The organism is Trichocoleus sp. FACHB-40 (assembly GCF_014695915.1).
In the GTDB taxonomy this organism is placed as follows: domain Bacteria; phylum Cyanobacteriota; class Cyanobacteriia; order Cyanobacteriales; family FACHB-T130; genus Funiculus; species Funiculus sociatus.
The window spans coordinates 1-87,589 of sequence record NZ_JACJPF010000087.1 but is presented as its reverse complement, the minus strand read 5'-3'; the positions used below and the strand labels follow the sequence as shown (position 1 = coordinate 87,589).

Genomic DNA, 87,589 nt, shown 5'->3' with positions numbered 1-87,589 from the left:
GGTTCGCGGATACCGTCGATGTCCACTGGGGGAGCGGCGATGAAGGCGATGATGAAGCAGATGGTTGCGGATAGCAGGGTGGGGATCATCAGAACGCCGAACCAGCCTACATACAGGCGGTTGTCGGTCGATGTAACCCACTCGCAGAACCGCTGCCATACGTTGGCGCTGGAGCGCTGTTGGATGGTTGTGGTCATGGTTTGAATGATTGCGGGAATGAATGTTTTAGGTCGATGTACTCATAGTAAAGTAACTTTTAAGTTTTATAAAGAAGTTTGTAAAAAATTTTTATTTTTATACCTGTGGGAGCGAAAAGCCTTAAAAGTCCGTATCTTGGTGAGAGTGGTGGCTGTTGGTGGTAGGAGTGACAACAGGCAGCGTCAAGTGGGTAAGCTGATTGTGCTGGAAGCGATCGCCCACAACAAAAAACACCTATGAACTTTTTCGATAAGTTACTTCAAGCAATTGAACGCAATCAAAGCTTACTGTACGTAACACTCGACCCAGAAGCGGAGAACCAGAACAAAACCCTGAGTGACATCTCCGATAGGCTACATCTAATCACCGAAACCGCAAATTATGTCTGTGCATATAAATTGACTCTTGGCTTTTATCAAGCGCTTGGCATCCCTGGCTTAGAACTACTCCAGCAAACCTTAGCAGCCATACCCAGTGACATCCCGGTAATTTTAGATGCTAAACACAGCGACATCAACACCAGCACAGTATTTGCCGAAACTGTATTTGAAAAATGGCAGGTTGATGCTTGTACGTTGTCGCCTTACGCCGGGCTGGACATGGCGGCACCTTTTTTGGTTTATCCAGGCAAAGCAGTCTTTGTCGAGTGCTACACTGGCAATCCCTCAGCCGCCGTCTTGCAAGAATATCCAAGCATCGGGCGACCTTTTTATCTGCATCTGGTGAAAGAAGCCAAAAACTGGGGAACGCCCGAACAACTGGGGCTAGAAGTAAGCGGGGCAATACCGGAAATTTTAGGTCGCATCCGCACCACCGCGCCAGAACGTCTCATCTTAGTGCAAGGATGGCCAGAAGACCAAAACTTAGAGCAAATTTTAGCGGCTGGCTTAAACGCCTATGGAGATGGGTTACTCCTTCCAGTTCCCCCAAATTTATTAACCACCGAACATCCAGCCGAAGCTGTCCAATCCTTACGCGACACGGTGAATAACCAGCGTCTGAAAATTGTACAAGAAAGCCCCACCTGTGAACTGTGGCTTCCGGATGTCTGCTTCTTACAGCCTTCTCCCCACCGAGACACGATTTTGCAACTTTACGATATTGGCTGTATTGTGTTTGGCGATCATGTGCAAGCGTCGGGAGCTATTTTTCCCTACTACATCGACCTCCGCAAAATTATCTCCCAACCGCAAATTTTTCATCAAATTTTAAGTGCCTACTCGGAAATCCTTAAAAATTTGCACTTTGACAGAATTGCCGGAATCCCTTATGGTTCATTACCAACTGCGACGGGGTTAGCGCTACGTTTAGATCGTCCAATGATTTTCCCACGTAAGGAAGTGAAATCCCACGGTACTAAACGGGTAATAGAAGGGCATTTTCAGCCTGGAGAAAAAATCGTGGTGGTGGATGATATTCTCATCAGTGGCAAAAGTGTAATGCAAGGAGCGGAAAAGTTAAAAGATGCTGGACTCAATGTAGAAGATATTGTGGTTTTGATAGACCATGAAAAGGGCGTTAAAGACAGGCTGCGGGAAAATGGCTATCAGGGTCATGCTGTGCTAACAATTTCGGAAATTGCCGAAACTTTGTATCAATCTGGCCGCATCAATTCTGAGCAATTCCAAATTTTAAGCCATTAGTCAGTTAGAAGACGAGGGAGCATCTTAGCTTTTGCAAATATACACCCGCAAGCTAGAAGCGTCGATGCTCCATAAACAAAGCCCGCCAACGCGCAGGCTTCGTTTGCTTAAGGTGACTACCATCAAGAAGGCGAAGCGCTTACAGCCGTCGGGATATTTTATATTTTACAAAAGTGAGATGCTCCCGACAGGAGTCTGATAATTCAGCAAATGCTTATAAAATTGCTGCTTTGGTAATGGGAATTGAGTCGCTCTGTTTTTCGGCAAGCTGTTACAGCATACATCCTGCCAATTTAGAATGAAATAGCCCAAAAGTTTTGGTAGCGAATGATGAGAGCTTGGATTTCCTGCTTGAACCCAAGCGAAGCGATCGCAGCTTAGATTGAAATTCCCTCTATTTTTGATGAAAACAAGGGGGCATGGGAAGCAATTATTTCCATACCCCCTTGAAGCTTTGCACGTGTTTGGTAAACTCTTTTCGAGTTACTTTTACTTACAAAGGAATAGCAACGTCTCCGTTAGGACTGTGTTTGTTGACGGCGTTGACGCCATTCTTGACGTAATTGCTCAAGTTGTTGTTTTTGGTCAGCAGTCAGCACTGCTTCCATCCGACTTTTGGTAGTCTGGCGAACTGCTTGGAGTCTTGATTTTTGGTCTTCACTTAGGTTCAGATTAGGTCTTTGCCGTTGCTCTTTAGCAAGGCGCATTTGTTCCTTTTGCTCCGAGGTGAAAATAGCATCCATTTGCTGCCGCGTAGACTCTTTAATTTGCTGCATTTGTGCTTTTTGAGCATCAGTCAAATTCAGCTGGTTGTACTTCATTCCTGCGCCACCAGCGCGACCAGGGCCAGCAAAAGCAACGTTGGTGAAAGCGGGAATCATTGGGGAAGCAGCAAGCATCAACGCGATCGCTCCTGGCAAGAAGAACAAAGATTTCATCTTCATAAAAATGGAAATTCCAAGTTGTTAGTGTGCAGCAACAACGGATCCGAATGTTGTATTACCTTAGACCAGGCAAGGGTGAGGATGGTTCAGTCTTTGTTAAAACTCATCGTGTCCAATTTGCCACATATCTCAGATGTATCGCCTATAGCCTTTACTACACAATAAGATGGGCGGTTGAGTGTTCTACTCATGAAAAGCGATCACGTAGGGTACAAAAGGCGATCGCACTGCTGTCTACGTGCAGCCGAAACTAATGTGCGCGATCGCTCTGTTTGTTCCTGCTTGCGATCGCGCTTTTATAGCTTCAAGATGAGCATTGTGCCTGTGACGCCTCAACTTTGCTTCCAGATTCCATTGCTATATGAGGGACGGCGCTTACACAAGAGATTGGGGTGCGGATAGTCCGATTGAATTGGAGAGTCGTGTTGGTAGTGAATGGTGAGATGTTGGGTTTCCTTACGTTTTCCCAACCTACAGGGATGAGCGATCGCACTTACACCCAATATTCGGGTTGAGCCATTTCAAGGGCGATTGCCAGCAAGTTGGCAAAATCAATCCGCGTCAACAGCCTCCAGAAACCAATCTGGGCGCGACAGCGGTGAATACCTGTTGAAATAGCCATACGCCAGAGCATAATCGCCAACGGCAACCAGGGATAGGTGAGGCGAATGGTGCGCCAGTAAAGCCTGCATGACATCATGACTAACCGTTTGGGGAATTCAACGTTCAAAATTCAAAATAAACAAAGATGATTTTGAATTGATTAATTCAGCACCAGTTCGGGCTGTGCAAGGGGTTGTACGTTCAGTTCTGCCTGCCACACTGAAACTGGTTTTTCCCAGGCTTCTTCCCATTTCTGAGCAATCAAGGGTTTGGCAGTTTGTCCCATTTCCCATCCCCGTGCGATCGCACTGAAAAGCGGAGATAGCGTCTCAGGTTGGAACAGCGTAGCGCTAATTAGGGCATTAGCGATAAGCATACTAGCCAGCGGAAGCTGAAACTGAGCTAGGTAGAAGGCTTGCAAACCAATTTCACCGATTTCGCCAGTATCAAATCCGGTAATAATGTGCCAAATGTCGTGGGTTTGCAGCCAACGATTTTCCACATAGCTGGTATCCGAGTCAATTTCGACTTCAGCCGCTAGCGTCTGAAAACCTGCCTGTTTCAAGCTGCTGGCATAGGCGTAACCCAATGAGTCCTTGGGATACTGCAACAAGGCTTCCAGATCGTGGGTGGGAGCCATATAGCGTTCTGCAATAATTTCAGCCACTTCTGGTGCTGCCTTCATTGCTTCAACGGCAACCTGGAAGGCATGAGTGTCAAGCAGCGTCGTGTTCAACTCCAGAACTGGAGCTAGATTTCCGCTGTCGTCAAGGAGTAGCGTCAGGAATGCTTTCATTCCTCTTAACGTGCGAAAGAAGTCTTTTACCGTTGTCCATATCTGTCCGTTAGAGTGCGGTTGCACGCTCAGATTAGGTCTGGTCGATCGCACAACCTGGGAATTCATAGACTGCATAGGAGTACCTCCGACAGGTGGAACTGAAGTAAAATATGAACACTGTTCATATTCAAATAATACGAACAGTGTTCATGTTTCGTCAAGGATGATTTCTGTAAATGACGACAGATCCTCAACAATCCTCAACCATGCGACGGCAACCTAAGCAGGCACGCAGCCAGGAGCGCGTGCATCACATCCTCAATGTTGCCGAGCAACTATTTATTGAACTGGGCTACGACCAAACCACGACACGAGCGATCGCGGCTCGTGCAGAAGTTGCTGTTGGGTCGCTCTACCAGTTCTTTCCTGACAAAGAAGCAATCCTCAAAGCTTTGGCTAATCGGTACTTTGAGCAGGAGTATCACCTGTTTGTGCAACTTCACGCCGAACTGATAGAGGCTCCAATCGCTGTCTATGTCGATCGCATGATCGATGCCTTTGACCAGTTCGCAACCGACCATCCTGGCTATCGCGCGGTACTCGAACAATTAATCGATCTGATGACGGTAGCCGATATCAGTAACCTGGATGAGTACGACCAACTGATTCTCAAAGAACTCGCCCATTTTCTGGAACGGAGAAACCCATCTTTAGATAATGCAAAGTGCGAATTAATTGCCACAACAATTGTGAAAGCTGCCAATGAGTTGCTATGGCTCTCTCTTACTCGCGATCGAATCTTCCGGGAACAACTCGTAGCAGAAACGAAAACATTGATTGCAGCGTACCTGCAAACCTACCAAATATAAAGATGTTGGGTTTCCTTGCTCCTACTCCAGCCCCTACGCTAAAGTCAACTCAACCTATGGCGATGGGCGATCGCACTTCACGCTCCCTACGAGTGGCAAGACGGGCACAAGGGTTCTTAATTGTCCAATTCTGCAAGAGCCACCTTGACACAATCCCGAACACCTTGCCAATCACGCTCTGATAACTGCCCAATACAAACCAAGTTGGCAGAAGGAGGCAACGTTACAATGAAACTCCGAAAAACAGACGCAACCCTTAAACCTGCTGCTTGCCAATCCTGAAGCACGTAATCGGTTACGCCTAACGCAGTTGTCTGAGTCGTAATCAGCCCGACTATTACATCGGGGCGATTTGCATGATAGGTTGCTGAGGACAACACGACAGCAGGACGACGTTTAACACCTGTGACACCAGGAAAATCAACGGTGACAACATCACCTGGATTAAAGGTCACTCAGCAAACTCCTCGCTCTCAGGGTCGCCTGTTGCAGCATATTGTAAGGAAAAGGTAACTAGATCGAGTTGATCTTGCTCTGTCCATGTATCACTTTGATCAACAACATCAGCATTGTGCTGTACCAGCTCGTTGAGAATCAGTGTTGCCAAGCGTAACCGCTCTGTTGGTGACAAAGTGCGAATAACCTGGGTATAAATTTCTTGGATGGTGGTTGGCATAACAAATCCTCCTGTCCCTCATCCTAATTTATATCTATGGTTGTGCTCCCACCCTCACCCCCACACCACAGAATCTACCAGTGAAGTAAAATTGTCTTCCATCCGCCATCTGCAACCCCCTTCATCCCATGCTTTGCGACTACCTGGTACAAATCCTGACGGCTCGTGTCTACGATGTCGCCCAAGAAACGCCCCTAGAATACGCCCCAAACCTCTCCGCACGGCTGAATAACAAACTCCTGCTGAAGCGAGAGGATATGCAATCAGTGTTTTCCTTCAAGCTGCGGGGTGCTTACAACAAGATGGCGCACCTGTCGCCGGATATGCTGGCACAGGGTGTAATTGCTGCATCCGCCGGGAACCATGCCCAAGGAGTCGCCCTAGCTGCGCGTCAGCTAGGAACGCAAGCGATTATCGTCATGCCAGTCACTACGCCTCAAGTGAAGGTGGATGCCGTTAAAGCGCGAGGGGGAGAAGTTGTATTGCATGGCGACACTTACGACGATGCCTATGCTTTTGCCCGTCAACTGGAAGTGGAAAAAGGCTTAACTTTTATTCACCCCTTTGACGATCCGCACGTAATTGCCGGACAGGGGACAATCGGGATGGAAATTCTGCGGCAATGTCAGCAACCCATTCATGCTATTTTTGTGGCGATTGGGGGCGGCGGATTGATTTCTGGGATTGCGGCGTATGTAAAACGGTTGCGTCCCGATATTAAGATTATTGGCGTTGAACCCGTCGATGCCGATGCTATGTCTCAATCCCTGAAAGTCGGGAAACGGGTGCGCTTGTCGAATGTGGGTTTATTTGCCGATGGGGTTGCAGTGCGGGAAGTCGGGGAAGAAACCTTCCGGCTGTGTCAAGAGTACGTCGATGAAATCATTTTGGTGGATACGGATGACACTTGTGCTGCAATTAAAGACGTATTTGAGGATACGCGATCGATTTTAGAACCAGCCGGTGCATTAGCGATCGCAGGCGCTAAAGCCTACGTCGAACGGGAGCAAATTGAAGGACAAACGTTAGTTGCCGTTGCCTGCGGTGCTAACATGAACTTCGATCGCCTCCGCTTTGTCGCAGAACGAGCCGAGTTTGGCGAACGCCGCGAAGCCATTTATGCCGTCACCATTCCCGAAGAACCCGGTAGTCTCCGCAAGTTTTGCGAATGTCTTGGCAGACGCAATCTAACTGAGTTTAGCTATCGCATTGCCGATGAAAAAGAAGCCCATATTTTTGTCGGCGTGCAAATTCAAAACCGTGCCGATGCTGCAAAGATGGCAGAAAGTTTTGAAGCTTGCGGGTTCAAAACTCTTGACTTAACCGATGACGAACTGACCAAACTGCACTTGCGTCACATGGTTGGCGGACGTTCTCTCCTTGCTTGCGATGAATTGCTTTATCGCTTCGAGTTTCCTGAACGTCCCGGCGCATTAATGAAGTTCGTTGGTTCCATGAGTCCCAACTGGAATATTAGTATGTTCCACTACCGCAACAACGGCGCAGACTACGGACGAATCGTTGTAGGAATGCAAGTACCTCCCCACGAAATGCAAGAGTGGCAGGCATTTCTCGATACCCTCGGCTATCGCTATTGGGATGAAAGCAAGAATCCCGCCTATAAGCTGTTTTTGGGGCAAGAAAATTGTACGCCGCCTTTGTCATATCGTTAGCAAGCTGAGGCTTAGAGCGATAACGAAATAACTCGAAGGCAAGGAGATAGAAAACGTATAGTGATCGCACTGTTCTTGCCTTCATTACCCGAAATCCAAATGAACCAACCCAGGAGCAAAATAGTTTTGATTCCGGGTGCATCTAGTGGAATTGGGAAGACAGCCGCCCAACTTTTCGCCCAACATCGATGGAATGTTGTGGCAAAAGCCCGATCGCCCGAACAGGTACCGAGCTTAGCATAGTTAGATCGCATCGCTGTCTGGCGTTTGGATGTTACTGGCACCCCAACAATTCATGATGCCGTTGAGACAGCCAGTTGAGGTAGAAAAGTAGCCAGCATTGCTCGATAGACTAGGCGATCGCTTTCTTGTTTCTTGCTGCCGATAGCACCCCGTACCCCCTATACTGACGAGCATAAAGATTACAGATTGGGCAAGTAGAAGGACAAGAGAAATTCTATGGAACCGAATGCAGAAGCGGATTCACTCAAGCGAGTGTTTGGATTGCCGACGCTGGTGATTTACGGGGTTGGTGATATTCTTGGTGCCGGAATATATGCAGTGATCGGAAAAATTGCCGGACTTTCCGGCTCTTTGGTTTGGGCTTCTTTCCTGACATCCATGATTGTTGCGGCACTCACCGCTTTAAGCTACGCCGAACTTGGCAACCGAATTCCGCAAAGCGGAGGAGTCGCCAGTTTCATCCACAGAGCGTTTCGCAAGGATTGGCTCTCAATCTTGGTAGGCTGGTTGATGTTTTGTACCTGCCTAGTTTCGATGGCGACGCTCTCAAAAGCGTTTGCAGGCTATCTCAACGCTTTTGCTCCAGCGATTCCATATTGGTTGATTATCCTGGCGCTATTTGCGGGTCTTGCATTTGTTAATTTTAGGGGAATGCAAGAGTCCTCAGCCCTGAACATTTTTTGCACGGCTCTTGAAGTTTCGGGTCTTGTGATTGTCATCGTCGTGGCAACCCTTTTTCTCATCGGAAACCCAGCAGGCGCGGCGAATCCTGTTGCCAGTCCCGTCCCCAACGCGCCAGCCGTCGGTTGGATAGCGGTCGTTCAGGGAGCGGCACTCGCCTTCTACGCCTTCATTGGGTTTGAGGATATTGTCAATGTTTCCGAGGAAGTAAAAAATCCCCAGCGCAATGTTCCGAGAGCGATTCTGCTTTCTCTGGGAATTGCAGGTGTCGTTTATGTTCTCGTCTCCTGGCTTGCCGTTCAGGTACTCAGTTCGGCGGAACTTGCCGCCTCGAACGCTCCTCTTCTCGATGTTGTTCGGCGATCGCAGCCAAATTTCCCAGCAATCGTCTTTTCACTCATCGCCCTGTTCGCAGTTCTAAATACTGCTTTGCTGAATTTTGTCACCGCATCGCGGCTGCTTTACGGAATGTCCCGCGAAGGATTGCTTCCAGCTTGGTTAGGAAAATTACATCCACGCCGAGCAACTCCCTATCGAACGCTGCTTGTCATTCTGCCGCTCGTCATTTTTCTCGCGCTGGCATTTCCGCTTGCATTCTTGGCTGGAACAACCTCAACATTGATTCTGGCAATGTTTTCTCTTGTCAACATCTCATTGCTAGTCATCAAACGCCGAGAACCTCGAACCGAAGGGTTTCAGGTTCCTTCTGCGATTCCGGCTTTAGCGCTGTTCTCCAACCTATTTCTCATTGCTTTCGCCGAGCCAAAAAGTAACATTGCGGCGTTAGTGTTTACAGGTTTAGGAATGCTCATAATTTTAATTCGCAATGCTCTTAGCAGACGATTGCCAAGCTCTTAACTTTATCTGCTGACTGTAGATGCGAATTCTACTTGATGAATGTGCGCCACGACCTCTGACACTCCTACTGTTCGTGGCGCGATCGCTTCATTCAACCCAAGCACTCAGAAGCGTCTTCACTCACAGCTGTTATTCCCTGGCTGCTGGCTGACAGGACTCGCGATCGCGTCTATAGGTTAAGGGTTTATTATGGGAAAAGCGTTAGTACAGCTTTACCCATAAATTACTTTAGCGCTAATAAATTTTAAAGCGATCACTCTCATCTATGAAATTTTGAAATAACCAGAAATTTTAGCAGGCGCTACTTGCTGTAGCGATCGCATTATGGTGAAAAAGAATGCAGCTTTTGTCTATTATTTAATCTGTTGTCGTTGATAATTCCCTTCACTGTCGTTGTCCAGGTTAAATGGCTTGATTTGCAAGTTTCTCCCTCAGTTTCCGTAAAATTGGGATTTCCTTATATCGGTCAGGACGAATTCTATCCCAGTCTAGTCCTGCTGGCCGTGGATAAGTTGTATTTGTTTCGATTGCCTTATCAGCAGTAACAATCCAATCCAGTCCCCAATCGTGAGGTTGCATTGGTAAACATTCTTCTTCAACAATTTGCAACGTATGCACCGTTGTCACAATTGGAGTATCTGACTGCACTAATCCAAATTCTTTTAACATCGCCAGTTCCAAATCTGCAAATCCTGCCCCTTTACCAGTTCTACCCCCATTGCGCGTTACCGCCACACAACCCACAATAACTAAATCGATAGTCTGCATCTCTTCAAAAGTTACCAATCGCCCATAAGTTAGCGCCTTCCGCGCGATCGCAGCTTCTTCAAGCGGGATGTTGCGCTGCTGCAAATCCTCAGCCGTCAATTCAACAAAGCAGCGAGTATTCGTTAAGCGGGGTACAGCCATGTATAAGCATTTCCCATCTTTTAAAGCACGCGATCGCACCGGAATTTGCGGTGAATCCGGATTGCACTTAATTGCTTTTGCTTGTTGCCAAATTGGTAAATCTGCTAACTGTTCAGCCGCTTTTTGGGAACCGACAAAGTTAGGAATGTGACCTTGCGGATCTCCGATGGCTACCCCCTGCTGCTTCAGCAACGACCAAATATCAGCCCTCAGATTGTCCTTATGGGCATGATAACCAGTCCAAGTTGTCTTGATGTTATTTGGCATCAGCGATCGCTAATTTGTTATGTTAACAAATCCTTGTGGAAGATAGACTGGGATAGCAACCGACTCAGCTTGGCTCATCCCAAAACTTGCAATATCAACGCTAACATTTATCAAGCCACTTTTTGCTAACCCACTTTAATTCAGGACATACTCAATGGCTACCAGAGAAGAAATCCTCCTAAACTTTGATCCTAGCGGTATTGGTGTCGATAACGGTAATCTCTTAGGACTTCCATTTGACTACGACTCTGCCAATATTATTGTGTTTGGCATTCCCTGGGAAGTGACTGTTTCCTATGGCTCCGGCACAGCTTTTGGGCCAAATGCAGTTTTAGAATCCTCTCGTCAACTGGATTTGTATGACTTTGACAATCCAGAAGGCTGGAAAAAAGGTATTTTCATGGTAGAAATTCCCAAAGATATCCAGCAGAAAAATGAGGTTTTGAGGCAGGATGCGGCTCGAATTATTGAGCATATGGAACAAGGGAAGCGTGTCGAAGATGACCCAAATCTCACGCAAGTCTTGAAAACAGTTAATCAAGAGTGTCAATCTGTCAATCAATGGCTGTTTGAACAGGCTAAAACTGCGATAAAACAGGGTAAAAAGGTTGCAGCAATCGGAGGAGATCACAGCGTACCTCTGGGAGCTATTCAGGCATTGGCAGAAAGTTACCCGGAATTCGGAATTTTACACATCGATGCTCACGCGGACTTACGCGATGCTTATGAGGGTTTCGAGTTTTCTCATGCCTCAATTATGTTTAATGCGCTGAAATTGCCCCAAATGTCGAAGTTAGTTCAAGTGGGCATTCGCGATATTTCTCAAGATGAAGTTAATCTGATTCAACAGTCTGAAGGGCGAGTTTCTGCCTACTACGATCCTCAGTTAAAACGAAAGCTTTATGCTGGAGTTTCTTGGTTGGAAATTTGCCAACAAATCGTTGCAGAACTACCGCAGAATGTTTACATCAGTTTCGATGTCGATGGATTAGACCCCAAACTGTGCCCGAATACAGGAACTCCGGTTCCTGGAGGTCTAGAACTAGAGCAAACCTTTTTCTTGTTCCGCGAAGTTGTCAATAGCGGCAGACAGATTATTGGGTTTGATGTATGCGAAGTGGGGAATAGTGAGTGGGATGGTAACGTTGGCGCTAGGGCAGTTTATAAACTCTGCAATCTGATGACATTATCAGAGCAAAACCTTTCCTAGCGATTGAGAAAATTCTAACAATAAGTGATGCTGGCACAAAATCTATCTTAAAAGATGCGATCGCTCTTTTTGTAAGCGCGATCGCTCTCACCCTGTAGCCATTCGTGCTGCCTGTCGGCAAAGTCTGCATATTGCATGGGCAGTTCGCCCCTACCTATCTATTGCAACCATAATTCAGCAGAGACAGTAGGGGCGAGTTTATCTAGTATCACCGTCAGCAGAGGGAATGTTCGCAGCAGCCGCATCAGCGTTGACGGAAATTGAGATGCCTGTTTTACGCAATCCTAAATCAACGTGACTTTTCCAGTATCAAGATCGTAACGACCTCCGACAATTTTGAGCTTGTCATCCAGCAATCGTTCCGAAACGATCGTTGAATTTTGCTTCAATTTCTCAAGTTGATACCGAACATTTGCAACTACAGCATTATCAACCGGATCGCCCGATTCATCTTTTGCCTTAGCGATCGCGGGTTTGATGGCTTTAACAAAAGAATTCATGTTTCCTGGGAGACGTTCCCCCTGGACTGCGGCGGTGACAGCACCACAGCGTTCGTGACCTAAAACCATAATCACAGGAGTGCTGAGGATAGCGACAGCGTATTCCAAACTGCCAAGCACCTCTGGAGTCACGATATTTCCAGCAACCCGGATATCAAATAAGTCACCGAGTCCTTCATCAAACAAAATTTCCGCAGGCACCCGCGAATCCGCGCAGGTTAGCAGCGTTGCAAAAGGGTGTTGTGCTTGGGCAAGTTCTTTAATACGTTCCTCTGATTGATCGGGATGCTTAGCCTTGTGTTGCACAAACCGTTGATTGCCCTCCATCAAACGTTTTAGGGCGGCATCAGGGCTGGGAGGATCAACGGTGGCAGCGATCGCTCGGTTTGCTTGCACGCCCCAGAATGCACTTCCCGCCACAGCCGCCATCAGTGCTATTCCGCCGTTTCCTGTTAAGTTCAAGAAATTGCGCCGCCCTATTAACCCATTGTTCTGATTCATAGGTATTAAGAAGAAGTAAAAGTTGTAGAATGAACTATTCAAAGTTTAAAGTCTAGCTTTGACTGGAGATTTTGTTTTTTAGTCTTTCCAAATTTCCCAGAAAACAAAAGTAGCCACCTTACAGCGACGCAACGCATCTTGTCGAGCGAATTTCCAGCGCATCAGAAATGTAACAGCTGCCTCCGAACTTGTTGAGGATTGGTCGAATAATTTCCACAGCACCTTTAAGTATTTCCGGGGAACAAAAGGCAACCACGTAGACATTATCCAGCATAGTCATATCCAAATCTTCAGAACCGCCTCTGAGTCCTTGTCCGGCAACATTTCGGATAACTAGATGCCCCGTTACACCGGCTTTTTTTAAGCCATCTAAAATTTTGCCAAGTTCAAATGAATTTGCGATGATTTCTATTCGTTTAACTGAATGCATGATGTTATCTCCAAAGCATCTCAATTCCGTACAGATATAAAGGAATTCCCACAATGATGTTGAAAGGAAACGTTACAGCTAGCGCGGTAGAAACGTACAAGCTAGGATTCGCTTCAGGAACCGTTAAGCGCATAGCGGCGGGAACAGCAATATAAGAAGCACTCGCACAAAGCACCGCAAATAAGAGCGCGTCTCCCTTGGGCATTCCGATAAATTTTGCAATGAAAAGACTAATACCTGCATTGAGGATTGGGATCAGTATTGCAAAAGAAATCAGGAAAACGCCCGTTTTCTGCAAGTCCTTAATCCTTCTAGCCGCAACCAACCCCATGTCGAGCAAAAAGAAGGTCAGGATACCGTAGAACAAGCCCTGAGTAAAGGGTTCCAAAGTGTGCCAACCGCGTTCTCCAGTTAGGACTCCGATTATGAGGCTACCAACTAGCAGAAATACGGAGCTATTCAGGAAGGCTTCTTGCAACACTTCGGGCCAGGAAAAGTCCCGATCTCCCTGGCTGGGTGTGAATAGATTGACCAGAATCAGCCCGACGATGATAGCCGGAGATTCCATAAGCGCTAGGGCTGCAACCATATAACCATCATAATCAATCCCCAACTCGGTCAAAAAAGCTCCTGCCGTGATGAAAGTTACGGCACTGATGGAGCCATAAGTCGCAGCGATCGCTGCTGCATCATAGGTATCTAGCCTCAGCTTCAGGATAAAAAACGTATAGATCGGGACGGCACACGCCATCAACATGGCTGCCAGCATGGTGAATATCACCTCCTGGGTCAAGCCGCTTTTGACCAGTTCCACTCCTCCTTTAAAGCCAATGGAAAATAGTAGATAAAGTGACAGTAACTTGGGGAAAGGAGCCGGAATTTCCAGATCCGATTTAACAAAAACTGCCAGCATACCTAGAAAGAAGAATAGGATTGGTGGATTCAGGATATTAGAAACGATCAGGCTTGTATCCATATCCGCTCCCCATTCTGGATAACCAAGAATTTGAAAAAGGTTTTAATCATGACTGAAGTGAAACAGTGATTCTACGCATCAGAGGTTGCGTAGAACCACTGTATGGCAATTGAGGCGCTAAAAAAATATAGGAAATTTTTATAGCAAGTATAAATAAAACCTTTCTAACTACCGAAATCAGCCAGGAGCTGGGTTTGACAATAACTAAAGTCGCGACTGCAACAACAGCGCAGACTACGGGCAAATTGTAGTGAAGATGCCAGTGCCTCCTGCATCTGGTGGGGAAACACTGGCATTTCTCGATCCGCTCAGGCTTAGGTAGGTATTTCTTACCGCAAGCAGTCGAACGTAAGTGGATTAAATTGCGGTTTTGTTTCGGTAGCGCGATCGCTATGCACTCTTAGATAGCTTAGATAGCATCGATAGCAATTCTTGCTTGGAATGCAGTACCGTTTAACCCCACCCCTCCCCGCTCTTCAGGAGGGGTTCAATACTGCCCCTCTCCGCCTGCGGAGAGGGGTTGGGGGTGAGGTTCCGAGTGTGTTTTGCAACCTAGCGAGAACTGTTATACAGTCTGCGATGTCCAGGTGGGACCCTCGCAGCGCGGACCCTCTGCCGTCCAAATCAATTTATCTAAGCACATTCGCCGCGCCGACCTGCCCGTGTCCCAAGCATGGTAAGCGATGTAATCAGTTTTACCATCAGGCCCGATAACGATCGAGTTATGACCGGGGCCGAGAACCCGCTCGATAACAGTTTTCAATACGCGGGGCCCTGCTTCATTTCCTGCATCCGAGTAGGGACCCATGACGCTATCTGCAACGCCATAATCGACACCGTAGTTTTCCGTTTCCCAGCGCCCACCGCTATAAAAGCAGTAGTAGCGATCGCCATGTTTGCGGACACTAGGGCCTTCTAAGGTATGCCAATCATAGCGATCGCCATACATCAAACGGTTTGCCAAAAACCGCTGCCAGTCAGAGCGGGCGCGTAAAACAACTTTCCCCTCTCCAGCTAGTTTTGTCATTCCTATCAATCTGTCTACCATCAGCGCCGTTCCAGCCCTTACCCCTCCTTCTGTATCCAAGAAATCGCGGGCGTAGAACAGATACCACTGACCATCGTCATCCCGAAAGGCATGAGGATCGATGGCGAAAGGGCATGATTCAGGGTCTATGAGGGGTTCACCGATGTCTTGATAAGGCCCCAAGGGGCGATCGCTCGTTGCAACCCGTAACTGATGCCGCTTGTCTTCGTGTCCTACAGAGTAGTAGAGATAGAACTTGCGATCGCAATAAGCAACTTCCGGTGCCCAAAAGTTATCTCCGAGAGCAGCGTCTGGGCGCAGCAGTGCATTACCCGCAAACTCCCAGCTTACAAAGTCCTCAGAGCGCAGGAGGGGAAAGACGCGCTGTTTGCCGATTTCGTCCACCTCTCCCTCAGCTTCTGCTGCACCCGTGCCGATTGCGTAATATACTCCCTCGTGTTCCCAAACAAACGGATCGGCAAAATAGCCGTTGTACACCGGATTTGTGTAGGTGCGTTTGCTAGGAAATTCTTCAGGTGTCGGCTCAAATTGAGACATTAGCGTCCTAATACTTGAAATTCACGTAGGTTTCAACTTTGTTCTCTGGCAACTGCTCTACCACTTGGCAACGCAGTAATTCCCTTACTTGCTCTGGTAGACTTTCATAATAGTCCCGTTGCACAGTCAAGTCTACTTTCGTGGTGTGCAACCAATGCATTACATAGCCCATCACAACCATTGGTCTTGGTGTGTTTGTCCGGTTTGGGGAGCCTCGATGCAGCGCCAACGGCGAGCGAATCATCACATCACCCGGCTGCATATAGAAAGACTCTATGGGAATTTCCCCAGCAGCGATCTTTACTAATCCTTCCTCACGCGGCATGACATGAGTACCCCGCGCCATTTGAAACGGCCCATTGTCCGCCGTCACTTCTACCAGTGGAAAGTTAACCGCCAGCGCGTAGAGTGGCGTTACTATCTGATCTGAGAAAAGTGGGCGAAAGTCTCGGTGAATTTCCTGGTAATCTGAACCCTGGAGAGGAATATCAGCCGCCAACTGAACCAATTTATACTCTTGGTAAAATACCCGATCAAGAATCCCCAAAATTACCGGATTCGCAAATACATCCACATTGGCAAAAGGAGAAACCCAAGGGAAAGTTAGATAGTAACGGGATTTTTCGCGAGGTGCCAGACCTCCCGGTTGGTTTTGGCGCTTTTGGAACAATTCATTAAAAGCATCTGCCCACTCTTCGACCAATCTTCTATCGAATAAACCCCGAATCACACAAATCCCATCTCGATTGAGTTCTTCAGCAAAGCGATTTAGGTCAGTCGTCGTAAACTTAGCTGTATCTGTAGTTTGAATCATGTTCTGCTCCAATTGAGGGCGTTAGAGTTAAAGTAAAATCTAGTTTTCAAGAGCAAAGTATTTCAGGAAGCTGGTTCGTTGCTCCCAAAACCTTCCGTGTAATTACTGCTTAACAAGGTGTTCCATAGTTCAGTAATTTCCCCACTACAAGCTGATAGAATCTCCTGAACTTTTAGATAAAACTGTGACCGAGTTGCTTTAAGCAGTGGGCAAAGAATGAAGTAAAACCTTCACTGATCCTGCAACGGTTGAATTATCAACCACTATGATCCAATCGTCATGTCCATATCCACAAGCCTTAGTGACCTAGCTTCTCGAAGTTTCATCGCTGCTGCTAAAACTGCTTCCTCATTGCCTAAAGAAAAACATAGCGTCATCTACTTAATACTATTATTCCCCGCGATAGATGCAGAATAGCAATCGCTACCCTAAATCTTAAAAAAACTTTGGGTTGGTTTTGTAAAGAAGCCGATATTTTTGTGGGTGTGCCAATTCAAAACGGTTTGATGAAGTTCATCGCTTCCATAAGCTGGTGCGGGAATCTCAGCCTCTTTCACTACCGCAACAAGGGGGCAGAGTAGAGGCGGTGGTGGAGATGCAGGTGTTACCCCAGGAGATGGAAAAGTCGCAGGCTTTTTTTGATACGCTTTGGCTTAGCTATGGGGATGAAAGCCAGAATCCAACCTAAAAGCAGTTTTTGGGATGTCGAGTTTCAGCTTCCCGTTCGGTTGCCGGTAGATGCCGCAAATCTATTACTGACAGGGGTATGGTTAAGCTGGGAGCGATTATCTGGAGGAGATCCCCCTCCACTATGACAAAAGTGGTGCGTAAGGTTTCGTAGCGATCGCGCAATTTCGTTGAAAGTCTCCTCCAGCGCCTCTATGTTGAGCGAAACCGTTAGAAGAAGTGCAGTCGCTACACTGTAAAAGGTATTGGCTGGGAACATCTGGTCGAGAAACCACAATCGTTGCTAGGCAAACGATGCCGGAAATACAAAAACTTCTGTTTCCTCAGAGATATTGACTTCTTCCTCAGCCGTCATAAGTGAATTTTCGGAAAGATACGGGTTCCTAAGCTGCTTGGATTGCCGCAAATTTGAGAGCAAGTAAATTTATAGTTGGTTGCGATCGCTATGACTAAAATACAAACGGAAATGTCTACAACTTCTGGACAATACGAGACAGACTTTTATGCCTGGACGATTGAACAAGCTAAATTTCTCAAAGATGGTGCGTGGGACTGCTTAGATATCTCAAATTTGGTTGAGGAGATCGAATCGTTGGGAAAACAACAACGACAGGAGTTAAGGAACCGTTTGGGGATTTTACTAGGACATCTGCTTAAGTGGGAGTTTCAGTCTGGTCATCGTTCTAAAAGCTGGTTTGCCACAATTCGAGAACAGCGTCGCCGAATTGCGGATTTACTTGAGGAAAGTCCCAGCTTGAAACCTTACTTACCTGAAGCGTTGAAGAAAGCTTATCAGGATGGAGTAGACCTGGCTGTTCGCGAAACCTCTTTGAATTACAAAGATTTTCCCCAAGAGTGTGTTTACAGTTTAGAGCAGGTATTAGACTCTTCGTTTTTCCCCGGTGAAAAAATTGAGTCAGACTCCAACTGGGATGGAAACGAAATATAAATCAAAAGGACGCGATCGCTCTTCGGTTGCTAGTCGTAGGGGTTCATCTGCTGACTATAAAGAAGCTGAAAAGATAAAAACATTTGCTGCTTTAAATTTGGTACTCTTACTATTCGGGAACCGGCCCAACCCTAAAAATCTGTTCAGCAGTCAAATTTAACTCTGGAAACGCTGGCGACTCAATGCGATCGCTACCCCTAAATTGGCTCACTTGGTACTCACCCTCAACCATTGAGTAAACCGAAATAGTAGGTTGCTTAGGGTTGCCAATAAATCGCCTACCGCCTAATCCCAGGTAATCAATAATCCAGTATTCCGGAACACCAATTTCTTCATAATCCGCAACTTTAAGCAGATAATCATCCCGCCAATTGGTACTGACAACTTCAATTACTAAGGGGATTGATGCACCTTGAGTAACAGTTGAAGATTTTTTCCATAACGGTTCCGCCGCTAGATTAACCCGATTTAATATCAGCACATCTGGTAAATAACCTGATTCTTTCTCTAGGGGCTTGACTAGCGCTTGATTGGGTATGAAGTAGGGAAGATTTAATCGGTCAAACTCCACAGTCACTTGTGTTGCCAAAAAACCTTTGACTTCTTCATGTTCCCCGGTTGGCTGCATTTCAATAATCACCCCATCATGTAGTTCATAGCGTCCCGTTTCCGGTTTCCACTCTAGAAAGTCTTCAAAGGCGATTTTTGTGGGTAAGGCTTGAGTCATAGCTTGCTGCTCTCTCAGAATCAGTGTAGATGCGTTTCATTCAATAGTGTGATCGCGCTTATTTCGATATTGAGCTATTTCTTTTAGGTGCATCTTACTCTTACTAGCCCATCATGTACCAAAGTAGCCTTTCTATATGAATTCATTTTCATTTTTGACACTTCCACTTGGCGCATGAGCCAGAATTGTGGTGCCGTATATTGTGTAACAGGACAAAGCTGCACCCGGTATAGGGGCGGCAGAGTACCGAAAAGGAGCAAAAATGGATACCATATCTTCATCCGATGTCCGCTGGCGCGTTGTTGAGACAACTCTACTTGCGCCTGCAACGCCTCGCCCCTGGGACTAGAGAGTACGAAATTACCGATCGCGCAATCTCCCTGGCTTTAAATTCGGGTCGCCAGTCAAGGAGTGTTGAATTTCTTTTTCACGATGTTTTGCGTAACGCACAGCACAGCATACTCCGAACTTATGCTCGCAGAGTCGTTTTTCTCAAGAATTTTACAGCCTACTCTGCACAAGCCTTAGACAGTATCAACGAAAAGACACCCGAAGCCAACTGCATTGCAAGTGAGATGGAGGACAAGATTCGGGAGGCTTTGGCGCAGGATGGTTCTGAGCTAATTAACTGCTTTGATGGAATGCTCGTTGGCGAGAGTATTGCTGAGACTGCTGCACGATGTGGAATTTCGCGCAGGAGTGTAGACCGGGCACGGCAGAAAATACGTGAGATTTCTCGGAGCTTCTTTTTCCCTCAAGAGGAGGCATGATGGCAGGGCTAATTCTGCTTTTGATAGGGACACTGATGCTACTGCGGCCTGCTTTAGGAGATCGCTAGGCAGCAACAGCTAGAAGGCTAATTCGTGAAGTTTGATAACAAGACGCACGCTTAGGTGCGCCAAAAATCCTCAAAGGAGAATGAAATGGCAATAACGACAACGGATACATCCAAAACGACAAAGCGGATTCCGGTGATTCTCAGTGGTCACGCTCTCAGGTCTCTGCGTGACTCCGGCTATAGTCTTGCGGCGGCATTAGGAGAGGTGATTGACAACAGTCTCGAAGCCGATGCAAACAACATTTTGCTACGCCTAGAGGAGACGCAGGATAAGCATGGCAAGAAGCACATCCATCGGATTGTTGTTGTTGATGACGGAAGTGGCATGGGCACCGAGATACTTCCGTACTACTTGCAAGTTGGGTTCTCCACCAGGTATATGCAAAAGGACACCATTGGGAAGTACGGTGTGGGTGCGAAGCTTGCGGCACTGAACTACGGGCGTCGAATTGATGTGTGGAGCCGGACGCGAGAGGAGGAGCCTTGGCAGCACGTCTATTTTGATTTAGATGATGCTATTGAACAGGAAGAGAAAGGTGAAGTGGTAGGCATTGAGATGCCAAACCAGGAACTTGTTCCTGATGAGTTAGTTTCATTGCTGCCTAATGACTCCGGGACTGTGGTCGTCTGGTCGAAGGTTGACCGTCTTGAAGAGGGACGGCGAGCGCCCGACGCTAAGACTCTGCGGGTTGAAGTTGAGAAAGAACTTTCTCGTATGTTTCGTTATTTCCTTCATGGTGGCATTAAGATTTCCGTCAACGATACAAAGCTCCTTCCTTACGATCCACTATTTCTTATGGAAGGAACCTGGACAGATAAAGAGCTCACAAAATACTACTCTCGTATTAGCAAAGCTAACGAGCAAGAGAGTCAAGATAATTACCAATCGAGCCGTAAAACACACTTTCCCGCTCTAATTATTGCTAATAAGGAGCGGATCGAGATCGGAGGATCTATAGCAGAACTCACCGTAACAGTTTACCCAAAAGAGGTGGCGCGGGAACCAGGTACAGGCGGAGATGAACTTGCTAAAAAGCTTCGAGTAGTAGATAACGGAGGATGTATCAGCTTTGTGCGGCTTGAGCGCGAAATTAACTACACGAATGTACCGAGGATATTCCCACGAGGTGTGCAGACAGAAGATCGCTTCCTGGGTATTGAAGTAGCCTTTAAGCCTGAGCTTGACGACTATTTTGGCGTTCGGAACGTAAAGCGGGGTGTCGAACCGCATGATGAACTCCGAGCCAAAATGTTTGATCTTCTCAAGAAGTATGTTGCTGAGGCTCGTGCAAAGCTTGATGACATAAGGGGCGAGGCAGCAAGAGATAATCAAACGCATCAGGGTGAACACACTCCCCTTGTTAAGGCTAGCAAAAAGGCAAATCGTACCCTTCCCAAAAGCCGCGCTAAGGGGCCGGACGATCGGGTAGAGCAGGAGCGTGTAAAACTTGACTTAGCTAAAGATGTAATTGGGAATGACAAGAAGGCGCAGGAGGAATATCTAGAGTCGATTAAGGATCTCCCCTTTGTGATTGAGTCAGTAGATTTCCCTGGTCACACGTTCATCGACATCCAACATCTAAACGGTCAGGTTATTATCCGACTCAACACTCGGCATCGGTTCTATCGGGAAATGTGGGAACCGATCCGGTCTATCGCTCAACGCACACCAGGAGGCGTATCCGGCGATGAGGCTGTTCGAGCTGCAAAAAGGACAATCGAGGCTTTGACCCTTCTGATAATTGCATACGGCAAGGCGGAATCAATGGACGAAAATCCTCGTGAACGCTACGGAGACCTGCGGATGTACTGGGGCCAGTTCTCGGACTCTTTAATTGGAAAGGTCAAGGATGTGATTTAGACTTGTCACCTTCAATAAAGTAGCCCTACTGAGAAATCAGCATCAGCTACCTTATAGCCAAAGGATCGCTCCTTGTCCAAATTGTGGGGGCGATCCATTATTGCTAATAGATTTTACCTCCCGGTCATATCTCTTTGCTTTCTTTGTTAAGGGAGGATAGTTTCATGCGCCGACTCTCATAAGAAATCGGGATTAAGGCTGGGGCTTTACTTTTAGCATTGCTGTCTTTCAAGCTTTCAACAACTTTGGATAGTTGTGTGATCGCGTAACTGCACCACTTGCACCAGTATGATTAAGGCGCGATCGCATGATTTCATCTCAAACCACCCGATTCTGACGAATGCACTCTGCATACCAATTGAAGCTGGCTTTGGGAATGCGTTGTTGTGTTTTGTAATCGATATAAGTAATTCCAAAACGGCGACTATAACCGTAAGGCCACTCAAAGTTATCCATGAAACTCCAAAGGAAGTAACCTTTCAGGGGATAGCCTTCACGGATGGCTCGATGAGCCGCCTTCAAATACTGGCGTAAATACATAATGCGGTCTGTATCAATTACCTCACCTTGAGCGTTTAGTTCGTCTTCGGCAGCGCAACCATTTTCGGTAATGAATACGGCCAAATCTTGTCGCTCAAGCGTGTCACTAACATGGCGAATACCCCAATAGATGCTCTCAGGAACGATATGCAACCAAGGCATATTCATTCGCGGGTAGCTTTTGGGGAAGTCAAGAAACTCGTAACCGTCTTTATTGTCAGCCGCCCGAACATAAGTGCCAGTGTAAATATTGATACCGAGTGCATCGAGGGGCTGGTGAATGATTTCCAAATCGCCCGACTGAATATCTGGGGCATCGGCTCCCAACTTCTCAAGCATTGCTGGACTATAGGCACCCGTCAGCGCTGGAAAAATAATCCCACCATTGAGCCAAGAAGTATGGAAAGCTTGCTGAGCCGCTGTTATATCAGCCGCTGATTCGGTGAGGGGAACGGTGACAGAAATATTGTCTACAAGTGCTACGGAACAGGGAACGGGCGAGGCAGCACGGATAGCTTGACAGCCCATTCCATGAGCGAGGAGGGCATGGTGAGAAGTTTGCCACACTTCTTTGCGAGTTTTGACGCGAGTGCCGGGGGCAAAGGGTGGGTCTTTATCCACATCGTAGGCAAAATCAGTGAAGCAGGGGATTTCGTTGATGGTCATCCAGTTGGTGATGCGATCGCCCAACCGACTGACAACAGCAGTAACATAGTCAGCAAAATCTGAAGCCATCTCCCGGCTGCGCCAAGAACCGTACAAGTCCTCTAGGGCTTGAGGACTATCCCAATGAAACAAGGTGGCGTGGGGTGTAATACCGTGTTTGTGCAAGCAATCAACTAGGCGCTTGTAGAAATCGATTCCCTTCTCATTCACGTTTCCCCGACCATCAGGAATAATTCGGGGCCAAGCGATACTGAAGCGATAGTGCTTGATACCCAGTTTTGCCATCAGTTCTATGTCTGTTTCGTAGCGGTGGTAATGGTCGCAAGCAACAGCACCCGTATCGCCATTCTCAACCCGTCCGGGGGTAGCACTGAAGGTATCCCAGACGCTGGGCTTGCGATCGCCTTCTGTTACCGCGCCCTCTATCTGATAGGCGGAGGTAGCCGCGCCCCAGATGAAATTTTCTGGAAATTGGTCGTTGGCTTTCATCTGGTTTACGGTTGTTGGTTTTCTTTATTGAGAGAAGATAGCTTCATGCGACGATTTTCACGAGAAATTGGCACTAAGGCTGGGGCTTTGCTTTGAGTAGTGGTCTGCTGAAAACTAGCGATCGCTTTTGATAATTCTGCAATGGTCGGTGCCTCAAAGACACTACGCAAAGGTAACTCCACCCCGAATGCGTCGCGCACTCTAGAAACAAGCTGAGTCGCTAGTAATGAATGTCCTCCTAATTCAAAGAAATTATCGTGAATACCTACCCGTTTAACTCCCAAAACCTCAGCAAAAATTTTCACTAACCCTTCCTCAACCGGAGTTTGAGGTGCAACATAACTTCCTGCCAACTCTAGTTTGACTGGTTCGGGTGCAGGTAAAGCACGGCGATCGACTTTGCCATTAGGTGTAAGCGGTAGAGATTCCAGCACTACAAAAGCCGATGGCACCATATACTCAGGTAGCTTTTGGGTTAGATAAGTCTGCAATTGAGGGATTAACTTGCGGGCTGCTTTTGCTTGTAGGGGATTATTCGCATAAGATTGTAGCAATCGCAATTTAGCGCTGAGTGGCAAAGTAGTTTTCTTGCCTATTTCTTTCCTTACAAACACTACATCGTAGTGTCCGTCAGTACCAGGATTTGCCCAGCTAATTTCAACGTTGTAAGGGACGTTTAAATTATAAAAATCCTCTGGATCAACTCCTAAATCTTGGAGTTTTTGCAATGCTTCGCGCATCTGTCCCGCAGTCTTAAATTCTGCTGTGCCTGATAGCCATTCTGCTGTTTTAACTGCTGCTATTACCCGCGCATTAGGCACGTTGGTAATGCTTAAGAGTTCTGGTTGGTTATCAACTAATAGCTGATGTACAGCGGAGACGGTTAAGTTATTTTCGTGCCAGTCTAGTGAGGAACCCCTCCCCAGCTCTCCCCGCAACAGGGAGGGAGCCGAAGTATTCTTACTTCCCCTCGAAGCGGGGGGAATGAGGGGGGTTCTTGCAGAACGTATTTTAGCGCCAATATGCAGAATCGCGTTATAACGAAACTGCGTTAATTCATTGTGAGAACGACCCCGTATTAGTTGAATTTGTACGTCGCTAATCTGGGGAAATCGCTGTTTTAATGCAGTGAAGAAAGCTGGATCAATTACTAACTCAGTTTCTTGGAAAATTTGCATTTCTACCCGTTGCTGCAACTGTTCGCGGGTGAGAGAAGGTTCGCCTTGATAAAGCTGTACTGAGGCGTGGAAAGCTTGCAGCAGAGGGAGGCTACGCACATCGCCGATGAAGATGAAGCCACCGGGAGCGATCGCATTTATTGCACCCTCCAGTACGCGCACCAGATAATCAATACTGGGAAAATATTGCACAACCGAGTTCAGAATCACCATATCAAAGGCTTCTGACTCCACTCCCTCAAAGTCAGTCGCTAACTTCTGAAGCAATGTTACTTGAGGTAATTGTGCCAATTGCTGCTGGATGTAGTTTAGTGAAGCCGAGGAAAAGTCTGTCCCACAATATTTATTGCAGTGAGGCGCAATTCTAAACAACAATAAACCTGTTCCGCACCCAATTTCTAACACTCGACTTGGTTGCAAATCCAGAATATGCGCGACTTGGTTATCTACCCATTCACGCATCTGTTCTGCTGGAATCGGTTGATTAGTATAACTGCTATTCCAACCGACAATATTGAATGTTGGATCTGAACCAGCAGCAGGTTGATTATAATTTTCGTTGTAGAGCATCTGCCATTGCGAAACCTGCTCATTTTGCAATTGGATTTCCACCTGCTTCTGTTCGCTGTATTCAGCATTTAGCGCTACATAAGCTACTAAACGCTTTTCCCCTGGTAAATCTTCACGAGTTATTACAACATTTTGCAGCACTGCTGGATGCTGACTCAATACCGCTTCAATTTCTCCCAACTCTATGCGGAAGCCGCGAATTTTCACCTGTTCGTCGAGGCGACCTAAAAATTCGATATTACCATCTGGTTGATAACGAACTAAATCGCCTGTTTTATAAAGACGTGCTTCTAGTTGGTTGCTAAAAGGATTAGAAATGAATTTTTCAGCAGTTAAATCGGGACGGTTTAAATAACCTCGCGCTAGTCCATCACCACCAATGTGCAATTCACCAGCAACGCCGATGGGTACAGGTTGTAAATATCTATCTAGAACATAAACTTGAGTGTTGGCAATAGGACGACCAATTGTAGGCGCGATCGCATTTCCTGATGCTGCTACATTTGCGATCCCTTCTGGCTCCCCTTTATAAGGTCTGTTGGTGGGAGCTTCTTTCTCTGTGACAGGAACAATACCGGATGTTGTCACAACTGTATTCTCTGTGGGGCCATAATTATTAACTAGCTGAAAAGGGTACTCAGCCAAAGGATACTGATGTAGTTTGTCTCCCCCTGTCAGTAATATTCGTAAAGATGCGTTATTAAACCAATCTAATAACAAAATTTTCTCAGCTAAAGGTGTAGGTAAAAAGCTAATTGTTATTGATTTCGATGTTAAGAAGTCTCTCAGTTTTTCAGGCGCTATTCTTATTTCATCATCAATCAAATAGATGCTACATCCTGCACTCAAATAAGGTAAGACTTCCCACGCACAAGCATCAAAAGCAACTCCTCCAACCTGTGTTACGCGGTCAAGCGGGGAAACTGCAAACGCTTTTTGATGCCAAAAGATGAGATTTAATAAGTTACGATGTTCAATTTTAACCCCTTTCGGCTTTCCTGTAGTGCCAGAGGTATAGATGACATAAGCAAGGTTGTCTGAGGTAACGTTGCTGCTAGGATTATTTTCGCTTTGTTGGGAAATAGTTTCCCAATCCTTGTCTAAACATATTATTTGTGAGCTATCTTTTACAAGGCGTTCGATATACTGTTCATGAGTTAATATAACTGGTACTTGAGCATCTTGAAGCATAAAACTCAAACGCTCAGAGGGGTAGCTGGGATCTAAAGGTAGGTAGGCTCCGCCTGCTTTCAGGATGGCTAACATCCCGATTATCATATCAAGCGATCGCTCTACGCAAAGTCCTACTAGAATTTCCGCACCAACACCCAACTTTTGTAGATAACGCGCAAGTTTGTTGCTGCGGTTATTTAACTGTTCATAGGTGAGGTGTTTGTCTTCAAATACCAGCGCGACCGCATCTTTGTTCTGCTCTACCTGAGCTTCAAATAGCTGATGGATAAACAAGTCTTTGGGATAATTGACCTGAGTATTATTCCACTCCACCAACAGTTGGTGGAGTTCAGCTTCATTTAATATCGGTAATTCGGAAACTCGTTGCTCTGGATTTGCAACAATGCCCTCTAGCAATATTTGGAAATGCCCCAGCATCCGGTTAATCGTAACTGCATCAAATAAATCGGTACTATATACGACAAATCCGCTAATTCCTTCTGAACTATCTACCCCTAACCCATTATTTTCCTTTTGCTCCCACAGGTGGAATTCTAAATTAAACCGAGTTGTTTCTGTATCGACAAATTGCAACGGGCTTAGTGTTAAATCTGGTAGTTCTAGCGCCGACATTGGCGCATTCTGTAATGCGAACACTACCTGGAACAGGGGATTTTGATTCAAGTTGCGCTCTGGATGCAGTTCCTCCACCAACTTTTCAAAAGGCAAATCTTGATGGGCATACGCTCCCAGAGATACTTCTCGCACTTGACTCAAAAGTGAGCGAAAGGTTGGGTTTCCATCAAAGTTGGTACGCAACACCAAACTGTTGACAAAAAAACCAATTAATCCTTCAATTTCACTACGGTTGCGATTGGCAATTGGCGAACCTACGGCAATATCTTCTTGCTGGGTGTAGCGATACAGCAACGTTTGAAATGCTGCAAGTAAAGTCATAAATAAAGTTACGCCTTCTTGCTGGCTTAAGGCTTCTAAGGCCTTACTTAGGCTTTTCGGTAGTTGCAAAAGTTGCGTTGCACCCCGATAGCTTTGAACTGCTGGTCGAGGTCTGTCAGTAGGCAAATTTAGGATAGAAATGCCGTCCAACTGCTGCCGCCAGTAAGCAAGTTGTGTTTCCAATACTTCTCCTTGCAGCCACTCCCGTTGCCAGTGGGCAAAGTCTGCATACTGGATGGGTAGTTCTGGTAAAGGTGTAGAGACGGAAAATTTATCGTCTTTACAAGAAGCAAAGGCTGTGTAGAGTGCCGCTAACTCGCGAATTAGTACCCCCATAGACCAGCCATCGGAGACAATGTGGTGCAGCACCAGCAGTAGCACATATTCTGACTCATCCAACCGCAGTAGCGTTACTCGTAGAAAAGGGTCTTTGGACAAATCGAAAGGGCGTTGAGCTTCTTGGGTCGTGATGCGTCGCGCTTCGGTTTCTAATTCTCCTTTGGAGAGGCTTTGCGATTCTCCTAGCCCTTTCAGGGCGGCTTCGCCAACAGAGACGCTTCGCGAACGCAAATCTATTACTGGTAGAGGTACAGTTAAAGTGGATGCGATCGCTTGTACGGGTTGCCCTTCCACGGTTACAAACGTGGTGCGTAAAGCTTCGTGACGGCGCACAATTTCGTTAAAAGCCTCCTCCAACGCCGCTAAATTTAGCGAACCGACCAGACGCACAGCTGCCGGAACATTATAGAAAGCATTATTGGGTACTAATTGATCCAGAAACCACAGCCGCTGTTGTGCAAAGGATAGGGAGAGATTTCTGTCCCGTGAAATGGGTGTAAGACTTATAGGAGTTGCGTTTGTGGTAACGTTAGCTGTCCTTAGAAAGGAGAGAATTTCAGCTTTGCGTTCCGCAATCTCTGCACGCAATTCTGCTGTGAGGCTTCCTTCAGGGGCATTACAGCGCAGGCGTTCTTCATCGACAAAAACCTGAATATCTAAGCTACGAAGATAAGATAAAAATTCAACTATTTTCAAGATTAAACCCCTTTTAGGAGATTACCTGCTAGAGGAGTTTACTTGCTATTGAGTCGGCTGTAGTCTAACCTCGGTATGACGTTAGAAGACAACTCACTCAACATCCTACCCTAAAGGTTTCTGCTCATGGTGTTCATGCCCCCCACTTTCCTTTTGTTATGGCTGGTACAACTGTTATCCATTGGGATACTTGGCGGGGGGATTTACATTCTTTATGAGTGGTACGAACGGGAACTTGTGGGAACCCCCTACTTAGTGGCTGGAATAGCGCTGGTTCTATGGTCTTTTGGCGGTAGTTTTATTAGTTTGCCACTGCTACGTCGTAAAGGTGCTGAGGAACCTAAAATCATGCGTACTGGAACCGTGCAGCGCATACAACGACCGGATGGTAGCGTCCTGCAAGTAGAGTTTTATGGCCCTGAAGATGGTCAACCGATTATCTTGTCACATGGTTGGGGGCCTAACAGTACGATATGGTACTATGCCAAGCGACAATTAAGCGATCGCTTCCGAGTCATTGTTTGGGATTTACCGGGACTAGGAAAATCTACTAGACCGAAAAATAACGACTACTCTATAGAAAAATATGCCCGTGACCTAGAAGCCGTTGTTGCCATAGCGGGGGATAAACCTGTTATCCTGCTGGGTCACAGTATGGGCGGCATGATTAACCTAACATTCTCTCGGCTGTTTCCAGAACATTTGGGGCGGCGGGTGGCTGGCTTAATCCTTGTGGATACCACCTACACCAATCCGGTAAAGACTTGTATTTTTAGCGGTTTGGTACGTAAATTGCAGAAGCCGCTACTCGAACCTCTTTTGTACCTCACGATTCTGCTGTCACCTATCTTATGGCTAATGACGTGGCTCTCATTTCTTAATGGGTTGCTGCACATCAGCGTAGAACTGTCTGGATTTAAGGGTACTGAAACACGCGGTCAGCTCAATTTTGCAGCTCTATTATCAGCCTTTGGTTCGCCTGGTGTTCTTGCTCGTGGCACACTGGCAATGTTCAATTTCGAGGAAACAAAGACACTGGCAACGATTAACGTTCCAGTGTTGGTCGTTTGCGGCGCTTCCGATATAGCGACTAAACCTGTTGCAAGCGATCGCATGAAAGCGGAATTGCCTCAAGCTGAACTCGTCACCATTAAGCCGGGTGGACACATGGTATTAATGGAGAAGAATCAGCTCTTTTCCGAAGTTGTCAGTACATTTTGTGCTAACTGTTAATAACTCAGGCGCTAAAATTGGCGTGTGAGTAGCAATAAATACTGGCTTATTTGGTTTTATTTCGGCTCAACCCCAACTAGCTTAGTTACCTGTGGTTTGCGAGCGCAACCTTACTTGCTGTAGGCACATTTATTAGTTCCTCTTGAGACTTTTGTCCGTCAACCAGGTGGATAGCACATGAGTTAGCTCTTGATTTAGCACCTTATACCCCCTCTCATTGAGATGCAAAGTATCACGAACGTAGTTGCTTTGCACTTGACCATTCTCTGCTAGGAGCGAGTAAGCATCTAAAATCAAGACATCCTTTGCTTTTAGCGAGTAAAGGTAAGCGTTTACTTCCGATACCGCTTGGGTGATATCTGGCGACCAGAAAGGTTGACGGGTCAGAGGTACTGAACCAATAGGAAAAATGGTTGTCAAAATAACGGTGGCACCACTATTTACCGAACGTGCAACAATCTGCTGAATATTAGCTTTGCAGTTGGTGATAATGGCAGCTTTTCGCTCAGGAAATAGCGGGATTGTTTTCAAGTCGTTAATCCCAACTTGCACAATGATAATATTGGGCTGCAACGGCACAACATGATTGTCAAAGCGTCCCAATATCTGGGCTGAAGTCTGAGAGCTGATGCCTCGATTGATAAAAGAAAAACCCTTGAGCGTTGCCGGAGCGGGCCACATTTCGGCTCGCGAGTCGCCAAAGAATACCACGGTTGCTGTAGAGGCGGCAGGAACACCATCTTTTAGAGAGTCGGCACTAAAGGCGCGTAGTCCCAAGGGATCTAGATTAGTTTTGTTCAGTAGCAGGTAGTAGTGTCTCGCCTGGCGGAACAGGAGAGCGTTGAAAGCCAGCGATACTACCACGACGAGACATAATAATAGGGTCAGATGAAATAAACGCTGTTGTTTCTGCATTTTGGGGTGGGTAGCCCGCAGGCGTGTAACTCATGTAGTGTTACGCTCAGTCTGATTGGCCAATTAAGTAAAAGCTTTCCAGCCTATGGGGTTTGGATGTTGTTTCATCGTGGTGAGCATTGCCTGACGCAACGCTTGAGCAACTTGCTAGACAGCATTTTTTATAAACTTCTCCATTGCGTAATTAACAAAAATCTCTCCCCTACGTTCCACCTGTTGTTCCCTAACTATCGAGAAGCCCATGTGCAAGAAAAATGGCTTTGCGGTAATACTTGCTTCGGTGTACAAGCGATTAATTCCTAATTCATGAGCTTTGGCCTCAATTGCAGAATAAATCTTACGCCCGATACCCATTCCCTGATAATTTTTATGGCAGTAAAAGCAGTCTATGTGTCCGCTAAAATCTAACTCGCCGAAACCTGCGATCGTACCTTCATCATCAGCAACGTAAGTGAATCGATTAGAACAGACCTTTGCCCAGTTCCTAAAATGAATATTCTCTGGCGCCCATGCCTTGACTTGATCAATTGAGTAGTCACGAATGTTAATTTCACGCACTGTCTCGTGGAACAACTGCGCTATTTGAACAGCATCTTGCTCATGAAACAATCGTATTTTCATTGGACGCTCCACTGGCTAACTATTTATTATGCTGCCCAGCACTCTATTCTTTCGTCAATTATTCATATTTTAATTATTTTGTCAATTCGTAAGTCCTATTAAAAACTGGACTATAGCAATCCTAAATAATTTATAAAATTAACTCATTAGGTTGGGTTGAGGCACGAAACCCAACAGAGGAAGGCAGTGCTTGGGTTTCGCTTACACTCAACCTACTAGCTTCGCAATAGATGGAGATTATGGGCAACTAAAAGCTTATATTCGGATGCTAGATTATTTGCACTTGCTGACCCTAGAATATTTGCAGATGAGATTGTAGAATTACTTAAAATTCAACCTCTTCTCGCTCATTTCCCGTAGAACTCGTGTTATCCAAACCTTTTGCAGCCCAACACATTGTTTCAATGTGCCTAGCTAAACTAGCTACAGTTGGAGATTCAAACAAGTTGCGTACAGACAACTCTATTTGGAAAGCGTCGCGGATGCGGGAAATTAACTGTGTTGCTAGTAGAGAATGACCGCCCAATTCAAAGAAATTGTCCCGAACACCTATCTGCTGTTTCCCCAAAACCTTAGCCCAAATTTCTACTAGCACTTCCTCAACGCGATCGCGTGGTGCGACATAATCTTCTTTCATCTCAAAATTGAGCGTATCTACCGCAGGTAAGGCACGGCGATCCACTTTGCCATTTGGTGTCAGTGGTAGGGATTCTAGTACAACATACGCTGAAGGCACCATGTATTCTGGTAACTTTTCTTTGAGAAATTGCCGCATCATGCTAGTTGGTGTCTGTTGCTGGTCGGGAACAATATAAGCTATCAAGTGTTTATCACCAGGTATTTCTTCTCGGATAATTACTACTGTCTCCCTCACTGCTGGATGCTGATTTAGTATGGCTTCAATTTCTCCCAACTCAATGCGAAAGCCGCGAATTTTTACCTGATTATCAATACGACCTAAAAACTCAATGTTGCAGTCTGGTAAATAACGGGCTAAGTCACCCGTTTTATAAAGCCGCGATTCTGACTTATTATTAAAAGGATTATAAATGAAGCGTTCAGCAGTTATATCAGGGCGGTTAGTATATTCTCGCGCCAGACCATCACCACCAATATATAATTCGCCAACAATGCCAATAGGTACAGGTTGTAAATCGGCATCTAATAGATAAATTTGTGTGTTCGCAATCGGGCGACCGATGGGAATAGATGTGGCTGATTCTGGTACGTCCTGCACACAGTAATAAGAAGAAAATGTTGTACCTTCTGTTGGCCCATATACATGAATTAACTGCTTAGGCGCTCCTTGTTTAAGCACCTTTTTAACCCACCGAGCATCAACAGCCTCACCTCCAAATAGTAAGTAGCGCAAGGAGGAGAAAGCTTGCGGAACATCTCTAGCAATCTGTTGGAATAAGGCTGTAGTCAAAAACAAAACGCTGATGCCTTTCTGCCTCAATTGTAAGGCAAATTCGTGGGGAGAAAGGGTGACATCTCTACTAATTCCCACAAGTTGAGCGCCGTTAAGTAACGCTCCCCAAATCTCGAATGTTGCTGCATCGAAAGAAGTATTTGAAGCTTGGGCAATTTTATCATTAGGTGATAATTTTATATAATTTGTGTTGCATACCAAGCGATTTACAGCTTTATGAGTAACAGCAACTCCCTTCGGTTTACCTGTAGATCCAGAAGTGTAAATTACATAAGCTAAGCTGTCGCTTGTTACGTCGCTGTGCGGATTTTCTTCGCTTTCTTGGGCAATGGTTTGCCAATCCTTATCGAGGTATACAACTGGGTTGGGGAAGTTGCCAAAATTATCAACTAATTTCTCCTGTGTCAGCAATACTGAAACTTGAGAATCATCAAGCATGAAATTTAAGCGATCGCGTGGATAATTAGAATCTAAAGGTACATAAGCTCCCCCTGCTTTCAGGATACCCAGCAACCCCACAATCATGTCTATAGAACGCTCTACACAGATACCAACTAAAACTTCCGAAGCCACCCCCATTTTTTGTAAGTGGTGCGCTAGTTGGTTGCTGCGTATATTTAGCTCTTTGTATGTGAGTTGCGTGTCTTCAAAGATTACTGCTATAGCATCAGGATTCTGCTCTACTTGATTTTCAAACAACTGATATATACATTTACTATGAGGATAATCTGCCGCAGTTTCATTACATTCAATTAATAATTTATGTAGCTCAGCTTGGCTCAATAGCGGCAAATTTGAAATTCGTTCTTCTGGATTATAAATAATGCCTTCCAGCAACATTTTAAAATGTCCCAGCATTCGGGTAATGGTGGCTTCATCAAATAAATCTGTGTTGTACACTACTACACCTCTGATCCCCTCCGAATCCTCCCATTTCCCGCCCCATAAACTTCGGAAATCCTCCGAACACTTCCACAGGTGTAACTCCAAATCAAAGCGGGTTGTTTTAAAGTCAATATCCATAAAACTAGGTATTAAACCAGGCAAGTCTAGCGCCGACATTGGCGCATTCTCGAAACCAAACACTACTTGAAAGAGCGGATGACGATTTAAGTTTCGCTCTGGATGCAGTTCCTCAACTAGCTTTTCAAAAGGCAAATCTTGGTGACTGTATGCGCCTAGCGTTACCTGCCGTACTCTGTTTAAAACTTCTCGAAAAATTGGGTTTCCAGATAAATCGGTGCGTAGCACTAAACTATTGACAAAAAAGCCAATTAATTTTTCGATTTCGCTGCGGTTGCGGTTAGCGATTGGCGAACCCACTGCAATATCTTCTTGATGAGTGTAGCGGTAGAGCAACGTTTGAAATGCTGCCAGTAAAGTCATAAATAAGGTGGCACCTTCTTGCTGGGAAAGCGTCTGGAGAGCATCGCTTAGCTTTTTCGATAACTCTAAAGTTTGGGTTGCTCCGCCATAAGTTGCAAAAGCTGGTTTCGGTCGGTCAACGGGCAAATTTAGCACAGGAATACCGTTTAATTGTTGCCGCCAATAAGCTAACTGGGTTTCTAACACTTCTCCTTGCAACCATTCGCGTTGCCATTCGGCAAAGTCGGGGTACTGAAGAGGTAGTTCTGGCAAGGGTGTAGAGACGTATGTAACGTTTGTAAAAGCTGTGTATAGCGTCCCCAATTCCCGAATTAGTACGCCGATAGACCAATCATCACAAATAATGTGGTGCATATTTAGTAATAAAATATGCTCTGTCTCGGAAAGCTGAAACAGCATTATTCGCAACAATGGGCCAGAGGACAAATCGAAAGGACGCTCGAATTCTGCTGCTAACAACTGCTGTGCTTGGAGTTCGCGATCGCATTCTGGGAACTGTCGCAGGTCTACTACGGACAAAGGTATGCTTAAGTTGGGCGCGATCGCTTGCACGGGTTGCCCGTCTAACACCTTAAATGTTGTGCGTAAAGCTTCGTGGCGACGCACGATTTCGCTAAATGTCTGCTCTAAGGCTGCTAAATTCAGTGAACCTGTTAAACGTATTACTGTCGGTACATTATAGATGGCATTGCCAGATATTAACTGGTCAAGGAACCACAACCGCTGTTGGGCAAAAGATGTAGGAAAGACGAAGACTTCTTGTTCAGACATATCGATTTTTTCTGGTAAGTAGGACAAGCGGGAGACCCTATCGCAGGGAGATGCCTGCGCTACAAATGAAAAACATTTTACAACTCGTTTAGGACTACTATATAACTCTTATGAATCAAAAATTTGGGATTACTGCTTTAATTGCTTTTATTAATTCCCTCAGTTTAACAATTTTACTCCCGATAATTTATCTTTATGGCAAACAATTTGGACTAAACGATTTTCAAACTAGCTTCTTATTCTCGATTTACTCTTTAGCGCAATTTTTTGCCACTCCTGTAATTGGTAAACTTTCCGATCGCTTTGGACGAAAGCCGTTACTAATTATCAGTTTAGCGGGGACAGTAATCGCCAATTTTATCGCGGGAAACGCTACAACAGCAATCGTTCTATTTTTAGCTCGATTTCTGGATGGAATTACTGGGGGTAATAATTCAGTAGCCCAGGCGATTATTTCTGATATAACTACCCCAGAAAATCGCGCTAAAGGTTTTGGAATTTTGGGGGCAGCTTTTGGTTTAGGTTTTATATTGGGGCCAGCGATTAGTTTACTAGCGCAGGAAATTTCTTTAGGAGCTTCTTTTTTTTTTTCGAGCGCGATCGCGTTGGCGGCTTTGTTAATTACTATCTTTTTTCTACCTGAAACCATCCAAACTAAGGCTGAGCGAGGACACAACATTTTTGACTTAGGCTTAGGAAATTTAATTAAAGGTCTTGCTACTCCCAAAATCGGGATTCTTTTAATTATCAATTTCTTTATTGGCACCACTTTCACAATTTTTACCTATGCTTTTCAACCCTACTTCATTAATGTACTGGGTCAAAACAGTAAGTCTTTGACGCTGATGTTTCTACTGTTTGGGGTACTGAGTGTCATTATGCAAACATTGGGGATATCGATTTTAACTAGAAGATTTGAGCTAGTTAATATCTTATTTTTAGCTTTATTTGTTCGCAGTTTATCGTTTAGTTTAATGCCAATCATGCCAAACATTATTTATTTTGTGTCAATAACTATACTTTTTTCGATTCTCAATTCTTTAGTTCAGCCGATAATTAATACTTTGATTTCCTTAAATTCTAAGCCAGAGGAGCAAGGAACGGCAATGGGTCTTAATTCCTCTTATTTAAGCATTTCCAACGCCTTTGGCCCTGTAATTGCTGGAATGGTGATTAATCAATCTAATCCAACTACCTATGGTTATCCATTATATTTAGCTGGAACGCTAACATTTTTTGTATTTTTATTAGCAGTATTTACTCGCAAAAGATACGCGCCCAGAGTGAAGCCATCAACAGTGTAGCAATTCAAGGTTGGGTGCTATACATCTGTAGGGACATGGCATTGCCATGTCCCTAGCAACAACGTCAGAACTGCGATATATTCCACCCAACTGAGAAACGCTATAGATTAACTGGAAACTTTACAAATGAGCGCTGAAATTTAAAACTGGCGTGACCAATCTTTAGGCCAGCGTTCAACAACAACTTTAGTTTGCGTGAAAAATTCTACGGCGTGTCTACCTTGACCGTGTAAGTCACCGTAGAAGCTATCTTTCCAACCACTAAAAGGAAAGAATGCCATCGGTGCTGCTACACCAATATTAATGCCAATATTACCTGCTTCAGCTTCATAACGAAACTTCCGCGCTGCTGCACCACTGTTGGTAAATAAACAAGCCATATTTCCCCATTGACCACTGTTAACCAATGCGATCGCATCCTCAATTGTATCCAAGTGCATCAACCCTAATACTGGACCAAAAACTTCTGTACGCGCTAGTTCACTATTCGGGTTGACATTTTGCAGAATCGTTGGCCGAATAAAATTACCCTGTTCATAACCAGAAATTTTCGGGTTGCGTCCGTCTACTAATACAGTCGCACCTTCATTTGCTCCCTGTTGAATTAACCCTTCAATTCGGTCGCGACTTTGAGAGGTAATTACTGGCCCCATTTGCACTTTTTCATCCAAACCATAGCCTACCATTCTGGTTTGTGCAGAGTTAGCGATCGCTTCTGTAAAAGTGTGACGCGCTTCTCCCACCGTCACTGCTAAAGAAGCTGCTAAACAACGTTGTCCCGCACACCCAAAGGCACTATCTGCGGTGATGCGGGTAGTCATTTCCATGTCTGCATCTGGCAAAACAATAATCGGATTTTTCGCCCCTCCCTGACATTGCACCCGCTTACCAAATGCAGCAGCACGACTGTAAACATACTGTGCTACTGGTGAGGAACCAACAAAGCTGATGGCGCGAATAGTTCGATGTTCCAAAATTGCATCCACGGCTTCTTTTGCACCATTTACCAGGTTAATTACACCTTTCGGTAAACCTGTCTTTTCTAACAATTCAAACACCTTTTGCATCGTTAACGGCACCCTTTCTGAGGGTTTGACAATGCAAGTATTGCCGCAAGCGATCGCGTAAGGCAGAAACCAAAAAGGAATCATCCCCGGAAAATTAAAAGGTGCAATTATCGCTACAACTCCCACAGGTTGACGAATCATTATTTCATCAATTCCACGGGCAATATCTTCCAAATTGTAACCCTGGATTAGCATGGGAATTCCACAGGCAACTTCTACATTTTCTATCGCCCGTTGCATTTCCCCGCGTGACTCTGCTAAGGTTTTCCCGCATTCCAAAGTAATTGTCCGGGCTAACTCGTCAAGGTGTTCTTCTAATAAGAATTTGAGTTTGAATAAGTATTGCACTCTTTCGGTGGGTGGAGTGCGCCGCCAACTATGATAAGCCGTTGCTGCTGCTGTTGCTGCTGCGTTTACATCACTCTGGGGCGACAAAGGAACCTTCGTCAGCACTTCGGCGGTAGCAGGGTTCACCACATTCAAAAATTCGGTGGCGTGGGAAGCACACCACTCCCCATTAATATAGTTGGGTAAGGGATTGGGTGCGATCGCGGCGGATTCCATAGAAATTTTAGTAAGCGACACTATAAAAACTAATTCTAATTTTCCCCTTTAAAGGACGCGATCGCTTAGATTAAGCATATATATCTCATTGCATCACTGCACTACCCTCTACCTCTGCAAGGGTAAAGCATAAAATCCTAAGTGATTAGCAATAGGACGCTCGCGCATAGGTAGTTTAGTATGAATCGGAGCATTTAATAAACTTGCTCCCGAAGGAGTTGCCATCACCAGAGTTGTTGAACCGCCACCATCAAGGTTAAGTGCAGCATATGCCCCTAACTCCATAACAATCTTTGTCAGTTCAGCTATTGTCACCCCTTCGCTATAAAGCGGCTGCTTGCCATCTACAGCAATTAGCCAGAGTTTGTCACCTTTTTTATTCGTAGCCACTACAACACGCGGGTATGGCTTATTATTATTGCCATTAAAATTTTTGCTTACACGATTACCCCCTGCAACCAGAACCTCATTCCCCCCAACCGCAGCAAACGTATCTTTAGGGCAAGATCCACTGTCAAAAATTTGGGACATATTGCTTGACAAAAAGCACACCACAGGCCATTTTGACTCAAATTTAGAATAAATACGTCCATTTGCGATCGCTTGTCCCACTACGTTAACGCGATCTCCACTGTGGGGATAATAATCCCAAGGAGTTTGTTCGCGAAAAAGATAGAAGAAGCTACCATTGATCGCCAATTGCAGTTTAAATTCATTGAGAAATTCTGATGTAGTCCGCGCATTAATTTCTGTATCATCTGGTGTTAGCATTCCCGGAGTAACTAACACTTTGACTCCTGGTGTTGTCAAGTCAACAGTGACAATATGGATCATCAGCGGCCTTGGTGTTGAACGGACATCGCGCCTGTAAAATATACCTTGAAACAATGCTTGCCCTTTATTCATCTGGGGCGGGCGTAAAAAATGCAGCCTACCGTAGAGTATCAATGGTAATATCAATAACCCAGTTCCAGCAAATAGCAAAAATCGATTTAGATAAATCTGGCGTTGAGCAGGCATCCCTTTATCCAGAAACGATAATAAAAACCTTATTATAGCAAGCTAATTAGTTTTCACTCTTAAAAATTGTGCTTAAAAATCATTAATATACCAATTTTTAAGTAAACAAAGTTTTCCTTTTTACTCTTCCTTCCCGCCCTTTGCGCCTTCGGGGTTCATAAGCCTTTCTAAATATAAATAGTATTAATATATAATCTTATATTGAAGAATTCCATATTTATTCCAAACGTTTTTATATACTGAGTATGACCAATCAAAACCCTGCTAATACCAATAAAAATTTACAAAACCGCTCTTTCAAAGGACAAAATCTCTACAATGCAGACTTCAGCGGTTGCGATATTCGCGGTTGTGATTTTAGCAATGCTCTATTACAGGGAGCCAATTTTGAGCGAGTTATAGCTGGTCAATCTCCTAAAAAATTAATCATTTTAATTATATTTGCAGTAGTAGTAGCGACCTGTGTGACGGATGCGATCGCTCGAATGATATTTGGCGTTCTCGGCCGGACTGCACAAGAACCTGGTTGGGCTTATATATTAGCTTTATATACTAGCTTAGGTATTCCTACCGCTGCTTCAGGAACGAGAGCGATCGCAGGACGCATCGCAACGACAATCTCAGCAACAGCGTCAGGAGCTTTGCTGGGTTTCTTCTATGCCGGAACTACCACAGGCAATAATCCGCAAATAGCGATTTTCGGTGCAGTGATAGGAGGCGTAGCGATGGCTTATGCTAGTTTCAAAATTAGAAGTTCATTAGTAGCGATCGCGGTTACAATTGCCGAAGCAGTTGCAGGATATGGGTTTGCATTCTTAGTTGGAACAAATGCGATCGCGTTTTTAAGTACACATAATCCTATTTTGGGAGTCATTTGGAGCCTTCTATCACTAATTTCGATTTTGTTAGTAATGAATTCCCTAACTTTAGCTATTAAAAAAATTAAAAGTGCTTCAGAGACATCTTTCAGAGGTGCTGACTTAACAAATGCTAAATTTGATGGTGCCAGACTTTTAAACACAGATTTTTCTGGTGCAATAGGTTATCCAAATAACTAGGTACACATAATTAATTCATTCATAAAGAAAAATTTTAGGTTGGGTTGAGGTAACGAAACCCAACGCTAATATTAATTTTTTTGGTTTCTAAACCCGCCTTGCGGGTTCAAAAGTCCGCATAGGCGGACTTTGTTTGTGTAGCCGCGATTTCTAATCGCCAGGTATATTTGCTATTTTACACAAACCCTAGTACCCTAAGTTGGTCTATTTTTTTAGAAAGCATTTCTAGAAGCGGTTGCTGACTACTGTTAATAAAAAAGTGGTCGCCGGGAAGCATTTCTAGGGAAAATAAAGAACTTGTTTGCACACTTCAGCTTTCAATCATTTCTGGTGTCTCTCCTGAATCTTCTATTCCACCAAAGGCAGAGATAGAACAATCAAGGGGAGGTTCAGTTAGGTAAGTATATGTTCCACAGATTGAAAAATCTGCTCGCAAGATGGGCATTAACAGTTGCATCAATTCATAATGTTCTAGCACCTGTTTGGGTGTACCATTCAATTGACGTAGCTCTGACAAAAATTCAGGCTCTGGTAGCGTATGAATTAAAGGATTTCGATCGGGTATCTGAGGCGCACGGCGACCCGAAATGAAGAGATGATTTGGGGTTGGTGCTTGCTGGGCGCGGAGTTTACGAGCCAGTTCAAACCCGATCAGCGCACCCATACTGTGACCGAAAAAAGCGAAGGTGCTGATTTTCTACCTGCGTTGATTTCTTTGAACTTCTCAAACGCAATTGAGTAAGGCTTCAAAGAATCGAAGTAGACGCTTTTGTGCTGGGGTTGAGGTTTACTAGCTGATTGACTGACAAATCTCGGATGTGTAGGCTGGGGTGCGTGGCGTTTAAGTTTACAAAACCCAGCACTGGTGCAGTTCGTTGGCTTTCGCTTACGCTCTACCCAACCTATTTTAGAAAAATATTTGCAAATGAATTTGTTAAATGCTTGGTGGCAGTGACTTTCAGCGTTTGAGGCTCTAAACATCCCTTCGGGTAGGCTAAAGCGTGCTAGGAAAATTTTCGATTTGTATCACCTGCGCCAGAATCTCTAAAAAGTTGGGGTTATGAAAACGGTTAAAGCAAGCTGAACAGCGGACACCACGTTATGCGATCGCTTTGACAAGCTCACTTAACCAATAACACCTTGCTCTCGTAACCTGGATCTGGAAGACACAGGGTATCCGCGCCCGATAAATTATATACAAGTGTGCATTGTAAGTAATACCATTCCTAAATCATGGCTATAATCGCTCAATAGCTGCAATATAATTACGAATTACTCAATATCAATGCCTTACCCTACTCTTCCTTCCAGTATCCGCGAAATCTTGCTTGAAGTGTTGTCTACACTACCTCTGCAATTGTGCATTGATTGCTGGGGTACAGAGCAACTATCATCCACAAGCACTAATAACCATCTTTCTAAATTCACATTGCAGATTCATCATCCCGGAGTAATCAGGATTCTCATTCTCACTCAAGATATTTTGGTGTTAGGTGAAGCCTATCTTCAGGGCTTTGTGGACTTTTCAGGTGACATCAACGACCTACTACGATTAGGGAATATTTCCTACTCCCACATCAAACGCAGCAAATTAATCAAGTCTTGGACTGAAGCCCTGACTTTACCCCAGTTATCTGTATCGCTTCAAGAAAATTCACCTTGGCAAAAACTTAAATTTGGCACTAAGGAACGTGACCAAGCAGTTATTCAACATCACTATGATGTTGGCAATGATTTTTACCGCCTTTGGCTCGATCCTTTGCTTATTTACTCATGTGCTTATTTTGAAAGCGAACAGATGAGCCTCAAAGAAGCTCAGGAAGCTAAACTTGATAGAATTTGTCGTAAGCTGCGGCTGAAATCAGGAGAGTATTTACTAGACATTGGCTGTGGCTGGGGTGCTTTGCTACGCTGGGCTATAAGCCATTACGGAGTGAAAGGTTATGGCATTACTTTGAGCAAAGAACAACTGGACTTTAATCAGAAAATAATTCAAAAAGAAGGTTTAGGCGAACAGATGCAAGTTGAGCTTTTAGACTATCGAGACTTACCCAAGCAGCCAACTTTCGACAAAATTGTTTCTATTGGTATGGTTGAACACGTAGGAGTTAATAACTATCCAATATATTTTCAGAATACTTTATCTGCTTTGAAGCCTGGAGGTTTGTTTCTCAACCACGGCATGACTGCGATGGAACAATCGGACGGTTCTAGTCTTAACGATCGTTTTATTGCGCGTTACATTTTTCCGGATGGAAAATTGTCCAATCTGTCTACCAATTTAGGTGCCGCAGAGGAGACGGGATGGGAAATCGTCGATGTTGAAACTTGGCGATCGCACTACGGCAAAACTTTCAGATGTTGGGCTGCTAACCTAGAGGTAGCGATGGAGCAAGCGATCGCTTTAATCGGAGAACCGAAAGCGCGATTATGGCGGCTTTATCTGACTGGTTTTGCCCAATCCTTTGAACAGAACTATCTGGCAGTCTATCAAATGTTACTGCGACGGCAGGCTGATAAAGAATGGAATCTGCCTCTTACTCGTAAGGATTGGTTATGTTGAGTGCTTTGATAAAGCTACGGGGTTGCATCTAACCTAAATATTGATTAATTTAAGTTTCTATAAATTTAAGATTATGCTTACCATTCCTGGCTACAAAGATTTAATCAAAATTCACGAAAGTTTAAAAACAGTTGTATACCGGGGATATAGCGATCACGATCGACAACCGATTATCGCTAAATTTCTTCGGAAAGAGTATCCCGATTTAACGGATGTTGCCAAATTCACACATCAATATGAAATCACAAAAAATCTGAATTTACCAGGAATAGTTAAACCAATAAAATTACAAAAGCACAAAAATTTTTTGGTTTTAATATTTCAAGATTTTGGCGGAGAAAGCCTAAAAGATAATATTACATCTCAGAGGATAGAATTACTGGATTTCCTGCAAATAGCTATTCAACTCTCAGAAACGATTGGCCAAATCCATAAACATAAAATTATCCACAAAGATATTAAACCTCAAAATATTATCATTAACCCTGAAACTGGTCTAGTAAAAATTACTGACTTTAGCATTTCATCCCTATTGTCTGTCGAGAACCAAACAATTAGTAATCCCAATTTGCTCGAAGGCACTCTTGCCTATATGTCACCAGAGCAAACTGGGAGAATGAATCGCTCAATTGATTACCGCACAGACTTTTATTCTTTAGGTGTCACCTTTTATGAAATGCTGACGGGTCAGTTACCTTTCCAATCTAGCGACCCGATGGAATTGATCCACTGCCACATTGCTAAACAACCAGAAATACCCCATGCTCTGAATCAAGACATTCCGCAAGCACTATCAGCGCTGGTAATGAAGCTATTATCTAAAACTGCTGAAGACCGCTATCAAAGTGCTTTTGGAATCAAAGCTGACCTGGAATGTTGTCTAAATCAGCTAAATAATAGTGGAAGAATTGAAAATTTTTCACTAAGTAAATATGATATTTCAGATAAATTTCAAGTTTCCCAAAAACTCTACGGACGGGAAGCTGAAATTGCGGTGCTAATGAATGCTTTTGAAAGAGTTAGTTTAGGCACAACTGAAATTGTGCTAGTTTCCGGTTTTTCTGGTATTGGTAAATCCGCTTTGGTGAATGAAATTCATAAACCAATCGTGCGACAAAGAGGTTACTTTATTAGTGGCAAATTTGACCAGTTTAAGCGAAACGTTCCTTATGATTCTTTAATTCAAGCTTTCCAGAAATTAATGAGGCAGCTCTTAACAGAAACTGAGGAACAGATATTTGTCTGGAAAAGGAAACTTTTAACAGCTCTCAGCTCCAACGGACAGGTAATCATTGAAGTCATTCCCGAAGTGGAACTTATTATTGGCAAACAGCCTCCTGTTCCCGAACTAGAACCCGCAGAATCACGGAATCGATTTAACTTAGTTTTTCAAAAATTTATTAGTGTCTTTACCACTAAAGAACATCCGCTAGTTCTATTTCTGGATGATTTACAATGGACTGATTCTGCTTCTTTGAAATTGCTTCAGCTACTGATGACTACTCCGAATAGCCAATATCTATTAATGATTGGTGCTTATCGAGATAATGAAGTCAATGCAACTCATCCTTTGATGCTGGCTTTGAATGAAATCAAGGCTTACGGAACTGTTATAAATAATATTGCCCTTGAACCTTTAATTATAAAATATGTCAATCAATTAGTTGCTGATACTCTTCATTGCCCAATAGAAAAAACACCACTTTTAGCAGAATTAATATTTCATAAAACTCACGGTAATCCCTTTTTCTTAACCCAGTTTTTAAAGTCGCTCTATGAAGAAAACTTAGTAACTTTTAGCTCAGAGAGTAGTTGTTGGCAGTGGAATCTAGAGCAGATTCAGACAATGCAGATCACAGATAATGTGGTCGAATTAATGGTTAAGAAAATTCAAAAACTTGACCCGAATACACAAAATGTGATGAAGCTGGCAGCTTGTATCGGTAATGAGTTTAATTTAAAAATACTTTCTATTGTCAATGAAAAGCCACAGATAGAAACCTCCGATACTCTCGAAGAAGCGGTAAAAGAAGGACTAATTTTACCAATAGGTGATGCTTATAAATATATTCAATCTTATGTAGATGATGCTGATGGTACTAATACTAATCAGGAGATAGTAGTTTCCTACAGATTTTTACACGATCGTGTACAGCAAGCCGTTTATTCTTTAATACCAGAAGCAGATAAACAACAGGTTCATCTCAAAGTTGGACAGTTGATTATTATAAATGCTAGTGCTTCAGAGTTAGACGACAAAATTTTTGATATTGTTAATCAATTAAATCTGGGTAAGAACTTAATTGCTTCTCAAGAAGAAAAATATTTTTTAGCTAAATTAAATCTCACTGCTGGTACTAAAGCAAAATTATCTAGTGCATTTGAACCAGCTTTGAAATACATTACTGCTGGTATGGAGCTGCTAGTAGAACATAGCTGGGAAACCCAATATGAGCTGGCTCTATCTCTCCACATGGAGCGTGCCGACTGTGAATATCTGAATGGAAATATTGAAGATTCTGAGAAGTTTTTTGAAGTAATTCTAAATAAAGCAACGTCAAAAATAGAAAAAGCTAACGTATATATTAGTAAAGTTATTATTAAAACTGCGCTGGTAAAGCCGCAAGAAGCTGTTAAAATTAGCAAAGAAGGTTTGAGACTATTTGGCATTGACATTCCCGATGATGAAACAGAATTAAAAAGTTTAATAGATCGGGAAAACCAAATTTTAAAACTAAATATTGAAAACAAAAAAATTACAGAATTAATTAACGCCCCGGAGATGACTGAACCAGAGCAAATCATTTTAACAAAATTGCTCACAAACACGATTATGCCTGCTCGTTTTGTAAATAAAGATTTAGCGTATGCAGTAATCTTAAAAACCGTAAATATATCTTTAACCTATGGCAATTCAAATGTAACATCTTTTGCCTATATGTCTTATGGATTAGCACTGGCAGGGATTGATGAATTTGAAACTGCTTATGAATTTGGCTCTCTAGCTTTAAAGCTTAACGATAAGTTTAATAACTTAGCTTTGAAGCCACGGCTTTATTCAGTATTTAGTAACTATATTAATCATTGGAAAAATCATTTAAAAACTGATTATAAATATCTGAAGTATGGGTTTGAGACTGCAATTGAAGTAGGCGATTTTCAATGGGCTACTTATCTGGTTTTTTACTTAGTAGTAAAGCTTTTCATGAAAGGAGACGCTTTAGATAGTTTATATCAAGAATATCAAAAATATAATGAATTCTTAAAGCAGAAATCTGGAGCTTTTTATGATTTTTTGAAGTTGACACAAGAAATTATATGTATATTACAGGGTGAGACGATAGAGGATGAGAGTTTTGAACGCGAGAAGCATATAAACGAAATAAAAAAGCTTGCCGGAATTCAGATTACTTATTGTATTTTTGAGTCCCAGAGACTTTATCTATCTGAAAATTATGCCGATGCCGTGGTAATGGCAAGAGAAGCTGAAAAATTGGTGCCAACTGTATTTGCATCAATTTTAGTGCCAGAACATTATTTTTACTACACTTTAATTCAAGCAAATCTCTATCCGGCTTTGTCGGATACGGAGAAAGAGCCAGCAATGGAAAATATGTTGGCTAATACAGAAACGATGAGAAAGTGGGCTGAGTCGTGTCCGCAAAATTTTCTTCATAAATACTTACTGATGTCAGCTGAGTTGGCTCGAATTACTGACAAACCTCAAGAGGCTATGAATTTATATGAAAGGGCAATCAAATCAGCACAAGAAAATGACTACATTCAAAATGAAGCTATTGCTAATGAATTAGCGGCGAAGTTCTATTTGGCGAAAGGATTTGATTTGATTGCCAAAGCCTACTTTACAGAAACACGTTATGGATATCTAAAATGGGGCGCGAGCGCTAAAGCAAAAGCTTTAGAAGAAAAATATTCCCAGTTCTATTCTGCCACTTCTATAACAAACACCAAAGAAGCTAAAACTAGCAGTGTAGCCTCTACTAGCGGGGAAGCGGGAGCGTTAGATTTAACAACGATTGTTAAAGCTTCTCAAGCCTTGGCTGGTGAGATTGTTCTGAGCAAGTTGCTAGAAAAATTAATGAAAATTGTCATAGAAAATGCAGGAGCGCAGAAAGGCTTTCTCATTTTAGAAGAATCTGGCAATTTAGTTATTGCTGCTGAAGGAGCAGTTGATCAAAGTGAGATAAGTGTTCTGCAATATACTCCCATACAATCTAGCCAAAAAGTTTCAACCGCGATTGCTAATTATGTCAAGAGAACCAAAGAAAATTTGGTTTTAAACGATGCCGTTAACGAAGGTTTATTTAAGTCAGATATTTATGTATTACAACATCAACCTAAATCTATATTATGTACTCCGATTATTAAACAAACGCAACTGCTCGGTCTGCTTTATCTAGAAAACAATTTAACGACAAATGCCTTCACTCCAAAAAGGCTGGAAGTTTTAGAAATTTTGTCTTCTCAAATCGCGATTTCTCTGGAAAATGCTAAATTATATGATGAGATGACTGCATTAAATGCGGATCTCAAGCAAGAAATCAGCGAACGCAAGCAAGCAGAAGCGCAGTTAAGCGATAGCGAAGAACGGTTTCGGATTATTGCCGAAACAACTCCAATCCCGTTAATCATCACCCGCATAACCGATGGTTTAGTTCTTTATGCAAACGATGTTTGTAGTTCCAGTTTGGGTGTATCAACTAAAGAGTTAATTGGTCGCAAGGCTCCCGACTTTCAATACTACCCCACCGAGCGACAAAAAATTGTAAAAATACTTGCTCAGAATGGCTACGTTCACAACTACGAATTACTGGCAAAGAAGCTAGACGGAACGCTGTTTTGGATTAATCTATCTATTCAGCCAATTACATTTAATGGCGAACGAGCGATGCTCAGTGCGTTCTTTGACATTAACGATCGCAAGCGGATGGAAGAGCTTAAAGACGAATTTTTAGCTAACACTTCTCATGAACTCCGCACCCCACTTAATGGCATTATTGGTATTGCCGAGTCTTTGATTGATGGTGCAACTGGAAAACTACCTGAAAAAACCATTTCCAATCTAGCAATGGTGGTATCGAGTGGGAGAAGATTGTCTAATTTAGTCAACGACATCCTCGATTTTGCCAAACTGAAACACGGGAATTTAGCGCTGCAAATCAAGCCAGTAGCAATGCACGCGATCGCTAACGTCGTGCTAAGCCTCAGCCAACCTCTCATCGGCACAAAACCTTTGCAACTGCGAAACTCAATCGATTCCTTAACTCCCCCCGTTGATGCTGATGAAGATCGCTTGCAACAGATACTCTCCAACTTGGTTGGAAATGCGATTAAATTTACAGATACTGGTGTAGTCGAAGTGTCGGCTAAGTTAATAGAATCTAGCATAGAAAGTGAAGAGTTAAATCTAAACTTTTCAGCTCAAAAATCTCTTACCCCTTGCTTAGAGATTTCAGTGTCTGATACTGGCATTGGTATCCCCGCAGATTCATTAGACAGAATTTTTGAATCTTTTGAACAAGCTGATGGCACAACCGCCAGAGTTTACGGAGGAACTGGCCTTGGTCTTGCCATCACTAAACAACTGGTAGAATTGCACGGCAGTAAAATTTGCGTTGAGTCCACCGTTGGTAAAGGCTCCCGCTTTAGCTTTACTCTGCCACTTTCACGAAATGTAGAGATACCAACAACATCCTTACATAAAACTCCCTCCCTCACAAAATTTAAAGAGTTACCGGAAATCTCCAATTCAAAACTTAATATTCAAGACAATACCCCCCAGCAAGATTTAACAGAAATCAAGGCTAATGAAGGCAACTTTAAAATATTAATAGTAGATGATGAGCCAATCAATATACAAGTTTTAGTTAACTACCTTTCCGAGCAAAACTACACAATTAGCCAAGCCTCAAACGGCATTGAAGCATTATCAATAATTGAGAACGGCTTAAGGCCCGACATGATATTACTAGATGTAATGATGCCGCGAATGACAGGCTATGAAGTTTGTCAAAAAATCCGCGAACAGTTTTCACCATCAGAACTGCCTATATTAATGTTGACCGCTAAAAATCAAGTATCAGATTTAGTAGAAGGATTCAACTCAGGGGCTAATGATTATTTAACTAAACCTATTTCAAAAAATGAACTATTGGCGCGAATTAACATTCATCTTCAACTGGCTAATTTGGAGGCACTGCAACAATCTGAAGAGAGAGAACGGGAGAAAGCGGAACAGTTGGAACTTACGTTACGGGAATTACAACGCACTCAATCTCAACTGATTCAAGCAGAAAAAATGTCTGCTCTTGGGCAACTGGTAGCAGGAGTAGCTCACGAAATTAACAATCCTGTAAACTTCATTTACGGAAATCTCAGCCATGCAAATAGCTATGCTCAAGACTTGCTCAAACTCTTGGGATTGTATCAGCAACATTATCCCAATCCCGTGCCTGAAATTGTTTCCGAGGTGGAGGAGATTGAGCTGGAATATCTGAAAGAAGATTTGCCAAAAATTATCAACTCGATGGAGATGGGAGCCGAGCGCATTAATCAGATTGTGCTATCTTTGCGAAATTTCTCCAGGCTAGATCAAGCCGAAATGAAGGCAGTTGATATTCATTCTGGGATTGATAGTAGTTTGGTTATTTTGCAAAGTCGCCTGAAAGAAAAACCCGGACAGCCTGAGATTCAAATTATCAAAGAGTATGGTGATTTGCCCCTTGTGTATTGCTACGCTGGACAATTAAACCAGGTATTTATGAATCTGCTTACTAATGCGATTGATGCTTTGGAAATGGTGGGTGAGGACTGGAAAATGAGCAATGGGGAATTTCCAATCCAAAATCAGGCGATGTTTTGGGAAAAACCGGAGGTTGGAGGAAGAACCAGTCATCCCCCAAATCCCTCATCAATCTCCCCTAAAATTGCTTCAAAATCAGGTGATGTTTTGGGAAGAATTAATTTCCCCCAAAATCGAGCCGAAATTCAAAATCGGGAGATTCGGATTTGTACCGAAGTTTTAGAAGGCGACCAAATAGCGATCCGTATTGCCGACAATGGGTTAGGAATTCCGCCGGAAGTACAGCAGCGAATATTTGACCCCTTCTTTACGACTAAACCTGTAGGGAAAGGTACAGGACTAGGCTTGTCTATCAGTTATCAAATTGTGGTGGACAAGCATGGCGGTCAAATAGAGTGTCTGTCCACACCAGGGAGAGGAACAGAGTTTATCATTATCGTTCCTATTCGACAAAACTGCCTTTAATAAAATGAATTCCTCACATTGGGGTAGGGGTTGAAAACTACTAATTTGTTTCTTCTTTTTGAATGCTTGTACTGCCAGCAATGCTAATACAGCAAGACTAGCGATCGCTTGTTTAGTCAGTTCAATTTTATCTTGCTTAAAGAAGCTACAACACCCGACCGAATTACAGACTAAAACCCTTTCTCATTTTGGCAGAATCTCTAAGTTGCCGTTGCATCAATTCAATGATGCCTTCATCTAAATCTTCAGCTAAATCGAAAACAACAATATTACAATCATCGCCTTTAGCATCTTTATATCTCCGTGTATCGAGATTATCAAAATATTTGACATTAACACCTTTACCTAACCCAATAATTAGGATTTTTATAATGCGGTGATCCTCAACTTTCAGCGTGGCTTCTGTTATAAACTGCTCAAAAGCAAGAGGATCGTCAAATTGTCCATCGGTGTAGATGATAAAGAAAGCTCCTTTTTCATTCCCGTCTTTAATGTCTTTAAGGGTAACTTTCTCCCGTCCATTGAGCCACATATCAAAACAGTGCCGGAGAGTAGGCACTACAAAACTATTAGCATCCGGGCGATTTTCCAAGAATATATCTTCCACATTGTCTACATCTGAAATCATATAGAAATTGCCTCTATATTTATTCAGATTAAACGTAGTTGCATAAACTTGTTCGCAAATTTTAACCTGCGCGTCGCTGCCATCATCTCTTTCTAAAATCGTTGCCACATGGCCTGTAATCAACTCTTCCAAAAGCTTCCAACGTGTCTTTTCACCTCCATCTTTTTTGAGAGTCGATGCACTCTGGTCAATTAACATGAATACATCTCTGTTATAAATTCGACTTAGTGGATCTGCCATCATGCCCTCCTGTAAAGCTTCTTCTTTTTCGTTAACCCAATTTAAAGTAAATACTTGCTCGTAAATCCGATTATTAACTTTCAGAAAATCATCATTATTTCTAGCCACTAATCCTGATATTAGCAAATCCCAATGCTTAGGATCGTTTTGTTCAAACCTAATTTTGTCTTTGTTTAGAATTTTTCTATAAAGACTCAAAGCTGCTAGCTTTTCTAGCTTCTGGCTAGAATCAACTCGGATAAACCAATTTTCAATTTCTTCTAGGTGCGATAATCTATAGAGTCTGTCTTGCCGCCTCCAATCTTTGATAACATTACTTATTACTAGCTTTTCAATGTACTCTTCTATATCAGTGCTGTCTTGTATTTTACGTCCCACGGCAACCAAGTGACAAAGAGCCTGAGTAAGAAATGGTTGCCCTCCCGTCCAATCTAAGATGTAGGAGAGAACTGTTTGCGGGTCGTCGGTAACGTCTTCGAGTCCTTGCCAAAGCGGGTTACAATTGCTTTCTTGTAGTCCTCCTAGTTCAATGCGCTCTCCCAAATTCAAAGCAACCTTATAATCAGTTACCAGGTCTGTAGGTCTGGCAACGCCAAGCAGAACAAACGCCAGTCTCCGGAGAGCAACTGGGCGATCGCTTTGGGAAAGAGACTTAATAAACCCGATAAAACTGTTCTGCTGTTTGTAACCAATTATGTTTTGAATTTCGTCAATAAAAATAATTAGCTTTTTGTCATCTTTCTTTTTGAGGATATGTTCAATTAGAAAATTTTTAAATCTTAGTTTTGGATCGAGGTCTGGGGTTTCATTCCAAGTAGCATTGAGTAATTTAACCCAATAGTTATCTGCGTCTATATCAGATATTTGGCGGCAGATTTGATTAAGAAGGCTGTAATAAAGCGTTTCGTCAGATTCAGCACTACTACTGAACTCTTGAAAGTCAAGTTGAATACAGATAAATTCCTCATCAGGCAACTGTCCAATTGTCTTTACCATCAAGCTAGTCTTCCCGGTTTGGCGGGGAGCTAGAATAAAACACATTCGACTGCTTACGCGATTTAGTTGGGTAAATTGACGCAGTTTCTCATCTGCATCTCTCTCCACATAAGTCTGTTCTGTTAGCGGGATACCACCTGCCTCAATCCGATAAAAGCTGTCTATTCCATTAATGCCCATTAGCCACCTAAAGATTGTTGGTAAAGTTTCAAATATGTCCATTATTAAAGTATTTTTGATATAGTTCAATAACCTTTACAGCATCCTCATCAATTTTAAGCAATCCTGCTTTGGTTAATTGATATTTAGCGAGGTCGTCATTACAGTTATCGCCCTTGAGAATCTTTTGAAAGCAATGGAAGAGGTTTTTATTATTTTCCAAAAGTTCTGATGCTCTAGATAAGTAATCCCAAAAAGGGCCATCTGTTTGAGTTGCTTTGTTTTCTAGTTGTGCAAAAGTCATTCCTTGACTAATTTGATAAAGTGCTTGATTGATTAAAGCCGGATGTCCTCCCGTCAGCTTCATCAGGAACTCAACTTCCGGTTTTGTTAAAGGCGTTGATAAGTTGTATTTTGTAGAAAGGTCTACTATTTGCTCTTGGCTAAATTCTTTTAACTCTACTACTGTGCCTACATTTTGAAGAACTGAGCCTCTGATTCCCAGGATAGAGTATGGTTCTGTAGAGTAGGCAATCACAATACTAGGCCAAATAATTGGGGCTTGACTTACGACTTTCATCCTTTTTTCATTCCAAGAACGCAGAAATTTTAGGAATGGGTCTTGAGTAGGTTTGCCTAAAACTTCATCTATGCCATCTATTAGTAAAGTTTTCGGCTGTTTTATGGGTGTAAAAATATGGTCGTGCAAATAGTTGGCACAGTTTAGTTGGGGGGTTAAATTTGCGTTCCAATGCTCTTTTAAATCGGGCAATTTTTTTAAATCATTGAGTCCGCGTCTTTGCAGTGCATCGCTAAAGGTTTTGATGAGCGCACTTGTGAACTGATACAAGAGTGTATCTAGGTCGTTGAATACATCTGTATAAAAATATTCGTCTCCTCCTAAATCTACAAAGCCAACTATATGATTTTGTTGCTTTTCTAAAAAGTATTGGATTCGCCGCAGTAGAGAGGATTTTCCCATCTGCTTAGGCGCTCTAATTCTGATAAAAGGTCTAGAGCCTTCTCTACTTGCACCGAGTTTCAAATTTTGGATACAAATTTCATCTGCTTCTCGTTTCAAATATAGTGGGGAATCAAGAGGGACAATTCCTGTCAGGGGAGCAATTTGCTTTGTTTCATCAACTTTTTTGTAATGACTGTATTCTAACCAAGTAATTTTATAGGGATTGTTACCTTTACCTTGACGCTCCATAGAAATGCGCCCGACTTCCTGAAGTCTTAGGAGTTTTCTTCGAGCTGTGGCAGTGGAACAATTAAGGGCATTTTTTTGACAAAGTTGGGCAAAGTCATTTTGACTTAGATAGGCGCTTCCTTTACCATCTATTAATTCATTTTCCAAAATTTTCCAATATTCTTCTTCTTCAACAGTTAAGGGTTTTATGGCTTTCGGGGTGGGCATAAGCTTTGAGCGGATTCACTTAAACTATTGTAAATGGCTTAAATTCAAAATTTTTATGCTAATGCTTCACGTAATGCTTCAGGTTTTGAAGATTATGCTTTATTAATGCCTTTGATTGCTTCAATGATTGCTTTAATGCGTCGCCAAAATGAAGTAATGAACTAAGGTAATTTTCCCGGATTTTGTTTATGAATAGAGTTATCAACTCCACGATAGTTTCATAAAGGAAACGATGGTTTTTTTCTTCTGTATCATGAAAGCGTCTTGTAGGTATGGTTGGGTTCGGAATGCCGAAAGCAACACTCTGCAAGGGGGAACTATTAAACAGTCTAACGAGATTGAAGGGGTGCCGTTGGGAAAGCCAACCTCTACGTTTAAGGGGATTGGAAGGGGTTTGGTTCCCGAAACAGGAGGTGCGTAAGTTTTATATTTTGCAGCATTGGGAAGAATGGGAGGCTCCTCTCAGCTTTGATTCCCAGTCCCAGCTTGGGAACGAGGATAAATGGTTGGTCTTTAAAAGCTTAGTTTGCTGTGTTTTGGGCGTGATTTTCGCGTTTTTGGAATGAAAACCTTCCCTAATATGCCACTTCAAGGCGCGTCGGGTCGCCAGCCGCTTCAAGCGCCATCATTCAAACCAATATATGTGGTGGTTGGTGGTGGTCTGCTGGCCGGTGGTTATCTGTTAGCTACTTTCGGTTTGCCGTTCAGTTTACCGTCTTCTGTGCCAAAACCTAGCACTAAGGAGCGCAGCCTCTTATGTTCTGAGATTGTACAGCCGAAGGCGGTGCTGTCGCGGGAGCAGTTGGCGCAATTGATGACTGTGCCTGAACGCAGTCAACGCAGCAAGGTGCAGGAGATTGTCAAGCAGCCTTATTGCAGGTTGCCGGGTTTGAGTATTCGTGTGGGGGCGACGACTGAACGGGAGCTTTATCCGTTGTCGTTTGACCCGCAGACATCGCTACTTGTTCTCTATGAGGGACAAACTTACGTAGGCTATGGATTTAAACGTTTTTAGGGTGGCGATTCGATACTTCTGGGCTAGTAATGTTGAGTCTCAGGAGATCCCCCCAACCCCCCTTAAAAAGGGGGGAGAAAAGCGTCCCTTTTTAAGGGGGGTCAGGGGAGATAAAGCTTTAACACAGAGGTGTTGGGTAGCGATACTGCTAATGCAGTCGCTTCGCTACGCATCAATATTACTTTTGATTGTCGGTTGCACGAAAAAAACTCCTACGGAAGCGCCTAGGGAGATCAAGCTTTACCAAAACTGGGAACTGCAACCGGGTCAAGTTGTGGGGGGCCATGCGGTGGTTAGCGGTTTGGGTGATTTATCCATCGCTTTGAAGGGGGATGCGGTGTATGCGCCGTTTGATGGTCGGGTGCAACCCCATAACTCAAGTTGCGTGATTTTTTCCAGTGAGGAAATTCCAGTTTATTTGTTTCGCTTGTGTGGGTTGCGATCGCTTAATTTTGGTTTCCTCAGTGCAGGTGACACTATCGGTAGTGGTAAAGAGTTACAGATTGCGGTGCTAACACGGCAACCGGATGGTCGCTGGGCTTTGGTTGAGCCTTCTAAGAAGATTATCGAGCAAATGTTGTTGCGGTAAGTCAATGTCAGTAACGTTTGATTCCCCGAACTCCCCATAAATTGGGGGCTTTGTTCAAGTTGCATATTGACTAATTTCGCTAATTAATTACACAGGGCTATGAAATTTCATTTTGCTAAATTGATCGGCAGTTTCTTAATGTTGCTGCTGGGAAGTCAAGCTGCTGTAGGTTTAAAGGTGCTATCTGAGGAGATGTCAGAAAGTGTTGCTTTTAACCCAACGCCTGTCACCCTAGATTTTGGGGTTGAGGCTACTGAACCTACAGCTAAGACTGATACGACGAGTGATGATGCAGAGAAATTAAATGCGATCGCTTCCAAAACTGCATCAAAGCTATTTGCTACTAAAAAATCTCCTGGTAGCATCGCTATAGGAGCCGCAGAGGGCAACTTCACTCTGACTGGCGAAACCACATCCTTGTATTTTGGTCATACAGATCCGGGCAACCATGTTGTCAATAGGGGATTTTGCAGCTGGAATCGCGCCAAAAATCTAACTTTGCAAGAGGCAAATCGGCGTTGTCTTAAGGCGCTGCAACGTCAAGGAGCATCCACAGAAAGAAGACTCAAAGCACTCTCAATTGACGCATCAGCCCACACTGAAGCTTTGGTAAATGGAACTGATTTGTGGAACCAATCTAACTCTGCTGGCCCCAAGTTTGCTTCAGCATACCAGAAAGCTTTGAAGAAAGGACTCAAGGGAAGGCGTGCCTATACATATGCACGAGTTGAAGCATTCCGCAGGCGAAATGGACTTCTTGATGCTAGTGGACTATTTGGTATTTGCACTAGAGAACCTTACTATCGAAGCCGACTTATCGGCTATCCTCCCTACTCAGAATCTTGGCGATGGAATTGCATTGCTCTGGATCAAGAACGGCGAGTCAAAATAGTTAGCAAAGCTTTAAAACAGAATATTCAGAAGGCTACACTACGATCGCCCCAACCTCCTTTAAAAAGGGAGGCGGTAAAAGGCAAAAGTGAAGAAAGACAGGAAAGTGGTGTAGCGGCGAATTCTTCCGATAATATCAGCCGCCAAAAGATATCTTCAGTAAACCCGCCTTCTTTACAACAGCCTAGCGATCCAAATTCTGTAGCGTTAAGCTTTGAACCTGCTGTGGAAGCGGTTCCCATTGCATCGACGATGGTATCTAGTGAAGATGCGATCGCTATCGATGAAAACCAGATAGATTTAAACGTCACAGAGCAAAATGGAGCAAATAACTCGCCTGTACTTCTATTTGACCCTTTCGTAGAACAAGTTCCCATCTCGCCCACCCAACAATCGAACGCCCAAAAAGTTACAGATTATACAACTTTTTCCAACATTGAGCAGTGGACACCAAACCTTAAAAAGACACCCAAAAGAGGCGATTATTTTGCAGGTTATGGAGTAACATCTTCTTATGGCAGACGGGTTCACCCGGTCACTGGAAAAGTACATTTTCATGGCGGAGTGGACTTGGGAACTCCCATGAATACACCGATCTATGCCATTGGTAGACCTGGAACAAAAACAGGTTTGTGGTGTTGGATAGATGCTAATGGTGGGGGGCTGGTGGCAACGATGACCTCTCCATCTTTTCCGTCTTTGAAGTTTGATGCTCTCCATCTATCTTGGTGCAAATCTATTACCAACGGCCCCAAGATTAAAATCGATGCTGGGTCAATTATCGGCGGTACTGGTAACTCAGGGCGCAGCACTGGCCCGCATCTACATTTCCAGGTGCGCGACTTGAAGACGGGTAAGAAAATCTCTCCCAACAAAGGACAATTATCGTGGGTATTAACTGGAAAGTCGCCTAAACCATCTAATAAATAACCAGAGTTTATCAAGAACCTTAGAAGAGGGTCGCCAGGAGGGTTTTGAGCAAGGTCAGCTACAAGCTAAGTTAGAAATGATGCTCCGGCTACTACAAAAAGGATTAAGTATGGAGCAAGTACCAGAGATTTTAGAGCTAGATGTTGAAACGGTGAGACAATCAGCGCAGGAGCAACCCTAAGCAGTATGTTGCTGTCTAATTTATTAATAAGTAACGACACAGAGGGCAACTATCTACACTGCTTTTAAAGTTAGCTAAGTATGGCAAGCTGTGGAATATCAACAAAAAGGCTTTCATCAATAGCCCCTAACATTTTAAGTGTAGATCTCTGCGCTTCTGTTAAACCAGTAACGCCAGTTATGTTCAATGCCTCGTAGGGTCTAGGAACTTGTAGGGTTTGAATGCACTTACTGTTAGTTGTCCGTTGTCCGTTGTTAATTGTTTTTGACCAGCGATCGCTAACATCCCAAAGTTTAATTGTTTCATCTTGGCTACAGCTGGCGAGGATTTGCCCATCAGGATTATAGGCGAGAAACCGAACCCATTTAGTATGTCCTTGGAGATGGCAGCACTGCAAAGTCGAAACATCCCAGAGTTTCACTACTGCATCAGCACCAGTACTGGCGAAGGTTTTCCCATTAGGATCGAAAGCAACTGACAAAACTGGGCCAGTGTGTGCTGAAATTTGGCGACATTTCGCTGTATTGACGTGCCAAAGTTTGACAATTCCATCAGCACTACCGCTGACGATGGTTTGCCCATCCGGACTGATGGCACAAGAACGAATCCAACTATTATGTCCCGACAAAGTGCTGATGCAGCGACTTGTGCGGACATCCCAAAGTCTGAGGGTTTGATCTTGACTGCCACTAACGAGGATTTGCCCATCTAAACTTAGGGAAATTGACCAAACGCCGCCATTGTGTCCCTGCAATGTTTGGCGACAGAAACCTTGGGGGATATCCCAGATTTTGATGGTTCCGTCGAGACTACCACTCAAAAGGGTTTGCCCATCGGGACTAAAGATGACGGAAAATACTGCATCTGTATGTTCTTTGAGAGTTCGCAGATGTTCTCCTGTCCGGGTGTCCCAGAGTTTAATTGTCCGGTCTTCACTACCACTGGCGAGAATTGAACCTTGAGGGTTGAAAGCTAAAGACCAGATCCAGCTGGTGTGTCTTTGTGTAGAGATGTTACTTGTAACGTCTCTACATTTACCAGTTTTAACGTCCCAAAACCGAATCCCCCGATCCTGGCTACCGCTGGCAATAATCCCCCCTAACTCCCCTTGGTAAGGAGAGTTAGGATTGAAAGCTACAGACCAAATTCCATTGCTATGTCCCTGCAAAGTCTTGAGACAGAGATTGGTGCGACTATCCCACAATCGCACAGACCGATCTTCGCTGCCACTCGCCAAAAGACCGCCATCGGGACTGAAGGCGACAGATGAAATCCAGCTAGTGTGGCCTTTGAGAACTCGCAAGACTTCACCTGTACGCTGATTCCATAGTCGTACAGATTGGTCATCGCTACCACTAGCGAGAAATTGTCCATCAGCACTAAAAGCTACGGTTCGGATTTGTTTGGAGTGTCCTACTAAGGATTTTAGAAGGTTTCCGTTGCTGACATTCCAAAGTTTGATAGCGCGATCGCTACTTCCACTCGCTAACACACAACCATCGGGACTGAAAGCAACTGACCAAACTCTTTGAGTGTGTCCCTGCAAAATTCTCACACACTCACCTGTACTCACATCCCACAATCGCACGGTACAATCGTAACTTCCACTGGCAAGTAAGAGTTTTGAATTGTAGAGACGCGATGTATCTCCTCTTGAGTTTTGAGTTGAAGCGGGAGTATTTGAGTATGCTTGTGGAGAAAAGGCAACAGAACGAACTTCATCGGCGTGTCCTGACAAAGTGCTGACGAGTTCACCCTTTTTCACATCCCATACTCGCACTAAGTGGTCTTCGCTGCCACTGGCGAGAAGACGACCATCGGGGCTGAATGCCAAAGAAAACACCCGGTCGGTATATCCTTCTAGTGTATATAGACATTCCCCGGTTTTCACATCCCACAGCTGGACAATTCGATTGGCGCTGCTTGCCAAAAGACGACCGTTGGGACTAAATGCAACGCACCAAATCCAGCCAGAATCTACTTTACAGGTTAGCAATTGTTTGCTGTTCTCTACTTGCCAAACGTGAATTTCATGATTGACATCGCCAGTCGCTAATAACTTGCCATCTGGACTGAAAGCTACAGATAAGATTTGGCTGAAGGTTTCTGTGAAAACTGATTTAGACACATCCGCACCAGCAAAGTTAACTTGATGCAGATTGACGTGACATAGATATGCCTGCCAAACTGTCAGATGAGAAAAATCCCAATCTTTCAAGTCTGAGGAAATTTGGCAAAGTAGGTTTAGGATATTCCCGCTGACATAACCTGTTTCTTTGGGAGATTTGCCGCGTAAGTTAGATAAAAGTTGTCTAAATTTGTCTTCCAAGTTTCCAGTGTTGTTGACATTTAGCAGCTTAGCTACAACTGGCTTGAGAATTAGGCGAATTTGAGTTTCCCGAATATAGTCTTTTGCCGTAGCTTTGATTAAAGCATGGCTTTTGAAAAGGCTAAGGGGTAATTGGGAATTGGGAATTGGGGATTGAGGATTGGGGATTGGGGATTGGGGATTGGGAATTGGGAATTGGGAATTAGGAATTGGGAACTCTCCCTTGTCTCCCTTCCCCAGTCCCCAGTCCTCCTTGTCTCCAGTCCCCAGTCCCCAGTCCCCACCCCCGATTTCTTGGCAAATTTGTTCGATTAAGCGATCGCTCATGTACTCCATTACCACTGGTTGCAGGGTAAACTGGGTGCGGTATTTTTCAATAAGCGATCGCCTTTCCAGAGATGTTAGCGCCTCCAGCAAGTTACCCAGCGATACTTGGGGGACGAAATTCGCCCGTAATTCTGATAAAGTAACTGGTTCCCGGTCAATTGCCAGCCAATACATCACCTGTTGCTCTAATTCTGACAGGCGTTCGATCTGACGTGCTAACAAATCCCGAATATCACCAAAAACTGAGCTTCCCTGGCCCAGAACTTCGAGAAAATCGCCAATACTGCCATCAAAGAAATCTTTGATGACGGGTGCTACCATTTTTAAAGCTAAAGGGTTGCCTGCATAGTGTTCGATTAAGATTTTCCATTGGGACTCTGAACCTGAAAAATTACCCTTGACATTAAATATATTTTGTGCAGCAGAAGTCGATAAACCAGTTAATCGTAGCGATCGCATCTGGCTTATTTCCCCAACTTTTGCAGCGATTCCTCTAGGTTCTTCCCGACTCGTCAACACCAGAACGCTTTGATGGTTGGTTTCCCCAACGCATCGCAACAGCTGACCGTAACCTTCATACCCAGTTTGGTAGCCACTATTGCGATCGCCTGGTTGCATAATCGTCTCACCGTTATCCAAGACGAGAAGACAACGACTTAAGCGTAAGTAATCTAAAAGACGCAAGATGCGACCATCCAGAGTTTCTGGCAAATCAGTTTCCTGATGATTTGAAAGAAACTGGATCAAATCTGCTAACAAATCTAAAATTGGTGGCGCATTACGGAGACTGCGCCAGATAACATACTCAAACTGGTGCTGAATTTGTTTGGCTAACTTCACCGATAAAGAGGTTTTGCCAATTCCACCCATACCAAACAAACCAATAAAGCGGACGCTTTCGCTTAAAATCCAGCGTTCCAGCGTCGCCAGTTCCTGAGTGCGATCGCTCAAAACTGATACATCCGTCGCATCACCCCAGTCAGTTTTGGGGATTGGCAATTGGGAATTGGTTTTCTCTTTCTCTCCCACTCTCGCCTTCCGCTTCAGAACTAACTGCACATTACTTTTAGTCACCTTTTCCCCAAACGCCTTAGAAAGCAATTGCCATAACTGGGAACCCGTCTGCTTGAGATAACCAACCTCATAGCCAAGTTTCCTCGAAATGTCCTGATATGATTGTTCTTCCCAGGCATACCGAAATACCGTTACTTGCAGCTTGCTTAAACGTTCTTCGCTTAAGGCTTTTTCAACAAATAGCAGTGCTTCTTCAGTATTCATAAAATTTAAAAAAGCAAAAAAGTAATTTTTGATTCAGTTTTTATTTCACAAAGGTGAATTTATATCTTGCACCTGTCTTAAATTGAGGCACCTCAATATTTTCCTTATCTGTCCGCAGCCTGCTTGATTATTTAGCACTATCCCTGGAAATGCTTTGTTTTTTTGCTTAGATGCAGATATTAGAGTTTTCTTAACCTGCCCTTTGTTACTTTGATTACATTTTTCGCAGATAGATGGAACCTTTAACGAACTTTTTCCGAACCTTTAAAATTGACGAACACTGCTAAACTCTTTTTTAAAGCAAGACTAAACAAAAATAACCTATTAGTCAGCAGCCATTGGTAAGCGACGCAAGCAACAACGGACAACTGACAACAGACATTCGCGCAGGAGAGAACAGTGAACGCTAAAAAGTCTTTCCACCTACCCCGCCGTCAAGTCATTCGCGGAATATTAGCCACCACAGCATTTGGTATCACAGCGAAATTTGGGACTGGATGCAGTTCTTCTGCACCGGAAACTCAAGCCACCTCAAGTGGAGAAGCCAAGCCAATAGTCATGGGATTTATTTATGTGGGGCCAAAAGATGACTATGGCTACAACCAAGCTCATGCTGAAGGGAGAACAGGTGTTGCTAAATTAAATTGGGTAAAAACCGTTGAAGAAGCCAGCGTTCCGGAAACTACATCAGTAGAAGAAACGATGCGGAACATGATTGAACAGGATGGCGCAACGGTGCTGTTTCCAACATCTTTTGGCTACTACGATCCGCATATCTTGAAACTTGCCAAAGAGTATCCAGAAGTTCAATTTTTCCACTGCGGCGGACGTTATGAAGAAGGGAAACATCCCAAGAACGTTGGCAGCTATTATGGCTACATTGATGAAGCTGAATATGTAGCAGGTATCGTGGCTGCTCATACTTCCAAATCTGGCAAATTAGGCTTTATTGCTGCTAAGCCAATTCCCCAGGTACTCCGCAATATTAATAGCTTTGCATTAGGCGCACGCAGCGTCAATCCGAAGATTACGACCCAGGTACTTTTCACCGGAGATTGGGCGGTTCCCGTTAAAGAAGCGGAAGCTGCTAATAGTATGGCAGACCAGGGTATTGATGTACTCACCTGTCACGTAGATAGCCCGAAAGTCGTCATGGAAACGGCTGAAAAACGCAGTATTTTCTGTACTGGCTACCACGCGAATCAAGCCACGTTAGCACCTAAACGATATTTGACAGGTGCGGAGTGGGACTGGGCGAAACTTTATTCAGATTATGCCCAAATGATCAAGGCTGGCAAAACTTTGATGAATGGGGGAATTCCGCATTTAGTGCGCGGTGGTTTGAAGGAAGGCTTTTTAAAATTGTCGCCTTACGGTTCTGTCGTCTCTGCGGATGCAAAAAAGGATGCTGATGCGGCTAAAGAGAAGTTTATGGAGGGCAGCATGGTGGTTTACAAGGGCGGAATTAAAGACAATACAGGCAAAGTTGTCATTCCCGCAGGTAAGGATTTAAAACAGCAGGACGGGGAACTAGAAAAGATGAATTGGTTGGCGGAAGGAGTTCTCGGTAGTGTCAGCAGTTAACTGGTTAGGTCAAGATGGTTAATTGTAATAGCATTTCCTATTTGTGAGTGTACGGATGAAATCCCCCTAACCTCTGTTTAAGGGGGAAATAAACAGCTAAAGCGTAGCAGTAAAAAAGTGAATTGGTGTAAGCAGCAATTAGCAATTAGCAATTAGCGAAGGAGTTTATGATTAACCGTCGCAATTGGCGTGGGATAGAAGCAATTTGCATTCCGATCGCCGCCTTATTTTTCTCATTGTTACTGTTTGGAATTTTTTGTGCATTGGCGGGGGCTAATCCCTTCGCCGTCTATGCTTCAATTTACAAAGCAGCTTTTGGCAGTTGGCGTTCTTTTCAGAATTCTCTGCTACGGGCGGCTCCTTTGATGCTAAGTTCCCTTTGTACGGCGCTTCCGGCTCGTTTGGGACTGGTAATTATTGGTAATGAGGGGGCGTTGGTAGTTGGGGGACTGGGGGCTGTAGCTGCTGGTTTAGCCTTGTCTACTGCACCGCCAACAATTGTGCAAATTGCGATGGCGCTGGCTGGGATAATTTGCGGTGGTTTGTGGATTGGGGCGGTGGGAGCGTTACGCCACTACCGAGCTGTGAATGAAACGATTAGTAGTTTGCTGTTGAATTATATAGCGATCGCTCTCCTCAATCATCTAGTCGGCGGCCCGATGCGCGATCCTAGTTCGTTAAATAAGCCTTCCAGCTACCCGATTGCTGACATCAACATGATTGGGAGTATCCCTGGAACGCGAGTTCACTACGGTTTGATTTATGGGTTGATTGCGTGTGCGATCGCATATTTCCTGATTCAGCGTACCACTTTCGGTTTTGCCGCTCGCACCGCCGGAGGTAATATCCGCGCCGCTAGAATTGCTGGACTTCCGGTAGGTAAGCTGACTATGGCAATTTGTTTTTTGGCTGGTTCGTGTGCTGGGTTAGCTGGGATGGTGGAAGTAGCTGCTGTGCATGGTAGAGCTAACGAATCCCTAAATGCCAACTATGGTTACGGTGGGATTTTGGTAGCATTTATTGCTCGACATAACCCGTTAGCTGCAAGTTTAGTGGCAATTTTACTCGGCGGTATTCTTGCCAGTGGCGGCATTTTGCAACGAGCGCATAATTTACCAGATGCAACTGTTTTAGTTTTTCAAGGGTTAGTTTTTTTGGTGGTTCTGTATAGCGAATCGCTTTATGGACGGTTGCCAATTTTCAAAGAAAGGGAACCTGGGAAAGGAACAGATTCTTTACCTCCAATTCCGAATCCGCAAGCACCGATTCCTAGTTAAAGAGATTTTTGAACGCTCTCGTAACGCAAAGATTTAGTAGGTAGGAGGAATCTAGAAATGACTACAGAAGCATTAGGCTGGTGGGGTGTACCGTTAGCGATCGCAGCGGGAACTTTGCGGGGTAGCGCTCCGTTTCTGTTTGTATCTTTGGGCGAATGTTTGACGGAAAAAAGCGGGAAAATTAATTTGGGGCTTGAGGGAACGCTACTTACAGGTGCGATGAGTGCTTATGCTATTTCTTATCTGACTGGTTCGCCTTGGTTAGGGGTTTTAGTAGCAGGATTAGCGGGAATGGTACTCGGTTTTATTCATGCTTGGCTTTCTCTACAGCCAAGGGTAAATGATGTTGCTGTTGGCATTGCGATGATTATTTTTGGTAGTGGTATTGCCTTTTTCTTCGGTAAATCGTTTATTCAACCTTCAGCACCACAATTACCGAGTATGGATTTAGGAACTTGGAGCAGTATTTCAGCGATACAATCAGCTTTAAAAATCAGTCCTTTGTTTTTGATTGGGGTAGCGATCGCGCCTTTGATGCAATGGTTTTTTAAATCAACTCGTTGGGGTTTATTCATCCGCGCAGTTGGCGATAGCCCTGATGCGGCTAAAGCGATGGGAATTTCTATCAACAAAGTGCGAATGATCTGCATTATTGCCGGGAGTTGTTTAGCAGGAATTGGTGGCGCTTACCTATCACTTTACTACCCTGGTAGTTGGAACGAGCGTATTTCTAGCGGTCAAGGTTTAATGGCCGTAGCACTGGTAATCTTTGCCCGTTGGAACCCAGTTCAATGTTTGTATGCTTCTTTATTGTTTGGAGGAGCGCAAGCGATTGGCCCGGCTTTGCAATCAGTTGGGATAAATTCTTACTACTACTTATTCAATGCTTCTCCCTACATTCTGACGCTGCTAATTATGATCATAACCTGTTCGCCAAAACGAAGTTTAACGGGTGCGCCAGGGGCATTAGGACAATAAATTGTAAGGGCTGATGGCTAATAGAATAATCAAGAGTTAGCAATTAGCAGTTAGGAAATTACGATGCAACAAGCTATACCTTTGGCAGTGAATGGAACATTAATGAGGGGATTAGAGCTAAACGGAAATCTCCTAGCAGTTGGAGCAACATTTGTGAGAGAGTCGAGCACAGAACCAGCATATAGGCTTTGGTCAATTGATGACCGCTATCCAGCAATGCTGCGAGTGACGACTGGAGGGAACGCGATCGCGCTCGAAATTTGGGAAGTTCCTATCCCTAGCCTGTCCACAATCTTATTACAAGAACCTCCCGGATTGTGCATCGGTAAAATCCACCTTTGCGATGGTGAAATAGTTCTCGGAGTCTTAGCAGAACCTTACCTATGCGAAAACAGACAAGAAATTACTAAATGGGGCGGTTGGCGGGAATACAAAAAAACGTAAAAAGCAAAAACATTAAATTGCTTATCCGGCTTCTGTCAAAACTTGTCTTCTCTCTGCATCCGGGAGCATCTGTGCGGTTCGTTTTTCTTCTTCCTCTTTTCTAAGCGCTATCGCTAACGCGCATGGCGAGAGCTAATGCAGTTTATTCCTTCTTATACTATTATGGGCAAATTTGTTGAAGCAGACCCCTATCCCTATCCCTACAACGGCGAATTGCGCCCAGAAAACACCGTTCTGCTAATCATCGATATGCAGAGTGATTTCTGTGGACATGGCGGCTATGTAGACAAGATGGGCTACGATTTATCCCTGACTCGCGCACCAATTGAGCCGATAAAACGAGTCTTAAAAACGGTGCGTGCAAAAGGTTTTCACGTAATGCACACCCGCGAGGGACATCGACCCGACTTGTCAGATTTGCCCGAAAATAAACAGTGGCGCAGTCGCCAAATTGGAGCCGGAATTGGCGACCCCGGCCCCTGTGGAAAAATTTTAGTAAGAGGTGAACCAGGTTGGGAAATTATTCCTGAACTCGCGCCAATTCCCGGAGAAGCTGTAATCGATAAACCGGGAAAAGGGTCATTTTATGCCACAGATTTAGACCTACTACTAAAACGCCGAAACATCCAAAATATTGTCTTAGCAGGAATTACCACAGATGTTTGCGTTCATACTACGATGCGCGACGCTAACGACCGAGGTTATGAATGCCTCATGTTATCTGATTGTACAGGTGCCACCGACTACGGCAACCATCTAGCAGCACTGAAAATGATTAAAATGCAAGGCGGCGTTTTTGGAGCAGTTGCAGATTCATGGGCATTTATCGAGGCAATCGAGGAATAGTTATTAGTTATTAATTAACAAGTCGAAAACCAACTATAAGGCGTACCCGCAATGACAGAAGCAACAGAGTCTTTAATCCAAAATTCAAAATCTAAACTTCAATATTCTGAGCCGCCACCCGAACTAGAAGTGGTGAGTATGACCAAACAATTTGGTACTTTTACCGCTTTAGATAACGTCTCGCTGCACCTAAAACCGGGAACTTTTCATGCCTTGCTGGGGGAAAATGGGGCGGGGAAAAGTACCCTAGTTAAGTGCATCATGGGTTTCTACACTCCTACTTCTGGCGAGGTGTTGATTGATAAAAAAACTCGCACCATCGACAGTCCTCGCGATGCTCACAAATATGGCATAGGTATGGTCTACCAACACTTTACCTCTGTACCTGCTATGACTGTAGCTGAAAATTTAGTTTTATCTCGCTTCGATAATTCCAATCTAATTAAGTGGAAACAAGAACGCGATCGCTTAAATGCGTTTATGCAAAAAGCTCCTTTTCAGGTTCCTTTAGACATCCCCATTACTCAATTAGCCGCCGGACAGAAACAGAAATTAGAAATACTCAAACAAATTTATCTTCAGAGTCGCATCTTGATTTTAGACGAACCTACTTCTGTGCTAACTCCGCAAGAAGCTGATGAAGTTTTGGGGTTATTGCGGGAGGAAGTGACGGCGAAACGGTTAAGCGTATTGATGATCAGCCACAAATTCCGCGAGGTGATGGCTTTTGCGGATGAAATAAGTGTACTGCGTAAAGGTAAACTTGTGGGTTCTGGAGGAGTGAAGGATTTAACTGTCTCAGAGATGTCTGAGATGATGATGGGTGAAAAGCGGGAACCGCAACAGGTTGAAAAGACAGCATTCCCCTCTATAACTCCAGTTCTGGAAATTAAAGATATCCATGCTAATAAAGATAATGGACTGGAGGCAGTTGCAGGGGTAAATCTGACAGTCCACAGTGGGGAAATTGTGGGTATTGCTGGTATTTCTGGTAATGGTCAGCGGGAACTGGTGGAGGTGCTGGCGGGACAGCGGGAGGCTACCGGAGGAAAAGTTTTGGTGAATGGGGAAGTTTATACCGCAACGCGATCGCAAATGTATCGTCATCGAGTTTTTGCGTTACCGGAAGAACCATTACGCAATGCCTGCGTGCCTCACATGAGCGTAGCAGAAAATATGGCTCTGCGGACGTTTGACCGTGCGCCGCAAGCTAAAGGGGGTGTGTTGCTTGTCCTTAACGCTATTCGAGATGCGGCTAAGGGTTTAATTAGTCAATTTTCAGTGAAAACACCCTCGCCAGAAACGCCTGTTGGCAATCTTTCGGGGGGAAACGTGCAGCGCACTGTTTTAGCAAGGGAACTTTCTGCTGAACATATTAAGTTGCTAATTGCTGCTAATCCCTGCTTTGGACTGGATTTTGCGGCTGTGGAGTTCATTCACGGTCAAATTATTGAGGCGAGAAATCGCGGCGTAGCGGTGTTGTTGGTGAGCGAAGATTTGGATGAATTGCTGAAATTAACCGACCGAATTGTGGTAGTCAGTGAAGGAAAATTTGTTTATGAAAGTGAGACAAAAGATGCTAATTTTAGCGAACTAGGTAAGCGGATGGCAGGACATTGAATAGTTATTAATTTTTGGCTAAGGTCTGGATGGCTAATAGCTTTTGAACAATCCCTAATCCCCGATTTCCAATGACCAATGACAACCAATTGCTCCTCAAGGATTTACTCAATATCGCCACGCGACAGAATGATTTGCTTTGGGAACCCTTCCACCCTGGCGTTGATATTTACCGACTTTATGGAGATGGTAAAGGTGCTGCTGCTGCTTTGCTGCGATATCAGCCGGGAGCAAGTGTTCCAAAACACGATCACACGGGGTTTGAACACATCTTCGTCTTATCTGGTTCGCAAACTGACCAAAATGGCGAATATCAGGCGGGAACTCTGGTGATTAATCCACCTAGCAGTAATCACAGTGTTATTAGCGTGTCTGGTTGCATTGTTTTGGCAATTTGGGAGAAGCCTGTCTCTTTAGTAGCTAATGGGTAATGGGATTTTTCTACTACCTATTAGCAATCATTCAATTAGCAATCCTTCAATTATGGTATTAATTTCCGCTTTACCTTACGATTATGAATTGCCTACCTCCGATGGTTTGGCGTTGTTAATTATTGATATGCAGCGAGATTTTTTGGAACCAGGGGGCTTTGGGGATGCTTTGGGAAATGATGTCAGCCGTTTACAGGCAATTGTCCCGATTTTAAGAGAATTATTGTCCGCGTTTCGGGCGCGAAACCTGCCGATTTTTTACACGGTTGAAGGTCATAAACCTGATTTATCTGATTGTCCGCCATCGAAGTTGCATCGAGGCCAAGGTAAGTTAAAAATTGGCGATGTTGCTTCTATGGGTCGCATTTTAATTTTGGGAGAACCGGGAAATGAAATTATTCCAGAATTGTCGCCTTTACCTGGTGAAACGGTGATTCCAAAACCAGGGAAGGGTGCTTTTTATCATACTAATTTGGAGTCGTTGCTGCGGGAAAAGAAGATTACTCATCTGTTGGTGACTGGGGTAACTACTGAAGTTTGCGTTCAGACGACGATGCGCGAGGCGAATGACCGAGGTTATGAGTGTTTGCTGGTAGAAGATGCGACGGAAAGCTACTTTCCTGATTTTCAACAATCCACTTTGGAAATGATTCGCGCTCAAGGTGGAATTGTTGGTTGGACTGCACCTGCTGCGAATATTTTCCCAGCTTTGGAAAAGTGGAAACCGCGTGAGAAGTTAGGCATCAGGAGTTAGCGTATTTATTTACAATGATTTGAAATTTGTCAAAAATTAGGAGTTATGAATTAATAATTCCTAACTTTGCTATAGCAGTCCTAAATGATTCGTGAAGGCAAGATACCCGATTTCTTTAAGAAGTCGGGTATCTGAACTCTAGCGAGGATTGCAATATTCTCTGAACTATATGCGATCGCTTATTACTTTTACGCATTGTTACTTAGATTACATAATTAACCTTGTAAAATTGATAACGATATATAGAGGTTAAATTGGTGTGAGGAACTATGGTTAAGGCTGCAAATACCTGCGACTACCTGCGATCGCTTGCAAGTAATTTTTGGTTGGGTTTGTTACTTTCTAGCGCTGTAATGCCTTTCGTGCCATCGCTAGCGATCGCAAGTGAAGTTCAACAGGCTGGCGCGTCACCGGAAGCATCAACAACTGATGAAGTTACCCCGGTTGCCGAGGTTACGATAAATGAAGTAAAAATTGATACAGATATTTCAGACAGTTTAATATCGCAGTCCGCATTAGAAGAGGTTACTCCTGCTGGTAATGTAGCCCAACCATTGCCAATTGATGATGTAAATTCCGCTACCGATTTTAATTTAGAGTCGGAGGAGGAAAACATCGATGCAGCGATGGAACAAGTTACCAATGTTTCGCAATTGCGAGATGTGCAACCGACAGATTGGGCGTATGAAGCATTGCGAAGTCTTGTAGAACGTTACGGTTGTATAGCAGGATATCCTGATGGTAGCTTTCGCGGCAATAGGGCTTTAAGTCGCTATGAATTTGCTGCTGGTGTAAATGCTTGTTTGCAGCAAATTGAGAAATTAATTGCCGTTAGTACGGCTAATTTTGTCACCAAAGAAGATTTAGCGACACTGCAACGATTAATTAGTGAATTTGGTACAGAATTAGCAACGCTACGCACTCGCGTGGATAATTTGGAAGGTCGCACCAAATTCTTAGAAGAAAATCAGTTTTCTACTACTACTAAACTCAGCGGTCTTGCCTGGTTTAATGTTACTGGAGCCTCTGCTAGTGATGATATTACAGTTGAAGCCGCAGGTTCGCTGACGCCACTGGTACTCAGAAGTCCCGGACGAGATGCGAATTTCAGACCGATTCAGCAAAAAATCAAAGACGATCCTAATATCACTCTTAGCAATTTGGTGTGGCTAACGCTGGAAACGTCTTTTACTGGTAGAGATAGCTTGGTCACTCAGTTAGCTGCGGGTAATGGAGATTCACCAGCTAACGCCTTTGCTTCTGCGGGACTTTACAACACATTTGGAACACCGTTTCTTGACCAAACTGCGGGTGTTCAAGGAGACAACAATGATGTCATTGTGCGGGAATTGTTTTACAGCTTCCCTCTCCGGGAAAATATTCAGGTAGTCGTAGGGCCTCGGATTAACTGGTATCGCTACTTTGACAACAATGCTTTCAGCTTTTTCTTGACGGGTGCAACTAGCTTTAACTCTAATGGCAGCACTTTATTAAATACCATTGACCGGGGTGCAGGTGCAGCTGTTTTGTGGGATATTAATCGGCAGTTCAAGCTGCGCGTTGCTTATTTAGGTGAGAGCAATGAATTTTTACCCAGTGGGATATTTAACACCGCATCCGACCCGCGCAAAGGTGTATTTAGTCCCACTAACACCGCTACTGCTGAGTTAACTTTCTCGCCTACTGACAGAATTAATCTCAGATTGATTTACAACTATTCCAATATCGACCCGTCTTTCCCGATTTTCGACCAAAACGGCAATATCACAGGGTTTGGAATTGGCGGTGCGCCGGGAGAACCAATTTATGGGGTAGCTGATGATGGTTTTGGCGGTTCGATTAATAATGCGATCGCGCACACCTTTGGACTAAACTTTGATTGGTTAATTACCCGTGGTATTGGTGTCTTTGGACGCTATAGCTACGGGAGTACCAACATTGACCCCAAAACCCCAGGTCGTGGCGGTGGAGATATTAACGCCCAGTCTTTGCAATTAGGGCTTGCTTTCCCCGATTTAGGTAGAAGAGGTGCGTTGGCAACAATATCTTACCTGATACCGTTCTCCGTATTGGATGGTCGTAGATTCTTGGCTGCTGGTGGCGGTGATGGTGGCGTTCAGTATGAGGTTGAAGCCGCATATTTCTTCCCCATAACTCAGAATATAGCGATTGTTCCTGCCTTTTATTTCATTGGCAACCCGAACAACTTCAGCGACAACCCCAATATCTATGTGGGTAACTTGCGAACACAATTTAGCTTCTAGTTTTGTTTACTCCTTGTTCCCTTTGACAAAAGCACCCCACCCCGCAAGCAAGTTGGGTTTCGCGCGAAACCCAACTTACAATTTTTCTAGTCTCAACGTTTCCCCTTAAAATACGGCACACCCAAAGCAGCAGGAACATCACTGCGAGGGGTACGTTGCAACAACACCACTAATGTAAGAACATAAGGCAGCATCAGCAAAAACTCATAAGGCAACTCCTTTGAACCTAATGCTTGTATGCGAAACTGTAAGGCATCGGCAATGCCAAATAGCAACGCCCCCCAAAGCGCCCGCGCAGGTCGCCAACGGGCAAAGAATACTAAAGCAACAGCTATCCAACCGCGTCCGGCGGTAATTCCCTCCCGGAATATGTGCAGTTGGGCGACTGTCAGGACTGCGCCACCCAAACCTGTCAGCGCTGAACCCAGCAGTAAGCTTGCATAGCGGGTGCGTTCCACATTAATTCCGGAGGTGTCGGCGGCGGCAGGATTTTCCCCTACGGCGCGAATTTGTAAGCCCCAGCGAGTCCGAAATAGGAGAAACCAGCAACAGAAAACCAATGCCACACTGATATAAACCATGACATTGTGGGTAAACAGCAACTCCCCGATGATCGGAATCTGCGATAAAACTGGCAACGGCAAATCTACTAAACCTGTAACTCGCGCCGTCAAGGAACCAAACTGCTGTCGGTAGAGATAGGTTGTTAATCCCTGACCAAACAGTACCATTGTGACTCCTGCTACTACTTGGTCGGCTTTGAATGTCACCGTCATTACTGCCATTAGCAACCCCATCAACATTCCTGCTAGCAGTCCCGCACCCAAACCCGCCCAAGCGCCGATAAGTGGTAGTTTTGCAGTGTTCTCCAGTCCGTAGGCAACTGTAAAGCCTGCCAGTCCTCCGACTAGCATCACGCCTTCCAGTCCCAGGTTTAACACTCCGGCACGTTCGGTAATAATTTCTCCCAATACGGCGAGTAATATGGGGACAGCGAGGCGAATACCTGCTGCTATTAAGGCAATTAGGAAACTCCAGGTGAGAATTTGTTCCCAAGGCATAAAGGTAAAAAATAAAAGAATTCTCTGTTTCTTGGGCCTTTTTACTTGTTGCGAGCGATCGCATCCCCGACAATTACAAATAGCACCACTAGCGCTTGTATTACTTGGGAAACCGCAGCTGGCACTTGCAAGGAAACTTGCAACCCTTCTGCCCCAATTGTCAAGGCAGAAAACAAAACAGATGCAATTAACACGCCCACTGGATGCAACTGTCCCAGTAAGGCTACCAGAATCCCACTAAACCCATAACCTCCAGAAATGTTACCCTTCAGGCGCGTGTAGGTGTAACTTACCTCGATAATCCCAGCAATGCCAGCTAGTGCGCCACTCAGCATCAAGGCGGTGAGAATACTCCCCGTGACGTTCATTCCAGCTGTGCGGGCGACGCTGGCGCGAGAACCAACTGCCCGCAACTTAAATCCCAGAGGTGTGCGCCAAAGCAAAATATATATTACGAGTACCAGTACCAGCGCCAGCACTACGCCCAGGTGCAGCCGTCCGCCAAACAAGGTTGGAATTTGTGCTGCTGCACTAAATTGCGTTGACTCTGGCAAAAAACCATTCGGATCTCTTAAGGGACTGCGGGCGACATACTGAACTAGCAAGATGGCAATATAATTCAACATCAGGGTGCAGATGATCACATTCATGCCCCGCTTGATGTGCAGCAATCCGGCTATTCCACTCCACAGCATTCCGCCAATTCCGCCTGCAATTAGCATTAGGGGAATTAGTAACCAAGGAGATAAGTTGGGCAGCGTCAGGGCGACAATGCTGCCACATAATGCGCCGATATAATACTGTCCTTCTGCGCCGATATTCCAAACTTTGCTGCGGAAGGCAACTGTTAACCCTAAGCCAATAATTAATAAGGGTGTAGCTTTGAGAATTGTTTCTGTAAGTTGGCGAGTTCCCCCAAATGCCTCAAACACCATTACCTGATAGGCTTTTAAGGGATTAACTCCAGCTAGGGCAATTAATATTCCTCCCAAGGCGAGGGCGAGAATTGCGCCGAAGAAAGGCTTCATGCGATTTCCCCAACCAGCAAGAGGCAAAAAAGAAGATGGTTTTTGTTTGTGTTTCTTTTTAGTGTTTTCTTTTAATTTTTCAATTACCACTCTCCCTCCTGTTTAATTTTTAATGTTTTCCTGCCATCATTAATCCTAAGTGGCGCACATCAGCATTAGCATCAACGATACCCGCGATCGCGCCTTCGTAAAGTACAGCGATGCGATCGCTTAAATTTAATATCTCTTCGAGTTCTGTGGAAATCAGCAACACTGCTGCACCTGCATCTCTTTGGGCAATTAGTTGTTGATGTACATACTCAATGGCGCTAATATCTAATCCCCGTGTTGGTTGGGCGGCTAAGACAATTTGAGGACTGCGCGAAAGTTCTCTAGCGATCGCTACTTTCTGCCCGTTTCCACCGGAGAGTTTACCGACGTGGGTGTGGGGGCTGGGGGTGCGAATCAGGTAGCGTTCTACTAGCTGGGTGCAGTGGCGGACAATTGCAGTTGGACGCAATAAGCCTTTTTTGTTGAATGGTGGCTTTTGAATATCCCGCAACACTAAGTTATCAGCAACGCTGAAATCTGGGATTAACCCCATTGTGTAGCGGTCTGAGGGAATGTGGGCGAGGGTGCCATTTAGATTTATTTCGCCGCGTATTGGACGTAAAGATGCGATCGCTTCCTCTAATTCTCGCTGTCCGTTACCATCGACTCCAGCAATTCCCACAATTTCTCCAGCATTAACTGCGAGATTTATTCCCTTTAATGCTGGCAATCCTCGGTCATTTTCTACCCACAAATCACGAATAATTAATGGGGAATTGGGGACTGGGGATTGGGAACTGGGGACTGGGGACTGGGGACTGGGGATTGGGGATTGGGACTGTCTCTCAATTCTGATAACTTTATTAACTTCACGTCCTACCATCATTTGAGCTAATTCCCGCTCATCTGATGCAGATGTTAACACTGTGGTAATTGTGCGTCCATCTCGCAGTACAGTTACGCGATCGCATATTGCCAAGACTTCATTTAATTTATGACTAATAAAAATGATTGATGTACCCCCAGCAGCCAAATTTCTTAATGTCTGTAAAAATCCCTCTACTTCCTGGGGAGCCAAAACTGCGGTAGGTTCATCTAATATTAATACTTTCGCGCCTCGATAGATGGCTTTGAGAATTTCCACCCGTTGCTGTTCTCCCAGCGATAGCTGCCAAACTTCTGCTGCTGGGTCGATTTGTAATCCATACTGTTCTGCTAAACTTCGCAGACGCTGATGGAGTTTTTTTGGGTTTTCTCGGATTAGCGGTTGTCCTGATTGTCCCAAAACTAAGTTGTCTGCAACCGTGAGACTTTCTACCAGCATAAAGTGTTGATGTACCATGCCGATACCCGATGCGATCGCTTCCCCCGGAAAGCGAAATTGCACCGATTTTCCCTCCAGCAAAATCTCACCTTCATCTGGTTCATACAAGCCGCAGAGAATATTCATCAGCGTGGTTTTCCCCGCCCCATTCTCTCCTAAAAGAGCATGAATTTCCCCTAATTGCAACTCAAACTTTACGCTATCATTGGCAACGATTCCAGGGAATCTTTTAGTAATGCCCCGCATTTCTACTACAGGAGTTTGCATAATTGCTAATGGTTATAGCAGTTCTATTTGCTCCGTGAACTTTGTTAAGGCAATTAACCACTCCAGGTGCGGACAGGCGCAGAGGAAAGCGGGTGCATATCGCTATTTCGGCACAAACGGAACTTTGAGTTTACCAGAGGAAATTTCCTGTCGCGTCTCTTCTATTTTTTTCAAAGTTTCGTCCCCCAACTTATCTTTAACTGTGGAATTAGTATTCACCTGAACCACATCTTCGGCAACGGAAAGGCGATAATACTTGTTAGCAAATTGTCCAGATGTTGTGTCATCTAACATCTGCTTAAAGATAGGTTCCATATTCCACAGCACATTAGCCGCAACCACATTTTCACCCAAGGCAGTCATATCTCCCACATAACCTGTAGCATAGCCTCCCTTTGCTTTGGCGGCTTCAATTGTTCCCAAAGTTGGCGCTTGACCGCAACCAATCCAGTAATCTACTCCCGTTTCTGCTTGTGCGGTTCCTGCCTCTTTCGCCTTAGCAATATCGTACCAGTCTCCCACAGCCGTAGCTGTCAGCGTAGCATCGGGACGGACTGTTTTGGCACCTGCTAACATCGCTTGTCCCATTGCATGACAAGCTGGAATATCAAAGCCGTAAAGCGCTCCTAATTTACCGCTTTTACTGAGTTTTCCTGCTACTAAACCAACCATATAAGCACCTTGATAAAAAGGTTGGTCGTAGTCGGCGACATTTTCCGATGTTTTGCCTACAGCGCCTGCCCATGCGAAATTAGTTTTAGGAAATTCTTTGGCTACTTGAAATACTGCATCTCCGTGATTATAGGAATGCCCGATAATCACGTTGTAGCCTTTTTCAGCGTACTGGCGCAAAACTCTCGCTATATCAGCATCAGCAACAGACTCAGAGATAGTAACATCATAGCCTTGAGCTTTGAGTTTTTCAGCTGCATTGTAGGCTGCTTCATTCCAAGAATCATCGTTAGCGGGGCCACCCAAAACAATTGCTAACCGAGGCTTTGTGCTGTCGGCGGTAGGACTTGCCTGTGTTTCTGTTGTGGGTGCTGGGGATTGAGAGGTTTGCTGTTGAGTACAACTAGCTATCAGCGTCAGGGGAATTATTAAAGATAAACTGCCAAGAATTTGTCTAATTTGTTTTAGTTGCATTAAGGGTATCATTGATTGCCCGATTGTACTGCCCAAATCCACTGGTTTTAGCTTGGCAAAGTGCAGCAGTTATAATTGTATGCCAGGTTACAAAAATTGCGATTGCTAGGATCTATAGCAATTCAAGGGTTGGGTGCAATACATCTATAGAGAAATAGCAATGCAGGTGCTAACCCTTCAGATACCCGGCTTCTTAAAGAAGTCGGGTATCTCGCCTTCACGAATCATTTAGGACTGCTAAATATCGCGTTTCTACAACCAACTTTTCACTTTCTTTAGTAGGTTGCTTGTAATCTACTCAGGAGATAGTCTCCCGCTGAAATGGGTGGATAAAGTGGGGGACGATTTTCTCCTTGACAACTCTCAATACAGGCAATTTCCGCGTCGTTATTGGGATGGCAGAAAAAAGCAACGGAATAACGCGATCGCTTGACTCTATCATCGCTGGGAACCATTACCCGATGCTTGGTGGAGCAGAATTCGTGATTCGTCCACTGTTGCATCAAATCCCCTGTATTCACGACAACAGTACCCGGAATGTAGGGTGCAGCGATCCACTCGCCATCAGCAGTGCGAACTTCTAAACCGCCGACTTCATCTTGAAATAGTAAGGTGAAACTGCCATAGTCGGAATGTTCGCCAGCACGCACTTGTCCGGGTTTGACGGCTTGCTCCAGTGGGGGATAATGAAGTAGCCTTAGAGTATAATTTTGCTCTTCGTGCTTGTCAGCGAAGAAGGACTCTGGTAATTCGAGAGCGATCGCAAATGCTTGGCATATTTTATCAGCAGCTTCAGCACAAGCTTGATAAAATTCCAAAACCGTTTGGCGAAACTTGTCTTCTCCAACAGGCCACTGATTAATAATTAAAGAAGACTTATCCTGCGTTGAGATTTGGTCAGGAATAACTTCTTTCCCTACATTAAATGCTTCTTTCAAATCTCCTGGATTATCCGGATTGAGGCGTTCTCGCTCTACACCAACATAACCGCGATTGCTGAATTTATCAACCCACGCTAGTTGATTTTTTACGTCAAATGGTAGCTCAAAAAATAACTTAGTTTGAGCAAATAAATTGTCTATTAACGTTGCTGGTATTCCCGGATTTAGGTACATAAATCCGATTTCATGGCAAGCATGATAAATTTGTCTAGCAACAGCTTGCCGCGCTTCGGCATCACCGCTGAGAAAAGGTTCAAAATCAATGATAGGAATATTAACCAATGTTTTAGTCATCGTTTTATTTTCTTGCAGATATGATGTTATACGTGTATCGTAGGCGAATGATAAATTATACAGCCGCGTCCAATCGCAATAATTGTTGCAAAAGCTCTAACTTTAAGAATCAATAAATTGCCTTTTTTGACGAAGATTGCGTAATAACCTTGCTCAGAACAAAGTAGAGAATTACCGCCGCAATAATGCCGTTAACCGGCTTAACTCCAGGTGCAATGTATGCGATCGCGCTCGCTAACACATAAGCAATAATTCCAGCCCAATTAAACGCGGGTTGCCGTTCTTCTAAAGATGGAAACTCACCCCGACGACGCAACCAATAATCTGCCATCACCACACCACCAATGGGAGGAATGAAGGTTCCGAGTAGGATTAGGTAAGGAATTAGCATATTATAAATACCACCCCAAGCCAAAACTAGAGCCACCGTCGCCCCACCCAACACGAAAGCAGTCCGCTTGTTGGTGCGAAACATATGAGCGCCTGCTACTGAAAAAGCATAAATAGTATTATCTTGCGTTGTCCACATATTCAAAAACAACAGCACCAAACCCCAAAATAATAATCCTTGCAGTGCCATTACTTGCACAATATCTTCGTTGCCGTAAACCAATGCGCCGAAGGCACCACAAAAGATTAAAAAGCCATTGCCAAAGAAGAAAGCTGCTAGAGTGCTAATTGCGGCTGTTTTACCATTTTTAGCGAAGCGACTCCAGTTAGTTGCTTGAGTTCCGCCGGAGACAAAGGTGCCAACAATAATTGTCAAAGCTTCGCCAATTCCTAGCTGTTTTGATGGCACGATAGCTTGCAAACCATTATAACCGCCGACTTTACCGAGTGCGATCGCTAAACTCCAAAACATCAAAATCAGCATCGCAGGAACGGCTATGCGCGAAAGCCAATCCATCGCCCGATAACCAATATAAGCAGTGGAACAGAAAAAATAGGTAAAGAATAGGATAATTAACCAGTTCCATCCTGTAGGAATTCCTAACAGCTTATTTGCTAATTCAGCCATCAAGGCCGAACCCCACGCATACCAGCCAATTTGCGTAAATCCCAGGATAAAATCTACCCAACGGGAACCAATGCTACCAAAACTAAACCGTGCCATCAGAACTGTAGAAAGTCCTGTATTGGCAGCAATGTAACTGAGTGCGGCGGCGTAGACACCAAGAATTAAGTTACCGATGATAATCAAGCCTACTAAATCGGGAAAAAAGCGGTAGGCGGGGCCAACTAAACCCCCGGCGAATAATGTCCCCGAATATAGCGTAAAACCCATCAGCAGGGGAGCCAACGACCAGAAAGATTTACGCGCCTCCAGGGGAACGGCGCTTAGGGGATAATCTTCATTGGCTTGCGATTGTACTAACTCTGGTTCTGAGGTGGTACTCATACAACTAATAGGTAATGCTTAATCAAGGACTAAAGGCAATTAAGTCATTTTGAAGGCGATCGCGCAGCCGATCCGTATCCTAGTTAACTTCAGCAGTCTCTGACACGGTTAAATGTATATCAGAATACCATCTGTAACTACAGAAGTATTAATTTAACTACATCAATGCTTATTTTGTCTTAACTCAGTCAAATAATGGTGACATACACGATTTTGTTTTAGTGCAATACTCAAATTGCTAAATCTTAGACGCGATCGCTACCAGCTCAGTAGGAGGAATAAACATGGCTTTCAGGTATAATCGGCGTGACTTTATCATTTATGGTTCAGCTGCTTTTGGCAGCAGTTTACTGCTGAAAGCTTGTAGTGCTAATCAAAATTCCACAACACCGACAGCAGAAAATTCTGCCGTCAGTGATGCTAAAAGTTTCAAGACAGCTATTGTGCTACCAGGAATTATTACTGATAAAGCTTGGAACCAAACAGGTTATCAAGGTGTGACAACTGCTAAGGAGAAATTAGGAGTTGAAACCGCTTATGTTGAGAAAGTAGAACAAGCAGATCAGGCAGAAGCTTTATCAGATTTTGCGCGACGCGGCTACAACTTAGTATATGCTCACGGCGGACAATTTGATGCGGCAATTCAACAGGTAGCACCACAATTTCCCAAGACGTTTTTTGTGGGTGTCAATGGTGCGGTGACTGGGGCAAATATGGCATCTTTGCGGATAGATCACCTGCAAGCAAGTTATTTGTGCGGCATCCTGGGAGCTTCGATGTCAAAATCAAATAAAATGGCTTATCTTGCTGCCCAATCTTTTCAAGCAACTGATGAAGAATTGCGGGGATTTGAGTTGGGTGCAAAGTCGATTAAGCCTGATATTAAAGTAGCTCCAAGTTATACGGGTGACTGGAACGATGCTGCTAAGGCGAAGGAAGCAACATTGGCGTTAATTTCTTCTGGGGTGGATGTAATTTATCAGTGGTTGGATAATGCTTCGCCAGCGGTGTTGCAAACTGCTGCTGATAAAGGAGTTTACACCTTTGGCAATACAGCGGATCAGTTGGAGGTTGCACCGAAGTCGGTATTAACCAGTGCGGTGAAGCGAATTGATTTAGCGATCGCATACTTAGCCGATCTCGCTGTAAAAGGTAATCTCAAAGGGGAAATTTACACTCTTGGTTTGGAAAAACCGGATATTCTTTATATTGGGAAATACAATGAGGCAGTATCAACAGATTTGCAGCAGAAAGTAGCCCAAACAAAAGATGCAATTTTAACTAAAAAAGTTACGTTTGAAGCTTGCAAAAATGGTGGGAAAGATACTCGGTGCCTGAAACAAGCGTAATATAGATGTCAGGGCGAATATAACTCGCGGCTAAACATTTTCTCGTTCCCAGGCTGCGGACTGGGAACGCATATATAAGAGGCTCTGCCTTTCGTTCTATACTGAAGGCTAGAGTCTGCTGAAAGCATTACTAGGCGGCAGCCCAGTGACGAGGAAAAAATGACTTATTTACGCCTTGATGGCATTACAAAACGTTTTGGCAATTTTATTGCTAATGATAACATTAGCGTGGGTGTTAATCGCGGTTCTATTCATGCGTTACTGGGGGAAAACGGCGCAGGTAAGACTACTTTGATGAATATCCTTTGCGGACTTTATCAGCCTGATTCCGGGGATATTTACCTGCAAGATAAGTTAGTAAAGATTGACTCTGCAAGCGCTGCGATCGCGCACGGTATTGGGATGATTCACCAGCATTTTATGTTGGTGCCGCAGTTGACAGTAACAGAAAATATTATACTGGGAACCAAGTTTGATTGGCGGTTGGATTTAGAGGAGAAAAGTCAAGCGATCGCGCAAATGTCTCGCTTTTACAATCTTGATGTAAATCCCTTAGCCAAAGTCAGAGATTTACCTGTAGGAGTTCAGCAACGGGTTGAAATTATTAAAGCACTTTACCGCCAAGCAAAACTGCTGATTTTAGATGAACCAACAGCGGTACTAACGCCGCCGGAGGTGAAAGTTTTAGCTGCTATTTTGCGTCAGTTGGCAGCTGATGGACGCACGATTATTTTTATCAGTCACAAATTAGAAGAGGTGATGAATCTTTGCGATACTGTCACCGTATTGCGGCGGGGTGCGGTGGTAGCGACAACAACAACCTCAGATATCAACAGTCAGGAATTAGCACGATTGATGGTTGGGAGAGAGGTCTTATTTAAAGTTAATAAATCTGCGCGTGATTCTGGCGAAGTGGTGTTAGAAGTTGAAAATTTACAGGTGCAGGATGAGCGGAATTTTCCGGTTGTGAAAGATGTATGTTTTCAACTTCGGGCAGGCGAAATTTTGGGAATTGCTGGCGTTGATGGGAATGGACAGAGGGAGTTGGCGGATGCGATTTCAGGGTTGCGTGGTATTACTTCGGGTAGAATAACGAACCACTCTTTAGACGCAAAGAACGTAAAGGACAGACGGAAAGAAAGAATTACGGCTTATATTCCAGAGGATAGGCAGAAAATGGGCTTGGTGATGGGATTTAGTATTGCCAAAAATCTCATTCTTAAGGCTTTTAAATTCCTGCCGTTTTGTCGTCGCTGGTTTCTTCAGTATGAAGCGATTAATCATCGTGCTATGGAGGCGATGCAAGATTTTGATATCCGGGGCGAAAATTACTCTATTAAAGTTAGTCAATTGTCAGGAGGAAATCAACAAAAAGTAGTTTTGGCACGAGAACTTTCTGGTCAACCAAGTTTGATTGTGGCGATGCAACCTACACGCGGGTTGGATGTGGGTGCGACTGAATATGTGCAGCAACGCTTGTTAGCTGAAAGAGAACGAGGTGCGGCAATTCTCTATATTTCCACAGAGTTAGAAGAAATTATGGCGATGAGCGATCGCATTGCTATTATGTATGAAGGTCAATTTGTTGATATCTTAGATGCTGCTACTGCCACGATTGAACAAGTTGGTTACTTAATGACTGGTGGTAATTTCAAAGGTATCTCCAGGTAAAATTTTAAATAGATTGCTGGATATGCAAGTTATGAGCTTTCTATCTTACGATCCTCATCTGCCTTTGCCGAGTGCCGAATATTTTTAGGCGGGGTTTCTCGGTTGGATACATACAGAAGTATTATATTGAACTCTCAAATAATATTAAGACGCAATATGGAGATTTATGCTAGAGGAACATACAGAGAATGCAATTACATCTGGCAAATTGTAGCATGACGAAAACTAATCGCATTCAACCCGTTTTGCTACCAATTCTATCTCCCATCATTGCGATCGCATCCGCCCTGATTGTCGGCGCTATCCTCATCTCTCTCTCCAACGCCAACCCGATCACCGCCTACGGTATTCTGTTTCAAGAATCTTTAGCCAACTACTATGGCTTTGGCAATACCATCACCAAAACTGCACCCTTGCTATTGGCCAGTCTAGGGGTGCTGGTGGCGTTGAAAGCGGGTTTGTTCAACATTGGTGCTGAAGGGCAAATTTATATGGGGGGACTCGGTAGCGTCTTGGTGGGGCTATATCTGCAAGGATTACCCGCCTTGATTCATGTACCTCTAGCGCTGCTGGGAGGATTCCTCTTAGGTGCCGTTTGGGGATGGATTCCCGGATATCTTAAAGCGGTGCGGGGTGTGAATGAGGTGATTACCACCCTGCTACTCAACTACGTGGCGCTGAACTTTGTGGGATACCTGGTAAACAATCCCCTGAAGCAGCCGGGTGCGCCGAGTGCCTATTCCGCGCTAATTGCCGAATCAGCCCGATTACCCCTGATTTTGCCACAAACACAGGCACACGCCGGGATTTTTATCGGGTTATTTGCTACCGGATTGTTGTGGGTATTGTTTGCGCGATCGCCTCTAGGATACCAAATCGAAGCGGTAGGACAAAATCCGACAGCCGCCCGTTACGCGGGAATGTCGGTAAAACGCACCATTATGCTCGTGATGGCTTTAGCGGGAGGATTGGCGGGATTAGCGGGCGCTGGTGAAGTCATGGGGCTAAAATACCGACTATTTGACAGATTTTCACCCGGCTATGGATTTGATGCGATCGCGATCGCTCTCCTGTGTCGTGGTAACTTAGTTGGTATCGTTCTCACCTCCCTATTTTTCGGAATCCTCCGCAGCGGCGCAAATGTCATGCAGCGCAGCGCCAACGTTCCCGTGACCGTAGTTTATGCCATTCAAGGTTTAACTGTTTTGTTCATTGCCATCAGTTTTGCAATTGAACGTCAAATTAAAATTAAAAATTAAAATTTACCTTTTCCGGGCGATTAGAAATCGCGGCTACACGAGACTTAATCTGCCTACGCAGGTTTTAATTTTTTCAGTCCGCGCACCATCCGGACTTCGTTTGTATAGCCGCGAATTCTATTCGCCAAGGTTGCCCAAATCTTTAATCCACTAATGGACATCAACTTTTTCACCGACTACCTAGTTGCCAGCCTACGCCTCTCAACACCGTTAGCATTTGCCGCCCTTGGTGGACTTTTCTCAGAACGATCGGGAGTGCTAAATATTGCTTTAGAAGGAATGTTACTAACAGGAGCATTTTCTGGCGCAGCCGGAGCCTTTTTTACAGGTAATGTTTGGTTAGGCATACTGTTAGCAATAATAATCGGAGGTATTGTTGGATTGCTCCATGCTTATCTGTGCGTTACCCTCCGAGTAGATCAGTTAGTATCGGGACTCGCCATCAATCTAACCGCAGCTGGGTTGACTTCATTTTGGGCGCGAGTTTTATTTAATAGTGGGCAGACGCAACAATTACCAGGTATTCAAACAATTGCCATTCCCGGACTACACAATATCCCCATTTTGGGTACTTTACTCTTTAACCAAGACCCGCTAATCTACTTGTTATTTCTGTTAGTTCCACTCATAAGTTATATACTATTCCGCACAAGTTTAGGCTTATCTCTACGCGCTGTCGGAGAATATCCCCGTGCTGCTGATACAGCTGGAGTTTCTGTCACTTTAGTACGTTATATTGCTGTCGCCCTCAGCGGTTGTCTGGCGAGTTTAGGAGGAGCTTATCTTGCCTTAGTTCACGTAAAATTCTTTGTAGAAGATATGAGTGCTGGCAAAGGATTTATCGCCCTTGCAGCTTTGATTTTTGGCAGATGGCATCCCGTCAGCACAGTTTTGGCTTGTTTATTATTCGGTGCAACCGAAGCTTTGCAACTAAGAATTCAAGCTTTTAATCTGAATATTCCCTATCAATTTTTAGTGATGTTGCCTTATATTATTGCTTTATTAGCTTTAGTAGGATTAGCTGGCAAGTCCACACCTCCCGCCGCCGTCGGTATTCCTTATATTCCTGAAAGTCGCGAACAATGAGTAGATATCAATTAATTATTTTTGACTTTGATGGCACTTTAGCAGTTACGCATCCAGCGATTATATCGTGCGCTATAAAGACCTTCCAGACATTTAATATCAAGCCACCAACTGAAGAACAGATTCAGTCAGTAATAGGTGTCCCGCTTGCCGAAGCTTTCACTATTTTTCATCCAGCGATCGCTACCGAAGAAATTCCTCAATGGATTGAAACTTACAGATTATTTTATCAGACAGAAGGCTTATTAAAAATAAACCTATTTTCTGGGGTGAACCAAGTCATCCATGCGGCATCTTCTGAGGGTTTGAACTTAGTAATTGTTAGCGTCAAACACACTAAATTTCTTAATTTAGCCTTAAAAGAACTAAAAATTAATAGTTACTTCGATCTGGTTATTGGAGATGACGGACAAACGGCAATAAAACCCGATGCCAGCGTATTTTATTCAGCTATACAGCCGATTTATCCAGACATCCAAAGTAATGAAGTTCTAGTTGTTGGCGATAGTCACGTAGACTTGCGGTTTGCTAAAAACGCTGGATTAGATGTTTGTTGGGCTGCTTATGGCTATGGCGATCGCGCAAAATGTTTGGCACTCAATCCAATTTTTGTAGTTAACGATATTTCGGAACTGATTTCAATTATCCAGAAAGAATAACTACTGTGTCCCGTACAAGCGATCGCCTGCATCCCCCAGACCCGGTATAATATAACCGTGTTCGTCTAACTTTTCGTCAATAGCAGCCGTGTAAATAGGAACATCCGGATGTTCAAGTTGAAAGTGTGAAATTCCTTCTGGTGCTGCTAATAAGCACAAAAACTTGATAGATATCGGACTTACTTCCTTAATTCGATCAATAGCAGCCACGGCTGAGTTTCCAGTTGCCAACATCGGATCAACAATCAAAACATCCCGCTGTTCAATATCACTAGGAACCTTGAAATAATATTCAACAGCAACATGAGTAAGCGGATCGCGGTATAAACCAATATGTCCCACTCTAGCGGAAGGAATTAGTTCTAAAATACCATCCAAAATCCCCTGTCCTGCCCGCATAATTGAGACAATTACTATCTTTTTATCAGCAGCCAGCATCGGTGCCAACATTGGCGCAACTGGGGTTTTAATTTGTTCATATTTCAGCGGCAAATCTCGCGTCACCTCGTAGGCTAATAACATCCCAATTTCTTTGAGGAGGTTACGAAATTTTGCCGTGCTGGTTTCTGTTTGGCGCATCAGCGTCAGCTTATGCTGTATCAAGGGATGGTCGATTACAGTAACTTTAGCATTCATTAATAAATTCATCTCCAAATATGCCCACAGACTCTCATTATGGGGCTATACAAACAAAGTGTGCTTACGCAGGAAAGAACAAACAAAAAGTTAAATACCACTTATTTAAGAGCCTTGAATTAAACTTCACTTTTCAAAGCTACAACCTGTTTTAACATGAATACTTAATTAAAACACTGTTCCATCGCTTTCTATCTGAATTGGAGGAACGCCGCCTTCTCGCAATTCTGCGGCAATTTTGCGCCCCGCACTCCAGGTTCCTCCTTGCAAAACTTTCACCAGTGGTAATTCAGCGGCACTCAAATTCAATTTTTGTCTGATAATCTCCGCAATTTTATCTAACAAACAAACAGTTAACGCCCGCCATTCTACAATTACCTGAGAATCAACAGCATGACATTTCTGAAAAACATCTGAATGCGCTTGTAACAAACCCAGGTCTAAACATAAACCACCATTGCGATACTCTGGCAGTCCCGTGAGTTCTTCTAACCCAATAATTTCTAAACCGAGTTCCTGAAGGGGTTCTAAAAGAGAATACGTTAACCACTGGGAAAGTTTATGAAACGGAATGTATTGATCATCTTTTGGCAAAGCTGGATGAACCCAAACATCGCCTAAGTTTTCTCCTGCTAACACTATTCGTCCCGGCCAGATATCACCTAGTCCCGTCAAAATAGTTTTTAAAACAGTGCTGGCTTTCAGTTTACCATCAAACGATTGACTTAAAAGATAACTCACCAAATTGCCGGGGCGCGGGTTATTGTTGCCAAAAAACTGAGGATGTTGACACAGTACCTGTCCTAACTTTTGTAGCAGATTAACCCGTCCTTCCACACCTACCAGCGGATTTTCAAGACTCACCTGAAATCCCTCTGCTAATGTTTGTTTTGTTAAATTTTGCAATCCATCAGCATCAGCTTGTAATGGCAATTTCAAATTACTAGAAAAAGCGCCTTTGCAAAACATCCGGAAACTTGCCACAGCTAACCCTTCCGAACGCCGAAACACTTGCCCCGTTTCCCGTTCGCAATATTGCCAATCTGCACCCGCGCCCGCATCCAGCAACACGCTGGTAATTGCCAAATCAAACTTAACTTGGGCTTTTTCAACTGGGCTTAGTTCCGCCAAAGCATCATCGAGTTCAGCGATGCGCGATACATTCCCTACCTCGAAATGTCGCCAGCGACTGTGAAAAGGAATATCGAAATCCGGATAGTCATCGCGCATCACCTCAATGACATAATCAGCAACTTTATCGAGTTGAGTTAAATCTACTCGAAAGTGACATTTGCCTTCACAGCATAATTGAAAAATGCGATCGCATCTTTCTCGAATCGCCGCGGGACTTTTCAAATACGCAATCAGTTCGCTCATAATAATTTTAAACGCTTCCGTAACTCCCAGGAAAGCGCAGATGAACGGGCAGTTAGCCTTTGCGCTTTCCTTGGCGCGTACCTTTGGGTTTAATCTCCTAAACCCCTTCCTTTAATTTCCGCAAGAGTTACCGCATCTGGCACTTCTCCCGGCGTATAGTAACCTGCTGCTTGCTTCGCCGCAATTTCCACTCGTGCATCTTCCGGAATCCAATCATCAGGAATGGCTATGCGTTCAATCACCTCAATGCCTGAAGAAGTAATTGCGTTATACTTCATATCACTCATCGAAACTAAACGGTCAATTCGAGTAATTCCTAACCAATGCAAGACATCTGGCATTAATTCTTGAAACCGCATATCTTGCAATCCGGCTACGCATTCTGTGCGCGTAAAATATGCCTCGGCGCTATCGCCTCCTTCCTGACGCTTGCGGGCATTATAAACTAGAAACTTAGTTACTTCTCCCAAGGCGCGTCCTTCTTTTCGGAAGTAGACAATTACACCCGCACCGCCTTCTTGTGCTGTCTGAATACAAACTTCTATGCCGTGTACTAGGTAAGGGCGACAGGTGCAAATATCGGAACCAAATACATCGGAACCATTGCATTCATCGTGTACGCGCACGGCGAGAAGTTTGCTGGGATTTGTAATTGCTTCTACTTCTCCAATTAAATAAACTGTTGTTCCGCCAATTGGTGGTAGGAAGACGTGCAAATCTGGGCGCGTCACCAGTTCGGGAAACATTCCACCCGTTTGTTGGAAAAGAATCCGCCGTAAATCGCTTTCATTAATCTTGAGTCGCTGGGCAATTCCTGGCAGATACCAAACTGGATCTATTGCTACTTTAGTTACTACTAAACTGCCATTATTTTTCAGGATTTTACCATCAACTCGCAAGCGCCCTTTAATTATTGAGTCTTGCAATTCTGGCATATTAATATGCGCTTTGGTAATGGCAATGGTAGGGAAAATATCGTGTCCTTGTTCGTAAAGTGTGGTGTAACTTCCTCCCACCAAGGCACCAAATGGATCGAGACAAACAATTTTGTTAGCATCAGACCAACTGGGATGCGGCCCGATGTGGACAACTGGCGAGGTATTTGTCAAATCAGCGCGGTGATTTGCCTGGAGTGCGCCAGATGCGATCGCTAACGCCCGATACACAGCATAAGATCCAGAATGCGTACCAATTACATTCCGGTGATTTGCGTTTCTTACTGTCCCAATTATTGGCCCCCGTTTAATTGGATCGCTTTCTCCCCAATTAATGGGAATAGGTTTTTGACCAGATTTACCCGGATGAGATGTCAAAACAATATGCTTGTGCTTAGATACTGCTTTCGGCGTTTCCATAAGGTTCTCAAACTGGCTAAAGATGCAGCCCTAGAAGTGATATTTAACTGCGATCGCAAATAAACTTCGATCATACCAATTATATTTTCGCTCAAAAAATATTTTTTCCAGCAAAATCCCTTTTTGAGCTGCTGTACATTAATTCAGTATGATTAGCTACAAAGTAAGGATTCAGGTCTAAGAATGTGGAATCAAAGAAGGAGCAACTTGAGAGGAATGAAGTTGGCTCTGAAGAGCTTGCTCAAAAAAATGAATTACCGAGCGACCTTGACGACG

68 protein-coding genes and 1 pseudogene are annotated in these 87,589 nt (G+C 44.1%); 35 read left to right on the top strand and 34 right to left on the bottom strand.

Annotated elements, in window-relative coordinates:
* Nucleotides 1-197 (bottom strand): annotated as a pseudogene (locus tag H6F63_RS19870) (photosystem II q(b) protein); the annotation flags it as partial.
* A 19-nt stretch (nt 198-216) separates the two neighbouring features.
* On the opposite strand from H6F63_RS19870, the gene H6F63_RS19865 reads away from it, so the two are divergent.
* Together H6F63_RS19865 and H6F63_RS19860 are read left to right on the top strand one after the other, a co-directional pair.
* The gene (locus tag H6F63_RS19865) at nt 217-438 is read left to right on the top strand and encodes a hypothetical protein (protein ID WP_190639211.1); all 222 of its coding nucleotides are present in this window, start codon (nt 217-219) and stop codon (nt 436-438) included.
* Nucleotides 435-1,841: a bifunctional orotidine-5'-phosphate decarboxylase/orotate phosphoribosyltransferase gene (locus H6F63_RS19860; protein ID WP_190639210.1), complete on the top strand. Its 1,407-nt coding sequence runs from the start codon at nt 435-437 to the stop codon at nt 1,839-1,841. Before H6F63_RS19865 ends, H6F63_RS19860 begins: the two co-directional genes overlap by 4 nt.
* Nucleotides 1,842-2,359: 518 nt before the next feature.
* Here the strand turns inward: H6F63_RS19860 and H6F63_RS19855 are convergent.
* Nucleotides 2,360-2,785 (bottom strand): Spy/CpxP family protein refolding chaperone, encoded by a 426-nt coding sequence (locus H6F63_RS19855; RefSeq protein ID WP_190639209.1) that lies wholly within the window; start codon nt 2,783-2,785, stop codon nt 2,360-2,362.
* Between the two features lie 189 nt (nt 2,786-2,974).
* Between H6F63_RS19855 and H6F63_RS19850 the strand changes: the two genes are divergently transcribed.
* Nucleotides 2,975-3,187: a hypothetical protein gene (locus tag H6F63_RS19850; protein ID WP_190639208.1), complete on the top strand. Its 213-nt coding sequence runs from the start codon at nt 2,975-2,977 to the stop codon at nt 3,185-3,187.
* Nucleotides 3,188-3,278: 91 nt separating this feature from the next.
* Here H6F63_RS19850 and H6F63_RS19845 read toward each other — a convergent pair whose 3' ends face one another.
* Together H6F63_RS19845 and H6F63_RS19840 are read right to left on the bottom strand one after the other, a co-directional pair.
* Nucleotides 3,279-3,515 (bottom strand): hypothetical protein, encoded by a 237-nt coding sequence (locus H6F63_RS19845; RefSeq protein WP_199298165.1) that lies wholly within the window; start codon nt 3,513-3,515, stop codon nt 3,279-3,281.
* Between the two features lie 33 nt (nt 3,516-3,548).
* Nucleotides 3,549-4,301: a Coq4 family protein gene (locus H6F63_RS19840; RefSeq protein ID WP_199298164.1), complete on the bottom strand. Its 753-nt coding sequence runs from the start codon at nt 4,299-4,301 to the stop codon at nt 3,549-3,551.
* A 101-nt stretch (nt 4,302-4,402) separates the two neighbouring features.
* On the opposite strand from H6F63_RS19840, the gene H6F63_RS19835 reads away from it, so the two are divergent.
* Nucleotides 4,403-5,035 carry a TetR/AcrR family transcriptional regulator gene (locus H6F63_RS19835; protein ID WP_190639207.1) on the top strand — a complete coding sequence of 211 codons (633 nt, stop codon included), beginning with the start codon at nt 4,403-4,405 and terminating at the stop codon, nt 5,033-5,035.
* Between the two features lie 116 nt (nt 5,036-5,151).
* Here the strand turns inward: H6F63_RS19835 and H6F63_RS19830 are convergent, their stop codons facing one another.
* A complete protein-coding gene (locus H6F63_RS19830) occupies nt 5,152-5,490 on the bottom strand; it encodes a type II toxin-antitoxin system PemK/MazF family toxin (RefSeq protein WP_190639206.1) in 339 nt (112 codons plus the stop codon).
* Entirely contained in the window at nt 5,487-5,711 is a 225-nt protein-coding gene (locus H6F63_RS19825) for a hypothetical protein (RefSeq protein WP_190639205.1), read from the bottom strand. The genes H6F63_RS19830 and H6F63_RS19825 overlap by 4 nt, the downstream gene beginning before the upstream one ends.
* Before the next feature lie 128 nt (nt 5,712-5,839).
* Here H6F63_RS19825 and ilvA point away from each other — a divergent pair, with 128 nt between their 5' ends.
* The gene (ilvA, locus tag H6F63_RS19820; RefSeq protein ID WP_190639204.1) at nt 5,840-7,384 is read left to right on the top strand and encodes a threonine ammonia-lyase, biosynthetic; all 1,545 of its coding nucleotides are present in this window, start codon (nt 5,840-5,842) and stop codon (nt 7,382-7,384) included.
* A gap of 99 nt (nt 7,385-7,483) precedes the next feature.
* Nucleotides 7,484-7,627 (top strand): hypothetical protein, encoded by a 144-nt coding sequence (locus H6F63_RS19815; RefSeq protein WP_190639203.1) that lies wholly within the window; start codon nt 7,484-7,486, stop codon nt 7,625-7,627.
* Here the strand turns inward: H6F63_RS19815 and H6F63_RS19810 are convergent, their stop codons facing one another.
* Nucleotides 7,628-7,801 carry a hypothetical protein gene (locus tag H6F63_RS19810; protein ID WP_190639202.1) on the bottom strand — a complete coding sequence of 58 codons (174 nt, stop codon included), beginning with the start codon at nt 7,799-7,801 and terminating at the stop codon, nt 7,628-7,630. It abuts the gene before it with no gap.
* Between the two features lie 42 nt (nt 7,802-7,843).
* Between H6F63_RS19810 and H6F63_RS19805 the strand changes: the two genes are divergently transcribed.
* A complete protein-coding gene (locus H6F63_RS19805) occupies nt 7,844-9,166 on the top strand; it encodes an amino acid permease (RefSeq protein WP_190639201.1) in 1,323 nt (440 codons plus the stop codon).
* A 19-nt stretch (nt 9,167-9,185) separates the two neighbouring features.
* Entirely contained in the window at nt 9,186-9,317 is a 132-nt protein-coding gene (locus tag H6F63_RS30630; protein ID WP_277876452.1) for a hypothetical protein, read from the top strand.
* Nucleotides 9,318-9,568: 251 nt separating this feature from the next.
* Here H6F63_RS30630 and H6F63_RS19800 read toward each other — a convergent pair whose 3' ends face one another.
* Complete coding sequence (locus H6F63_RS19800; RefSeq protein WP_190639200.1) at nt 9,569-10,342, bottom strand: 5-formyltetrahydrofolate cyclo-ligase; 774 nt, start codon at nt 10,340-10,342, stop codon at nt 9,569-9,571.
* Between the two features lie 154 nt (nt 10,343-10,496).
* Between H6F63_RS19800 and H6F63_RS19795 the strand changes: the two genes are divergently transcribed.
* Nucleotides 10,497-11,552, top strand: a complete 1,056-nt coding sequence (locus tag H6F63_RS19795; protein ID WP_190639199.1) for an agmatinase family protein — start codon at nt 10,497-10,499, stop codon at nt 11,550-11,552.
* Between the two features lie 284 nt (nt 11,553-11,836).
* Here the strand turns inward: H6F63_RS19795 and H6F63_RS19790 are convergent, their stop codons facing one another.
* The 5 genes from H6F63_RS19790 to H6F63_RS19770 form a co-directional block, all read right to left on the bottom strand.
* Nucleotides 11,837-12,553, bottom strand: coding sequence for a carbonic anhydrase (locus H6F63_RS19790; protein ID WP_190639198.1), 717 nt, complete (start codon nt 12,551-12,553; stop codon nt 11,837-11,839).
* Nucleotides 12,554-12,671: 118 nt separating this feature from the next.
* Entirely contained in the window at nt 12,672-12,983 is a 312-nt protein-coding gene (locus tag H6F63_RS19785) for a P-II family nitrogen regulator (protein ID WP_190639197.1), read from the bottom strand.
* A gap of 4 nt (nt 12,984-12,987) precedes the next feature.
* Entirely contained in the window at nt 12,988-13,959 is a 972-nt protein-coding gene (locus H6F63_RS19780) for a sodium-dependent bicarbonate transport family permease (RefSeq protein WP_190639196.1), read from the bottom strand.
* Nucleotides 13,960-14,524: 565 nt separating this feature from the next.
* Nucleotides 14,525-15,544, bottom strand: a complete 1,020-nt coding sequence (locus H6F63_RS19775) for a glycoside hydrolase family 43 protein (RefSeq protein ID WP_190639195.1) — start codon at nt 15,542-15,544, stop codon at nt 14,525-14,527.
* 7 nt (nt 15,545-15,551) lie between these two features.
* Nucleotides 15,552-16,358, bottom strand: coding sequence for a phytanoyl-CoA dioxygenase family protein (locus H6F63_RS19770; protein ID WP_190456332.1), 807 nt, complete (start codon nt 16,356-16,358; stop codon nt 15,552-15,554).
* 532 nt (nt 16,359-16,890) lie between these two features.
* Between H6F63_RS19770 and H6F63_RS19765 the strand changes: the two genes are divergently transcribed.
* Nucleotides 16,891-17,046 carry a hypothetical protein gene (locus H6F63_RS19765; protein WP_190639194.1) on the top strand — a complete coding sequence of 52 codons (156 nt, stop codon included), beginning with the start codon at nt 16,891-16,893 and terminating at the stop codon, nt 17,044-17,046.
* Between the two features lie 465 nt (nt 17,047-17,511).
* Nucleotides 17,512-17,994: a DUF29 domain-containing protein gene (locus H6F63_RS19760; RefSeq protein WP_190639193.1), complete on the top strand. Its 483-nt coding sequence runs from the start codon at nt 17,512-17,514 to the stop codon at nt 17,992-17,994.
* Between the two features lie 109 nt (nt 17,995-18,103).
* Here the strand turns inward: H6F63_RS19760 and H6F63_RS19755 are convergent, their stop codons facing one another.
* Complete coding sequence (locus H6F63_RS19755; protein ID WP_190639192.1) at nt 18,104-18,721, bottom strand: Uma2 family endonuclease; 618 nt, start codon at nt 18,719-18,721, stop codon at nt 18,104-18,106.
* A 284-nt stretch (nt 18,722-19,005) separates the two neighbouring features.
* On the opposite strand from H6F63_RS19755, the gene H6F63_RS19750 reads away from it, so the two are divergent.
* Both H6F63_RS19750 and H6F63_RS19745 read left to right on the top strand, forming a co-directional pair.
* A complete protein-coding gene (locus H6F63_RS19750) occupies nt 19,006-19,491 on the top strand; it encodes a hypothetical protein (protein WP_190639191.1) in 486 nt (161 codons plus the stop codon).
* Nucleotides 19,492-19,644: 153 nt separating this feature from the next.
* Nucleotides 19,645-21,420 carry an ATP-binding protein gene (locus H6F63_RS19745; protein WP_190639190.1) on the top strand — a complete coding sequence of 592 codons (1,776 nt, stop codon included), beginning with the start codon at nt 19,645-19,647 and terminating at the stop codon, nt 21,418-21,420.
* Nucleotides 21,421-21,738: 318 nt separating this feature from the next.
* On the opposite strand, the gene H6F63_RS19740 is transcribed toward H6F63_RS19745, so the two are convergent.
* Nucleotides 21,739-23,115, bottom strand: coding sequence for a GH1 family beta-glucosidase (locus H6F63_RS19740; RefSeq protein WP_190639189.1), 1,377 nt, complete (start codon nt 23,113-23,115; stop codon nt 21,739-21,741).
* Between the two features lie 5 nt (nt 23,116-23,120).
* Entirely contained in the window at nt 23,121-28,028 is a 4,908-nt protein-coding gene (locus tag H6F63_RS19735; RefSeq protein ID WP_190639188.1) for a non-ribosomal peptide synthetase, read from the bottom strand.
* A 126-nt stretch (nt 28,029-28,154) separates the two neighbouring features.
* Here H6F63_RS19735 and H6F63_RS19730 point away from each other — a divergent pair, with 126 nt between their 5' ends.
* Nucleotides 28,155-29,261: an alpha/beta hydrolase gene (locus H6F63_RS19730; RefSeq protein ID WP_190639187.1), complete on the top strand. Its 1,107-nt coding sequence runs from the start codon at nt 28,155-28,157 to the stop codon at nt 29,259-29,261.
* A 132-nt stretch (nt 29,262-29,393) separates the two neighbouring features.
* On the opposite strand, the gene H6F63_RS19725 is transcribed toward H6F63_RS19730, so the two are convergent.
* The 3 genes from H6F63_RS19725 to H6F63_RS19715 form a co-directional block, all read right to left on the bottom strand.
* Nucleotides 29,394-30,176, bottom strand: a complete 783-nt coding sequence (locus H6F63_RS19725) for a GDSL-type esterase/lipase family protein (protein ID WP_190639186.1) — start codon at nt 30,174-30,176, stop codon at nt 29,394-29,396.
* Nucleotides 30,177-30,323: 147 nt separating this feature from the next.
* On the bottom strand, nt 30,324-30,797 hold the full coding sequence (locus H6F63_RS19720) for a GNAT family N-acetyltransferase (protein ID WP_190639185.1): 474 nt from the start codon (nt 30,795-30,797) through the stop codon (nt 30,324-30,326).
* 325 nt (nt 30,798-31,122) lie between these two features.
* A complete protein-coding gene (locus H6F63_RS19715) occupies nt 31,123-34,386 on the bottom strand; it encodes a non-ribosomal peptide synthetase (protein WP_190639184.1) in 3,264 nt (1,087 codons plus the stop codon).
* A gap of 110 nt (nt 34,387-34,496) precedes the next feature.
* Between H6F63_RS19715 and H6F63_RS19710 the strand changes: the two genes are divergently transcribed.
* Complete coding sequence (locus H6F63_RS19710) at nt 34,497-35,690, top strand: MFS transporter (protein WP_190639183.1); 1,194 nt, start codon at nt 34,497-34,499, stop codon at nt 35,688-35,690.
* A 140-nt stretch (nt 35,691-35,830) separates the two neighbouring features.
* Here the strand turns inward: H6F63_RS19710 and H6F63_RS19705 are convergent, their stop codons facing one another.
* Together H6F63_RS19705 and H6F63_RS19700 are read right to left on the bottom strand one after the other, a co-directional pair.
* The gene (locus tag H6F63_RS19705; RefSeq protein WP_190639216.1) at nt 35,831-37,321 is read right to left on the bottom strand and encodes a CoA-acylating methylmalonate-semialdehyde dehydrogenase; all 1,491 of its coding nucleotides are present in this window, start codon (nt 37,319-37,321) and stop codon (nt 35,831-35,833) included.
* A 108-nt stretch (nt 37,322-37,429) separates the two neighbouring features.
* Complete coding sequence (locus H6F63_RS19700; protein WP_190639182.1) at nt 37,430-38,341, bottom strand: phosphodiester glycosidase family protein; 912 nt, start codon at nt 38,339-38,341, stop codon at nt 37,430-37,432.
* Nucleotides 38,342-38,586: 245 nt separating this feature from the next.
* Between H6F63_RS19700 and H6F63_RS19695 the strand changes: the two genes are divergently transcribed.
* Nucleotides 38,587-39,399 (top strand): pentapeptide repeat-containing protein, encoded by an 813-nt coding sequence (locus H6F63_RS19695; protein WP_190639181.1) that lies wholly within the window; start codon nt 38,587-38,589, stop codon nt 39,397-39,399.
* Nucleotides 39,400-39,709: 310 nt separating this feature from the next.
* On the opposite strand, the gene H6F63_RS19690 is transcribed toward H6F63_RS19695, so the two are convergent.
* On the bottom strand, nt 39,710-40,093 hold the full coding sequence (locus tag H6F63_RS19690; RefSeq protein ID WP_347276815.1) for a thioesterase domain-containing protein: 384 nt from the start codon (nt 40,091-40,093) through the stop codon (nt 39,710-39,712).
* A gap of 591 nt (nt 40,094-40,684) precedes the next feature.
* Between H6F63_RS19690 and H6F63_RS19685 the strand changes: the two genes are divergently transcribed.
* Together H6F63_RS19685 and H6F63_RS19680 are read left to right on the top strand one after the other, a co-directional pair.
* Nucleotides 40,685-41,962: a class I SAM-dependent methyltransferase gene (locus H6F63_RS19685; RefSeq protein ID WP_190639180.1), complete on the top strand. Its 1,278-nt coding sequence runs from the start codon at nt 40,685-40,687 to the stop codon at nt 41,960-41,962.
* Between the two features lie 73 nt (nt 41,963-42,035).
* The gene (locus tag H6F63_RS19680) at nt 42,036-49,250 is read left to right on the top strand and encodes an ATP-binding protein (protein ID WP_190639179.1); all 7,215 of its coding nucleotides are present in this window, start codon (nt 42,036-42,038) and stop codon (nt 49,248-49,250) included.
* A gap of 163 nt (nt 49,251-49,413) precedes the next feature.
* On the opposite strand, the gene H6F63_RS19675 is transcribed toward H6F63_RS19680, so the two are convergent.
* On the bottom strand, nt 49,414-51,294 hold the full coding sequence (locus tag H6F63_RS19675) for an AAA-like domain-containing protein (protein ID WP_190639178.1): 1,881 nt from the start codon (nt 51,292-51,294) through the stop codon (nt 49,414-49,416).
* Nucleotides 51,295-51,322: 28 nt separating this feature from the next.
* On the bottom strand, nt 51,323-52,693 hold the full coding sequence (locus H6F63_RS19670) for an AAA-like domain-containing protein (protein ID WP_190639177.1): 1,371 nt from the start codon (nt 52,691-52,693) through the stop codon (nt 51,323-51,325).
* A 562-nt stretch (nt 52,694-53,255) separates the two neighbouring features.
* On the opposite strand from H6F63_RS19670, the gene H6F63_RS19665 reads away from it, so the two are divergent.
* The 3 genes from H6F63_RS19665 to H6F63_RS19655 all read left to right on the top strand — a co-directional run bounded on the left by H6F63_RS19665 (nt 53,256) and on the right by H6F63_RS19655 (nt 56,118).
* Nucleotides 53,256-53,708 (top strand): hypothetical protein, encoded by a 453-nt coding sequence (locus H6F63_RS19665; protein ID WP_199298162.1) that lies wholly within the window; start codon nt 53,256-53,258, stop codon nt 53,706-53,708.
* A 151-nt stretch (nt 53,709-53,859) separates the two neighbouring features.
* Entirely contained in the window at nt 53,860-54,297 is a 438-nt protein-coding gene (locus tag H6F63_RS19660; RefSeq protein ID WP_190639176.1) for a hypothetical protein, read from the top strand.
* Nucleotides 54,298-54,396: 99 nt separating this feature from the next.
* Nucleotides 54,397-56,118: a M23 family metallopeptidase gene (locus tag H6F63_RS19655; protein WP_190639175.1), complete on the top strand. Its 1,722-nt coding sequence runs from the start codon at nt 54,397-54,399 to the stop codon at nt 56,116-56,118.
* A gap of 251 nt (nt 56,119-56,369) precedes the next feature.
* Here the strand turns inward: H6F63_RS19655 and H6F63_RS19645 are convergent, their stop codons facing one another.
* Complete coding sequence (locus tag H6F63_RS19645; protein WP_199298161.1) at nt 56,370-60,233, bottom strand: NB-ARC domain-containing protein; 3,864 nt, start codon at nt 60,231-60,233, stop codon at nt 56,370-56,372.
* 399 nt (nt 60,234-60,632) lie between these two features.
* Here H6F63_RS19645 and H6F63_RS19640 point away from each other — a divergent pair, with 399 nt between their 5' ends.
* The 9 genes from H6F63_RS19640 to H6F63_RS19600 all read left to right on the top strand — a co-directional run bounded on the left by H6F63_RS19640 (nt 60,633) and on the right by H6F63_RS19600 (nt 70,431).
* Complete coding sequence (locus H6F63_RS19640) at nt 60,633-61,817, top strand: BMP family ABC transporter substrate-binding protein (RefSeq protein WP_190639174.1); 1,185 nt, start codon at nt 60,633-60,635, stop codon at nt 61,815-61,817.
* Between the two features lie 167 nt (nt 61,818-61,984).
* Nucleotides 61,985-63,094 carry an ABC transporter permease gene (locus tag H6F63_RS19635; protein WP_190639173.1) on the top strand — a complete coding sequence of 370 codons (1,110 nt, stop codon included), beginning with the start codon at nt 61,985-61,987 and terminating at the stop codon, nt 63,092-63,094.
* A 57-nt stretch (nt 63,095-63,151) separates the two neighbouring features.
* Nucleotides 63,152-64,072, top strand: a complete 921-nt coding sequence (locus H6F63_RS19630; protein WP_190639172.1) for an ABC transporter permease — start codon at nt 63,152-63,154, stop codon at nt 64,070-64,072.
* Between the two features lie 63 nt (nt 64,073-64,135).
* Nucleotides 64,136-64,516 carry a glutamyl-tRNA amidotransferase gene (locus tag H6F63_RS19625; protein ID WP_190639171.1) on the top strand — a complete coding sequence of 127 codons (381 nt, stop codon included), beginning with the start codon at nt 64,136-64,138 and terminating at the stop codon, nt 64,514-64,516.
* Between the two features lie 162 nt (nt 64,517-64,678).
* The gene (locus H6F63_RS19620) at nt 64,679-65,362 is read left to right on the top strand and encodes an isochorismatase family cysteine hydrolase (protein ID WP_190423329.1); all 684 of its coding nucleotides are present in this window, start codon (nt 64,679-64,681) and stop codon (nt 65,360-65,362) included.
* Nucleotides 65,363-65,413: 51 nt separating this feature from the next.
* Nucleotides 65,414-66,982, top strand: a complete 1,569-nt coding sequence (locus tag H6F63_RS19615; protein WP_190639170.1) for an ABC transporter ATP-binding protein — start codon at nt 65,414-65,416, stop codon at nt 66,980-66,982.
* Between the two features lie 71 nt (nt 66,983-67,053).
* Nucleotides 67,054-67,413 (top strand): cupin domain-containing protein, encoded by a 360-nt coding sequence (locus H6F63_RS19610; RefSeq protein ID WP_190639169.1) that lies wholly within the window; start codon nt 67,054-67,056, stop codon nt 67,411-67,413.
* 52 nt (nt 67,414-67,465) lie between these two features.
* Nucleotides 67,466-68,167 (top strand): isochorismatase family cysteine hydrolase, encoded by a 702-nt coding sequence (locus H6F63_RS19605; protein ID WP_190639168.1) that lies wholly within the window; start codon nt 67,466-67,468, stop codon nt 68,165-68,167.
* Nucleotides 68,168-68,436: 269 nt separating this feature from the next.
* Complete coding sequence (locus H6F63_RS19600; RefSeq protein WP_190639167.1) at nt 68,437-70,431, top strand: iron uptake porin; 1,995 nt, start codon at nt 68,437-68,439, stop codon at nt 70,429-70,431.
* 92 nt (nt 70,432-70,523) lie between these two features.
* Here the strand turns inward: H6F63_RS19600 and H6F63_RS19595 are convergent, their stop codons facing one another.
* The 6 genes from H6F63_RS19595 to codB all read right to left on the bottom strand — a co-directional run bounded on the left by H6F63_RS19595 (nt 70,524) and on the right by codB (nt 77,921).
* On the bottom strand, nt 70,524-71,492 hold the full coding sequence (locus H6F63_RS19595; RefSeq protein ID WP_190423311.1) for an ABC transporter permease: 969 nt from the start codon (nt 71,490-71,492) through the stop codon (nt 70,524-70,526).
* Between the two features lie 41 nt (nt 71,493-71,533).
* Nucleotides 71,534-72,610: an ABC transporter permease gene (locus H6F63_RS19590; RefSeq protein ID WP_347276814.1), complete on the bottom strand. Its 1,077-nt coding sequence runs from the start codon at nt 72,608-72,610 to the stop codon at nt 71,534-71,536.
* Nucleotides 72,611-72,629: 19 nt separating this feature from the next.
* Nucleotides 72,630-74,141, bottom strand: coding sequence for an ABC transporter ATP-binding protein (locus H6F63_RS19585; RefSeq protein ID WP_190639166.1), 1,512 nt, complete (start codon nt 74,139-74,141; stop codon nt 72,630-72,632).
* A gap of 102 nt (nt 74,142-74,243) precedes the next feature.
* Complete coding sequence (locus H6F63_RS19580; RefSeq protein ID WP_242019939.1) at nt 74,244-75,287, bottom strand: BMP family protein; 1,044 nt, start codon at nt 75,285-75,287, stop codon at nt 74,244-74,246.
* A gap of 275 nt (nt 75,288-75,562) precedes the next feature.
* Nucleotides 75,563-76,522 carry an isopenicillin N synthase family oxygenase gene (locus H6F63_RS19575; RefSeq protein WP_199298160.1) on the bottom strand — a complete coding sequence of 320 codons (960 nt, stop codon included), beginning with the start codon at nt 76,520-76,522 and terminating at the stop codon, nt 75,563-75,565.
* Between the two features lie 109 nt (nt 76,523-76,631).
* Complete coding sequence (gene codB / locus H6F63_RS19570; protein ID WP_190639164.1) at nt 76,632-77,921, bottom strand: cytosine permease; 1,290 nt, start codon at nt 77,919-77,921, stop codon at nt 76,632-76,634.
* A 284-nt stretch (nt 77,922-78,205) separates the two neighbouring features.
* On the opposite strand from codB, the gene H6F63_RS19565 reads away from it, so the two are divergent.
* The 5 genes from H6F63_RS19565 to H6F63_RS19545 all read left to right on the top strand — a co-directional run bounded on the left by H6F63_RS19565 (nt 78,206) and on the right by H6F63_RS19545 (nt 83,945).
* Nucleotides 78,206-79,270 (top strand): BMP family protein, encoded by a 1,065-nt coding sequence (locus tag H6F63_RS19565; protein WP_190639163.1) that lies wholly within the window; start codon nt 78,206-78,208, stop codon nt 79,268-79,270.
* A 159-nt stretch (nt 79,271-79,429) separates the two neighbouring features.
* Nucleotides 79,430-80,941, top strand: a complete 1,512-nt coding sequence (locus H6F63_RS19560) for an ABC transporter ATP-binding protein (protein WP_190639162.1) — start codon at nt 79,430-79,432, stop codon at nt 80,939-80,941.
* A 215-nt stretch (nt 80,942-81,156) separates the two neighbouring features.
* On the top strand, nt 81,157-82,200 hold the full coding sequence (locus tag H6F63_RS19555) for an ABC transporter permease (protein ID WP_190639161.1): 1,044 nt from the start codon (nt 81,157-81,159) through the stop codon (nt 82,198-82,200).
* 153 nt (nt 82,201-82,353) lie between these two features.
* On the top strand, nt 82,354-83,286 hold the full coding sequence (locus H6F63_RS19550; RefSeq protein WP_190639160.1) for an ABC transporter permease: 933 nt from the start codon (nt 82,354-82,356) through the stop codon (nt 83,284-83,286).
* Nucleotides 83,283-83,945: an HAD family hydrolase gene (locus tag H6F63_RS19545; RefSeq protein ID WP_190639159.1), complete on the top strand. Its 663-nt coding sequence runs from the start codon at nt 83,283-83,285 to the stop codon at nt 83,943-83,945. The genes H6F63_RS19550 and H6F63_RS19545 overlap by 4 nt, the downstream gene beginning before the upstream one ends.
* On the opposite strand, the gene upp is transcribed toward H6F63_RS19545, so the two are convergent.
* The 3 genes from upp to H6F63_RS19530 all read right to left on the bottom strand — a co-directional run bounded on the left by upp (nt 83,946) and on the right by H6F63_RS19530 (nt 87,313).
* Entirely contained in the window at nt 83,946-84,581 is a 636-nt protein-coding gene (upp, locus tag H6F63_RS19540; RefSeq protein ID WP_190639158.1) for a uracil phosphoribosyltransferase, read from the bottom strand.
* A 168-nt stretch (nt 84,582-84,749) separates the two neighbouring features.
* Nucleotides 84,750-85,958 carry a URC4/urg3 family protein gene (locus H6F63_RS19535; protein ID WP_190639157.1) on the bottom strand — a complete coding sequence of 403 codons (1,209 nt, stop codon included), beginning with the start codon at nt 85,956-85,958 and terminating at the stop codon, nt 84,750-84,752.
* Nucleotides 85,959-86,047: 89 nt separating this feature from the next.
* Nucleotides 86,048-87,313 carry a GTP cyclohydrolase II gene (locus H6F63_RS19530; protein WP_190639156.1) on the bottom strand — a complete coding sequence of 422 codons (1,266 nt, stop codon included), beginning with the start codon at nt 87,311-87,313 and terminating at the stop codon, nt 86,048-86,050.
* Between the last annotated feature and the right edge of the window lie 276 nt (nt 87,314-87,589).

Coding starts and splice junctions, on each gene's coding strand:
- H6F63_RS19865 (WP_190639211.1), top strand. CDS start 217: ATGAATGTTTTAGGTCGATGTACTCATAGTAAAGTAACTTTTAAGTTT.
- H6F63_RS19860 (WP_190639210.1), top strand. CDS start 435: ATGAACTTTTTCGATAAGTTACTTCAAGCAATTGAACGCAATCAAAGC.
- H6F63_RS19855 (WP_190639209.1), bottom strand. CDS start 2,785: ATGAAGATGAAATCTTTGTTCTTCTTGCCAGGAGCGATCGCGTTGATG.
- H6F63_RS19850 (WP_190639208.1), top strand. CDS start 2,975: ATGAAAAGCGATCACGTAGGGTACAAAAGGCGATCGCACTGCTGTCTA.
- H6F63_RS19840 (WP_199298164.1), bottom strand. CDS start 4,301: ATGCAGTCTATGAATTCCCAGGTTGTGCGATCGACCAGACCTAATCTG.
- H6F63_RS19835 (WP_190639207.1), top strand. CDS start 4,403: ATGACGACAGATCCTCAACAATCCTCAACCATGCGACGGCAACCTAAG.
- H6F63_RS19825 (WP_190639205.1), bottom strand. CDS start 5,711: ATGCCAACCACCATCCAAGAAATTTATACCCAGGTTATTCGCACTTTG.
- ilvA (WP_190639204.1), top strand. CDS start 5,840: ATGCTTTGCGACTACCTGGTACAAATCCTGACGGCTCGTGTCTACGAT.
- H6F63_RS19815 (WP_190639203.1), top strand. CDS start 7,484: ATGAACCAACCCAGGAGCAAAATAGTTTTGATTCCGGGTGCATCTAGT.
- H6F63_RS19810 (WP_190639202.1), bottom strand. CDS start 7,801: ATGCTCGTCAGTATAGGGGGTACGGGGTGCTATCGGCAGCAAGAAACA.
- H6F63_RS19805 (WP_190639201.1), top strand. CDS start 7,844: ATGGAACCGAATGCAGAAGCGGATTCACTCAAGCGAGTGTTTGGATTG.
- H6F63_RS30630 (WP_277876452.1), top strand. CDS start 9,186: ATGCGAATTCTACTTGATGAATGTGCGCCACGACCTCTGACACTCCTA.
- H6F63_RS19800 (WP_190639200.1), bottom strand. CDS start 10,342: ATGCCAAATAACATCAAGACAACTTGGACTGGTTATCATGCCCATAAG.
- H6F63_RS19795 (WP_190639199.1), top strand. CDS start 10,497: ATGGCTACCAGAGAAGAAATCCTCCTAAACTTTGATCCTAGCGGTATT.
- H6F63_RS19790 (WP_190639198.1), bottom strand. CDS start 12,553: ATGAATCAGAACAATGGGTTAATAGGGCGGCGCAATTTCTTGAACTTA.
- H6F63_RS19785 (WP_190639197.1), bottom strand. CDS start 12,983: ATGCATTCAGTTAAACGAATAGAAATCATCGCAAATTCATTTGAACTT.
- H6F63_RS19780 (WP_190639196.1), bottom strand. CDS start 13,959: ATGGATACAAGCCTGATCGTTTCTAATATCCTGAATCCACCAATCCTA.
- H6F63_RS19775 (WP_190639195.1), bottom strand. CDS start 15,544: ATGTCTCAATTTGAGCCGACACCTGAAGAATTTCCTAGCAAACGCACC.
- H6F63_RS19770 (WP_190456332.1), bottom strand. CDS start 16,358: ATGATTCAAACTACAGATACAGCTAAGTTTACGACGACTGACCTAAAT.
- H6F63_RS19760 (WP_190639193.1), top strand. CDS start 17,512: ATGTCTACAACTTCTGGACAATACGAGACAGACTTTTATGCCTGGACG.
- H6F63_RS19755 (WP_190639192.1), bottom strand. CDS start 18,721: ATGACTCAAGCCTTACCCACAAAAATCGCCTTTGAAGACTTTCTAGAG.
- H6F63_RS19750 (WP_190639191.1), top strand. CDS start 19,006: ATGTCCGCTGGCGCGTTGTTGAGACAACTCTACTTGCGCCTGCAACGC.
- H6F63_RS19745 (WP_190639190.1), top strand. CDS start 19,645: ATGGCAATAACGACAACGGATACATCCAAAACGACAAAGCGGATTCCG.
- H6F63_RS19740 (WP_190639189.1), bottom strand. CDS start 23,115: ATGAAAGCCAACGACCAATTTCCAGAAAATTTCATCTGGGGCGCGGCT.
- H6F63_RS19730 (WP_190639187.1), top strand. CDS start 28,155: ATGGTGTTCATGCCCCCCACTTTCCTTTTGTTATGGCTGGTACAACTG.
- H6F63_RS19725 (WP_190639186.1), bottom strand. CDS start 30,176: ATGCAGAAACAACAGCGTTTATTTCATCTGACCCTATTATTATGTCTC.
- H6F63_RS19720 (WP_190639185.1), bottom strand. CDS start 30,797: ATGAAAATACGATTGTTTCATGAGCAAGATGCTGTTCAAATAGCGCAG.
- H6F63_RS19715 (WP_190639184.1), bottom strand. CDS start 34,386: ATGTCTGAACAAGAAGTCTTCGTCTTTCCTACATCTTTTGCCCAACAG.
- H6F63_RS19710 (WP_190639183.1), top strand. CDS start 34,497: ATGAATCAAAAATTTGGGATTACTGCTTTAATTGCTTTTATTAATTCC.
- H6F63_RS19705 (WP_190639216.1), bottom strand. CDS start 37,321: ATGGAATCCGCCGCGATCGCACCCAATCCCTTACCCAACTATATTAAT.
- H6F63_RS19700 (WP_190639182.1), bottom strand. CDS start 38,341: ATGCCTGCTCAACGCCAGATTTATCTAAATCGATTTTTGCTATTTGCT.
- H6F63_RS19695 (WP_190639181.1), top strand. CDS start 38,587: ATGACCAATCAAAACCCTGCTAATACCAATAAAAATTTACAAAACCGC.
- H6F63_RS19685 (WP_190639180.1), top strand. CDS start 40,685: ATGCCTTACCCTACTCTTCCTTCCAGTATCCGCGAAATCTTGCTTGAA.
- H6F63_RS19680 (WP_190639179.1), top strand. CDS start 42,036: ATGCTTACCATTCCTGGCTACAAAGATTTAATCAAAATTCACGAAAGT.
- H6F63_RS19675 (WP_190639178.1), bottom strand. CDS start 51,294: ATGGGCATTAATGGAATAGACAGCTTTTATCGGATTGAGGCAGGTGGT.
- H6F63_RS19670 (WP_190639177.1), bottom strand. CDS start 52,693: ATGCCCACCCCGAAAGCCATAAAACCCTTAACTGTTGAAGAAGAAGAA.
- H6F63_RS19665 (WP_199298162.1), top strand. CDS start 53,256: ATGAAAACCTTCCCTAATATGCCACTTCAAGGCGCGTCGGGTCGCCAG.
- H6F63_RS19660 (WP_190639176.1), top strand. CDS start 53,860: ATGCAGTCGCTTCGCTACGCATCAATATTACTTTTGATTGTCGGTTGC.
- H6F63_RS19655 (WP_190639175.1), top strand. CDS start 54,397: ATGAAATTTCATTTTGCTAAATTGATCGGCAGTTTCTTAATGTTGCTG.
- H6F63_RS19645 (WP_199298161.1), bottom strand. CDS start 60,233: ATGAATACTGAAGAAGCACTGCTATTTGTTGAAAAAGCCTTAAGCGAA.
- H6F63_RS19635 (WP_190639173.1), top strand. CDS start 61,985: ATGATTAACCGTCGCAATTGGCGTGGGATAGAAGCAATTTGCATTCCG.
- H6F63_RS19630 (WP_190639172.1), top strand. CDS start 63,152: ATGACTACAGAAGCATTAGGCTGGTGGGGTGTACCGTTAGCGATCGCA.
- H6F63_RS19625 (WP_190639171.1), top strand. CDS start 64,136: ATGCAACAAGCTATACCTTTGGCAGTGAATGGAACATTAATGAGGGGA.
- H6F63_RS19620 (WP_190423329.1), top strand. CDS start 64,679: ATGGGCAAATTTGTTGAAGCAGACCCCTATCCCTATCCCTACAACGGC.
- H6F63_RS19615 (WP_190639170.1), top strand. CDS start 65,414: ATGACAGAAGCAACAGAGTCTTTAATCCAAAATTCAAAATCTAAACTT.
- H6F63_RS19610 (WP_190639169.1), top strand. CDS start 67,054: ATGACCAATGACAACCAATTGCTCCTCAAGGATTTACTCAATATCGCC.
- H6F63_RS19605 (WP_190639168.1), top strand. CDS start 67,466: ATGGTATTAATTTCCGCTTTACCTTACGATTATGAATTGCCTACCTCC.
- H6F63_RS19600 (WP_190639167.1), top strand. CDS start 68,437: ATGGTTAAGGCTGCAAATACCTGCGACTACCTGCGATCGCTTGCAAGT.
- H6F63_RS19595 (WP_190423311.1), bottom strand. CDS start 71,492: ATGCCTTGGGAACAAATTCTCACCTGGAGTTTCCTAATTGCCTTAATA.
- H6F63_RS19585 (WP_190639166.1), bottom strand. CDS start 74,141: ATGCAAACTCCTGTAGTAGAAATGCGGGGCATTACTAAAAGATTCCCT.
- H6F63_RS19580 (WP_242019939.1), bottom strand. CDS start 75,287: ATGCAACTAAAACAAATTAGACAAATTCTTGGCAGTTTATCTTTAATA.
- H6F63_RS19575 (WP_199298160.1), bottom strand. CDS start 76,522: ATGACTAAAACATTGGTTAATATTCCTATCATTGATTTTGAACCTTTT.
- codB (WP_190639164.1), bottom strand. CDS start 77,921: ATGAGTACCACCTCAGAACCAGAGTTAGTACAATCGCAAGCCAATGAA.
- H6F63_RS19565 (WP_190639163.1), top strand. CDS start 78,206: ATGGCTTTCAGGTATAATCGGCGTGACTTTATCATTTATGGTTCAGCT.
- H6F63_RS19560 (WP_190639162.1), top strand. CDS start 79,430: ATGACTTATTTACGCCTTGATGGCATTACAAAACGTTTTGGCAATTTT.
- H6F63_RS19555 (WP_190639161.1), top strand. CDS start 81,157: ATGACGAAAACTAATCGCATTCAACCCGTTTTGCTACCAATTCTATCT.
- H6F63_RS19550 (WP_190639160.1), top strand. CDS start 82,354: ATGGACATCAACTTTTTCACCGACTACCTAGTTGCCAGCCTACGCCTC.
- H6F63_RS19545 (WP_190639159.1), top strand. CDS start 83,283: ATGAGTAGATATCAATTAATTATTTTTGACTTTGATGGCACTTTAGCA.
- upp (WP_190639158.1), bottom strand. CDS start 84,581: ATGAATGCTAAAGTTACTGTAATCGACCATCCCTTGATACAGCATAAG.
- H6F63_RS19535 (WP_190639157.1), bottom strand. CDS start 85,958: ATGAGCGAACTGATTGCGTATTTGAAAAGTCCCGCGGCGATTCGAGAA.
- H6F63_RS19530 (WP_190639156.1), bottom strand. CDS start 87,313: ATGGAAACGCCGAAAGCAGTATCTAAGCACAAGCATATTGTTTTGACA.